Consider the following 109,820-nt stretch of genomic DNA (forward strand, 5'->3'; position numbering starts at 1 on the left):
GGCTCCAGAACTGGCCGCTCACCCCGGATTTCACGATGTTGTGGGCCGGCGCGCGATTCGCGGTCACCAGTCCGCACCAGACTTACGACTGGGCGGCCGTGACCGCTGCGCAGATGAGCCTCCGGCCGCCGGTCGGTCCGCTCCCCTTCCCCTATCCGCCGTCCGCACTGCCCTTGATGGCGCCCTTCGGGCTGCCGCCGTTCTGGCCGGCCTTTTGGGCATGGACGATCCTTTCGGCAGCGGTGTTCTGGACAGCGGCGCGGCGACTCACATCTTCGCCTTTGCTCGTCTTCATCATGCCGCAGATGGTGCTGGCCATCGTGCTCGGTCAGACGACCCTTTGGATCGGCGCGCTGATGATCTGGGGCGTGCTGCTGCTTCGCAAACGCCCGCTGGTTGCGGGCGTTCTGTTTGGCGTCGCCGCCGCCATCAAGCCGCAGTTTGCAATCATGGTGCCGATCGCGGTGATCGCCGGGCGCCACTGGCGCGCGATTCCCGGCGGCGCGATCGGGCTCGTCGGCATGTTGCTGTTATCGCTGCTGTTCGGCCCTTACCTGTGGCGCGATTGGGCATCCGTCCTTGGCGAGCATCCCGGCATCGTCTCCGGGTACGGGCTCGACTTCCTGGGGGCGTCGCCACTGCAAGCCCTGAAAGTTTTCGGCTTACCCATCGTCCTTCACGCGCTGTTTGTGGTGCTGGCGATCTGGCTCGTTTGGCGAGCTTTCCGCAGTGAGGACGAGAAGCAACGGGTGCTTATCCTGCTCCTCGCGACGCTGATCGCGACCCCTTACGCGATTCGGTACGAGCTCGGGATGCTGGCGCCGTCGCTGCTCGATGCGCTGCTTTCGGGAACAGTCCGCGGCTTGCTGGTCGCGCTGCCGCTCTATTTCCTCAACGTTCTGACGATTGTCCCGGCACTCGTAGTCAGCGCGGTCACCGCGACACTCAAACCGCGCTAGGCGCTCTGGATGTAGGAGCGCATCGCATCAGCCTCGGCCTCGATCCGCTCCATCCGGTATTTCACCAGGTCGCCGATCGACACGATGCCGCGAATCTCGCCGCGATCGACGATCGGCAAATGCCGGATCCGGCGCTGAGTCATAGTGGCCAACGCGGACAGCACTTCGGTATGAGACTCGGCGGTGATCGCCGGAGAGCTCATCACCCGGCTGACCGGCCACTCCAGCACCTCCGCGCCATGTTGGCGCAGACAGTAGATAAGGTCGCGCTCGGAGATGATGCCGGTGATTCGCCCGCCTTCGATGACGGGCAGCGCGCCGATTCGCTTGTCGCCTAGGCGATGCACCACCTCCGACAGCGTGGCGTTGCCGGCGATCGTCTCGACCGCGCTGCCCTTGCCGCGAAGCACCGATGCGATGGTCATGGGCCGACTCCTGATCTTGCCGCTTTGACGCCTTGATAGTCCCACTTCGCGCGACCAAAGGGAAGCGCAATGCCGCAACCCGACCCCATCCCGAGCCCGCGCCACTCGATGATGCGCCGTTTCTGGCGCATTTTCCGCCTGCTCGCCCTGCTGTCGATCGTGATCGCCGCGCTGGCGGTCTACCTCGTTGCGCGGGGCGACCCGACTGTTCACGTGCACATGCTGATTGCGACCGCCTTGGGGATCGGACTGACAGTGCTGGTCGGGACAGGTCTGATGACGCTGGTCTTCATCAGCAACTCAAGCGGCCACGACGAAGCAGCGGCGCGCGGCGCCGAGGAGAATATCGACAATGACTGATTTCGAGCGCGTGCCCATCCTGCGCGTAGTCCCGGGTCCGACGGACATCAACGCCAACGGCCATATCTTCGGCGGCTGGGTGCTGAGCCAGATGGATATCGCGGCGGGCATCGTCGCGTCGCGTCGCGCCAAGGGCTCCGTCGCGACCGTCGCCATCGAGGCGATGGAGTTTATCGCGCCGATCCACCTTCGCGACGTGATCTCGGTTTATGCAAATGTCGAGCATGTCGGTCGCACGTCGATGCGCGTGCGGATCGAGGTGGTCGCCCATCGCGATCTCGGCCAGACCGAGGTCAAGGTGACCGAAGGCGTCTTCACCTTCGTCGCGCTGGACGCGAACCATCGTCCCCGCGCGGTCGATGCCTCAGCGACGATAGCGTAGTTCCGACCGGCCGTTCGCCGGAACGCTGACCTGCCAAACTTTCCAGCCGTCGCGCGTAACCAGACGCGAGGTTGGCGCCTTGGTATCCAGCGGAAGTTCGACCTCCACCTGTTGAGCCTTCGCGAGGTCATTGGTCAGCGTCAGCTCGAACTCCCGCTCCTTTGTGTCACGGTTGCGAACCACCTGCCGCGCCAGGACCCCTGTTGCAGTTACGAACGGAATCTCGACCTTCTCGCCGACCGCGTGGTCGTCGAGCCGGCCTTCTCCGAGCAAAATGCGATGCCCCTCGCGCTCGCCGAAGATGGTCACCTTGCCCGCCGGAAGCGGCAGCCCCAGGCCCTCGGTCGTCCGGTTGCGCGTGATCAGCACCCGCCCGACGGGCCCTGCGAAATTGCCGTAAGGCGCGCGCATACGCAGCAGGCTGGTCACCTTCACGCCCGGCTGGACCATCAACGCCACCTGCTTCTGCGATCGCGCTGCCACGGTGACGGCGATCGGGATCCGGTAGAGCTTCAGATCCCCCAGCTGCTCCTGCTCGGCGACGACGGCCGGCGGCGCGGGAGCCGGCGGTGGAGGCGGCGGAGGTGGAGGAGCCATCGCCCGCATTGCGGTGCCCGTCACAACGATTTCCTCCGCACTTTGCAGGCGCGTGTCTTCGGGGATGTCGCTGGTAGTATCTGATGGCCAGCAGGTAATGCGGATCGGCGGCGCTTGCCCGGGATCGACCCAAACGCGGCGGCGGTTGAGCTTCCCTGCAACGGCCTGCGTTTCGGCATCCGCGAGCCCCGTCGCGTCGCCGTTGGCCAAGGTCATCCAGGCGAAGAGCGATAATCGGTCCCCGGTGCGCGACAGCTCGGCGACGTAATCCGCCTGCCAGTCGAAATTGTTTGTGATGTACGACAAGGTGACGGTTCGCTCGACCGCCTCCGGGCTGCGGACCCGTACCGACAGGGTTGGTTTCGCCGACAGGCCTACGGGAACCCGCGGAGCGATCAGCGTCTCATTGAGGCCGGTGCAGCGGAGCGCCTCAATGCCGTCTGCCGTTTGTAGTACGACGCCATTACCCGTGGCACGAACTACCGCTGTCTGCTCCCGGACGACACCCGTCGCGCGCGATGTCCGCCGCAACATTAGCCGTTCGCCCAGATAGGCGTTGAGCAGCGATCCCGGAGAAAGGAGGCGGGCGTCGCGGTTCTTTTCAAGTACTGCCTCACCAAGCCCGGTGACGATCGCGCTTTGCGGGACGATCCCGCCGGTGACGCCTTCGAACCGCAATTCGCTTTCGCCGGCCGGCAAACGCACCTGGCGCGTTTCGCTGACGAGGGCATAGCCATTGAGCCAGCGCAGGTTGAACGGCTGCGTGCCGCGGTCGGGATCGCGATAGATGGTCACCGCCACCCGCTCAGGGGCCGGCGAGGTGACGATGGTCTGCGCCCCGGCCGCGGCCGGAATCAGTGCCGCCAGCAGCAGCGTCAGACGACGCATGATCCTAATAGCGGCTGTCGAAGGTTGCGGTGACGATCGCTTCCCCGTTAGCGGGGACAGATACACGCCAGCGCGTATCGTCGGCGGTCAGCCGTTCGGACTTCAGGCTTTCCTCGGCGATGCGCGTATCGCCCCACAGGCCCGATTGAACGACGTCGACCGTAACCGGGCGCGGCCCGGCATTGGTGACCGTGTAGCGCATCTTTGTCCGCCAGCGGCCCGTGCCGAGCTTCGTTCGCTCTTCGACGACCGGCCGAACCTTGATGTCGAAAGCCTGGCCCGTCGTCAGCCCGATTGCCGACCCCATCGGTGTATGGCCGATCTGGTGCTCGCCAACGAACTGCGGGTTACCGCGCGCATCGCGCTGATAGACGCGTATCGTGCCGGCCGGCAGCGCATCACCCAGCCCCTGGTTGCGTGAGCTCGAAAAGCGCAGGACGCTGTTGACGCTCCGCGGCTGATCGCTCGTCGACAGCCACCCGTTGCGGAATTCGTAACCCCGCGCCGCCGGCGTGTTCTGCACGTCGAGGAAACTGACCTGCTTGGTCTGCTTGTCCTGGATCGTCGTGCGCTCGGCGAGCGGATAAAGGTAGAAATCGCCAAGGCGTTCGCGGCTGGACGTTTCCGTGCCTGCGCTGTCCATCGACCGATCCGCATAATCGTAGCGGTTACGATTGCTGCCAACCGAGCCGGCCACCAGCATCGTCGATGCGTTGAGGTATGGCGTGCCGCTGTTGTTGGTCAGCGTGATCCAGCCCTGCACGTCCATCTTGCCGTTGGCCTCGTCGAACAAGGCAACGTAGTCGGCCGACCAGCTGAGTCCCGGCGTCAGGTAGGTAAGCGTGACGGGTCGTGAACCGCCACCGTCGGACTGCAACGTCACCGACAAGGTCGGTCGTGCGCGGAGCGTCGGCGGAACCTGGTCAAAGATCACGCGCGCCGGCAAGCCGTCGTCACGCAGCACTTCGATGCGGTCGCCAATCTGCATGACTACGCCGCCGTTGGCGGCGAGGATGCGCGCCCGCTCGCGGGTTTCCTGCCCATTGGCCGGATTGACCCGCACCAGCGTGACCGTCTGGCCAACGGCGTTCTGCATCAGCGCAGCAGGCGTCAGCAGATCGAAATCGAAATTCTGCTCGACGATGCCGATCCCGCGGCCACTGAGCGTCACGGTTTCCGGCTGGATCTGGGCGGAAACGTCGCGGAATTCTTGGCGGCTGCGACCCGCGGGCAGGTTGAGGATGCGCTTGTCTTCGACCAGCGCTCGATCGTTATTGTAAATGGTGACGGCGAGGTCGCCCTGCGCATTCTGCATCGGAATGGCTGCGGGCTGGGCAAAGGTCGGCACGGCCGTGAACGCGGTGGCCAACAACAAAAGCTTACGCATGCAACACGTCTCCCCCAACCTCTTGGAGGAGAACATGTTACGTTATTACATGAGGGTCAAGCGCCGAACGACGCTAGCCGTCGTTAGGCCGCCGGCGCGATTTCCTCGTCGCCTTCGGCCGGGCGCGGCGCGCGAGTGCGGCGCGGACGACGCGGCTTTTCGTCGGCTACGTCCACCGTCTCGCTGTCATCGCGGCCGATAGCCGGCGGAAGCGCGTCGAACGGGATGGTCTCGCCACCACCGTTCACACGACCGCCTTCGCCGTCCTCGTCATTGTCACGGCCAGCGCGCTCTTCGCGGCGCGGACGGCGTTCGCGATTGAAGCGTTCGCCGCGGTCTTGGCGCGGTCCACGATCCGGGCGCTCCTGACGTTCGGGACGCTCGGCGCGCTCTTCGCCGCCGTCGTCGCCTTCCATCAGCTCGTCATCGCCCTCGTCTTCATCCTCGTCGTCGCGCTGGCGACGGGGGTTCTGTTCCTCGAAGCGGGCGCGATTCTCGCTCAGCACGCGGAAGTAGTGATCCGCGAACTGGAGATAATATTCGGTCTGGACACGATCGCCGGCAAGCTGCGCGTCACGCGCCATGCTCTTATATTTCTCGAGTAGCTGCGCCGCATTGCCGCGCTGGCGGTTATCCTGGCGATTGCCCGGCTGTCCGCCCATGCGACCGCCACCGCCGCCGCCTTGCCCACCTCGACCGCGCCGGCGGCCGCCCTGACGATTATTGTTGATCAAATGCCTACGTCCTTACGCAGTTCTAAAAGCCCTTTCACCTCGGGCGGCAGGGCTGCGCCCAGGCGAGCGCCGCCCTGACCTTCTCGTTCCGGTCTTGGCGCCAGGCGCGAAGGAAACGGCCGATTGTGTCGGGGTTGGGACAGGAGCGCTCTTCAGTTGATCTGGAGCGGGCCCGGCCCAGACCTTTGATGTAGTGTGCCCAACACCTGATGCCAAGCAATTTCGACCAGACGCAGGTTAATTCCAGGTCAACAGCACCGCGCGGGGGCGGTCCGCAAGGTCGTCGACGACCCTGCAATTGAAGCCATCACGGGCGAGCAGCCGCGGCACCGTGTCCGCTTGATCGTGACCAATCTCCACCGCCGCGAGACCGCCTTCATTGAGCAAACGCGGCAGCTGCGGCGCCAGCGTCTGATACGCATCGAGCCCACTTTTTCCCGCAAACAGCGCCTCGTCCGGCTCGAATTCACGTACGCCGAGTCCCAGCTCCGCGTCGGTCGCCACGTAGGGTGGGTTGCACAGGATGAGGTCGAATTTTTCGACGATCCCTTTTGCCCAGTCGCCGATCTTGAACTTCACGCGCTTCTCGAAATCGAGGCGGCGGGCATTGGCAGCAGCGTAGGACATTGCCTGCCGCGACACGTCGATGCCGAACCCGGTAGCGTTCGGCCAAATATCGAGAGCCGCCAGCAACAACGTCCCCGGCCCCGTGCCGAGATCGAGGATGCGCGAGGGCCCTTCAGAGCCTTCGAAATGCTCGATGGCGGAAGATATCAGGACTTCCGAATCCGGGCGCGGCACGAGCACGCCCGGCCCGACATGCAGGTCGATGTTCCAGAACGCGCGGCGGCCGGTGATGTAGGCGACCGGCTCGCCCTTCGCACGACGCTCGACCATCTCCCAGAAGCGATCCGGTACGTCACGAACCGGTGGCGAGAGGATCAGCCGGTCGCGGTCGATGTGCAGCGCCTCCGCCATCAGCAGCTCGGCATCGAGGCGCGCCGTGTCGCTCGTTTCGCTCAGCTGGCGCGCGGCATCGGCCAGCGCGCGCGTTATCGACTTCACGCGTCCTCCAGACCCGCCAACCGCTCTGCTTCGTCCTCCGCGACGAGCGCGTCGATAATCTCGGTTAGTCCCGGGCCTTCCAGCGCTTCCGTCAGATTGTGCTTGGTCAGGTTGATGCGATGGTCGGTAATCCGTCCCTGCGGGAAATTATAGGTGCGGATGCGTTCGGACCGGTCGCCGGATCCGACCATCGATTTGCGCGCGCCAGCGCGCTCATTGGCCAGCCGCTCGCGCTCCAGCTCGAACAGCCGCGTGCGCAGCACTTTCAGCGCCTTGGCCTTGTTCTTGTGCTGCGACTTTTCGTCCTGCTGAATGACCACCAAGCCGGACGGGATGTGGGTGATGCGGACCGCACTGTCGGTCGTGTTGACCGACTGACCGCCAGGACCGGACGAGCGATAAACGTCGATGCGCAGATCCTTGTCGTCGATCTGGACGTCGACGTCTTCGGCTTCCGGCAGCACAGCGACCGTGGCCGCGGAGGTATGGATGCGACCGCCGCTTTCCGTCGCCGGAACGCGCTGGACGCGATGGACGCCGCTTTCGAACTTGAGGCGGGCAAACACGCCGGGGCCGCTGATTGAGGCGACCGCTTCCTTGTAACCGCCGACTTCCGAGGACGAGGCCGAAATCAGCTCGAAACGCCAACCTTGCAGGTCGGCATAACGTTGATACATGCGCAGCAGGTCGCCGGCGAACAGGGCGGCCTCATCCCCGCCCGTACCCGCGCGAACTTCCAGCATCGCCGCGCGATCGTCGGCAGCATCGCGGGGCAGCAGCTTCACCGCCAGCACGCGTTCGGCCTCGGGCAACTTGTGCCGGATCTCGTCTGCTTCGACGGCCGCCATTTCCTTGAGCTCGGGCTCCGCTGTCGGATCGGCAACCATGCCGTTGAGCACTTCTAACTCGGCACGAAGCCGGCGAACTTCACGCGCCGCCGCTGCGACCGGCTCGATCGCAGCGTAGTCCTTGGACAGTTTTACGAACTCGTCGGGCGACAAGTCGCCGCGTGACATCGCCTGCTGCAATTCCTGCTTGCGCGCTTCAATGGATGCGATGCGATCGGAAGAAATTGACGTCATGACTGCAAGGCCTGCAGCAGACTATCGAAGCCGACCGGTCGCTGCTCGCCGCTTCTCAGATCCTTGAGCTGCGCTTCACCCGCCTGTATTTCGTTGTCGCCGATCACAATCGCGTAGCGAGCGCCGCTACCAGCCGCGCGCTGCATCCGCTTCTTGGTGTTTCCGCGGGATACGATCTCGACGGCCATTCCACCGTTGCGCAGGTTTGCAGCGATCCCGAGCGCCTTAGCCTCTGCCGCTTCTCCGAGAGGGACGAGAGCCGCGGATGGCTTCTCGGCTTCCGGCGCAGCGATCATCATTGCGAGGCGCTCAATCCCCGCCGCCCAGCCTACTGCCGGTGTGTGCGAGCCGCCGAGGCTTTCTATCAGGCCATCGTAGCGACCGCCGGCGAGGACCGTGCCCTGCGCGCCGAGCTGGTCGGTGATGAATTCGAAGGCAGTGTGGCGATAGTAATCGAGCCCGCGCACAAGCCGCGGGGCGCGTTCCCAGGCGACGCCGGCGGCATCGAGGCCTTCGGTGACCTTGCCGAAGAAGTCGGCTGCCTCGCCAGTCAGGAACTCGTCGATAGTCGGGGCGCTGTCGACGATCGGCCAATCCTGATGCGCCTTGCTGTCGAGGATGCGCAGCGGATTGCGCTCGAGCCGGGTCTGGCTGTCCTCGCTGAGTGCCGAGGCGTGCCCGCGGAAATGCTCATGCAGCGCGTCACGCCAGGCATTGCGCGTCTCCGGGTCGCCGAGCGTGTTGAGCTTCAGGATGGCACCACTGATGCCGAGTTCCTTGAGCAACTGATCCGCGAAGGACAGCAACTCGACATCGGCCTGCGGCTCGCCCGCGCCGACGATCTCGGCGTCCAGCTGATGGAATTCCCGGAAGCGGCCCTTCTGCGGACGCTCGTAACGGAAGGCCGAGCCATGGGTCGCGACCTTGATCGGCGCGTGCTGCTGCCAGCCTTCGCTGAGATAGGCGCGGCAGATGCCGGCGGTGAACTCGGGCCTCAGTGTGATCGATTCGCCGCCGCGATCCTCGAACGAGTACATCTCTTTCGAGACGACGTCGGTGGTCTCGCCGATCGTCCGCGCGAACACGGCGGTCGGCTCGATCGTCGGCACTTCGACGCGGCGGAAGCCGTAGAGACGGCGCACCTTGTCGAACGCTGCGACCACCGCGGCGAGGCGGTCGGCGTCTTCAAACAACAGGCTTTGCGTGCCCCGGACGGGCTGGACGGGCGTCATTGCGGGCGCGCTTAAGCACAACTTCTCGCAATGCGAAACTCGTCACCGCGTCGCGGCGCTCGACTGCTGCTGTTGCTGGAAGCGCTGCCGGAAGAATGACGGCGGGGGCAAGAACAGCTTGCGGAAGCTGATCATCACGGTCCGGCCCAGCGGATCGAGCAGGCCCGGCTGGTAGTTGAACGGTGTCCCGCCGGTCGCATCGCGGACGCTGGGGCGGGTATTGAAGATGTTATTGATCTCAAACCGCACCTGCGTGCCGCGCAACCACGCATGTTTCAGCGCAATTTCGGGAATATCGCCCGGATTGGCGAACAATTTGAGGTCGAACGTCGCCAGCGGAGAGAAGTGAAGGTCGTCGCCAGTCAGCGTGCTGACCGTCGTGCCGCTACGGTAATTGCCGACTAACCGCGCCCCGAGCCCGTTGTTGAAGTAGCCGGCCTGCGCCTGGACATTGTGGCGCGGCGTCCCGCCGGCCGAGCCGGACGCATCACCATGGAGATAGTCAAGCTCCGCGGCGCCCGGCGCGATCCGGACCTTGTCGACGAAAGTGATGGTGTCGGTCAGCGAGAAGGTCAGGCGCCCGCGGTTCTGGCCGCCGGGTCCGCCAAAGCCGCCACCGCCACCACGGCCACCACCACCGAAGCCGCGTCCGCCGCCATCGCGAGGCGGGCCGCCAGCGCCCTCTGCCGGGGGCCGAGGGGGCGCAGCGCCGTCGGCAGGCGGCGGTGGGGCGGAGCCGCCTGCGGATGGCGGGCCGCCGGGAGCGCCGCCTTGCGCGGTGCGCGGTGGGAGGCCGAACTGCTTCCGGAACTCGTCAATAACAGCTTGCGAGGGCCGCCTGGATTTCAGTGGCTTGGAGAAATCGAAGCCGAGCCGCAGCGTGTCCTTGCGTGCGCTGTCGAAGTTGACCGGCGTCAGGTCTACCGAGCGAAGCTGGCCGACGGTGAAGCAGCCGGCGTCGGGATTGACGACGGTGCAGCGCTGGAAACGGTCGGGGAAGGCGTCCTGGATCGCCTGCGTGACCGTGATGTTGGAAATCGGCCGCTTGATCGTGGTGTGAACGTAATCCGCGCGAAGACGCAGATCCGTCTTCTCGAGCGGTTGCCAATTGGCACTGAGCTTCCAGACATTGCGGCGGTCGGCCTGCAGGTTCGGATTGCCGCCGGTGATGGCGTCGACCAGCACCGTTTGGCCGGTGGTGAAGTCGAAAACTCGCGACCCCGGCGTGTCCAGCACCGGATCGCCGAGCTGGTTGATGGACGGAGGGCCTTCTTCGCGCGTGAAGCTGGCCAGCAGGTTCAGACGGTCGACAGGCGACCAGTTCGCGCCCGCGCCAACCTTGGTGAGGGTGCCGAAGTCGGAAAGCTGATCGACTTCCGCATTCGCGTTGAGCGTCAGGTTGCCGAGCGCGCTGAAGTCGCGATTCCGGCGCGAGATCGGCAGGTCGACGTTGATCCCCGCTGTGCCCACGGTGCGCGAAAGGGAATTTTCCGACCGCGCGCCGACGCGGGTGCGGGTGCTGTCGAGATGAACCGTGCTGACCCCGGCGGTCAGGGTAGTACTGGCGTCGCCGGCAGGTAGCTTGAAGAGCTTGCCATTGGCCGTTGCGGTGAGATCGGCCGAGGCCGTCGTCTCCCGCGCGCGGTCGGTCGGGAAGCTGCTGTTGTCGCGATCGGTGCGCGTGATGTCGCGTTCGAGATCGGCGTTGCCGGTTAGCGTCCAGCGCCACTGCGATTTTGTCGTCCCGTTGAGGACTCCGCCTACATGCGCGGTGTCGGTGCTGGTCTTGCGGGCAAGGGGATCGAGCAGCGTCGGATTGAGGCCGATCAGCGCGAGGCCGTCGACATGCTCCAGCTCAACGTTGCCGGTGGCGGACACGTTGCCGAAGATGTTGCGATTGATCGTCACTGAGCCGCGCACGTCGCGTTTGCGGCCAATCAGTGAGCGGGCCTGCAATTGCTGCTCGGTCGTGCCGGCCGACTGGGACGGATCGTTGGCCGGCAGATCGAGTAGCACGTTGCGCTCATTCTCGGTCAGCAGCGAGTTGCCTTCGGCATGCAGGTTGTAGGTGGTGCGGCCGTTGCGCTGAACCAGGAAACGCGTGAGGTCGACGTTGCCGTTGGCGTAGCCCCCGTCCGTCGCGACGCCGGCACCGACCTGCGCGGTGGTCGAGCGGAAGCGCTGGCGAAGAACGATGTTCACGACCTTCTGGTCGGCGCGATAGCCGTATTTGAGCGACACTTCCTCGGGCAGGATCTCGACCCGCTGGATGGCCTCGGTCGGAATGTCGCGAAGCTCGCGAAAGCCGGAGATGCGCTGACCGTTCAGAAGCAGAACCGGACGGCCCCCGCTGCGTCCTTGCGAGCTACCGAGTTGCGGAGAGAGCGCGTCCAGCAGCTCGCTAATGCTGGTGGCGCCAGTCGCGCGAACGTCGCGGGCATCGAGCGTATTTTCGGGCGGGATATCGCCCACCACCGAGCCCCGCGCCTTGGAGCCGGTAATGACGATTTCTTCCTCATCGCCATATTCGTCCGGTTGCGCAGCGGGCGTAGTCGAAGCGGGAGTGGTTGGCGCCGGTGTCTCGACGGCCGGAGCTACTTCCGCGGGCGGTGAAGGAAAGGACGCTGCAGGGGACGGTATTATTGGCGCGGTCGAGGTCGTCGGAACCGGTTGTGCGTCCTGCGCCAAGGCGGGGTAGAGCGGCGCAAAGATTGCCGCCGTCGAAAATAATATCGAACGATAGGTCATCAACACCCCGCTAAAGAGGGCACGTTAACGCGCGCTGACAGCTATGTGTCCTTCGACGAAGGGTCGGCTGAGACCGACGAAAGACAGTGGCGCCGATGGGGATTCCCGGTAACACCATCCTCAACTTTCGTTAGCCCCCAGAAGGAGCCCTGCCGAATGCGCAAGATCGCGCTCGCTCTCGTCCTGTCCACTGCACTTGCCGGCACCGCGTCGGCCCAATTGGTACCGCCGCTCAACAGCAAGCCGCAAGCTTATCCAAAGGCGGCCCAGGTTCCCGCCGCGCGCGACATACCCTTCCCGGGCACTGTGCAGCTGACAGTCGACGCGACGGACACCACGCGGGGCATCTTCCGTATCAAACAGCGCGTTCCGGTCACGGCGGCGGGCGACCTGGTCCTGTTCTATCCGAAGTGGGTACCCGGCGGGCATAGCCCGCGCGGCGACATCAAGAACGTGACGGGCATTCGCTTCACCGCGAACGGCCAAGCACTGAAGTGGAAGCGCGATCCGATCGACGTGTTCGCCTTCCACGTCGACGTGCCGCAAGGCGTCAAGAACGTGGATGCCGAGTTCCAGTACGTCTCCGCCACGTCCGAGAACCAGGGACGCACGGTGATGACGCCGGAAATGTCGAGCATCCAATGGCTATCGCTATCGATGTATCCGGCCGGCTATTACGTCCGGCAGATTCCGGTGCAGGCCTCTGTCATCGTCCCGAACGGCTGGAAGGTCGCGACCGCGCTGCGGCCGAGCGGGCAGACCGGCGGGAAGATCGACTATCCGGTCACCAGCTACGAAATCCTGGTGGACTCGCCGCTGATCGCCGGTCCCTATTACCGGCAGATCCCGCTCAGCAACCGCGTCTTCCTGGATGTCATCGGCGACACGCCGGCCGAGCTGGCGGCGACGCCCGAGCAGATCGATGCCCACAAGCGCCTCGTGGATCAGGCCATCAAGGCGTTCGGAGCGCAGCATTACGATCATTACAATTTCTTGCTGACGATCTCGAACAATCTCGGCGGCAATGGTCTCGAACACCACCGCAGTTCCGAGGACGGGGTGAAGCGCGGATATTTCACCGATTGGGAAAACAAGCTGCGCGAGCGCAACCTGCTGCCCCACGAATACAGCCACAGCTGGGATGGCAAGTACCGCCGGCCGGCGGACCTCTGGACCCCCGATTACAACACCATCCCGATGGAGGGGTCGTTGCTGTGGGTCTATGAGGGACAGACCCAGTTCTGGGGCTATGTGCTCGGCGCGCGGTCGGGGATGCTGTCCAAGCAGGATACGCTGGACGCAATTGCGGCGACCGCGGCAACCTATAGCACCGGGACGCCAGGGCGCGCATGGCGGCCGCTGGTCGACACAACCAATGACCCGACCGTTGCCGGCCGAGCGCCGCAGCCGTGGCGCGGCTGGCAGCGCAGCGAGGATTATTATAGCGAAGGCCAGTTGATCTGGATCGACGTCGACCGGATCTTGCGCCAGCAGTCGGGCGGCCGGAAGTCGATCGACGATTTCGCGCGCGCCTTCTACGGCATGCGTGACGGCGATTATGGCGAGCTGACCTACATGTTCGACGATGTGGTCGCGACGCTGAACGGCATTCTGCCCTACGACTGGCGCGGCTATCTGCAGCGCCGCGTCTATGACGTTGCAGCCAACCCCCCGCTCGAAGGCATCAACCAAGGCGGCTACAAGCTGATCTTCACGGCCGAACCGACCAAGTGGATTAAGAGCGCGGAAAAGTCGTCCAAGAGCAACGACTTCACCTATTCAGGCGGGTTCGGGGTCGGCAATGACGGCAAGATTTCGTCGGTGCTGTGGGACAGCGCGGCGTTCAACGCAGGGCTGACCATCGGTACGCAGATCAACGCCGTGAACGGCCGGGACTTCGACCCCGACGCGCTCAAGACCGCGATCAAGGCGGCGGCGAGCGGCGGCCCCCTGCCCGAACTGCTCGTGCATGACGGCGACGTCTACCGCACGGTGAAGCTCGATTGGCGCGGCGGCCTGCGCTATCCGCGCCTGCAGAAAGTCGGAACGGCACCCGGCACGCTGGACGCGTTGCTCGCGCCGCGCTGAGCATTAGCGATGGGGAAGTCATGCGTAAGTTGATGTTGATGACGACGGTGGCGCTGATTGCGTCGCCGGCGGTCGCCCAGATGCGGCCCGCGGAAGCGAACGTGCGCGGCGCCATGCAGCGGATCGCACGGATCGACCCGGGACTGCATTCGGTGATTGCTGTCGATCCAACGGCCATCGATCAGGCACGCCGGATCGACGCCGGGAACTTGCGCGGGCCACTTGCGGGGCAGCCGGTGCTGATCAAGGACAATATCGAATCCATGGGTCCGCTGCCGACGACGGCCGGCAGCCTGGCACTCGCCAACAACGTCACCAATCGCGATGCGCCGCTCGTGGCGCGGCTGCGGGGCGCCGGCGCTGTGATCCTCGGCAAGACCAACCTCAGCGAATGGGCCAATATCCGGTCGAACAGCTCGATCTCCGGCTGGAGCGCGGTCGGCGGGCAGACGCGGAACCCGTGGGCGTTGGATCGCAATACCTGCGGCAGCTCCAGCGGATCGGGCGCCGCGGTCGCGGCAGGGCTGGTGCGGTTGGCGATCGGGACGGAGACCGACGGGTCGGTAACTTGTCCCGCCGCGATCAACGGGATCGTCGGCCTGAAGCCGACGGTCGGGCTGGTCAGCCGCACTCATATCGTGCCGATCAGCCATAGCCAGGACACGGCGGGGCCGATGACGGCAAGCGTCCGCGAAGCGGCGGAGCTGCTGACGGCGATCGCCGGCACCGATCCCGCTGACCCGGCGACGGCTGAAGCCGACAAGCGCCGGCGCGATTATGCCGCGGGGCTCGATGCAGGTTCGCTCAAGGGCAAGCGGATCGGCGTGATGCGGTTCGCCAGCGGCTTTGGAACCGATGCGGCGTTCGAGACCGCGCTGGCGATCCTTAGGCAGCAGGGCGCGACGCTGGTCGACATCAAGAAGTTCGACGAGAGTGCGATCGGCAAGAACGAGACGATCGTCCTGCGCACCGAGCTTAAGGCCGACATGGCCAAGTATCTGAAAGGTAGCCCGGCGCCCCTGTCCTCACGCTCGCTGGCGGACCTGATCGCCTTCAACAAGGCGCATCTGAAGCAGGAAATGGCGCTGTTCGGGCAGGAATTCTTCGAGGCAGCAGAGAAGACCAAGGGGCTCGACGATCCCGCCTACAAGAAGGCGCGGGCGGTGAGCTTCCAGGCCGCGGGACCGAACGGGATCGACAAGCTGCTGCGCGACAACCGCGTGGTGGCGCTGGTCGGGCCGACGATGCCGCCGGCGTGGAAGATCGACGCGGTCAACGGCGATCAGATTTCTGGCGGCGGCGCGGGCGGATTGGCAGCAGTGGCGGGCTATCCGCACCTGACCGTGCCGATGGGGCTGGTCAAAGGCTTGCCGGTTGGCCTCAGCTTTATCGGGCCGAAGTGGTCGGAGGCGCTCCTACTCAACCTCGGCTACGCCTACGAGCAGGCACGCGGGCCATTCCCGACGCCGAAATTCTACCGGTCGATCGAGGAAAGCCCCGAGATCGCGCCCTACCTGCAGCCGCAGCGCTAGCGGCGCGAGCGCTTCTTCGCCGGGCGCGACTTTGCGGAGGCTTTCGCCTTGGTGCGAGAAGTGGAGGCCTTGCTGTTCGCGCTCGCCGACTTCCCGGAGAGGTGGCGTTCGGCAACCTTGCGGCAGCGAGCGTCGCGCAGGACCTGATTGAGGCTGAGCTTGCCGCAGCGGATCTCATCCTTGCGGTCGGCCTTGGTCAGCACCGGCGGCGCGGGCTTCGCAACGCGCTTGGCGGCTTCCTGCTTGTCGAGGACCTTGCGGCACTTGGCGTTGCGGCTGAGCTGCTTCTTGGTGAGCGTTCCGCACCAGCGTTGATCCTTGATCTCGCGGCTGCTGAGACGCTGTTCCTTGCTCGCGACCTTGCGGACCTTGGCCCGCTTTTCGTCGCGTAGCGCAGCACGCTTAGACTTGAGGACGGATGGGGATTTTGCCGCAATCTTTGCCTTGGGCGCGACCCTGATGTGGCGGGCCTTCGGCGGGGTCGGTGAGAATTTCGGAAAGGGCGGCGGCGCGTAGCGGCGTTCCGGCGGTGGCGCAGGCGGGACAGAGCCATATGTCCGGTCTTCCCCGGGCAGTGGCCCGGACGATTGCGCCATCAGCGGCGCCGCCGTCAGCATTGAGGCTACGACCAACCACAGGCGTGCGGCACCGCGCATCGAAATCTCTCCCACCCTCGCGCAACCAGCGCGACCCGCGCGCAGGATAGCGGAACTGGCCGGGGGTTTCAGGAGCCGTTCGCACGGCTTGTCGCGCAAAAGACTCGGTTAAGCGGTGAGCTTCAATGCAGCTATGGCGGCGACGATGCCGAGGATGAGCAGGATGCGGATGGTGCTCGACGGCTCCTGGAACCAGAGGATGCCGACGAGTACCGTGCCCACCGCGCCGATGCTGCCCCATACGGCGTAGGCGGTGCCCATGGGGATCGAGCGCGACGCGACTTCGAGCAAGCCCATGCTGACGGCGACGGAGGCGAGAAAGGCAAGCGTCCACGGCACGTTGCGGAAGCCGTCGACAAAGCGGAGCGAGGTGGTGAAGCCGACCTCGAACAGGCCGCCGACGATAAGCCAAACCCAGGGCATGCGGGGTTCATTAGCGAAGCGTATCGGACGCCGCTAGGATAGCGGCAGAGGAGTAACGCGTGACCCGATTTCTTCCCCCGAGATTCCTGATGTTCCTCGCGCTGCTGATCGTCGGCACGGCCGTCGGCGTCACGATGTGGCACCCACTCAAGGGGATCATGGGCGGCTTCGACGTTGCGGCCTTGGCTTTCCTTGCTTCCGCCTACCCGCTGCTTAACGACCGCGCCGGCGAAATGCGCGACCGGGCGCAGAAGAACGATGCCAATAAGGCGGCGCTGCTAGGCATTACGGTGACGGTGACCACCGTCATCCTGATCGCGGTCGGTGCGGTCATCGCCGAGGCGAAGTCGCTGCAGCGCATCGAAGTGGCCCTCATCATTCTGACGCTCGCGCTCGCCTGGCTCTTCGGCAATGTCGTCTACGCCTTCCACTACGCGCACATGTTCTATTCGAAGAACCGCAAAGGCCGCGGCGATGCGGGCGGGATCGATTTCCCGAGCACGAAGGAGCCGGATTATTGGGACTTCTTCTATTTCAGCTTCACGCTGGGAATGACGTTCCAGACGTCCGATTGCCAGGTCGGATCGCGGTCCATCCGGCGCGTCATGATCGGCCATTGCCTGGCGGCATTCGTCTTCAACCTCGGCGTGCTGGCTTTCACCATCAATGCGCTCGGCGGCTCCTAGGCCGCGAGGTCGATCTCCGGCGGCGCCGTGACCTTGCCGCGCGCCGCGATCAGGCAGCCCCCGACGATGAGCGCCGCGCCGCCCAGCGTGGTCATCGAGACGTGCTCGCGGAAGACGAGCCAGCCAAGGATCGAAGCCCAGATGAACCCGCTATATTCGGTGGCTGCGAGATAGCTGGCGGGCCCGCGCGCATAGCCCCAGGCAAACAGCAGGGTCCCCGCGGTCGAGAGCAGGCTAGCCACCGCGATCCATTGCAACTGTTCTGCCGGCCACGCCGGCATGCCCACGAACGGAAGAGCTAGCAGCCAAAGGGCTAGGATGGTCGCGCCCTGAAAGAAATTGATCTCCAGTGGCGCTGCAGCCAGCGCCTGGCGGCGCATCAGCACGATATTGAAAGCATAGCACAGCGCCGAGAGCATGATGGCGGCGGTGCCGAGGAGTACGTCGGGGCCGGCGTGCGACCGAGCCTGGCCCAGAACGATCGCGATGACGCCAGCGAAGGCGACGAGAGACCCGGCGATCGAATTCCGGCCGACCTTCTCCCCGAGCATCAGCGCAGCCAGGAACATCGCGATCAAAGGGGCGATGAAGGTCAGCGCAATCGCCTGCGCCAATGGCACGCGGCCGATGCCCCAGAAGAACAACGCCGCCATCACGGTGAGCACGGCCCCTCGCAGCAAGTGGACGCGGAGCACCTTCGCTTCGGGCCACCGCACTCGGCTCGGGCGATACAGGATCAAGCTGAGCAGCAGGTTTGCCGCCGAGCGCCACACGCTGACGGCGATGATGCCGATTGCCAGCACGAGATGCTTCATCACCGCATCCATGACCGAAAGCACCGCCACCGCGCCGAGCGCGGCGATGAAGCCTTGAACGGGGTGCTGCGCAACGCGGCTCATACGCCGCGCTTAGCGACGATTATTTCGTGGGTGTAGCGGAGTCGATCAGCAGCGGCGGCTCGGACGGAGTCGCAAGGCTGTTCGCGAGTGCGCCGGAAGCGAGCAGGATGAGCAGCAGCTTGACCACATGGCCAAGCTGCGCCCGACAAATGAAAAAAAGCTAAACTACTCGGCCGCGTCGAGCGTCGGCAGTTGGTCCGCTGCAGCCTCGAGCTCGGCGGCCTTGGCTTCGACCAGCCGAACGATGTGGTCGATCATGTCGGCGTCCTGCACATGGTGGTCGGTCACGCCCGACAGATAGACCATGTGCTTGCCGTTGCCGCCCCCCGTGATGCCGATGTCGGTTTCGCGCGCTTCGCCAGGGCCGTTCACGACGCAGCCGAGGACCGACAGGGACATCGGCGTCTTGATGTGCTGCAGCCGCGATTCGAGCGCCTCGACGGTGCGGATGACGTCGAAACCCTGACGCGCGCAGCTGGGGCAGGAGACGACGCGGACGCCGCGGCTGCGGATGCCGAGCGCCTTCAGGATCTCGTAGCCGACGCGGACTTCCTCTTCGGGCTCCGCCGACAGCGAGACGCGGATGGTGTCGCCGATTCCAGCCCACAGCAAATTGCCGATGCCGATGGAGGACTTGACGGTGCCGCCGATAAGCCCGCCGGCCTCGGTGATGCCGAGGTGGAGCGGACAATCCACCACACTGGCGAGCTGCTGGTAGGCGGCAACGGCAAGGAACACGTCGCTCGCCTTCACCGCGACCTTATATTCTCGGAACCCGTGGTCCTCGAGAATGCGGATGTGGTCGAGCGCGCTCTCGACCAAAGCCTCCGGACATGGCTCACCGTATTTTTCGAGCAAATCCTTCTCGAGGCTGCCCGCGTTGACGCCGATGCGGATGGCGCAGCCGTTTGCGCGTGCGGCGGCGATCACCTCGCGAACGCGTTCTTCCGAACCGATGTTACCCGGGTTGATGCGCAAGCACGCGGCGCCGGCGTCGGCAGCTTCAAGCGCGCGCTTATAATGGAAGTGGATGTCGGCGACGATCGGCACCGAAGCGGCGCGCACGATCTCCTTGAGCGCGCTAGTCGCCTCTACCGTCGGGCAGGAGACGCGGATGATGTCCGCGCCTGCTTCCTCGCAGCGGCGAATCTGGTCGATCGTCGCGCGGGCGTCCTCGGTCGGCGTGTTGGTCATGGTCTGGACGCTGATCGGGGCATCGCCGCCAACCGGAACGGAGCCGACCATGATCTGACGCGACACGCGCCGATCGATATCTCGCCAAGGACGGATGGACATGGCCGCCATATAGGGCCGTCCGCGCTGCTGGCCAACCGGACGATAGGCCGTCGCGACTCTGATCTGTTTGTGTTAACGGGGTTAACGGGGACTCGCTCGGGGGCGCCGCATGGCGAAGCTGGCCCGATTGCCGACGGCAGATGGTGCGACGGACGCCACGAAGGTTCGCGCACCGCGACTTCGCACGCGCTATTATGCGTTTCTCAGCTACAGCCACCGGGACAAGGAACTGGCCGACTGGCTTCACCGTGAGCTGGAAAAGTTCAGGGTCCCGAACTCGCTGGCGGGAAAGCTCACGGCCAACGGAGTTGTCCCGAAGCGGCTTGCGCCGGTGTTCCGTGACCAGCAGGATTTGTCGGCCGGCGGGGATTTGGCCCAGGAAATCAAGGCTGCCCTGGCCGGATCCCAATTCCTCATCGTCCTCTGCTCGCCCACCGCGGCGACATCGCGCTGGACCAACCAGGAAATCGAAAGCTTCAAGCGGACGCGACCCGAGGGCTGCGTTCTGGCGGCCGTCGTGGCGGGCGAACCGTTCGCCAGCGATGTGCCCGGCCACGAAAAGGAGGAATGCTTCCCGCCGGCATTGCGCTACAAATACGACCGGCGCGGCCACCAAACGGCCAAGCGCGCGGAGCCCCTGGCCGCCGATTTCCGCGAGAGCGGAGAGGGCCAGCGCGTCGCCTTCCTCAAACTCGTCGCCGGCATGCTGGGGGTCGGGCTGGACGAACTGGTGCAGCGCGACACCACACGTCGTCACCGGCGGATGGCCTGGCTGGCGGCGGCCTCGCTCGGTGGAATGGCCGTCACGAGCACCTTGGCGGTGACGGCCTTCCAGGCCCGCAATGAGGCGCGAGAGCAGCGACGGGAGGCCGAAGGGCTGATCGGGTTCATGCTCGGCGATCTTAAGGCCAAGCTCGAACCCGTCGGCAAGCTGGACGCGCTGGACGGAGTCGGCTCGCGGGTACTTGCTTACTACAGCAAGATCGGGACCAAGGACCTTTCCGACGCGGCATTAGCGCAGCGCTCGCAGGCGCTAAGCCTGATGGCCGGCGTGGCGAGTGCCCGCGGGGATATCAACGGATCGACCAAACTCTACCGCGAAGCGATGGCCGGAACCGCCGAGGCCGTCGCGCGCAGTCCGGATGATGCGAACGCGCTGTTCGAGCATGCGCAGAATGTCTTCTATTATGGCCAGATCGCCCACGAACAGGGTGATTTTCGGACGGCTGAGCAGTCTATGCGCGAGTACAAGCGCCTAGCGTTCAAGATGGTCGCCCTGCAACCGGACAGCATGAAATATCGAATGGAGGAACAGTACGCCGAGACCAACTTGGGTGTCGTACTGTCCGACCTCCGCCGTTTTTCTGAAGCAACCGCACAATTTCGGCGAGCCTTGGCGACCATGGAAGCGGTGGCCACCGCCGATCCGCGCAATACGGGTTACCAGCAGTCCGTTGCGGAGTCCCTCGCCTGGTTATCCGACGCAGAAGCGGCCACGGGCAATTATCAGGCGGCCGTTGCTCAGCGGCGCAGGCAGATCGAGATCCTTGATCGTCTCGCTGCCGCCACCGGTGACGTTTCGTATCAGCAGCGATTGATCCCGGCTCACCGTCAGCTTGGCCGACTATTAATCGATCAGGGCGAGATGCAGTCCGCAACCGAGCAGCTTAGAACTGCAGTGGCTTTGTCGGATGTGTTGATCCCAAAGGAGCCTGCGAACGCCGTCTGGAAAGAATATGCCTATCGCGCCAGAATTGATCTTGCGTGGGCCCTCTTGGCGCTGGGGAGGACCGATGAAGCCGCGACCGAAAATCAGCGCGCTTGCCAATTGGTCGCAGAGCTCAACCGGCGAGTGCCGGTCAAATATGTGTGGAAGCAGGGCGCGTCCTACTGCCTTATGGTGCAAGCGCGGATCGCTTCTGACCGGGGCGACGCCCTCGCATCGCTTAAAGCCGCGCAGGGCGCCGCGCAGATCCTGCAGACGGTTCGGAGCGGCGATGCGGTCAACGATGCCTATCTGCGCGCCAATGCATGGCGGCTGATCGGTGATGCGCAACGTCAGTCCGCAAATATGAGCGCGGCGACGGCCGCGTGGTCGACGGGCTTGCAGCAATTGCCGGCAGACGTTGCGGAACAGCCCTTTGAAATGTCCGTGCGCGCGCAACTGCTGAAGCGATTGGGCCGGAATGGCGAAGCCGCGACCGCCGAAATGCGTCTGCGTTCGATTGGGTTTCGGTCCGCGGCTTAGGGAGGGACGAATGGGGCAAGACGTCGAGTTCACTGCGCACATCGATGGCGGTTCCGTGGCTTGGGAGTCCTCCGATGGAAAACCCGCTAAAAATCACCGAGTGGATATCGCCGCGGGCGCACCACCGGAGAAGATCCAGTTCAAGATCCGCGACCATACGGACTTTAAACTTCGGTTCGATACCTCCGCGCCGATCGATGTGTGGGAACAGGAAGGCTGTCCGCCAGCGGGCGTCAATACGGACCAGATCGAAGTCCTCGACTGCAATCCCAACAAGCTCACCATTCGCAGCCTCAACACCGGGCCGGCCCGAACGCTTCAGTACCGGCTGAACGTCATTGGCGAGGATGGCGGCCGGCATGACTGCGACCCGATCATCAAGAATGGCGGCGGCGGCTGAGACGCGGTCCCATCAATCAGAAGGGGGATAGTGATGAGGAATGGAAACCATCTACGCGTCGCATGGCTTGTGGGCTGCGCAATTACCCTGACAATCAGCGGCTGCGACAATCGCAAGGGAACGATGACGCCGGCCTCCGGCTTCAAGACTGAAAACGTCAAGCTGGTCTGGAAACAGGCTACCAACGAGTGGAAGGTCCAGCTGAACGGAGGCGGGGAGATGAATCCGAACGCCGCGAAGACGACCATCAACAAGGGCGACGGGCCGGCCATCTTCATCGTCGACGTCGCGGGCCAGGGCGCGACGTTCCGGAATCCCGGCGGACTGTCGGTGTGGACCGGCCCGAAGACAAATCCCGCGCCCCCGGGGGTGAACTCGACCCAGATCCTCGGACCCGTCATCACCTCCAACGGTAAAATGGTCTTCTTCGATCTGAACGACGGTCCGGCGCAGACGCTGAATTACGCGATCCATTTCACTAACAAACCGTCGGTCGACCCGATCATCGACAATGGGGGCGGGAAGGAATTCTGAGGCGCGATCCCAGACGTTGACGGGCGAGCCATCTCCGCGTTCATTCACTGCGGAATGGCTTCCTCACCAACATCCGCGCGCGTGAAGCCCCCCGGGCCCCCGCCGGTGCCCTTCGTGCTGTCGGTCGGCATCACCGGCCACCGCGCCGATGTCCTGCCGCCGGGCAGCTTGCCGATCCTGCATTCACGGATTCGGGACGTACTGGAACGGATTGAGCAATCGGGGCGTGATTTGCTTCTGGCCGAACAGGATTGCTTCGGGCCCACCCCCACCGCGATGCGCTTCGTCTCGCCGATTGCCGACGGCGCCGATCAGATCGCCGCCGAGATCGCGCTCGACCTTGGATGGGAATTGCATGCGATCGTTCCGTTCGAGCGGAGCGTCTACCGCGACTCGCTGGCCAATGACGAAGGCCGCGCGCGCTACGACGCGCTGCTGGCGCGTGCTTCGCGGGTACTGGAGCTTCCGGGCGATCCGGAAGACGGTCTCGATGCTTATGTGATGACCGGGCGGGCGACCGTCGCCCATTGCGATGTGCTCATCGCGGTTTGGGACGGGCTTCCTCCCCGCGGCCGCGGCGGCACGGGCGAAGTGGTGCAGCTGGCGCTGACGCGCGGGACGGCGATCATCCACGTCCCATTAGCGCCCGGCGGCGACACGCGGATCCTGTGGAGCGCATTCGATCCTGTCGTGCTGACGGTCGCTGACGATCCGAGCGTCGCGCGACCGCTCGAGCGCGGCGACGTCGACAAGCTTCTTCGCGGCCTGCTGATGGGCCCGCCCGATGAGGTGGAGCAGGGCTTTCTCCGGCAGTTCCTGCGCGAACGATCCCCTCGCCTGCGGGCGCGCCTGGAATATTCCTTGCTGCTGACCGCAACAGGCGTGCGCAGGTTCCGCGCCCGCGACCTGACGCCGGGCTATGCAGTCGCGCAAATCCGCGATGAATGGGCGCGATACCGGGCAGGCTGCGCGGAAGCGCACAATATCAATGCGCCGATCGGATCGCTTGAAGATGCGTACAGCTGGGCGGACCGGCTGGCGACGCACTTCGCCCAGACCTATCGTAGCGGGCACATCTTCAACTTCGTGCTGGGCGGCGTCGCGGTGTGCCTGGGCCTTAGCGCGTTCATGGCACCGCACCTGAAGTTCGAGTTCGCGGCCTTCGAATTGCTGATCACCTTTGCCATCATCATCAACGCCGCGGTCGGGTCGCGACACCAATGGCACCGGCGGTGGCTCGACTATCGGCAACTTGCCGAGCGGCTACGCCCCATGCGCAGTCTGAAGATGCTTGGGATTGCCGCGCCGGACCCGCCCGGCACGTCGACCAATCCCGTGCCCCTGCGCTGGATCGATTGGTACGCGAGCGGTGTCTGGCGGGCGATGGGCTGCCCGGCGGGCGTCATCGACCGCGAATGCGCGGCCCGGCTCGGTGTCGCAATCGCGGAGCACGAGGTGGCGCCGCAGGTTGAGTACCACACCCGCAACGCCCGCCAGATCAACCTGCTCGATCACCGGCTGGGGCAGATCGGCATGGTGCTGTTCGCGGCAACGCTGATCGTCTCGGTCGCGACAATCATCGGACTCGCCATGAACGCGGCGTTCGTGAACACCTACGGCAATTGGTTCACACTCGTGTCCGCCGGCTTCCCGGCCCTCGGCACCGCGGTGTTCGGCATTCGCTTCCAGGGCGATTTCGGCGGTGATGCGCTGCGTTCGCTGGCGACCGCGGGCACTTTGCGGCAGATCGACGGGGAGCTGCGCAAGGACGTCACGCTGACCCGCGCCGCCGACCTTGCTGAGCAGTCGGCGCGGATCATGCTGGCCGACCTCGACGAATGGCGGCTGGTCAACCAGCAGCGCGACCTTTCGGTCGGTTAGTCGTCGCCGCCCCAGCGCCAGCGCCAGCCGCCGCGCGTGGTGCGGGCACAGACGAGAACTAACGCGAGGATGGCGGGCGCCATGAGGGCGGCCAGCTGCAGCGGACGGTCGCGGAAGAAATAGACTCCGATGGCAATCAGGGCACCAAATGCGGCGGTAACCGCCCAGCCCTGCCAGGTGATCGGCAATCCCGAGCCAAATCCGTAGCGCTTCGGCGCGAACCATTCGGGGTTGTCGCTCATCACTTTTTCTCCTTGGGCGGACGCCCGCGCTTTCGTTGAACGGGTGCTCTCAATTTGACTCCACGCGCACTGAGCGCCTCGCGCAGCAGGCATTCGACCTGGGCGTTAACGCTCCTCAGCTCCGCGCCGGCGCAGCGTTCGATGGCTGCCCACAGGCTTGCATCGACGCGGAGCGGATAGGCCTTGCGGTCGTCGTCCGGCACGACAGGCGCTTATTGGTAGAGTGTGCCGGTGTTGACGACGGGCTGGGTGTCGCGCTCGCCGCAGAGCACGACCATCAGGTTCGAGACCATCGCCGCGCGGCGCTCGTCATCCAGCTCCACGACGTTCTTCGCGCTCAGTTGCTCCAGCGCCATCTCGACCATGCCGACAGCGCCTTCGACGAGGGTCTGCCTTGCCGCGACGACTGCCTGCGCCTGCTGACGGCGGAGCATCGCGCCCGCGATTTCCTGCGCATAGGCGAGGTGCGTGAAGCCGCATTCGTCGACGGTGATCCCCGCGACCGCGAGCCGCGCCATCAGCTCCTTGCGTAGCTCGACACCAACCTCATCGTGATTGCCGCGCAAGGTGACTTCCTGATGGGCGAAGTCGTCATAGGGATAACGCGAGCCGATGGTGCGTATCGCAGCTTCGACCTGAACGCGGACGAACTGCTTGTAATCGTCGACATCGAAGAGCGCCTGCGCGGTGTCGACAACGCGCCAGACGATCTGCGCCGCCATCTCGACCGGATTGCCGCGCAGGTCGTTGACCTTGATCTTGTCGGAGATGAAGTTGTTGGTGCGGACCGACACCTTCTTTTTGGCTAGCCAGGGCCACGTCCAGCGCAGCCCGGTGGTGCGGTCGGTGCCCTGATAAGCGCCGAACAAGGTGATTGCGGCGGCCTGGTTGGGCTGCAGCATGAAGAAACCGGGCATGATCACGATGAATGCCAGCGTGGCAATTGCGACGATAGCCAGGCCAAGCACGCTGCCGTCATGGGTGCCGATCTGATTGACGCCGTAGATATCTGCCAGCACCGCGACGACGAGTACAACCAGCAAGGCATAGCCGCTCGAAGTGGTCGCCGGGCGCTCACTGGTCGCCGTCAGGGCGATTACGTTATCGTTGGTCACTTCAGCCTCCCTTTAATTGATATCATAATTATATGAGACCTGAGGCTAGGTCAACTGGCGCCGGCAAGTCGGCGCCGCTAAGGCGCGCCGCATGGCTGACACTCCCTGGCGATTGGTGATTCACGGCGGCGCAGGTTCTGAGCGAATCGCGCACGGCGATCCCGCGCATGAGGCAAATGCGCGGCAGGGTTTGAATGACGCGCTGGACGCCGGGCAGGCAATCCTCGCGGCGGGTGGCAGCGCCGTCGATGCGGTAGAAGCAGCCGCCAAGAGTCTGGAGGACAACGTCTGCTTCAATGCCGGACGCGGCAGCGTGCTGACGGAGGAAGGCGTTGCTGAACTGGACGCGGCGATCATGGACGGGCGCGATCGCAGCGCTGGAGCGGTTGCGGGTATCACGACCACGCGCGCCCCGATCAGCCTTGCGCGCAAGCTCATGGAGCAAGGGCCGCACGTCTTCCTGAGCGGTCATGCTGCCGATCACTTCGGCGAAGCCGCGGGCCTGGAGCAGGTCGACAACGAATACTTCATCCTGCCCGAGCGGCGGCGGCAGCTCGAGGAGGCACTGGCCGCGGGCAGCAACGCCGACCCGATCAAATATGGAACGATCGGCGCGGTTGCGGTCGACGTGCACGGCAACGTGGCGGCGGCGACCTCGACCGGCGGTATCACCGCCAAGCGCTGGGGCCGCGTCGGCGATTCGCCACTGATCGGGGCCGGCACTTACGCCGACAACCGCGCCGCAGCTGTCTCCGCCACCGGATCGGGCGAATATTTCATCCGCGCTGTCGCTGCGCACCAGCTTGCCGAGCGCATTCGACTAGGCAGCGAGGGCTTGCAGCAGGCGCTCGACGCGGTCCTCGCCGACATCCAGGCGCTCGGCGGCAAGGGCGGGCTGATCGCGGTCGCGCCAAGCGGCGACGCAGCATGGGGTTTCACCACGCCGGCAATGTATCGCGGCATGGCCAGCGCGGCAGAGCGACGCGTCGGGATCTACGCCGGCGACGACTCTTTGTAAGGCAAATCGCGTCGCAGCCACTCGATCTCGGCTGCGACCCCTTCGCGCTCCGCTTTCAGGAAGTCGGCGACCGCATTGCGGAAGCTGCGGTTGGGCAGAAAATGCGCGCTGCGCGTCACCACCGGCTCGTAGCCCCGCGCGACCTTGTGCTCGCCCTGCGCGCCGGCCTGAACGGAGTTTAGTCCGTGCGCGATGGCCCATTCGACGGCCTGGTAATAACAGAGCTCAAAGTGCAGGAACGGCACTTCCTCGGTGCAGCCCCAGTAGCGGCCGTAGAGGGTATCCCCGCCGACGAAGTTGAGCGCGCCAGCGATTGGCTTCCCGTCCCTCAGGGCCAGAAACAGTAGAACGGCATCGCCCATGCGTTCGCTGATAAGGTTGAAGAACTCACGGGTCAGATAGGGCCTGCCCCACTTCCGCGACCCAGTGTCCTGATAGAAGGACCACATGGCGTCCCAATCGTCTGGCCCGATTTCGTCACCCCGCAGAATGACAATATCGAGGCCCTCAACCGCCGCCGCCCGTTCCTTGCGAATCGCTTTCCGCTTGCGGCTGGAAAGAGCACCGAGGAAGTCGTTGAAATCGCCGTAGCCGCGATTGAACCAGTGGTACTGGACACCGTCACGCATCAACCAGCCGCGCCGCTCGGCTTCGGCCGCACCGGCATCGTCGAGGAAGGTGATGTGCGCCGATGACATTTCATGCTGCGTCGTGACCGCCTCGATCGCTGCCAGCAGCTCCTGCGGCCGCGAGCCAAGCAGGCGGGGACCTGCCACCGGCGTGAACGGCACTGCGATCTGCAATTTGGGGTAGTATTCGCCGCCGGCGCGCTGCCAAGCGTCGGCCCAGCCGTGGTCGAATACATATTCGCCCTGGCTGTGGGTTTTCAGATAAGCTGGCGCCGCCGCTACCAGCCGCTCAGCCTCGTCCTCGACCAAGATCGGCGCGGGCGTCCAGCCGGTGCCGGACCCGACGCTACCTGATTCTTCCAGCAGCGACAGGAAGGCGTGGCTAAGGAACGGGTCGTCCGCGCCCAGCCGGTCCCAGGCAACGCCGTTCAGGCCAGCGACGCTGGACGCGATCTTGGCGACGAACTGGGCTTCGCGGTCGGCCATGCCCTCAAATGGGTAGGCGGGTGCGGATGAACTAGGCCTTCACCGCGATGATGGCGTCGACTTCAACCGCGACGCCGAGCGGGAGCACTGCGACGCCGACGGCGCTGCGGGCATGGCGTCCGGCTTCGCCGAAAACGTCCTGCATCAGCTCCGACGCGCCGTTGGCGACCTTGGGCTGATCGACGAAGTCGGGGCTGCTGTTCACGAACACGCCGAGCTTCACGACCTTTTCGACCCGGTCGAGCGAACCGAGCGCTGCCTTCATCTGCGCCAACAGCATGATGCCGCAGCGGCGGGCGGCGGCAATGCCGCCGTCGAGATCGACGTCGTCGCCCAGGCGGCCTTTGACCAGGCTGCCGTCCTCGGCGAAGCTGATCTGACCGGAGATGTGCAGCATGCCCCCGCGCTCGACGGCCGGGACGTAGGCGGCGACGGGGGCAGCGGCCTGCGGCAGCTCGATGCCCAGCTCGGTGAGGCGTTGGTCAATGCTCATGGCGCGGCCCAAGCACCGCGCGCCTACGGAATCAACCCTCGCGATTCACCGCGAAGCCTGCCCAGCTCTGCGTCACCGGCATCAGTTCGACTGCGTTGATGTTGAGCCGGGGTGGCAGGTTGGCGATCCACCAGAACAGATCGGCGAGATCATCGGCCGTCATCGGGTCCATGCCGGCGTAGAGTTTGTCGGACGCGTCCTTGTCGCCGCCGGTGCGAACGATGGTGAATTCCGTCTCGGCCATGCCCGGTTCGATGGAAGTCACGCGGACGCCGGTACCCGCAAGGTCGCAGCGCAGATCGAGCGAGAATTGACGCACGAACGCCTTGGTACCTGCGTACACCGCGCCGCCCTTGTAGGGGTAGGTGGCGGCGACCGACGACAGGTTGATGATCTGGCCCTTGCGCTCGATCAGCTGCGGCAGCAGCGCGCGGGTCAGCGCCACGAGGCCGGTGATGTTGGTGTCGATCACGGTTTCGACGCGGTCCCAATCCGTTGCCGGCAGCGGGTCGGTTGGCGGAGCGAGTCCCGCGTTATTGAGCAGCAGGTCAATATCGCCCCACGGCGCGTCGAGCTTCGCCAGACCCTCCAGCGCGTCCCGGTCCCGCATGTCGATCTCGAGCGGCAGGAAATTGTCGCCGAGCTCATCCTGCAGCGCCTTCAGACGCTCGCCCCGCCGCCCGGTACCGATTGCACGCCAGCCGCCTACGACGAACTTCCGCGCTGCAGCCTCGCCGAAGCCCGCCGTCGCGCCGGTGATCAAAATCGTCTTCATCGCTCGCCTCGTTCGAGTTTCTCACGCGCCTGTACGAGAGCTTCGGGCTTCACATCAATCGCCGCGGCCACCTCAAGCAGGTCCGGTTCGTAGCTTTCGAGAAAGCGGAGCAAAGCTGCGAGGAGGTCCGGCTCCGCTGCCCGCGTGCGCAGCTCGTCAGTCCCGATTCCGGTCAAATCGAGGAACCGTTGCGCCCGACGCTCATCGCCGAGCGTTGCCGCCAGCGCGGCGAGCGAAAGAACCAAGGGATCACTGTCGTTCAAACGCGTCACGGGTTAGACTGTGGCGAGAAGGGGTAGAGTTTGGCCAAGATCCTGATCGTCGAGGACAATGCCCTCAACATCAAGCTGTTCTGCGATTTGCTGGCGGCACACGGGCATAATCCCGAAGCGGTGACCGACAGCCGCGAGGCGATCAGCGCCGCGCGCGAATTCCGCCCGGACCTGGTGATTACCGACATCCAGCTGCCGCATGTCAGCGGCCTCGATCTCATCCGGATGATCCGCAAAGACGACGAGTTGGCCGACGTGCCGATCATGGCAGTGACCGCTTATTCGGCGCAAGGCGACGAAGAGCGCATCCGCGCGGCGGGCGCGCAGGCTTATGTCGCCAAGCCGATATCGGTTATGAAGTTCGCGCAGACCGTCGAGGATTTGCTAATTGCGGACGTCGAGCCGCCCGAAGATCTGAGCGGCGACGATGACGGTGGCGGCGGTGGCGGGCCCGATGAGCCCGGAGGAGAAGAAGACTAAGCGGCGCGGCTAGCGCAGCGGCTTACTTGATCTTCGCTTCCTTGAACTCGACGTGCTTGCGGACCTTCGGGTCGTACTTGCGCATGACCATCTTTTCCGTCTGCGTGCGCGGGTTCTTCTTGGTGACGTAGAAGAATCCGGTGTCAGCCGTGCTGACGAGCTTGATCTTGACGGTTGCCGGCTTGGCCATCGTAAAAGTCCCAAAGGCTTGAAAAATAAAAGCGGCCTGACGCCGCTCGTTCGGGGCCACATGACGACCGCAGGTGATTCTGTCAACCGACACACCGCTGTAACGACCTCTTAACCTTCCTGAGCGAACCTCCGTTAAATCGACGGAGAGACGCGAATGGCTACGGACCCGCTCGCCAAGGTGCGCAATGAGATCGGCCTTCGACTGGCCGAGATCCGCAATGCCGGGCCGCGCATTTCGCCACTCGACCTGCATGCGCGAATGGATGCGATACGCCAGCTCGCCGCCATCAACGGCCTCGCCGCGCTGGAAAGCCTGGCGCGCTCGACAGCGCAGCGCGCGCTGCTGCCCGGCCACCGCATGGCGATGCGCACCTGCTTCGAGCATATCGACGAAGCGCTCGACAGCCGCTCGCCGGCCGACAGCAACGCAATCCTCGCTGCCTTCGCCATCCGCCTGCACTAAAGCCCGGCTCGGCACCTCAAGGCCGTTCGCGCATTGGACGCTTGTGGTTGCGCGGATCGGCTTTTGCTGCACCTTCGTCTCGCCGTCGGGCGATGAGGAAGAGCAACGCGTGCTGAACATGCGCGGGCCGACGGTGGCGTCGATCGTTCGCGCCGAGCATCCGGTGGCGAAGCTCGAGGAAGTCATCCGCTGCAATCTTGATACGCTGGACCGGCAGATCGCCTATGTCGGCGCGCTGCCTCCGCTGGAGCGGCTGTTCCGGGTTGTCAGCGGTTTCCTGATCGGCTGGGGTCACCCCGCGGCGGCTAGCGTATGGCCTGACAGTCTGCGTCGCGAGGTCGAAGCGCGATTGGCGAAGTCGGGGGAGCTGGCGCGGCGATTAGGGGTGCGGCTGTCGATGCATCCGGCGCAGCATGCAATCCTCGCAACGAAGACCGAAGGCGCGCTCGACAATGCGATCCACGACATCGACGAGCATGCGCAGATTTTCGCCATGCTGGGCTACGGTCAGGGCTGGCACCCGCACGGCGCGAGTGTGAACATCCACGGCGGTGCGAGGAGCGCCGGCGTCGAGGCGATCCGTGCGAATTTGCGGCGGCTTTCGCCGGAGGCGCGCAACCTGATCACCATCGAGAATGACGAGATCAGCTTTGGGCTCGATGACCTGCTTGAGGTTAGAGACGAAGTCGCGATCTTGGTCGACTTTCATCACCACTGGATTTTCTCGCGTGGCGAGTGGCTGCAGCCGGACGATCCGCGCGTCGCTCGGGTCATCGAGAGTTGGCGCGGCGTGCGGCCGCTGTCGCACATCTCGGTCAGTCGCGAGACCTATCTCGGGGATCACGACCCGGACACGCTGCCAGACTTTGCGGCGCTAGGCGAAGCTGGATTCGGCCCATCCAAGCTGCGCGGGCATAGCGACCGGATGTGGAACCGCGCGGTCAACCGGTTGGTCGAGCGCCATCTCGCCTGGACCGACGTCGAGGTCGAGGCAAAAGCCAAGAACCTGGCCAGCACCGATCTCGCCGAGCATGTCCGTAATGCGGAGCTGCAGCCCGCCTGATGCGCGCCTTTTCGCAGCTGCTCGACGACCTGGTCTACACGCGGTCGCGCAACACCAAGCTCCAGCTGATCGGCGATTATCTGAAGGAGACGCCGGATCCGGATCGTGGTTACGGGCTGGCGGCGCTGACCGGCACGCTCGACATTCCCCACGTGAAGCCTGCCGCGGTTCGGGGGCTGGTGACCGAGCGGATTGACCCCGTGCTCTACGCCATGAGCCGCGACTATGTCGGCGACAGTGCGGAGACGATTTCGCTGCTGTGGCCCAAGCGCGACGGCGAGCCGTCGGACATCGACGATGCGACGATCCGGATATCGGACGCGGTCGACCGTCTACGCTCGGCATCGAAGCTGGACGCGCCGCGCATTCTCGAAACGATGCTCGATCATCTCGACGCGTCGGGCCGTTACGCATTGCTGAAGCTCGCGCTCGGCGAACTGCGGGTGGGCATCAACGCGCGGTTGGCGAAGCAGGCGTTGGCAGATGCGTTTGGCCTGGACGTCGAGGGGGTCGAGGAAGTCTGGCACGGCCTCAAGCCGCCGTTCACCGAGCTGTTCGATTGGGCGGAAGGACGCGCCGACCAGCCGACCGTGCGGGACGTGCCGGTGTTCCGGCCGTTCATGCTCGCGCACCCGCTAGAAGAGACGCGCGTATCGCTCGATGACTATGCGGCGGAGTGGAAGTGGGACGGCATCCGCGTCCAGCTCGTCCACGCCGGCGGCGATACGCGCCTCTACAGCCGCACCGGCGACGATGTCTCCGGCAGCTTCCCGGATGTCGCCGAGGCGTTCCGGACGCCCGGCGTTCTGGACGGCGAATTGCTGGTGCGCGGGACGGACCAGGGCGTTGCCGACGTGCATGGCGGCGCGGCAGCCAGCTTTAATTCACTGCAGCAGCGGCTCGGGCGGAAGAACGTCAGCGCCAAGATGCTGGGCAGCTATCCGGCCTTCGTCCGGCTCTATGACATCTTGTTCGATGGTCATGAGGACTTGCGCGAACTTCCGTGGACCGAGCGGCGCGCTCGGCTGGAGGCGTTCGCGGGAGGCCTCGATCCCGAGCGTTTCGACGTGTCGCAGATGATCAATGCCGACAGCTTCGAAACGCTGGAGGACATGCGCCTCAATTCCCGCGACGTGTCGATCGAAGGCATGATGCTGAAGCGCCGCGACAGTCCTTACGTCGCCGGACGGCGCACGGGCCTGTGGTACAAGTGGAAGCGCGATCCGCTAACCGCCGATTGCGTGCTGATGTACGCGCAGCGGGGATCGGGGAAGCGGTCCAGCTACTACAGCGATTACACCTTCGGCTGCTGGACCGAGGACAACGAGCTGTCGCCCGTGGGCAAGGCGTATTTCGGCTTCACGGACGAAGAGCTGAAATGGTTGGACCGCTGGATCCGCGGGCACACCACCGCGCGCTTCGGCCCAGTGCGAGAGGTCGAGAAGGAATTGGTCCTCGAAGTTGCCTTCGATTCGATTCACAAAAGCTCGCGCCACAAGTCCGGCTTGGCGATGCGCTTTCCGCGCGTGAGCCGCATCCGCAGCGACAAGCCCGCGCATGAGGCGGACCGCCTTTCCACCCTGCAAGCAATGGTAACTTGAAGCGGCTGCGAAGCGCGTTATCCATTCCGCACATCTTAAGGGGGATCCGATGATCAAAGCCTTGCTTGCCGGCGCGGCCGCGCTGGCCGTTTCGGCCGCCGCGAACGCGGAGACCTACGCCATCCAGGCCGGACGCCTGATCGTCGATGCCGCCCAGCCGGCGCGCGGCAATTCGACGGTGATCGTCGAGAACGGACGCATCGCCCGCATCGAAAATGGCTTTACGGCACCGGCCGGCGCAACCATCGTTGACGAGCGAAGCCGCACCGTGCTGCCGGGCATGACCGACGTCCATGTGCACCTCACCGGCACGAGCGGGCAGCCCTGGTACGCAGGTTACACGCAGAAATATTCGAATGCGTATTCGACGACGGTCGGGCTGACCCACGCGCTGGAGATGGCCCGTGGGGGCTTCACCACCGTTCGCGACTTGGGCGGCGACACGAGCAGCGTCATCGCTGTGCGTGACGCGGTCGGCGAGGGCCGCTTCCCCGGTCCCCGCATCAAGGTTTCGGGCGGTCCGCTGTCGATCATCGGCGGCCACGGCGACGCGGCGACCGCGCTTCCGCCGGAACTGGCAGCTGCCGTCAACGAAGCGCACCTCAGCCCCTCGGTCTGCACGGGCGTCGACGAATGCCAGAAGGTCGTTCGCCAACTCGCCGCCGCGGGCGTCGACGTTATCAAGATCATGGCCACTGGCGGCGTGCTCGATCCCGGCGCAATGGGTCTCGAGCAGCACTTCAGCGATGCCGAGCTCAAGGGCATCATCGACATGGCCCACTCGCTGCACCTCAAGACGGCCGCCCACGCCCACGGCGCGCGCGGCATCCTTGCCGCCACGAACGCTGGCATCGATTCGATCGAACACGGCACCTTCCTCGACGAGGCCGGCGCGCGAGCGATGAAGGCGCACGGCACTTACTTCTCGGCGACACTGCTGGCCTTCAGCGGCGTGTCGCGGCTGCTCGGATCGGGCAAGCTGACGCCGGAGATGGAAGCCAAGACGCGCATGACGATGGGCGTTTGGGGAAAGGGCCTGAACCTCGCCTATCGCAATGGCGTGAAGATCGCGCTCGGCACCGACAGCGCCGTCGCCCCACACACAGAAGCGAACAAAGAGGTGGCACTGATGGTCGAGAAGGGCGGCATGACGCCGCGAGACGCGCTCATCGCCGCGACCAAGGGCGGGCCTGACCTCATGAATCTTTCCGGTGAAACCGGAACGCTCGATCCCGGCAAGTCCGCCGACCTGATCGCCGTCGATGGCGACCCGTTGGTCGATCCGACAGCGGTCCAGCGGGTCGCCTATGTCATGGCGCAGGGCCGCCCGATCCCGATGAAAGGACAATGATGCGTTCGTCAATATTCGCTCTCGCGCTCGTCCTGAGCGCTCCCGGCTTCGCGCAGGGTGCGCCTGCGGGCGATGTGCCGCCCAAGGATATGAAAGCCGCACCGAAGGATGACGACAAGGACGTCATCAAGGCCAACGTCGAGGAAGATGAGCACCCCGTTCGCCGTTCGATATCGCTGCGCGGCAAGACGCTCGCTTACACGGTGACCCCCGGCCACCTGACCGTTCGCAACGAGAAGGGCGAGCCGGTCGTCAGCATGTTCTACACCGCCTACACCGTGCCGAGCGCCGGACGGGCGCGGCCCATCACCTTCCTGTTCAACGGTGGCCCTGGTTCATCGACGATGTGGCTGCACATGGGCTCGTTCGGCCCGATGAAGGTCGATGCCGCGGTTCCGGATACCATTGCCGGGCCGCCGTTCCGCTACGGCGCAAACCCCGACACCCTGCTCGACATCAGCGACCTCGTATTCATCGACGCACCAACGACGGGCCTGTCTCGCCTGCTCGGTAAGGCGGAGACGAAAGACGTGTTTGGGGTCGACAAGGATCTCGACATTTTTACCCGCACGATCCAGCGCTACCTGACCAAATATCAGCGTTGGAACAGCCCCAAGTTCATCATCGGCGAAAGCTACGGCACTACGCGCGCCGCGGGCCTGTCGCGCTCGTTGCTCAACGTTGGCGTCCAGCTCAACGGCATTGCCTTCGTCTCCACGGTATTCAACTTCGCCGATTTCCAGGGCGATCAGTCGCTGATCAATTTCCTGCCGACCTATGCGGCGGACGCCTGGTATCACAACAAGATCCCGGGCAAGCCGCCGCTGGCCAGCTTCATTCAACAGGCGCGGGACTTTGCGAGCGGGCCCTATGCGCTGGCGCTGCAGAAGGGGAACAACCTGACGGATGCCGAACGGCAGTCGGTGGCGCAGCAGATGTCACAGCTGACAGGTTTGTCGGCCGACTATCTCGTCCGCTCGGACCTGCGCGTCGATCCCGGGCGCTTCCGGAGAGAATTGCTGCGGGATCGTCGCCAAATCATAGGCCGAATCGATTCGCGCTATCTGGGCACCGAGCCTGACGCCGTTGGCGAATCTGCCGGCTACGATCCGCAATCGAGCGCGATAACCGGCGCCTTCGTCGGTGCGCTTAACGATTACCTGCTGCGGGACCTCGGTTACCAGACGCCGCTGACCTATCGGCCCAACAATTATGCGGAAACACAAGGCGGCAACTGGAGCTTCCAGCATCGCGGGCCCGACGGGCCGCAGCCGATTGCGGACACCAGCGCGGACCTCGCCGATGCAATGCGGCAGAACCCGCGGATGAAAATCCTGTCGGTGAATGGGCTTTACGATCTGGCGACGCCATTTGGCGGCGCGGACTATGAGTTTAAGCACATGCAGCTGGAACCGCAGCTACAGGCCAACATCCGCTATCATTATTATGAGGCGGGCCACATGATGTACACGGATCCGCCGTCGGCGCGGCAGCTGAAGGCGGACCTCGCAGCCTTTTACGCCAGCGCCATGTAGGCAAAGGAAAGGGGCCGGAGAATTGCTTCCCCGGCCCCTCCGCCCCCGAAATCGGGGTAATTATTCGCTCTTCGGTGCCAGGTTCACCGCGGCATATTTGCCGCGACGATCGACCTCGAGCTCGAAATCGAGCCGGTCGCCTTCGTTCAGCGTCGGCATGCCCGCGCGCTCGACCGCCGAGATATGCACGAATGCATCCGGCTGGCCGTCATCGCGCTGAATGAAGCCGAAGCCCTTCATGGCGTTGAAGAACTTGACCGTGCCGCTGGCCTTCTCGCCCGTCAGCTGACGCTGCGGACCGCCGGCGCCACCGCCAGGACCACCAGCCGCACCACCGCCGCTCCGTTCGACGGCCATCGGCTCGCCGTCGATGCGAAGGTTGGTCGCGGACACGCGGCCACCGCGATCCACGAGCGTGAACTCGAGCGGCTGACCGTCAGCCAGATCGGTGAGACCGGCCTGCTCGACCGCCGAGATGTGCACGAACACGTCTTCGCCGCCGTCATCGCGAACGATGAAGCCGAAACCCTTTTGCGGGTTGAAGAACTTTACGACGCCCTTGCCTTCGCCAACGACCTGGGGAGGCATTCCGCCACCGCCGCCGCCACGAAAGCCGCCGCCACCGCCGCCACCGCCGCGGAAACCACCGCCGCCGCCGCCGTAGCCGCCGCCACCACCGCCACCGAAACCGCCGCGGTCACCAAAACCGCCGCGTCCGCCGCCGCCGCCGAAGCCGCCGCGATCCTGATAGCCATATTCGCCGAAATTTTGTGACTCGCCGCCGAAATCGTCGCGTTTGTCGCGCCCGCGACCGCCGCGATCACCCTTGCGCCCTCTATCGAAACCCATGAACCGTCCGTACTTAAAAGCCCGCTTACCCCTGAAACCAACGCGCTCGGGCCGAACGGCGCAACCGGTCATGGCGCGCAATCCACTCACGCACCGTTCAGGGCCCTTACAAGAAAATTGAGGCCGTCTCTAGTGACTCAGTGACAGCGCGCCTGACGGCAGGGCTGGCATGCCGGGGCGATAGGGGACTAAAGCGGCCGAAAGACGTGATTAAGGAGTGGAAATGGCGGTTTACCTGCACGAGGAAGACCTTCCGGCCGACGTAAAGTTCGCCGACGGGCCGATCGCCGTGGACACGGAAGCCATGGGCCTGATTTACGGCCGCGATCGCCTCTGCGTCGTCCAATTGTCTGACGGCAAGGGGGACGAGCACCTCGTCCGTTTCAAGCGCGGCAGCGGTTATTCGGCGCCGAATCTCAAGGCGCTGCTCGCCGATTCGAACCGGCTCAAGCTCTACCATTTCGCCCGGTTCGATATTGGCATCATGAGCGCTTATCTCGGGATCATGGCGGCACCGCTTTACTGCACGCGAACAGCCTCGCGGCTGGTTCGGACGTACACGGACCGTCACGGACTCAAGGATCTGGTCAAGGAACTGCTCAACATCGACGTGTCGAAGCAGCAGCAAACCAGCGACTGGGGCGCCGACGAGCTAAGCGAGGCGCAGCGTGAATATGCCGCCGGTGACGTTCGTTATCTCCACCAGTTGAAGGAAAAACTCGACATCCGCCTCGCTCGCGAAGAGCGAACCGCGCTGGCCCAAGCCTGCTTCGACTTCCTGCCGACGCGCGCGTTGCTCGATCTGGCCGGATGGCCGGAACAGGACATTTTCGCCCATGACGGATAGCGCCGTCCCCAACCGGCGCGAGGTTCCGCAGCGGTGGGCGACGCCCAACAGCGGGCATGACCGGATCGTACGCTGGGCAAAGATCGCCCTTCCCAGCGCGGTTGGCGTATTGCTTGCGATCCTGTTTCTCGCCCCCCTCGACCGCAAAGGCGATGTCAGCTTCATCCTCGACAAGAAGAAGGTCGATAGCGCCCCCGAAAGGATGCGCGTGGAAAGCGCGCGCTACAGCGGCACCGATGACAAGGGACAAATGTTCGAAATGATCGCCAATCGTGCAGTCCAGCCCAGTTCCGATACGCCCATCGTCGCCATCAACGGAATGCTGGCGAGGCTCGAGCAACAGCAGGGGCCGATGACGATCGCGGCGGACAAGGGCCGCTATAATATCGACACTCAGCAGGTTTCGATCGACGGGCCGGTGAGCGTGAAGGGCAACGACGGCTTCACGTTGAACACCAGCGACGTCTTGGTCGATCTGAAACAGCGCGAACTTGCGAGCCAAGGCCCCGCGCAAGGCGCGATGCGGCTAGGACAATTCCGTGCCAATCAGATCCGCGCCGACCTCGATGAGCGCAAGGTTGTGCTGGATGGTGGTGTCCGCTTGAAAATCGTGCAAGGCGCGGTCAGATGATGCGCGTGCGCTTCACTGGCATCATCCTTGCAACAGCGGCTTTTGCGGCGACAGCGGCAATCGCACAGGTGCGTCAGGAACAGCCGACGTCGGCCCTGAAGGGGCATAACAGCAATGCCCCCGTGGATGTCACCGCGGACCGGATCGAGGTGCAAGATCGCGCCGACCGGGCGATGTTCGTCGGCAACGTGCATGTGACGCAGGCCGAGCTTATGCTGGACACGCCTCGGTTGACGGTCGCCTACGCCGGCGGAACGGGCGGCGCGGGCGTCCAGATCAAGCGCCTGGATGCGGCCGGTGGCGTAACGATCAAGAGCCCGTCGGAAACGGCACGCGGCGACTTCGGCATTTACGATCTCGACCGCAAGCTGATCACTCTGCTCGGTAACGTTGAACTCATTCGTGATCAGAACCGCGTTAATGGCGCGCGCCTGACGATCGATCTCGACACGGGCCGCGCGGTCGTCGACGGCGGCCCCCCGGGTGTGAATGCGAGCGGCGGTCGCGTGACCGGCCATTTCACTGTCCCGCAGCGTCAGCAGCAATAAAGGTGAACGAGGCAGCGATCATTGAGCGGCCCGCGATCGATACGCGGCGCGCCAACGACGGCCTTGAAGTCCGCTCGATCGCCAAGTCCTACGACAAACGGGCGGTGCTGCACGACGTCAGCCTCGACGTCCACCGCGGCGAGGTGGTCGGCCTGCTCGGACCCAACGGCGCGGGCAAGACGACCTGCTTCTACTCCGTGATGGGTCTGGTGAAGCCCGACAGCGGCCGCATCTTTCTGGACGGCAACGATATCACCGAACTGCCGATGTATCGGCGCGCGATCCTCGGCCTCGGCTACTTGCCGCAGGAGACCTCGATCTTCCGCGGCATGTCGGTCGAGGGCAACATCATGGCGGTGCTAGAGGCTGCCGAGCCTGACCGTTCGGTGAGAGCGGCGAGGCTGGAGCAATTGCTGTCGGAGTTCGGCCTTACCGGCCTCCGCGAGTCGCCGGCCATGGCGCTGTCCGGCGGTGAACGCCGCCGCTGCGAGATCGCCCGGGCGCTCGCTGCGAACCCGTCGATCATGCTTCTCGACGAGCCGTTCGCAGGCATCGACCCGATCTCCATTTCGGACATCCGCGAGCTGGTCCGTGAGCTGAAGAGCCGGGAGATCGGCGTACTGATCACCGATCACAACGTCCGCGAGACGCTCGACATCGTCGACCGCGCCTGCATCATTTATGACGGGCAGGTCCTGTTTGCCGGAACGCCGGAAGCGTTGGTCGCGGACCAGGAAGTCCGCCGCCTATACCTCGGCGAAAGCTTCGCGCTGTAAGCTGACGCGATGGGCCTGGGCCCCTCTTTAAGCATAAGGCAATCGCAGCAGCTGGTCCTGACGCCACAGCTGCGTCAGGCAATCCAGCTGTTGCAGCTTAGCAACCTCGAGCTTGATGCATTTCTTGCGGAGGAGCTTTCGAAGAATCCGTTGCTTGAAGCGCAATCGGGCGACGGGGACGCGCAGCCAGCCGCGGATTATTCCGGAGAGGAACGAGACAATGACGACGCGCCGGACGATCCCGGTGCGGACAACCTCATCGCCGGGCAAGCCGACGACGACCGGCCGATGGACATGGACTGGCAGTCGGAGGCGCTGGAAATCGACAGTTTCAATGACGTCGTGACGTCAGGCAGCGCCGAGGAAGCATTTGACTTCGACCGGGTCGAATTCGCGGCATCGTCACTTGCGGAGCATCTGCAGATGCAGTTGCACGGGCACTCGGGGGATGTCGGAGACTTGGCGCGGATCCTCGCCGAGGCGCTGGAAGAGACCGGTTACTTGACCGTGCCGCTGGGCGAGATTGCGGAGCTTACTGATGCGCCATTGGCATCGGTCGAGCAGGCGTTGGTGTTGCTTCAGGGACTCGAACCCGCGGGCGTCGGTGCTCGATCCTTGGCCGAATGCCTGGCGCTGCAGGCAAAGGCCGCTGACCGCTACGATCCGGCAATGGCGCGGCTGATCGACAATCTGGATTTGCTTTCAAAGGGCCGCACCAGCGACCTCAAGCGAATTTGCGGCGTCGACGACGAAGACCTCGCCGACATGTTCCGTGAACTACGCGCTTACGATCCGAAACCAGGATGCCAGTTTTCCAGCGCTGCGGCCGAGGATGTGACGCCCGACGTTTTCGTCAAACCTCTTAAGGCCGGGTTTGCGGTCGAACTGAATCAAAGCACGCTGCCACGGCTGCTGGTCAATCGGCGCTACTACCAGGAACTCAAGTCCGGCCCACAGGACAAGACGTCGCGGGCCTGGCTCAGCGAATGCCTGCAAAGCGCCAACTGGCTGGTGAAGGCGCTCGACCAGCGGGCACGAACCATCGTCAAGGTCGTCAGCGAGATCGTCAAACGGCAGCAGGGCTTCTTCGAACGCGGCGTCGCGGCGATGAAGCCGATGACGCTGCGGGAGGTCGCCGAGGCGATCGGGATGCATGAATCGACGGTCAGCCGGGTGACCTCCAACAAGTATCTGCTGTGCGACAGGGGGCTTTACGAGCTGAAGTATTTCTTCGGGTCCGGGGTGGCTTCGACGGAGGGCGACGGGGCGGCGGCGGAGGCGGTGAAGGCGGGGATCAAGGAGTTGATCGAGGCCGAGACCGACATCCTCAGCGACGACGCCATCGCCGGCTTGCTCAAGCAGCGGGGCTTCGACGTCGCTCGGCGGACGGTGGTGAAGTACCGGGAGGCGATGGGCATCGGATCGTCGATCCAGCGGCGGCGGCAGCGGAAGATCGGCGGCTAGGCCTTCACTCTAGCCCAGATCGGCAGATGGTCGGAGGCCTTGCGCGCCGCGGGGCTCATGTGGACGCCGGCGGCTTCGATATCGAGGTTCTTGTCGACGATGATCCGGTCGAGCGCGGCGACCGGGTGGCGGGCATGGAAGCTGTTGCCGGTCGGGGCGATGTGAAATTCGTCGCACAGGTCGTTGAGGCACCCAGCGGCGGTGCGCCATTCGTTGGTGTCACCCATCAGCACCGTCGGCATCTTTTGGGGCCGGGCGGCGACGGCTTCCATGATCGCCCGCATCTGCCGTTTGCGCCACAGGCCGCTGAGGTCGAGGTGCATGCCGACGACCCGCAGCGGCCGCTCGTCGATCAGCAGCTCGGCGATGACCGCGCCGCGGGGTTCGAGCGTCGGCAATTCCAGCGCCACGGCGTCGAGCACGCCGATGTGCTGCTTCACCAGGATCGCATTGCCGTGCCACCCGAGATTGCGGGTGTTAAGCTTGAGCAGGCGGTCGCTGTGCTTGCGGACCTTGTCGAACATCCTTTTGTGTCGGACGCCGAGATGAACCGGTTTGTAGGTGCCGTGGCGGTCGATCAGCTCATGCGGCACCGCCGACCCGCGTCCGCCGACGCGTTTGTCGGCTTCCTGCAGGGCGACGATGTCGGCGTCGATCTCCTGCAGTACGTCGAGCACGCGCTTCGGATCGCGCCGCCGGTCGAGACCGACGGCTTTGCGCATATTGTAGCTGGCCAGGGTAATCGACGCGCCTGAGGTCACGGGAGCGCCAACAACGGCCATCGCAGAGTGTTCCTAAACGTCGAGATTGGCGACGTTCAGCGCATTGTCCTGAATAAACTCGCGGCGCGGCTCGACGACGTCGCCCATGAGACGCGTGAAGATCTCGTCGGCGACGTCAGCCTGGTCGATCGCGACGCGGAGCATCGAGCGGTTGAGCGGGTCGAGCGTGGTCTCCCACAGCTGTTCCGCGTTCATCTCACCGAGACCCTTGTAGCGCTGGATCGACAGGCCCTTGCGGCCCGCCGCGAGGATCGCGTCGAGTAGCTGCGACGGACGCGCCACCAGCGTTTCGCCCTTGCCGATGGTCAGCGCCGCTTCGTCGCCGTCCGTTTCTTCGGAAGTCTCGGACACCTCAGCCATTTCGCCGGAAGTGGCCTTGATCGAAACGAGCTTGCGGGCGCCGGCGTAGATTTCGGCCTGCTCAGCAGCCAGCGTGTGGAGCTTGCGGGCTTCGGCCGAGGCGATGAATGCCGCTTCAATGATGTGGTGGTCGGTCACGCCGCGCCACAGCCGTTCGAAGTGGAATCCGCCTTCGTCGGTCATCCGCGCGGTCCAGCGCGCTTCGGGATCGCCCTGGTCGAGACGGCGGGTAACTTCGGCCAAACGCTTCGTCCGCTCGGCAGCGTTGATCGCCGGATCGAGCGCGCCGCCCAGCGCAAGCGTTTCGACGATCACCGGATCGTAGCGGCGCGGCGCATAATGCATCAGCGTGCGCAGGCGGCGGGCATGGTCGACCAGCGCCAGCAAAGGCTGGCCCGAACCGATGCCGTCGAGCGAGGTCAGCTGGACGCCGCCACGAACGAGATAATCGTCGAGCGCGGCTTCGTCCTTGAGATATTCGACCGCCTTGCCGCGGGTCGCCTTGTAGAGCGGCGGCTGGGCAATCAGCAGGTGCCCCGCCTCCACGAGCTCCGGCATCTGCCGGTAGAAGAAGGTCAGCAGCAGGGTGCGGATGTGGGCGCCGTCGACGTCGGCGTCGGTCATGATGATGATCTTGTGATAGCGCAGCTTTTCGAGGTTGAATTCCTCGCGGCCGATGCCGGTGCCCATCGCCTGGATCAGCGAGATGATTTCCTTCGACGACAGCATGCGGTCGGTCCGCGCGCGCTCGACGTTGAGGATCTTGCCGCGGATCGGCAGGATCGCCTGAAACTCGCTGTTGCGGCCGGACTTCGCCGAGCCACCGGCGCTGTCGCCCTCGACGATGAACAGTTCTGACCGCGCCGGATCGCGTTCGCGGCAGTCGTGCAGCTTGCCGGGCAGGCCGGTCACGCCCATCACCGTCTTGCGGCTGGCGTCGCGGGCCTTGCGCGCCGCTTCGCGCGCCGCGGCGGCGTCGATGACCTTCTGGATGATGGCGCGGGCGTCGGCGGGATGTTCTTCCAGCCACTCGCTCATCTTGTCGCCCATCAAAGCTTCGAGCGGCTGGCGGACTTCCGAGCTGACCAGCTTGTCCTTGGTCTGCGAGCTGAACTTGGGATCGGGCAGCTTGACTGACACGATGGCCGTCAGGCCCTCGCGCATGTCGTCGCCCGTCAGGCTGACCTTTTCCTTTTTCAGCATGCCGGACTTGTCGGCATAGGCATTGAGGGTGCGGGTCAGCGCGGCGCGGAAGGCGGCGAGGTGGGTGCCGCCGTCGCGCTGCGGGATGTTGTTCGTGAACGGCAGGACGTTCTCGTAATAGGAATCGTTCCATTCGAGGGCGACGTCGATGCCGATGCCGTCGCGGACCGCGGAAATGGCGATCGGCTCCGGGAAGAGCGGGTTCTTCGCGCGATCGAGATATTTCACGAAGGCCGCGATGCCGCCCTCGTAGTATAGCTCATGCTCGACCCGTTCTTCGTGCCGGGCATCGGCAAGGATCATGCGGACGCCCGAGTTGAGGAAGGCGAGCTCCCGGTAGCGGTGCTCGAGCCGTTCGAAGTCGAACTCCGTGATCTTGAAGGTTTCGGGGCTGGGCAGGAAGGTAACGCGGGTGCCCTTCTTCCCCTCGGGCGCCTTCCCGACGACCTTGAGCGGCGCAACCGCGTCACCGTGGCGGAACTGCATGTAATGCTCCTCGCCATCACGCCAGATGGTGAGATCCAGATATTCGGACAGCGCGTTGACGACGCTGACGCCGACGCCGTGGAGGCCGCCCGACACCTTGTAGGCATTGTCGTCGGACGTGTTCTCGAACTTCCCGCCGGCGTGGAGCTGGGTCATGATAACCTCGGCCGCCGAGACGCCCTCTTCGGGGTGGATGCCGGTGGGGATACCGCGGCCATTGTCCTCGACCGTGACCGATCCGTCGGGGTTGAGCTGGATCAGGATGCGGTCGCAGTGACCGGCCAGCGCCTCGTCGATCGCATTGTCCGAAACCTCGAACACCATGTGGTGGAGGCCGGAGCCGTCGTCGGTATCGCCGATGTACATGCCGGGCCGCTTGCGGACGGCGTCGAGGCCCTTGAGCACCTTGATGCTCTCGGCGCCGTAGGAATTCTGATTGGGGTCGGTTGCCATAGTCCAGATATAGGGATTTATCCTCGGAAGTCACGCGTGTGCGCGTGTGCGCGCGCGCGGGAGTCGCGGAGGATGATTCCCATGGCCACAGACAGCAGATTGTCACCCTGATTGGTTGAAACCGGGGGGTCCTCCACTTCCTCCACTTCGTTACCCTGGACGGCATGGCTGCCGAGGGCGAATGCGCCGGTCAGGGTGACAAATGCCGGCGGATTGAGGCTCCGGCGAGGGTAACAGCTTGTACCCGGAGTTGAAGACGACGCGCCGCTCATCAGCCGGTGAGTGGCACGAAAAGCCTAGTGTAGGACAGCATTTCGCGTTGGCGGATTAATGTCTGCCTTGGGTGGAAAGCAGCGATTTTTAGGGATGCTTGCGACCAATAATGTCAGTCGTCGTGCGATGCGTGACCGACGTCACCAAATGCATCTTACGTCCGTCCCAGCAGCCCCACCGCGTTTTTTTCCACTGCGGCGGGCAATGAACCGACTTCCAATCGAAACACGATATTCCGTGATTTGACAAAACGCATGTGGGTTGAGTGACGGCAGCTGCAGCGATCAGTAGCAACATTACGCTCTCCCAACTCAGTCCAGCGTATCACGGCGCGTTATGTCTGCAATGGGTGGAAAGCGGACATTGGCGACCGCCCATCTGCGGCGGATCGATCCGAGCCTTAGGGCGCTGCCCGCTCGCTCGCTCGTGGATTGCCTCGAGCCAACTCAATGCCGTTTAGGAAGAGGCTGAGCCCATCAGGATTGATGATCATATATTCGGCGAAACTCTCGATGGATCGAGAGGCAAGTGCTGCGTAGCGTGCCAGCGCTTCCTCCGCCTCAGTGAGGCGGCCGAGATGGCCATAGCTTGCCGCCAGGAACGCATACCCGCGCGGATGAGGCTTTTGCCTGACGAACTCCTTGCCGAGCGCGACAGCGTCCTCGAACCGCCTCTGTTGAAAACGTGCCCAAGACAGGAGTCCCACCAGATTGGGCACGTCGGGACCAAGCGGGTCCAAATGCCTCGAACGTTCGAGATGTTCGATCGCGATCTCATTGTGACCAACCCGCAAATGGATGATCCCGCTCATGAACCAGCCAATGGGCGATCCAGGATTGAGATCAATTGCTCTGTCGCAAAGGACGATTGCCGCCTCGATGTCGCGCTCCAGGCCAGCGATGACCGATGCGGCATTTGCGAGGACGTCGGCGTCGTCACTGGCGACGGCCAGCGCATGATGCGCCATTTCAATCCCCCTGAGGCGGTCGGCCTCTGGTCGCGTGGCCCACTCGAATAGCCGGCTGATGTTGTGGCACACGGCGCCCAGAGCCAAAGCGGGACCGTAATTCGGGTCGAGCGCTACGGCGCGTTCGATCAGCTCCAGCGCCTCCAAGGTTCCCAATTTGGTGTAGCTGCGATGCAGCGGCCAGGCCCGCAGGTAAAGGTCGTAACTGCTCATGTTTTGAGTGGGCCTCCGCGGCATCTTGCGGATTTCGGCCTGCTGCAGGCTCGGCTCGATGCGCGCGGCGACCGCAAGCGCGACCCTGTCCTGAAGACCGAAAACATCTTCGAGCGAGTCGTCGAACCGTTCGGCCCATAGCTGAGAACCGTCGGCGGCGTCGATCAGTTTGACCGCAATGCGGACCCGGCCGGCTGCCTTCCGAACGCTGCCTTCGAGAAGATATGCGACTCCCAGCCGCTTACCGGCTTCCTGTGGCTCGAGGTTTTTACCCTTGAGCGACAAGCTCGATCCGCCCGCAATCACGAAGATCGTCCGAATCCGAGAAAGAGACGTGGCGATCTCCTCCAGCATGCCATCAACGAAATATTCCTGTTCGGCGTCGCCCGCGATGTTCGCAAAGGGCATGATAGCGATCGAGGGCTTGCCGGCGCGGCCGTTCAATTCGGTAACCCCTGCGGACGGGCTCAGTCCCAGTTTCGCCGCGATCCCGTTCAAAACCTGAGTCCAGCCCTGGGCATCGGTTTCGCCACGCCATAGCCGGAGGTCCGCGCACTCAATTTCATCGAACGGCATCGGCACTGGCGATCCATCCAGGGTGAGCTGAACGAGCTTACCGAGAGCGCGGGCCCGGCTGGCTTCGGAACAAACCCAATCGGAGCGGGCCGCATCTGCCGACCAGAGCACCAGGACCGACCTAGCCGCGCAGAGCTGCTCTTCTATCGTTTTCCTGAAGCCTTGGTGGGCCTGCAGTTGGGTATCTCTCCAAACGTCATGCCCGTGCGCGCGAAGTGCGTCAGCAATCCTATCGGCCTGCTTCGCCGTTGACCTTGCGTAAGATATGAAGACGTCTGACATGGCGGTTCAGCAGTTTACCACAGGGATCCGACGTCAGTAACGCAACGAAGTTCGCTGGTGAGCTAGTGTCTGCTTTGGGTCGAAAGCGGACATTAGCCTGCGCTTTGTGCTGAGCCCTCCGACAATGGATCATGAGCGAAGACGAGCCAAGCGAAGCTTAGCGCCAAGAGGCCTGTCGCTGCGCCGGCCCCGATAAGCGTTGGCGGCAATTTGCCGCGCGAGGCGGCTTTTCCGAGCGTGAGCGCCGCGGTGGCGAAGAGGATGAGGTTTCCGAGCCCGAGCGGCCGGGCATAGATGCCGCCGATCCGGTTGCGGCGGCTCATCCAATCCATCGCCGCGAAACCGATCAGGCTGCCGCCGAGCAGCTGGATGAAGATGGGCAGTGCGCTCGATGCGGCGCCGTCGATCGCCCGGGCAATTTCGACCGGTGCGAACAGGCCGGCAAGCCCGGCGATAAACAGAATGATCGCGCCTAGCGTGAGGATAAACCGTCCGGCCATGATCCAGCCCGTTCCACAATCCGTAGCTAGCAGCAACCGGGGTGACGGTCCCACACCCGGCTCGCCAAGACTGTGTTATGTGTGTAATACGCACCGCAAGGGTCGCAAGGGGCTATCGAATGCGCAGGTTCGTCAAATGGATCGTTGCGGCTGCCGGTGTCGCAATGGCGGCGGATGCCGGTTTGAGCGTGCCGACCCCGGAGCGCGCGGCGCCGCCAAGACTGTTGCCAACAGGTGACGGGATCGACCGTTCGGCGCTCGACATGGGCACGGACCCGTGCACGAACTTTTACCGGCATGCGTGCGGCGGATTCATTGCGAGCCATCCGGCCACTGCGGAGCATCCGCTGATCGCGCTTGCGGATCTGCAAGCCAACAGCGATTTCGACCGCAGCCTGACCCGCCTGCTCGGCGAGCCGGCGCGCGGGGACCGCGAGCTGGAACGGTTGCAGCGTTTCTATCAATCCTGCCGCCAGGGGACGGCCGGGGACGAAGCGCTGCTGCGGCGCTGGCTCATCCGGATCGACAGCGCAAAGAGCCGATCGGACATTCGGGCGCTGACGCGGGACCTCGCCGCTATCGGCGTCGACGCCTTCGTCAATTATGGGGGGCGGCCGGATCGCAACCGGCTGGATCGTAACCGCGGCGAAATTCATCCTGGCATGCTGTGGGCGCAACCGGAAGCGGTTGCCGCGGTCTTTCGCGCGAGCGGGCGGCCGGAGGCGGTGGCCGCGCGCGAGGCAGCAGCGGTGGCCGACCTGACGCAGCGCCTGGTCAAACTCCGTAACGAGCGATGGGAGGCGGCCAAGGCCGAGAACCCGCGAACTATCGCGCAACTCCAGGCGATGGATCCGGCATTTGACTGGCCGGCCTATCTGCGCGCGGCTGGCGCAAGGCCGGGCAAGGCCATCAACGTCACGTCTCCAGCTTATCTGCGCGCGCTCGACAAGGAGTTTCGCAGCCGGACGTTGCCGGAGTTGCGCGCCTATCTGCGCTGGGCGTTCCTCTTCTCGCTGCGCGGCGAGCTGCCGCGGTCGTACGATGCCGCGCTGGCACAATTGCCGTTGAACTGGCGGCCGCAGCTGGCCGACGAGGACCGGCGCTGCCGCGATGCGGCCGTGCGGGCGATGGGCGTCGAATTCTCGCGGCAATATTCGCAGCGCGTGTTGGGTGTTCCCGCGCGCGACGCGGCACGGCGATTGTCCGAGACTATACGGGCGGAGATTATTCGATCGATCGGCGAGGCCGAGTGGCTGTCGCCCAAAGCACGTGCGGCGACCGCGGACAAGTTGCGGCACACGGACCTCAAAGTCGGCTTCCCCGACCTGTGGCCGGCGACGGGGCAATATCCGGTAAGCCGCGAGCATTTCCTGGCCAACGTCCTTGCCAGCCGGCGATTCGAGCAGCAGCGCGAATGGGCGAGAGCCGCCCAGCCGCGCAGTCGCACCGCCTGGGAAATGAAAGTCAGTCCGTGGGTCGGCGAAGGAATGGCGGCGGCGCGGCTGGTCATTCCGAACGGCTTCCCGGACGCCTTTTCCAACTCGCTGATCATGACGGCAGCGTTCCTGTCGGCACCTCGGTTCGACGCGAGCGCTCACGACGAGCTTAACTACGCGACCTACGGGTCGGTGTTCGCGCACGAATTCGTGCACGTGGCGCAACTGCATATGTTCGGCCCTGCCGGCGAGGATGCCGAACTGTGGGGACCGCAGGACGACAAGGCGGCGGACGCAAGGGGACAGTGCGTCATCGACCAGGCCAACGCCTACCAGGTGCTACCCGGGGTGCATCTCGCGGGTTCGGACGAATTTCCGGAAAATGTCGCTGATTACGGTGGCCTGCGACTGGCTTACGAAGCGCTCAAGCGTTCGCTGGGAGACAAGGTCGAACGGCGCGACGCGCTGAACAGCAGTCCCGCCCAGCGCTTTTTCTACCGCTATGCGCAATCCCATTGCACGTCGCAGACGGACGCGAGCCTGCGCGACGCCGTGGCGAACGATGGGCACGCGCCGGCGGAGTTCAGGGTCAACGGGCCCTTGTCGAACATGCCCGAATTCCGACGCGCCTTTAATTGCCCGGCGCAGGCGCCCATGGCGCGGCCGGCGGCCCAGCAGTGCCGGGTTTGGTGAGCGTCGTCGCTCAGCCCTTGCCCTGAAGCTCGTTGCGAAACAGCCAGATCACGCCCGCGCAAGAGACAGTCCAGATCGTCGCAAGGACGATGACGAAGGTGATCACTGGGTGGGTCCGATCGAACGAGGAAAGTAGCTAAGCGCTTCATGTCTACTTTTGTTGCGTTGCAACAAAACTGCCCCGCGATGACACCATGACGTCACCGGACATTCGGAGAAATCGCCAATGCATGGGGCGGATTCCCGCACAAGACCGCCGCACTGCGGCAAGAATTGGCGGTTTCTTCCCGTTGGCACGCTTCCTGAATGACCATAGTCAGCCGGCGCCGGGTAGCGCCGGCACGATAAGGGGCAAGACGATGAAGAGTGTTACGCACGGTGGGACAGGCGAAGCGGAGATGCCGACCGACCTGCTGGCCGGCCTGTTGATGGAAATGGCGCGCGAAGCGAAGCCTGCTGCCGCGCGGCCGGGCAAGGTGCCGTTGAAAGTCTACGGCGTGATGGCAATCACCACGATGCTGACGTTCGCGACGCTGGTCAGCGGTTATCAATTGCTCTTCGCGCCCCAGGTGTTCGCATGATGCGCGCCGCCATCGAATGGCTCGACCGGTTCGCCGCGAACCCGTGGGCGCTGTCGTTCACGAGCTTTGCGCTGACGGCGCTGGTAATCCGGTCCGGCCACCTGCCGACCTTCTAACGAACAGCGGAGGCGTCCCGGCCCTCAAGCCGGGACGATCCTCGTGATCAGGCGGCGCGATAGCCGCCGGGCCGACGCGACCGGCCGTGGAACTTGCGCTTCGGCTGACCGCCTTGAGGGCGCGCGGGGCCGCGAGCTTCGCTGGAACGGGCTGCACGCGGATCGGCATCAGCTTCGCGAAACACTTCCGGACGATAGGACGTACGCGTCGCGTCGCCGCGATGGTCGTCGCGCCGCTGGCCGTTGCGGTCCTGGGGTCCGCCGCGCTGCGGATGACGCTGGCCGCCGCCGTTGCGAGCCTTTCGCTGCTGGCCGTCGTGGCGACGGTCGGCCTTGAACCCGTCGCGCAGGCTGCGCTCGGGCTTTGCCTCGACCGGCGGCTTGAGGCGCTTGAACGCTTCGGCGCTGGCCTGAAAGTCCGCCGGCAGCGGGGCGACCGGCAAGCGCTGACGCGTGGTGCGCTCGATATCGCGCAGGTTGCCGCGCTCGTCGGGGGCGCAGAAGGCGATGGCGATGCCGTCGGCGCCGGCGCGCGCGGTGCGGCCGATGCGGTGGACATATTGCTCGGGAACGTCGGGCAGGTCGAAGTTGACGACGTGGCTGACGCCCGGGACGTCGATTCCGCGCGCCGCGATGTCGGTCGCGATCAGGACCTTCATCTCGCCCGACTTGAAGGCGGCGAGCGTGCGCTCGCGCTGGGCCTGGCTCTTGTTGCCGTGGATCGCTCCCGACGCGATCTTGGCGGCCGCGAGCTGCTTCACGATCTTGTCGGCGCCATGCTTGGTGCGGCTGAACACCAGCGCGCGCTCGACCGGCTCATTCTGCAGCAGCAGGGCGAGCAGCGCCGACTTTTCCGCCTGGTTGACCATCGTGACGCGCTGATCGATCCGCTGGACGGTGGTCGCGGCCGGCGTCACCGACACTTCCGCCGGGTTGCTGAGGTACTTGTCGGCCAGTTCCTTGATCGCGCGCGGCATGGTGGCCGAGAAGAACAGGGTCTGGCGCTTGGGCGGGACGAGCGCGACGATGCGCTTCAGCGCATGGATGAAGCCGAGGTCGAGCATCTGATCCGCCTCATCGAGGACGAGGATTTCGAGCTCGCGGAGGCTCAGCGCGCGCTGGTCGATCAGGTCGAGCAGACGACCCGGGGTGGCGACGAGGACGTCGAGGCCGCGGGCGACGGTGCGCACGCTCTTGCCGTTGGGGACGCCGCCGAAAATGACGCCGACCGACAGGCGCATGTACTTGCCATAGGCTTCGGCGCTGGCCGCGATCTGCGAGGCGAGCTCACGGGTCGGGGCGAGGACGAGCATGCGGATCTGGCCCGGCTTCGGGATGACGCGGTTGGCCGCCAGCCGGTCGAGCGAGGGCAGCATGAAGGCCGCGGTCTTGCCGGTGCCGGTCTGGGCGATGCCCAGCAGGTCACGGCCCGTAAGAACGGTCGGAATGGCCTGGAGCTGGATGGGCGTCGCCTTGGTATAATCCTTGGCGGCGAGCGCATCGAGCAGGGGCTTCGAGAGCCCGAGGGAATGAAACGACATTGAAAAACTTCCACAAATAGAGCCGTCGGGCGCGCCATGAGGGCGCCCGGCGGGCGGGAAACAAGAACCCCGCGTGATGTGGAGAACTTCAGGAAATGAGGCGCGGGCCGGATGCTTGTGCACCGATCACGCCGCTTGCTAGGCGCCTCGTGTTGCAGTGCAATATAGCGGTAAGCCGCGAAAAGTCCAGATCAGGCCGAATGGACGACGCCGGGCTCGACGTGGAAACGGGTTGCGGTGCCGATGCCGTCGAACAACGCGGCCTCGGTCGCGGTCATCCAGACCTGGCCGCGGCCCGCAAGGCGGGCGAACAATGCGGCGCGCCGTTTGGGGTCTAGGTGAGCGGCAACTTCGTCAAGGAGCAGCATGGGTGGGGCGCGGCGGCGGTCGGCGACGAGGTCGGCGTGAGCGAGGACGAGGCCAAGCAGCAATGCCTTCTGTTCGCCCGTGGAGGATTGCGCCGCCGGCATGCGCTTGGCGCGGTGGAGGACGGCAAGGTCCTGGCGGTGAGGGCCTTCGATGGCACGCCCGGCGGCGGCGTCGCGTGAGCGGTTCGCGCGGAGAATTGCGGTAAGATTGGCGGGCGCCCAACCCTCAAGCGTGATTTCGGCGCGGGCGAACTCGTCGTCGGGGGCTGCGGCGATCGCGGCATCGAGCGCCGTCACGGCGCGGGCGCGGGTTTCGGCGACCGCTGCGCCATGTTCCGCCATCGCCAGTTCGAGCGAGGACAGCCAGCTTTCGTCCCACTGCTCCTCGGCGAGCAGCTTGTTGCGGGCGCGCATGGCGGCTTCGTAGCGGGAGGCGTGATGGGCATGCCCCGGCTCAAGCGCGAGGACGAGGCGGTCGAGGAAGCGCCGGCGGTCGCCCGCGCTGCCGGTGAACAAGCGGTCCATCGCTGGCGTCAGCCACAGGACGGACAGCCATTCGCCAAGCGCGTTCACCGACGCGGCGGCGCCATTGATGCGGACCTGACGGCGTTCGGGCGCCGTGGACTGTGTGCCGGTGCCGAGATCACTCTCGCCTAGCCGTGCCGCCACACCCCAGCCGCCGCTGCCACCCTGCCGCGCCATCTCGGAAATCGGTACGCCGCGAAGCCCGCGCCCGGGGGCGAGCATCGATACGGCTTCGAGCAGGTTGGTCTTCCCCGCTCCATTTTCGCCAAAGAGGAGCACGAAACCATCGCGCGCTTCGACAGTCGCGGCGGCATAGGAGCGGAAGTCGGTGAGGGTTAGGCGGCTGACCGGCACACGATCGGCTTAGCCTTTATTGATCGCGGCGGTCGATGACTTCGTAATGCGCTGCGCGGTCGTCGAAGCTGTTGAGGACGGCGCGGGCTTCGGCCGGAACGTGGCTGCGTTCGTAATCGTCACCCATGAACGCCCGCACCGAGGCGAAATCGTCGAACCACATCATCGTCTGGAATTCGATCTCGCCGTCGAGATTGCGGCGCATCAGGTCAATGTGCCGCAATCCCGGGATCTGCCGCGCTTCAATGTCAGGGATGACCTGCGAGCGCACGATCCGCTCATAATCGTCGGCGTCCTCCGGAGCAGCCCAGCCGCGCCAGAGCCGACAGATCATGTCAGACCCGCATCGGCATGAGGACGTAGAGCGCGTTCGACTTGTCGTTTTCGCGCAGGAGCGTCGGGGCGGCGGCGTCGGCGAGGTGCACTTCGACCGTGTCGCCGTCGATCTCGCTGAGGATGTCGAGCAGGTAGCGGGCGTTAAAGCCGATCTCGAGGCCATCCGAACCGTAGTCGGCGGGCACTTCTTCGGTCGCGACGCCGTTTTCGGGCGAGGTGACCGACAGCGTCACCTTGTCGCGGTCGACGGCCATCTTCACCGCGCGGGTCTTCTCGCTGGCGATGGTCGAGACGCGATCGACGCCCTGGCTGAAGCTCTTGGGATCGAGCTTGAGCAGCTTGTCGTTCCCAGTCGGGATGACGCGATTGTAGTCGGGGAAGGTCCCATCGATCAGCTTGCTGGTCAAAATGGCGCTGCCGAGCCCGAAGCGGACCTTGGTCGGCGACAGCGAGATCTCCACCGTTCCATCGACTTCCTCGAGCAGGCGGTAAAGCTCGGCGACCGCTTTGCGCGGGATGATGACGTCGGGCATGCCGTCGGCGCCGTCCGGCTTCGGGATGGTGACGCGAGCGAGGCGATGGCCGTCCGTCGCTGCGGCGCGCATCTGGTCGTCCACGACGTGGATGAAAATGCCCATCAAATAATAGCGAGTCTCTTCGCTGGAGATCGCGAAGCGGGTCTTCTCAATGACTTGGCGAAGTGTCGCGGCGGGCAGTTCGAAGCGGGTCGGCAGATCACCCTCGGCAATGACCGGGAAATCATCGCGCGGCAGGGTCGACAGATTGAAGCGCGAGCGGCCGGCCACGACCTGCATCTTGCCCTCGGCGGCGGTCAGCTCAACCTGGCTGCCTTCCGGAAGCTTGCGGACGATGTCGAAGAAGGTGTGCGCGGAAACGGTCGTGGCACCGGGCTGGCTGACGTTGGCGGCAATGCTTTCGTCGACCTGCAGATCGAGGTCGGTCGCCATCAGGCGGAGCGAACCGTCGTCCTTCGCTTCCATCAGCACGTTGCTGAGGATCGGGATCGTGTTCCGGCGCTCCACGACCGATTGCACATGGCTCAGGCTCTTCAGGAGAGTTGCCCGCTCGATCGTCGCTTTCATGTCGTTTCAAGCCCCATCATCCGCCCGTCATTGGGCACCGCAGGCGCCACTATAGCGAGCCGTTTTGCGGGCGGAAGCGGAATGATGAGGGAAGCGGATGTAGCGGCCCCGCGGCCGCTACATCGCAACATCTTGGGGTGGCTCAGCCCTTTTTCTGGCCGACCGCTGGCGCCTTACTGGTTTTGGCGGGCATCAGCATCGCATCGACGTGATGAACGACGCCGTTGGTATACTGCTCATCGCCTTGAGTGATGGTAGCCTTGTGACCCGCGGCGTCGGTCAGAACCGTCTTGCCGCCGTCTTTGGTCGCAGTGAGCGTCCCGCTCATGGTGGCGAGCACGGCCTTTCCCTTGCCGGCATCGATCGCCTTGTCGATGTCGGCTACCATCACGGTGCCGGGCAGGATCAGGTTGGTCAGCACGCCGGTCAGTTGCGCGCGATTTTCCGGCTTCGTGTCGAACGTACCTGCCGGAGCGCCGGTGAAGGCGGCGTCATCCGGAACGAAGACGGTGTAGGGACCCGGACCGGCGAGCGTCTGGTCGAGACCGGCAGCCTTTGCGGCGGCCATGAACTGACTGTTCGGCGGAATGCTGGCGCCGATGGTCTTGCCGCCGGCGGCCTTCTGGGCCTTGTCCGTCTGGGCTTCGGGGGCCTTGGCCGCGCCGTTGCCGTCGGTCTTGCTGCTGCAGGCGCCGAGCGTGAGCAGCGCGGCGGTGCCCATGGTTAGTGCGAGCGCGTGGCGCTTCATCACTTTCTCCTTATCGTTGCGACAATGAAATGGCCCGAGGCGGATTGGGTTCCGCCCCGGGCCTTACGGTTGCTCGCGCCTAGGTCAGGAGCGAGGCGACGATTGCCGTGACGAGCTGCGTCGTCGGGTCGACCTGGTAAATGTAGCCGTTGTTGTAACGGTACCAGGCTTCCGGCGTGTCGTAGTAGGTCTGCCGGTAATCGTACGGCACGTTGTAGACGCCGTAGCCCGCAGGCAGCGGCTGACCCACCGCGAACCCCGGCGACAGCAGCGCCGCGACGGACGTGATCATGTCGTTGCGCTGGTCGTACTGGTAGATCGCCCCTGGCGAGTACCAGTAACCGTAGTCGGGCGTATCGTAGTACATCGTGCGATACTGGGTCGGCACGTTGTAGTAGCTGTAGGCCGACGGCAGCATCTGGCCGACACCATAGCCACCCGCGTACATCGGGATCACATTCTCGACGTACCCGTCGTCGCAATCCACCTGATAGATGACGCCGTCATAGTAACGGTTACAGACGTCACCATAGTCCTGGTAGAAGTTGTTGAACCCGTACGCCGCCGGCACATAGCTGCTCATGTACGACGTCGGCAGGTACGAACCCGGCAGATAGCCGCCCGCAAGCAGCGGGATCAGCGCCTGGATCAAATTGTCGCCGCGGTCGATCTGGTAGGCGTAGCCGTTACCGTACTGCCAGTAATAATCGTCGTTCGACGGGTAGAGATACTGGAGCGAGGCGGGGAACGGGCTCAGCGCACCGAAGCTCGCCACCTGCTGCACCGGCACGCCGATGAAGCGTTCGACCACCGTCGGCGCGAAGAACTGCGTGTTCGACCCGTAATTCCAGTCGGCGAAGCGAGAGGCAGCCAGCTGCTGCTGATAATTGCGCTGCTGCTGCTGAACATATTGCAGCTGCTGATTGTCGAAGGCGTTGCCGCCGAACTTGTTGTTCGCGAACTGGCTCATCGCCATCGCCTGCTGACGCTGGAGGTTGCGGTTCGCGTCCGCCTGCTGACGCTGGAGGTTGCGGTTCGCGTCAGCCTGCTGACGCTCCATCATGCGCGCCTGCTGCTTGGCGAAGCCGCCCTGCTGACGCTCGATGTTATGAGCTTGCTGGCGTTCGAAGCCGCGCTGACGCTCCATCTGACGCGCTTGCTGACGTTCGAAACCGCGCGCCTGCTGGCGCTCGATTTGCCGGGCCTGCTGGCGCTCGAAGCCGCGCTGTTGCTGACGCTCCATCTGGCGCGCCTGCTGACGTTCAAAACCACGTTGCTGCTGACGCTCGACGCGCTGCTGCATCTGGGGAGCACGCACCTCCATGCGCGGTCCGCCGCCGCCACGGTCGAAGCGGGGACCACCGCCGCCACCGCCGCCGCCGCCGCCGCGGGGCTGTTCGAAGCGCGGACCACCGCCGCCTCCGCCACCACCGTTGCCGTGGCCGCCGCCACCGCCGCCCTGCTGGGCTGCGGGCGGTCCGCCGCCACCATTTCCCTTACCGTTGCCGCCGCCACCGCCGTGGCCGCCACCTGGCCCCGCGCTTGCCGGGGCAGCGATCGCCAGCGCGGCTACGCCGGCAGCGAGAAATACCCTGGTCAACATCGCAAAATCTCCTTTCGAACGAGAGAAACGGCTCGTCCGCGACACCGTTCCAACACCTTAACGGCGGGAACTTTCAGCCTAGCGCACTAGGCTGAACCTTAAATGTCGAAGTTATTCAGATACTTGGCTACGCAGCGTCCTGTACCCACGCGGCCCGCAGCGGCTTGATCGCGAGAAGGGCGAGGAACGCTGCCAGCAGGTAAAAGCTGCAGCAGACGACCGCCGCGTTGCGCAACGAATCGACGCCATAGGTTGATTTCAGCGCGTCGGAGAGCCCGCCAATCAGCAGCGGGCCTGCACCGAGTCCGATCAGATTGTTGATGAGCAGGAAGCTTGCCGAGGCGGTCGAGCGCATCGATTGCGGAACGAGGTGCTGAACCGCGGTCGTGATGGGTCCGAGCCAAAGGATATTGAGGGCGTTGGGGATCAGCAGCAGAACCCAGGCGAACCATAGATTGGGCGCGAAGAAGCCGGCGACGAAGGTTGGAGCGGTGATTAGCCAGGCGATGGCCGGCAGCTTGGCGTACCAGCCACGGTCACCGGTGCCGAGCCGATCGGCGAGCCAGCCGCCGGCAAACACGCCCGTGCAGCCGCCGATGATGACCAGCGAGGCGAGGAAGTTGCCCGTCTGCACCAGACTGAGGTCGAAGCTGCGCATGAGGACGGACGGAGTCCACAAGGCAAGGCCGTAGCCGCACAGCGAGCTGGCCGAAGCGCCGAAGGCGAGCAGCCAGAAGGCCGGTTTGCGAGCGAGCATCGGGAACACGCTGCCAAGCGGTGCGGTCGCGGCGTTCCTCGCGCGCGGGAGGTCACGGACTACCCAGCGCAGCACGGGCGCCAGGATGATGCCGGCGACGCCCATGATGACGAACGCCGCGCGCCAGCCGAACAATTGTGCGAGATGGGCGCCGATGAACGAGCCCCCGCCAAGGCCGATCGGCACCCCCAGTGAAAAGACGGCGAGGGCGCGCGCCCGGCGCTCCGGTGGGAAGTAATCGGCAACCAGTGCATAGGACGGGGCGACGCCGCCCGCCTCGCCGACGCCGACGCCCAGCCGGTAGAGGAACAGTTGCCCGAAAGACGTCGCCGTGCCGCACAAAGCGGTAAAGGCGCTCCACACGGCGAGCGCGCCGGCGACGACGCCGCTGCGGCTGGTCTTGTCGGCAAGGAAGGCAAGCGGAATGCCGAGCAGCGAATAAAGTAGCGCAAAGGCGAGGCCCCCAATCGCACCGAACTCGGTATCGGTAAGATTGAGGTCCGCCTTGATCGACGAGGCCAGGATGCCGAGGATCTGCCGGTCGAGAAAATTGAAGATGTAGGCGATGAGCAGGATGAACAGGACCAGGTTGGCACTACGTGCCGGCCACAACGACGTCTCGCTCATTCCAATTCCCCCAGATGCTCGATCAGCCGGTCGACGTCGGCATCATCCTGATAAATCCCGAAGCCGATGCGCAACACGTCGCCGCGGACGTCGGTAATTACGTTGCGCGACTTCAGTTGCTCGTACCAGCGCTGCGCTTCCGTATGACGGAAGGCCAGGAAACGCGCGTGCGGACCTTGCGTGACGGGATTCAGAAGCTCGGCGTTCGCCAGAGGCGTCCCATCGAAGCGGCTTAGCAAATGTTTTTGCAGCGCCTCGGCGTGCGCCGAGACCCTCGCGGTCATCAGGCCATTCTCTGCGAGCATTCGGCGGATCGCCGTGAAGCGATAGAGTGCCGACGGATCGAAGGTGGCGCCGAGGAAGCGGTCTGCGGTTTTGGCATAGCCGACTTGCCCGGGCGGAAGGCCGAGGTCCTCGAATTCCGCGTACCAGCCGGTGATGCGTGGACGCTCGCCGAAGCCGGGCGGCGCATGCATGAAACCGCAGCCTTCGCCGGCCATTGCGTATTTGTACCCGCCACCAAGAAAGAAGGCTGATTGCGCCGGCTGGGCGCCCAGCGGCCGGTCGATGGCCATGAAGCTATGGTAACCATCGATGACCACCCACGGGCCGTCGGGCCTGCCGAGCGCGGCAAGTTCTTCGATCTTGTCGAAAATCAGGCCGCTGCCGAACATCACCTGACTGACGAAGATGATTTGCGCATCGCCGCTTTTCGCCGCTTCAAGAAAACGTTCGGAGAAAGTGTCGAACGGATACGTCGGAATGCGTTCGAACACGGCCGCGCCCGATTCCTCCCAGCGGGCAAACTGCCGGCGGGCGCTGTGGAATTCGCCGTCGCTGGTCAGGACCCGGATTGGCCAGCTTTCGGATACGGCGGCGAACAGGCGAACGAGCAGGTCGTGGGTGTTCGACGCGAAGACGATGGCGTCGGCCATGTCGGTACCCAGTTCGGCAGCGACTTCGCGCTGGGCCTCGGGATAGACTTCGCCCATGACGCGATCCCACTTGCGGTCCGCGAGGCGAGCGGCATCTTCCCAGGCGGCGACCTGGCCATCGTAGCTGGCGTCCGGCCAAAGGTGGTGGCTGTGCGCGGCGAAGTGCAGCCGGCGAGGATCGGCACCCAGGCTCCGGCTGAACAACGCTTTGAAACTCAAAGATCGGTCCTCAGCGACCACAATTCAGGGAAGACACGCTTCTCGAGCGTGGCGCGAAGGTAGGGCGCGCCGGCCGAGCCGCCCGTGCCCTGCTTGTTGCCGATGATTCGCTCGACGGTAAGCACATGCTTGTGGCGCCAGGCAGCGAGCGCATCGTCGATGTCGACCAGCTTCTCCGCGAGTTCGTACAGGTCGAACCAGCGCTCGGCATCGCGATAGATCTTGAGCCAGGCCGCAGCGACGGCTTCCGTCGAATGGTCGCCGAGGTCGAAACCTGCGCGTTCAAGCGCCGCGTGGGCAGCTTCGCGCAGGCTCGGCTCCTCGAGCGCCCGCTTCAGTGCCGCGCGCTCGGCACTGCCTTCTGCATAATGTTTGATGAAATTCGGCTCCTTCAATCCGAGGCGGAATTCGATTTCCCGAAATTGCGCGGATTGAAAGCCCGACGAGGTGCCGAGCACATCGCGAAACTTCAGATAGTCGACCGGCGTCAGCGTCGACAGCACGTCCCAGGACAGCGTCATCACTGCTTGAATGCGGCTGATCCGCGCCATCGCCTTGTATGCTTCGGCGAAGCGGTCCGACTGCACGAAGTCGATCGCCAGCCGCAGCTCGTGAAGGAGCTGCTTCATCCACAGCTCCTTCGTCTGATGGATGACGATGAACAGCATCTCGTCGTGCAGCGACGACAAGGGCTGCTGCGCCGACAGGATCTGGTCGAGCTTCAGATAGTCGGCATAGGTCATGCCGGCGGGCGTCGCGGTCATGGGCGACGCTTAAGCGAAACAACCGCCACGCGGAAGGCGGAGCCGGAGGTCTTTACTGACCCGGATTCTGGGACCCCGGAAGGCCTGGCGCGCCGACCGTGCCGATGCCGCCGAACAGCTCCTCGAAGAAGCTGCGCTTGCGGCCGAGCGTGGGCGTCTTTTTGCCGTACGGGTCGACGTTCATCACCAATTCCTTGCCGGTCTCCTGAACCGCCGACACGTTCCCCTTCGGATCGAAGCGGACGATCAAGGTCGTCTGCTTGCGAACACTAGGGTTGCGAAACGCCACCTGGTTGGTGTCGCGCGAAATATAGTACCACTCATTGGAATTGAATTGGCCGGCAAAGGTGGGACGGCCCAGCAGCTTGGCCACGGAATCCTTGTTGTCGACGCCCGGCTGAATGCCCGCGACAAGCTGCTGGTCCAGCACGACGCCCTTATGCTGGCGGAACTGCGCGCACCCCGTAACGAGCACTGCAGAACCGGCAATCGCCAACGTCAAAACCGGAAGCTTCATCGATAAACCCTTGCTGGGACGCGCGGCGCCCGAAAACTGTTGCCTTGCCTAGCGGCGGTCGCGCCTCAATATGCGGAGGGCACTAAGCGACGCAAGGGACGCTATGCTGGGTTTCCTGTTCCGGACATTAACGGCCGCGCCTTCGGAAGGTGCTCCGCTGTTCGACCGGCTGACCGCCGAGGCGCGGCGGCCGGACTGGTATCTCGCCGGCGGTGTGCCGGATACGCTCGACGGACGCTTCGCAGTCTTGTCGACCTTGACGGCGATCGCGCTCATCCGGCTGGAACGCGGCGGACCTGTCGGCAAAGCGGCGACGGTCACGCTGACCGAGCGCTTCATCGAGGTGATGGAAAGCGAGCATCGTGAACTCGGGCTGGGCGATCCGACGCTGGGGAAGACCGTCCGCAAGCTGGTGGGAAAGCTGGCCCGGCGAACGGGGATCTGGCGAGAAGTGCTGGCCAACGAGCGGCCATGGGACGAGGCCGTGAGGGAAAGCTTGTTCAGGGACCATCCCGCACCCGCAGCGGTTGAGGCGGACGAAGCCGCCCTGCGGCGTTTCTGGACGCGGTTGAAAGAGGTTGCGGTTGGCGATCTGGCGAAGGGGGTACTGCCATGAGCGACCAATTCGCGCACCAACTCCGGATTGATCAGATCCGCGATGGCGACCGGCTGGAATTGTCGGCGGACGAGAGCGAGCGGGCGGCAATCGCCGAGCGCCTGGGGCTTCCGTCGATCAAGTGCCTGAACGCGCAGGTGACGCTTAGCCGGTCGGGTGAGACGATTCGCGCCGATGGCCGACTGGCCGCGTCGCTGGATCAGAGCTGCGTGGTTACCGGCGATCCGGTCGCTGCGCATGTCGACGAGCGCTTCGCCATCCAGTTCGTTGCCGAGCCGAAGGATGGCGGCCCCGACGATGAGATCGAGCTCGGCGAAGCCGACTGCGACACCGTTTTTTACGATGGTGCGATGATCGATCTGGGCGAGGCGCTGGCGGACACCCTGGCCCTGAGCCTCGATCCCTATCCGCGCAGCGCGGGAGCCGACGCCGCGCTCAAGGAAGCCGGGGTGATGAGCGAAGAGGAAGCGAGTCCGTTCGCGGTCCTGGCGAAGCTTCGGAAGAGCGACGAAACTTAGAACGACTTAGAACGGGACGTCGTCGTCCAGGTCGGTGTCGAACGCGGCCGGCTGCGGGCGCGACTGCTGGCGCTGCGGCGGGCTCCCAAAGTCGTTGCCGCCGCCGAAATCGTCGTTGAAGGCGCCGCGGCCACCGCCGCCGCCCTGACCGTCGCGGCTGTCGAGCAGGACGAGTTCGCCGCGGAATTTCTGCAGCACGATCTCAGTCGTGTAGCGGTCATTACCCGACTGATCCTGCCACTTACGGGTCTGCAGCTGGCCTTCGATGTACACTTTGCTGCCCTTGCGCAGGTAGTTTTTGGCCACGCGGCCCAGGTTCTCGTTGAAGATGGCGACCGAGTGCCATTCGGTCTTTTCCTGGCGGTTGCCGTCGCGGTCCTTCCACGTCTCCGACGTCGCAATGCGGAGGTTGACCACCTCGCCGCCATTGCTGAACGAGCGCGACTCCGGGTCCGCGCCCAGGTTGCCGACCAGAATCACCTTGTTCACGCCCGCCATCTCAAACTCCTGCTTGCTTGGCTAAACGCTATAAACCTAGCGCAACCGCCGTCCAGTATGTCGCGCCCGCAGCAATATAAGCCAGGGCGAATAGGTAGGAGATCATGAATAGCGGCCACTTCCAGCCGTTGGTCTCACGCCGGGTGACGGCGATGGTCGAGATGCACTGTGGCGCGAACACGAACCAGGCGAGGAAGGCGAGCGCGGTGGCCAAGCTCCAGCGACCGGCCATGCGTTCCTGCAGCGTCTGAACGTTGCCGTCGTCCGTCGCGTCGAGCGAGTAGACGGTACCGATGGCCGCCACTGCCACTTCGCGCGCGGCCATGGCGGGGAGCAGCGCAAGGCTGATGTCCTTGTTGAAGCCGATCGGCGCGACCACGACGTGGATGCCGTCTGCGATGTGCCCGGCGATCGAGACGTCGGATTGCTTCTGGCCGGGTCCGGCCTGGGGGAAGCTGGCGAGCGCCCACAGGATCACGGTAGTCGTGAGGATGATGCCGCCGGCGCGCTTCAGGAAGATCAACGCGCGCTGCCACAGGCCCAGCGCAATGTCGGTCAGGCGCGGCATCTGGTACTTCGGCAGCTCCATCATGAAGGTGCTGCCGCCGCCCTTCACGACGGTACGGCGCAGCACCAAGGCCGCGATTAAGGCGCCGAGAACGCCGGTCAGATAAAGGCCGAACATCACGAGACCCTGGAGGCCGATGCCCCAGCCCACGGTGCGCGCGGGAATGAATGCGCCGATGATCAACGTGTAGACCGGCAGCCGGGCCGAGCAGGTCATCAGCGGCGCGACGAGGATCGTCGTCAGGCGGTCCTTGGGATCGTCGATCGTGCGCGTCGCCATGATGCCCGGCACCGCGCAGGCGAAGCTGGACAGCAGCGGAATGAAGGCGCGGCCCGACAAGCCCGCACGGCTCATCACGCGGTCCATCAGGAAGGCTGCGCGGACCATGTAGCCGGTCGATTCGAGGACCAGGATGAAAAGGAACAGCATCAGGATCGGCGGCAGGAAGACAATCACCGCACCCACGCCGCCGAACACGCCGTCGACGATGAGCGAGCGGACGATGCCGGGCCGCAGCGCGTCGCCGATCCAGCCGCCGCCGGTTGCGACCCAAGCGGCAAGCGCGTCTGCGGGCGGCTTGCTCCACGCGAAGACAGCTTGGAACATGACGAACAGGATTGCCGCGAGAATGAGCAGGCCGAAGACGGGGTGGAGCAGGACGCCGTCGAGCCGGTGGGTCAGGCGGCGCGTCGGCGTTTCGCTGACAATGGCTCCCAATGCGATCTCCCGGGCTCGGCGCTGAAGATTTAGGCCGTCGTGGCTGGGGCCGTGTCCCGGGCGAATGGCGCGCGGGGTGAGCAGCATGGTATCGAGCTGAGCCAGCAGTGTGTCGATGCCGCGCTTGCGCACCGCGACCGTGGCAATGACCGGGACCCCAAGCTCGCCCTCGAGCTTGGCGGCGTCCAGTTCAAGTCCGTCCCGCTTGGCGAGATCGACCATGTTCAAAGCGACGACCGTCGGCAGGCCCAGGTCAATCAGCTGCAGGGCAAAGCGGAGGTGGTTGTCGAGGTTCGAAGCGTCGACGACGATCAGCAGCGCGTCCGGTAGCCGCTCACCTTTTTGCTGGCCGAGCAGGACATCGCGCGTGACGGCTTCGTCGGGGCTTGCCGGGTCGAGGCTGTAGGCGCCGGGAAGATCGACAAGTTCCACCGGGCGACCATCGCCAAGAAGCAAACGGCCCGAATGACGTTCGACCGTGACGCCAGGATAGTTGCCGACCTTCTGGCGCGCGCCGGTTAGGGCGTTGAACAGCGCGCTCTTGCCGGCATTCGGACTGCCAGCGACGGCGATCAGCGGCGGCGGGTTCACTGGATCGGCTGGACTTTGATCGCGGCAGCATGGCGCCGCCGGATGGCGACGGTCATGCGGCCAACGCGGATCGCGATGGGATCCCGCCCGAATGGACCGAGGTGAAGGGGCTCAACCGCGACACCTTCGTCGAAGCCGAAATTGCGCAGTCGGCTCGCGGCACTGTCATCGAGAACCGTCCAGTCGATTTCGACAATGCGCGCCCGCACCCCGACCTCGATGAGGTCGAGGCTCGTCGGATTGGGCTGGAACGGCGCGTTCATTGTTGCGAGTGATTATCATTACCGGCTGCGGGTTTCCACATCCAATTGCAGACGCGCGGCTTGAGGGCGATCCGGAAGTCTACCTAGGCGGGTATCGGAGCCGGCCGAGAAAGCGCGTGATGCTGAGATGATCTCCGGAGCCGCGCCATTCGGCTTTGAACTTCTCGAACTTCATCACGTCGTCGATCCGGCGGTCGAGGAACGCCGCCGTATCCGTCCAGCCCTCGGTTTGATCGTCGAGCCAGGCGAGCAGGGTCGAGCCGTAGACGGCGCCGAGCGTCATCCGCTTGGTGTAATGGTTGAAGTCGGTGCTGGTGTCGCCGGCCAGTCGCCACATCTGGTCAGCGCTCCGCCAAGAGATGCGCAGCGCGAGCGGGGCGTTCTGCGGCATGGCGAGCGTCGCCAACGCGCGGCGGATCGCCTCGCGGGCAGGACCCATGATCTCCAGCCGGTGCCAGACGAGCGCGCGGATGCGCTCACGAATCTTCATCGTGGCGATCCGGTCGGGCGGGAATGACGCTTCGAGGCCGCGATCGACTTCCTGGATATAGGTGTCGATGAGGCCCGCGGCGGTCTTTGGCATGGCGAGCCGCGCCTGCACCGGATCAATGCCGAGCTGGGCGGCAGCGCTGTCCACTGCAGCCTGCGACCAGCCGTCGAACACCGCATTCTCGCCCACCGCGAGTGCCAAACGCCGGCGCAATTGCTCCAGAGGGCTGGGCTGATCCATCGCGCTCAACTGGGCGTGTCGGCCGGCTTGCGCAACCCCCGTGCCGGCACGCGAACGATGACCAGCGCCGCGGCGATGCCAAGTGCGCCGATGGCGTCGGTCCAGGTCAGGGCCTCGCGATAGGCGAACCAGCCGATCAGCGCGGAAATCGCCGGTTGGGTGAGCAGCGCGAGGCCGACGACCAGCGGCGGGAAGGTGCCGATCGAATAGACAAGCAGCCCTTGGCCAAGCACCTGGCTGGACAAGGCGAAGATGATGAGCGGCGTCCAATTGCTGGGCCAGATCTGCTCACCGAGTCCGAGGCTGATCATGAGCAGCATCGGCATGCCAAACAGTGTGGCGAGGAGGAGTAGCGGCAGCGGCTTGAGCGACCCGCGGGCGCGTTCGACGAAGATTAGATAGCCACCATACAGCAGGCCGGCGACAAGGGTCAGGATGTCACCGGCAAAGTTCTTCGGCGAGAGCTCGTAGCTGCCGCCCATCAGGAGCGCAGCGCCGCCCGCCGCCAGCGCCAGCGCAATGGCCTGCTGGGCGGACGGGCGCCTGTGGGCCAGCCATAGACCGTAGACGGCGAAGACGAAGCTGCCGGTGTTGCCGAAGAGGGTCGCGTTGCCGAGCTTGGTCATCAGGATGCCGGCATTCCACGCGGCCAGATCGAGGACGTAGAAGGTCGCGGCGATCAGGATGGCGACGGTCACGTGGCGGGAAGGCCAATGCGGCCGCTGCCCCGACAGATGAGCGAGCGCGAACAGGAACGGCAGCGCGATCGTCACCCGCCAGAAACCGATCGCAACCGGACCGACATCGGCAAGACGGACCAGCCACGGTCCGAACGCCAGGGCCACATTGCCTAGCAGGAGCGCCGGAAACGCCAGTCGATGGGGATGTCCGGCGGCCATGCCGCGGCGTTAGCGCCGCACCGGCGCAGCGCAACCCGGGAACGGCTGGCAGGCTTGCCGGTTCAGCAGTGCGAAGAGGAGACCAAGCATGCGCAAGGCTGTCGTCGCTGGAGCCGCCGTCGGCGCCGCCACCCTGGTCGGGGCGTTGATCTATTATCTGCAGGAAAAGGCGACGCCCGGGCCAGACTATCGCACGCTGGCAACGGACGGCGACCTGGAGATCCGGTCGTACCCGAAGATCGTCGTCGCCGAAGCGGTGGTGCACGGGCCGCGCAAGCAGGCGCTAAGCGACGGATTTCGCATCCTCGCCGACTATATCTTCGCCAAGTCGCGTGAGGGCGAGAAGCTGCCCATGATAGTGCCGGTGATGCAGGACGGCGGCGATCCAATGGCCAGCGATCCGCCGGTGTTCGACGACGATGTCGAAGGCGCGTGGCGGGTGCGGTTCGTGATGCCGGAGGGGCGCACGGCGGACGATTTGCCAGAGCCGCCGGAAGAGGTGTCGCTGATCGAGGTCGAGCCCCGCAAGGTCGGCGTGGTGCGGTTCGGCGGCGTCGCCGATGACGCACGGCTGGAGGAATGTGAGGACCGGCTGCGGGGCTGGCTGGCGCGACAGGGCGAGACGCCGGCTGCGGCCGCGGAATATGCATTCTACAATTCGCCGATGATCCCGCCGCCGCTGCGCCGGAGCGAGGTGATGATTCCGCTGAGTTAGGGCGCGTACCTTTCGCGCAACTCGAATAGAGTGAGGGCCGCGCGGGCCGCGGCACCGCCCTTGTCCAGCTGGGCGGGGTCGCAGCGGGCGAGCGCCTGCGCTTCGTTCTCGACGGTCATGATGCCGTTGCCGATCGCGAAGCCCTGCAGCGTCAGGTCCATCAAGCCCCGCGCGCTTTCGTTCGAGACAATTTCGAAATGGTAGGTCTCGCCGCGAATCACCACGCCGAGCGCGACAAAGGCGCAGAAGCGGCCGCTGCGGGCGGCAAGCGCGATTGCGCCGGGCAGTTCCAGCGCTCCGGGAACGGTCAGCGTTTCATGCTTGTGTCCGGCGGCCTCGATCGCGGCGCGGGCGCCGGCGAGCAGCATGTCGTTGAGGTGGCCGTAAAAGCGGGCTTCGACGAGGAGGATGGTCGCCATCAGGCAACCTCCTCGATGCGGCGTTCCTCTACGATGGCGAGGCCGTAGCCGGCGAGGCCCACGGGCGAATGATGAGTGTTCGACAGCAAAATCATGTCATGGACGCCGAGCGCCGCCAGGATTTGCGCGCCCGTGCCGTAGCCGCGAACGGGGTCGCCGCCTTCGACCGGCTTGCCTGCGCGAGCATCGATCGCCCGCGAAAGCGAACCCGGCGCTGCCGCGTGAAGCGTGACGACCACGCCCGAGCCCTTGGCCTCGATCATGCGCATCGCATTCTGGAGCACGCCCGAGCGCTGGCACGATTCGCCGAGCACGTCGGCGAAGAGGTCGAGGCTGTGCATGCGGACCATCACCGGCTGCTCGGGATCGAGGGCGCCGTGGACCAGCGCAAGTTGTTCCTCGCCATTGGACTTGTCGCGAAACACCTGCGCCTGCCAGTCGGCGCCGCTGCGCGCGGTGAAGGGCGTGCTGGCGACACGCTCGACCAGATGATCCTTTTTCAGGCGGTAGGCGATGAGGTCGCGGATGGTGCCAATCTTGAGACCGTGGGCGCGGGCGAAATCCATGAGGTCGTCGAGGCGGGCCATGGTGCCGTCCTCGCGCATGATTTCGCAGATGACGCCGCTGGGATTGAGGCCGGCGAGACGCGAGACATCGACCGCGGCCTCGGTATGACCGGCGCGGACGAGGACGCCGCCGGGTTTGGCGATCAGCGGAAAGACGTGGCCGGGGGAGACGATTGCGTCCGCGCCGTGCGCGGCATCGATGGCAACGGCGATGGTGCGCGCGCGGTCGGCCGCGCTGATGCCCGTCGAAATGCCCTCGCGCGCCTCGATCGAGACGGTGAAGGCGGTCTCGTTACGGCTACGGTTAGTGCGTGCCATCGGTTCGAGCCCAAGCTGGTCGGCACGATCCTTGGTCAGCGCGAGGCAGATCAGGCCGCGGCCGTGGCGCGCCATGAAGTTGATCGCCTCGGGCGTGGCCATTTGCGCCGGGATGATGAGATCCCCCTCATTCTCGCGGTCTTCATCGTCGACGAGGATGTACATGCGCCCGTTGCGCGCCTCGTTGATGATCTCCTCGGGACCGACCAGCACTTCGGTATTGCCGCGCTGGATCAGGCGTTCGAGGCGGCCGAGCGTGTCGGCGGTGGGGTTCCAGTCGGGTTGGCCGAGTTTCCTTAGGCTGTTGGGATGGAGACCTGCGGCCCGGGCCAGGCCGGCGCGGCTGACCTCGCCGGTGTGGATGATCGCGTTGAGGCGATCGATGAGAGTCGTGCTCATGAAAACCCAATATCACATTGAAATGTGATGAAAAGCAGGAACAGTGATGTTCCTACTGTGCGCGAGCGGTCAACATCCGGTCCAGATAACGGGCAAGCACGTCTATCTCGACATTGAGTTGTCGCCCGGCCCTCACCGCCCCTAGCGTGGTGTGCGATGCCGTGTGCGGGATGATATTGACGGCGAAATGCGTATTGCCGTCTTCCGCCTTTCGCACTTCGTTGACGGTAAGCGACACGCCATCGAGCGTGACCGAGCCTTTCGGCGCGATCATTGGCGCGAGCGCTGGCGGGACAGAGATTCCGATGCGGGTCGAATCGCCTTCGGGACAGGTACCGACTACCGTGGCGACCGCGTCGACGTGGCCGGTGACAATGTGCCCGCCCAATTCATCGCCCAAGCGTAGCGCGCGTTCCAGATTCAGGCGCGCGCCTTCCTGCCAATGGTCAGCGGCTGTTTTCGACAGGGTTTCGCCGGACACGTCGACAGCAAACCAGTCTTCACCCTTGTCGACCACTGTCAGGCAGACGCCCGAGCAAGAGATCGAGGCGCCGAGGTCGACGGTGGCAAGATCGTAAGCGGTGCCGATGGTCAGGCGCAGGTCGCCGCGCTGCTCCGCCTTGCGGATCGTGCCGACGTCGGTGACGATGCCTGTGAACATGGCCCGCGCTTAATCCGCGCGCACCCGCTCGTAAACTTCGAGCCGGTCGACGCCCAGCCGCTGCTCGTCGACCAGTTCCCAGCGGCCGTGCGCGTCGGCGATCGCGTCGAGCCCGACATAGCCGAAGCTGGACTTGCCTTCGCCGACGATGATCGGCGCGCGATAGATGAGGATGCGGTCGACCAGATCCTCGCCGAGGAAGGCTGTCGCGGTGCCCGATCCGCCCTCGACCAGCAGGTCGTTGACGTCATGAAGTCCAAAGATATCTCGCGGATTTCTGAGGATTTCCCAGTTTGCGACCGGTTCGCCGCGGCTCAGCAATGCGCGTCGCGGCGAGGCTTGCTCGAGCCCTGGCAGGCGGACGTCGAGCTGCGGACGATCGGCGAGGTAGGTGCCGCGGCCGACGAGGATCATGTCGCTGTGTGCACGTTCAAGATGAACGTGGCGGCGTGCGTCCTCGCCGGTGATCCACTTCGATTCGCCCGAGGGGAGCGCGATCTTTCCGTCGATCGATAACGCCAATTTCAACGTCACGCGCGGGCGGCCGATCGAGAGGCGTGTCAGCCAGCCCGAGACAGCTTGCCTCGCGGCCTCGCGGCCGACTCCAAGCGTTACCTCGATGCCCGCGCGGCGGAGACGCTGAATTCCCTTGCCGCCCGTGCGTTTGTCGGGGTCCTTGAGGGCGATGACCACGCGTTCGGGCCGTGCGGCCAGAAGAAGCTCGGTGCAGGCGGGGCCCCGCTCGCTTTGGTGGGCGCAGGGCTCGAGCGTCGTGTAGACCGTTGCGCCTCGAGCGCGCTTCGCGGCGGCTTCCAATGCGATTGCTTCAGCATGAGGCCGCCCGCCGCGCGCGGTCGCGCCCTTGCCGACGACGCGGCCATTTGCGGACACGATCACGCAGCCGACATTGGGGTTGGGAGCGCTGTGACCGCGCGCCTGCTCGGCGAGACGGAGGGCCTCCTCCATCCACCGGCGTTCCTCAGTCCATGCCAAGGCGTTTTTCAAGCTTCTGGAATTCGCGCTTCTTATACTCTTCGAACTTCTGCCGCTCGACCATGTCCTTCTTCTGCTGCGCGATGATGTCCGCGTCGGTGCGGTTCGGCTTATACAGCTCGACGTAGGTGATGGTCGGCGGGGGCGCGGTCCCCATCTTCGCATCGACGATAAATTCGATGACGATGATCGTGGTCACGAGGACGGCCAGCGAAGCGCCGATTACCTGCTCGCGGCTGCGCTGACGCATGAAGGCGACGAGGTCGCCAAGCGCCGCGCGGGGGCTGGAAGGCCGGGGAAACCAGGACATGACATGAAGATAGGGCTGGCGGAGGGGAACCGCCAGCCCGCTTGCCCGGCGGCCGGAGGCTAGCCGTCGAGCTGAAACCGCAGGGTGATGTTCAGCGTGGTGGCGACAGGCTGGTCATCCACGGTTGCCGGGGCATAGCGCCAATGGGCGATGAGGTGCCGGCGCGCCGCGGCGACAAAGACCGGGTCAGCGCGTCCGATGGGTTCGACGCCGATCACCCGCCCACTCCGGTCGATCGTCAACCTTAGGTTGAGCGTCGCTTCTTCTTCAGCCGCAAGCTTGGACGCCGGGTAGGGCGGCTTCAGCTCCGACGAGGCCGTGATGAGGCGGGGGTCGTGGCGGACTGGCGGCAGCCTAATCGGCTCGCCAATGATCGGCCCCGCCCCGGTGCTGCCCACGTCACCGCCGCCGGTCATCGTGCCTGCTCCGGTATCGGTCGGGCCTCGGTCGAGCGGCGGATCGCGCGGAATCGGCAGCGGCGGGAGTGGCGGCGTGGGCGTCGGCACTGGCGCGGGCGCATGGTGTGTCTGCGGTTGCGGAATGGGGTCCGGATCGGTTGGGAGCGGGACGTTGACAATCTCGATCGGCTTCTCGCGAATGCGGATCGGCAGATCCATCTTCATGCTCATCACCACCGCGGCGACCGCGACGTGGGCACTGATGATAAACAGCAGGGCGTTGGGGCTGGATTGGCGATTGCCCGCGGTCGGGCGGCTTGCTGCGTAGGCCAACATTCGGAACCTCCTCTGTCCAAAAGGCTCGATGACTGAATGTTACATCATAACATAACTCGCGCAAGTGGAAATTGTTGCCGATTCACTTAACGGGAATTTAGCGGCGTGCGGCGGCTTCGAGGCGGGCGATGGCGCGCTCGCGGCCGATACGCTGGAGCAGGCCGGCCATCTCCGGCCCGCTGTCCTTGCCAGTCAGGGCGAGCCGCAGCGGATGGAAGAGATCGCGGCCTTTCCGGCCGGTACTCTCCTTGAGCTCAGCCGTCAGCACTTTCCATGGCTCGGCGTCCCAATCGAGCTGTTCTGCGACACCTGCCGCATCTTTCGCGAATAGCCGTTCTTCGTGGCTGAGCTCCGGTGGCTCGATGTCGCCATCGACGATGGCATACCAACCGGCGAAGTCGGAAACGCGCTCGAGGTTGGGCCGCAGGAGCAGCCAGTCCTGCTCGGTAGCGCCGGAGGGGAGGCGGTCGGCTACGGCCGCAAAGTCGAGCTTGTGCAGCAGGCGGGCGTTGACGAGCTCGACCTCGTGCGAATCAAAGTGTGCCGGGGCACGGCCGAAGGTCGCGAAATCGAAGCCGGCTGCGAGCTCGGCCAGCGTGGTGGCGGCCTCGACCGGTTGCGACGTGCCGATCCGCGCCAGGACTGACAGCATGGCCATCGGCTCGACGCCCTCGGCGCGCAGATGCTCGGCGCCGTACGAACCAAGGCGTTTCGAGAGCTTTCCCTCGGCGGCGACCAGCAATGCCTCGTGCGCGAACTGGGGCGGTTCGGCGCCAAGGGCTTCGAACATCTGGATTTGCGCGGCGCTGTTGGAGACGTGGTCTTCGCCGCGGACGACGTGGGTGATGCCGAGGTCGACGTCGTCGATGACACTGGGGAGAAGATAGAGCCAGCTGCCGTCCTCGCGGCGGACGACGGGGTCGCTCAGCAGCTTGGGATCGAACCTTTGCTCGCCACGAATAAGGTCGTTCCAGACGATCGGCGCATCGTGGTCGAGCTTGAACCGCCAGTGCGGCGCGCGCCCTTCAGGGACCGGCGCATCGGCAGGCTTGCGCTCGTATACCGGCGGGAGGCCGCGGCCGAGCAGCACCTTGCGGCGAAGGTCGAGCTCTTCGGGCGTTTCGTAACAGGCGTAGACGCGGCCCACCGCCTTCAGCCGGTCGAACTCGCGCTCGTAGAGGTCGAACCGCTCCGACTGACGCACGACCTTGTCGGGGTTGAGGCCCATCCAGGCGAGGTCGTCGCGGATGGCCTGGTCGAATTCCGCCGTCGACCGCTCGCGATCGGTATCGTCGATGCGCAGGATGAACGTCCCGCCATGCTTCCGCGCGAAGAGGAAGTTGTGCAGCGCGGTGCGGATGTTGCCGACGTGAAGGCGGCCGGTGGGCGAGGGGGCGAAACGGGTAACGACGGTCATGACGACTGCGCCTATCGCGCAGCGTCAAGCTTTGCCAGTTATCGATCCGGACGATCGCGATCGCGGAAAGCAAGCCCGGTGCGCCACATCTCCGCGCAGTTCGAGACTGGAGTGATTCCGGGATTGAGCTTGCGGGGTACGCCAAGCTGTCTGGCGAGTTGCTGGATCACTTCGGTATTCTCGGCCAGGCGCGCGAGCAACGCCCTCACCTTTACCGCAGCGGCCCGCGCGGCCGCCCGATCAGCGTCGCTCACCTTTCCGCCCGCCCCGTCGAGCCGCTGGAAATCGAACCAGACGCGGTTGAGCTCCACGACTTCGTCCTGCACTTCGCGCAGGTTGAATTGCATGCTGCCGATCTTGGTGCGCGTGCTCTCGCCATACTGACTCCCGAGCAATCGATACTGCTCGGTGGTGATGTCGTCGGGCCCCATCCCCGCGAGCGGCGCGAATGCTAGCTGCGCGGAGTCAGCCGCTTGATCGCTCGCAGCAATTCGAAACAAATCGTCGGCACGCTCCCGATAACAGGGTATGGCGACTGCATAGGTATCGGCGATGATCCGGTAGACACCGAACGCGCGCATCTGATCGCGGTATAGTCCTTCGACTTCCTGCATCTGGCTGCGGTTGCTGGCCCAGTTCGACACCTGCTGCGCGGCCAGGACGCCGATCATGACCACGGTGAGTTCGAACACGAACAGCCGCGATGTCTCTTTGCCGCGGCCGCTTTGCCACCATAACCGAACCGCGCGGAACATGGTCCCTCCACCGGTAATCGGCATTAGTTTAGCGATTATTTGCGGGCGCGTCCCGCCAGATGCGGCCTGTCTGCCATATCTCGTTGCAGCCACCCACGGGTCCCGCCGACCCGAAGTCCGCGCCGGAGGTGATCGGAGCGATGCCGAGACGGGCAGCCGTTGCCTCGACCATCGCGGCGGAGGCGCGAATTTGGTCGAGCTGTGAACGGACTTGCACCGCGACGTCGCGCACTGTCGCCCGGTCCGCGGGCGAGGTGGCGCCAAGAGATGGATCGAGCAGCGCGAAGCGATCCCAGCCTCGCCGGACGGCGCGATATGAGTCGACGAGCCCACCGGTACCGGTGATCACGACCGCGTAATTGTCGACGCGATCGTTGCCGAAACGGTCGTGGAACTCCCGATTCATATCGGGCGAAAAGGGCTCGACGGTGTAGCCGATGAATTGCGGGACCCGGAGTTCCTTCGTATCCACGGGATCAGCGGCCGCCGCGTGGCGGGCGATGCTTTCGACACGGGCGACAAGACAGGGCGTTGCGGCCGACCAGATCCGCGCGACCTGCCGGGCTCGGCCGATCTCATAGCGAACGCGCTTGTCCTCTTCCCCGATCGCGCGCTGCTCGGCACGGTCCGATACCCAATTGGCGAGACCCTGGGCGGTGAGCACGCCAGCTACGACCACCAGGAATTCGAATGCGAACAGACGCGCCGTGACCTTGCCGCGGCCGCTGCCCCACCAATGACGCACCGCGTGGAACATGCCCCCTCCACCCTGCTTGCGGGCGGAGAATAAACCTTATTTGCCGGTGTGGAAGGCGTTGCTGATCGGGTAGCGGCGGTCGCGGCCGAAGTTGCGGGTGCCGATCTTGACGCCGGGCGGGGCCTGGCGGCGCTTGTATTCGGCGCGCAGGACCTTGCGTTCGATGTCTGCGACCAGCGCGGCCTCCTCGCCGGTCGCGTCGGCAGCTTCGGCAACCGACATTTCTTGTTCGACGAGCGCCTCGAGGATGCGGTCGAGCATCGAATAGGGCGGTAGGCTGTCCTCGTCCTTCTGGTCGGGGCGAAGCTCGGCGCTGGGTGGCTTGGTGATCACCCGCTGCGGCATCACCGGTCCGGCGGGACCGAGCGCGTGATGCGGCTTCGTCTCGTTGCGCCAGCGTGAGAGCGCGAAGACGGTCGACTTGTAAGCGTCCTTGAGCACCGAATAGCCGCCGGCCATGTCGCCATAGAGCGTGGCGTAACCGACGCTCATCTCGCTCTTGTTGCCGGTGGTCAGCAGCATTTCGCCGGTGGAGTTGGATAGCGCCATCAGCGCCACCATCCGCAGACGGGCCTGCACGTTTTCGGCGGCCAGACCGGTCATGTCGGGGATCATCTTACCGAGGGCATCGACGCCGGGGACGATGGGGACGACGTCATGGCGGCAGCCGAGCAACTTGGCGCAGGCTTCCGCATCCTCAAGGCTTTCGCGGGACGTATATTTGCTCGGCAGCATCACGCAGCGGACGCGGTCGGCCCCAAGCGCATCGACCGCGACGGCCGCCGAAAGCGCGCTGTCGATGCCGCCGCTCATGCCGAGGATCACGCCGGGAAAGCCGTTGCGATCGACGTAGTCGCGCAGGCCCATCATCATCGCGCGGTACACGTCCTCGGGGAACTGGGCGATGCGCGCCTTGCGATCGTCGACGCACGCCCACCCATCGGAGCCGCGCCGCCATTCGGTGTGCCACAGCGCCTCTTCAAAATCGGGCAGATGTACGGCGAGGGCGCCGTCGCCGTTGACGACGAAGCTGGCGCCTTCGAACACCAGTTCGTCCTGTCCCCCGACGCGATTGAGGTAAGCGAGCGCCAAGCCGGTCTCGGTCACACGCCGCTCGACGAGGGCGATGCGCTTCTCATCCTTGTTGAGTTCGTAGGGGCTGCCGTTGGGGACCAGCAGGAATTCGGCGCCGGCCTGCTTCAGATGCGCGCAGACGCGTTCCTGCCAGATGTCCTCGCAGATCGGGATGCCGATCCTGACGCCCTTGAACTCTATTGGCTCGGGCAGCGGGCCGGCGTCGAACACGCGCTTCTCGTCGAAGGTGCCGTAGTTAGGAAGCTCGTGCTTCAGGCGGCGGGCCAGCAGCTTCCCCTCCTGCGCGAGGATGTAGACGTTGTAGGTCTTTCCTTCCTCGGCATGGATCGAGCCGAACAGGATCGCGGGTCCGGGCTCCGCCGTCGCATCGATCAGCCGCTCGGAAGCCTCCATCGCGCGCCGAACGAATTCGGGCTTCAGCACCAAATCTTCGGGCGGATAGCCGGTGATCTGAAGCTCCGGGAACATGACCAGATCCACGTCTCCGGCCTTGCGGCGCCACGCGATGATTTCGCGGGCATTGGCTTCGAGATCGCCGACGCGCTGATTCATCTGGGCGAGCGCGATGGTCAGGCGATCCGTCATGCCTGCGATTTAGCGAGCCGCCGGGCTTCCACAACCTTTACGGACCGCGCGGGCGCCCGCTAAAGCCCGAACAGCCGCAAGGGGACAGCCGATCATGAAATTGCTCGCCGGGAACAGCAACCTGCCGCTGGCCCGTTCCATTTGCGATTATCTCGAGATTTCGCTGACCGATGCGAGCGTTCGCCGCTTCGCCGACGAGGAAGTGTTCGTCGAGGTCAACGAGAACGTCCGCGGCGAGGACGTGTTCGTCATCCAGTCGACCAGCTACCCGGCGAACGACAATCTGATGGAACTGCTGATCTGCATCGACGCGCTGCGCCGCGCGTCGGCCAAGCGGATCACCGCGGTGCTTCCCTATTTCGGCTACGCGCGGCAGGACCGGAAGCCCGGGCCGCGCACGCCGATTTCGGCCAAGCTGGTCGCCAACCTGATCACCACGGCCGGCGCGAACCGCGTGCTGTCGATCGACCTGCACGCGGGGCAGATCCAGGGCTTCTTCGACATTCCGACGGACAATCTGTTCGCGTCGCCGGTGATTGCGACCGATATCACGGCGCGGCTGGGCAACCGCGAGTTGATCGTGGTCTCGCCGGATGTCGGCGGCGTGGTCCGGGCGCGCGGGCTGGCGAAGCGGCTGAACAACGCCCCGCTGGCGATCGTCGACAAGCGCCGTGAGCGGGCCGGCGAATCCGAGGTGATGAACATCATCGGCGACGTTCAGGGCCGCACCTGTGTGCTGATCGACGACATCGTCGATAGCGCGGGCACCCTGTGCAATGCGGCTGCGGCGCTGAAGCAGCAGGGAGCCACCGAAGTATTCGCCTACTGCACGCACGGCGTGCTGTCGGGCGGCGCGGCGACGCGCGTGGCGAAGTCCGAGCTGAGCGAGCTGGTGGTGACCGATTCCATCTACACCGGCGAGCCCGACCCGGTGGACTGCAAGATCCGCCGGCTGACCATCGCGCCGCTACTGGCGGAGGCGATCCGCCGCATCGCCGACGAAAGTTCGGTCTCGAGCCTGTTCGACTAGGAACTTCGCCGCCCCGCTGCGTTGAAGCGGCATGCCCAAAGTCCTGATCACCGGCGCCAACCGTGGCCTCGGTCTCGAATTCGCCAAGCAATATCAATCCGACGGCTGGGAGGTCGTCGCCACCGCCCGCGAATCGAGCGACGAGCTCAATGCGCTCGGCGTTCGGGTCGAGCGGCTCGACATGCGCGACCTCGACGCGGTGGCGGGGTTCGGGGCGCGGCTCGACGCGCTCGACCTGCTGATCGCGAATGCCGGCACCTACGGCCCGAAAGAGGCCGATAGCGCGGAAGACGCGGAGGCGTGGCTCGAGACCATGCGCGTAAATACGGTTGCGCCGTACCTGCTCGCCCGATCAGTCCTGTCGCTAGTCGAGGCGTCGCGGGGGAAGCTGGTGGCGATCAGCACGCGGATGGGTTCGATTGAGGACAATAGCTCTGGCGGATTCCTAGCCTACCGCTCTTCCAAGACCGCGCTCAACATGGCCTGGCGCAATCTTGCGCTGGACGTGAAGCGGCGCGGCGTGATCGCGGTGATGTTCCACCCCGGTTGGGTGAAGACGCGGATGGGCGGCACGGGCGCGCCGCTGCAGCCAGCGGAGAGCATCAGCGGCATGCGGCGGGTGATCGACGAGTTGCAGCCGAGCGACAGCGGGGAATTCTTCGGCCACGACGGCGATCCCATCCCCTGGTAGGTTGCCAGCAGGCGCGCTCCACTCTATAGGCGCGCGCTTTCCAGATCGTTGGAAAACCAATGGCCCGGCCAACAGGCATGCCGTGGCGATTGGATAACGTCGCGCTCTCGAGCGCTACAAGGAGACGAAAATGCCCAAGCTGAAGACCAAGAGCGGCGTCAAAAAGCGCTTCAAGCTCACGGCGACCGGCAAGATCAAGTGCGGCGTGGCCGGCAAGCGCCACCGCCTGATCAGCCACAACGCCAAGTACATCCGCCAGAACCGTGGCACCGAACTTCTCGCCGACGCCGATGTGGCGCGCGTGAAGGGCTGGGCCCCGTACGGCCTGAAGTAAGGAGGCCCGCTAGATGGCACGCGTCAAACGGGGTGTAACCACCCGCGCAAAGCACAAGCGGATCCTGGAACAGGCCAAGGGCTATTACGGCCGCCGCAAGAACACGATCCGCATCGCCCGCCAGGCGGTCGAGAAGGCAGGCCAGTATGCCTACCGCGACCGCAAGGTGAAGAAGCGGAGCTTTCGTGCGCTGTGGATCCAGCGCATCAACGCCGCGGTTCGCGCCGAAGGACTGACCTACGGCCAGTTCATCCACGCGCTGAACCTCGCCGGCATCACCCTCGACCGCAAGGTGCTCGCGGACATCGCGATGCACGAAGGCGAGGCGTTCAGCGCCATCATCGCGCAGGCGAAGAAGGCACTGGAAGGCAAGGAAACGCAGAAGGCCGCCTAAGGCTTTCTGAAGCGAGACAATTAGGGCGCCGGAAGCGATTTCGGCGCCCTTTTGTTTTCTGAAAACTGCGTCACAGTGCTCGCATGTCAGTCAAGTTCCCGACCGCACTGATCGCTGTCGCAGCACTAATTCTGACGAGCTGCACACCTGCCGCTCCGGACATTAGGGTGCTCCGCCTGCACAATGCGCTATTTGTAGACATTCCTTGGACGTTTTGGCGACGGATCGGCCTTCAACATCCAAGTCTTTGCGTTCGCGCCATCGAAATTTTCGAACCGAGCCAGGTCGTCTGGAACTTGAGAACACCTGGTGATGATTTTGCTCCATGTGTTGAGACGAAACTCCCAATTCCGCTTGGCGTACGACTGAATGGTTTGATGCGGCCCGCCCCCCTGCGGCTGATTGCGGGACGCACTTACGGGATCAACGTGATCGACGTGAACCGCACAGACTTCATTCCGTTTCGAGATCGGGACCCTACGAACATTACGGATTATCGGCTCTACTTTGAGGCCCCTTGCGAGAGTCGATCGGGCATTTACTCGAAACGCTGCCAGTGAACGGCCTATCAATCTCGACTGGAAATCGCTTGCCAGACGAGCAGACCCCATCCCGCGATCATCAGTAGTCCCCCGACCGGTGTGACCGCGCCCAGCCAGCGCGGAGCGCCGAGTGCCATGGCGTAGAGGGTAGTGGCGAAGATCAGCACGCCTGCAGCTAGCAACCAAGCGGGCCGCCGCGTCCAATCCGGGCCACTCAATCCAAGCGCGAATATGCCGATTGCGTGCCAGGCCTGGTATTGAATAGCGGTCTGCCACCAGCCAAGAGCTTGCGGCCCCAGCCGACCGGCCAAGGCATGGGTGCCGAAGGCGCCCAGCAAGACGGCAACCCCGGCCAACGATGCGCCTGTAGCGACGAGCTTCCGATGCATGGCAATCCGATCGGCGATTGGAAGCAGGCGAGCAACCCCGGTCAGTCGAGCATCTCGTACGCCGGCAGGGTGAGGAATTCGACCAGGTCGTCCGCGACGATCATGTTGTGCATCAGGCGCGCGGCTTCCGTGATATTCGGGAATTCGGCAAGCAAACCGACCTCTTCCTCGAACCATTGTTCGAACAGATCGAGCGTGAAGGCCCGCCCGTCGTCCAGCGGGGCTTCGAACTTCAGCCACTGCCACAGCTGGGTGCGGCAGATTTCCGCGGTCGCCGCGTCTTCCATCAAATGGTACAGCGGCACGGCGCCTTTGCCGCCGAGCCAGGCAGCCACATACTGGACGCCGACACGAATGTTTTCGCGAGCCCCAGCCTCGGTCCGCGAGCCCTGATGCAGCCGCAGCATCTCGTCGCGGCCAGGCACATGCTGCGGCATCTTCGAAAGCTGGTTCGGTCCCGGCATCGCTTCGAAGGCTTCCATCGCGACCGCTACGAGCGCCGGATGTGCCACCCAGGTGCCGTCGTGCCCGTTGCCGACCTCACGCAACTTGTCGGCGCGAACCTTGTCCATCGCGGACTGATTGGCGGCTTCGTTGCCCTTGACCGGAATGAAGGCCGACATGCCGCCCATCGCGAAAGCGCCGCGGCGGTGGCAGGTGGCAATCAGCCGGAGAGAATAGGCCGCGAGAAACGCCTCGCCCATCGTCATCAGCGCGCGATCGGGCGTTAGCCGGTCGGCGGTTCGGCCTAGCCGCTTGATGTAGGAGAAGATGTAGTCCCAGCGGCCACAGTTCAGGCCGACGATATTCTCGCGCAGGGCGTAGAGGATCTCATCCATCTCGAACGCGGCGGGCAGCGTCTCGATCAATACTGTGGCCTTGATCGTTCCGCGTTCAAGCCGGAGCTTATCCTCGGTGAACTTGAACACGTCGCTCCACAGCGCGGCTTCATGTCGGCTCTCGAGCTTGGGCAGGTAGAAATAAGGGCCGGAGCCTTTCCCGAGAGCAGCGCGGGCGTTGTGCCAGACGTATAGCGCGAAATCGAACAGGCCGCCGGAGACCGGCTGGCCGTCCACGGTCACGTGCTCTTCGGGCAGATGCCAGCCGCGCGGGCGGACCAGCAGCACAGCGGGACTGTCGCCGACCGCATAGTGCTTGCCGCTGTCCGCATCGGTGAAGTCTAGCCGGTCCAGCCAGTAGTTGCGAAGGTTCACCTGTCCCTGGATGAGCTCGTCCCACACCGGTGACGTCGCATCCTCGAAATCGGCCATGAACACCCGCGCGCCGCTATTGAGCGCATTGATGACCATCTTGGCGTTGGTCGGGCCGGTGATCTCGACGCGACGATCCTGCAGGTCGGCCGGAATCGCGCTCACCGTCCAATCGGACTCGCGGATTTCGCGGGTTTCGTCCGGAAAGTCCGGCAGCTCACCGGCGTCGAACCCATGTTGCCGCTCGACGCGCGCATCGAGAAGGTCCCGTCGACGCTGGTCGAAGCGCTCGTGGAGCTCGGCGATGAACTCGAGTGCGTCTTCGGTCAGGACAGCCGCCGCTCCCGCGACCTGGCTTGGTTCGGCAATGATGCGGGCGCGGTCAATCACGCTGCTCACAGTATCACCGGCTCCACGCAGATCGAGTAGCGTTCGGTGGCTTCGTGGCGATCCTTGAACGTCAGGCGCTGCCATTCCATTCGCGCCTTTACCTCATCGGCGTAGGGGCCGTGGACGACTTCCGTGCCAGGCTGGATATCGTCGAAGTGGCAGTCGGCATACTGACCGCCGATGACCCAATAACGCTGTCCCATGCTGCTTCTCCCTTACTCGGCGGCGACGATGGTGGGCTGCTGAAACTGAGCAGCTTCGGTGGATTCGCTCAGCGCGACAGTCGATGACTGGCCGCCCGACACGGCCGTGGCGACGGCATCGAAATAGCCGGTCCCCACTTCGCGCTGGTGGCGGGTCGCGGTGTAGCCCGCCGCTTCGCTGGCGAACTCCGCCTGCTGCAGCTCTGAGTACGCCGCCATGCCGCGGTCGCGGTAGGCGCCGGCCAACTCGAACATCGCATGGTTGAGGCTATGGAAACCGGCCAGCGTTACGAACTGAAACTTGTAGCCCATGGCGCCAAGCTCGCGCTGGAAATTGGCGATGGTCTGTTCGTCGAGTTTTGCCTTCCAATTGAAGCTCGGCGAGCAATTGTAGGCGAGCTTCTTGCCCGGATAGCGCGCATGAATGCCCTCGGCGAAGGCGCGTGCCTCTTCCAGGTTCGGGTGGCTGGTTTCGAACCAGATCAGGTCCGCGTGCGGCGCGAAAGCAAGGCCGCGGGCAATGCAATGATCGAGTCCGGTGCCGTCCTTGAGCCGGAAGAAGCCTTCGGGCGTCCGCTGGCCGGTGATGAAGGGGCGGTCCCGCTCATCAACGTCGCTGGTGATGAGCTTCGCGCTTTCGGCATCGGTGCGCGCGACGACGATCGTCGGCACCCCGCACACGTCGGCGGCAAGGCGAGCGGCGTCGAGATTGCGGATCGCCGCTTGGGTGGGGATGAGGACCTTGCCGCCGAGGTGGCCGCACTTCTTTTCGGATGCGAGCTGGTCTTCGAAGTGAACGCCCGCCGCGCCCGCTTCGATATAGGACTTCATTATCTCGAAGCAGTTGAGCGGGCCACCGAAGCCGGCCTCCGCATCGGCGACGATCGGCGCGAACCAATCGCGCTTGGCGCCGCCTTCGAGATGCTCGATCTGGTCGGCACGAGCGAGCGTCTTGTTGATTTTCTTCGCGAGCTCCGGACCCGAGTTGGCGGGGTAGAGCGACTGGTCGGGGTACATCGAGCCGCTGACATTCGAGTCCGCCGCGACCTGCCAGCCCGAAAGGTAGATTGCCTTCAGGCCGGCCCGAACCATTTGCATCGCCTGGTTGCCGCTGAGAGCGCCGAGCGCGCGGACGGGCTCGTCCTCGCTCAGCAATTCCCACAGTTTGAGGGCGCCGCGGCGGGCAAGAGTGTGCTCGATCGGGATCGACCCACGCAGCTTGAGAACGTCTTCGACGCCATACGGCCGCTCGATGCCGTCGAACCTTCCAGCCGGGGCGGCCACACATCCGTCAAAACTTGTCACTGCTGTTCTCCCGTAACTCAACCCGAAGTCGCGGAAGGCAAAACACGGCGAGGTGATTCGCGGTGCGTCGAAAAGGGACGGATTGTCACAAGTTGACTTGTGATTCTTGGCGTTTGTTGACAGCTTTTGCGCAATGTCCGCCAAACTGTTCCTGGGTCAACGACTGCGCCGCTTGCGACGGGACCATTCGCTGTCGCAGACGGATATGGCGCAAAGCCTCGGGATCAGCCCCAGCTATCTGAATCACCTCGAGCGGAACCAGCGGCCGGTGACGGCGTCGCTGCTCCTGCGGCTGGCGGAATTGTACGACGTCGACGTTCGGACCTTCGCGACCGGCGGCGGCCCACGCACGAGCGCCGATGCGCTGTCGGAGATCTTTTCGGACACCATGCTCAGCGACCTCGGCGTGCCGCGGTACGAACTGGTCGAGATCGCCAACAATGCGCCCGCCGTCGCAGACGCCATCGCGCGGCTCTACACCGCGGTGAAGGAAACCGGGCGCAACCCGGAGCTCGCGGGCGAGGGTGACGCGCGGGCCCTTGTGACGCCCGAGAACTGGGTGCGCGACTATATCCAAGCGCATCGCAACCATTACCCGGAGCTGGAAGAAGCGGCGGAAACGCTTGGAGGCGCGCTGTCCGACCCGTTGTCGATGGCCGAGCCGATGCGGCGGCGGCTGAAGGAGGCCTGGGGGATTAGCGCGTCGGTCGTGCCGCAGTCGGAGCTGGGGAACGTCAGCCAGCTCTACGATCCAGACCGGCGTGTTTTCCTGATGTCATCCCAGTTGCGCGCAGAAAACCGCACATTCGCGCTCGCCTATCAGCTCGCACTGGTGGAATTTGCGAGCGTGCTCAACCGCCTGGTCGATGACGCCGCGCCGCCCGACGAAGGCATCCGCCAATTGCTGCACATGAGTCTGGCGAACTACGCCGCCGGGGCAATCATGATGCCCTACGGCCGTTTCCTGGCGAGCGCCGAAGCCTATCGCTATTCGATCGACCGCCTTTCCGGCGAATATGGCGCCAACGTCGAGCAGATCGCGCACCGCTTCACCACGTTGAACCGACCGGGCGCCCGCGGCGTCCCCTTCTTCATGCTGCGTGTCGATCCCGCCGGAAACATCTCGAAGCGCTACGCCGGCGAGAATTTCCCTTTCTCGCGGTTTGGCGGGACGTGCCCGCGCTGGAACATGCACGCGGCGTTCCAGGCGCACGGGCAGGTCGTCACACAGATTATCGAGACGCCGGACGGGCAGCGGTACTTCACCGTGTCGCGGACGATCGAGCGGCCGATCAAAACGGAGGTGTCGACTGGGTTGCTGGCGATCGGGCTCGGCTGTGAACTCCGGTACGCGCACAAGTTGTCCTGTGCCGACGTTTACGATCTCGAGAAAGCGCCCGCGACATGGGTGGGGCCGGCATGTACGATCTGCCCCCGCGTGGACTGTGCCTACCGCGCGACGCCGCCGGCGGGGCGGATGCTGGCAGTGGATCGGACAAGGAAGTCGATCTCGCCATTCCCGTTCGTGACGTCCTAGGGCGCGACTGGCTCGCGTTCGAGCGCGTCGCGGTCCCAGCGGGCCAGGTTGGCTCCTGCTGCATAGGCCGAACCGAAGAACTCGTTCAGCATCCTGACCGGATCGGTCGCTTCGCGCACCTCGGCATAGGGCAACACATACTCGCCGAAGGTCTCGTCGAAGCGGCCGTGCAGCACCTTCGTGGCGCGATAGCGGTCCGGCTCTGGGTAAATGTAGCTGTAGAAGAAAGGCTCAGCCTCGGTCACGCCGCCAGCCCAGAAGCCGGCACTGGCGACTTCATGGCTGTAGGCTTCGCGCGCGATGCGGTCCGGCAGGCCGGGCATGCCGCCCGGATGCGGCGGCGCGGTGCGACCGGAGAAGCGGCTAACGGCGAGATCGAACGCACCCCACCAGAAATGGATCGGGCTGGCCTTGCCGGAAAAGCCGGCGCGGAAGTTCTGGAAGGCGGGGAGCATTGCCGCGATCGCTTCGCGGAAGCGAGTAGCAGAATCGCGATTGTAGTTCCGCGGCTTGTCATCAGCGGCGAAATCGACCGCGTCGGGAATTTCGCTCGGACGTCCATTGAAGCTCGACGGCAGCCCGTGGGTGTCAAGGATGTCAATCAGGCGACCGTGTAGCGCGGCGATGCTGCCGGCGTTCAGCGGCACTTCCTCGCGACCGCCGTCGCTGATCCACAGCACGACGGCGTGACGGCAAAGGTCGAGCGTCAGCGTGAACGTTCGTCCACCACTCGCCGCCGTCGGCAACGTCGACAGGCCGCGCGCATTAGGCTGAAGCGCAACATGCCAGCCGTGGTTCATCCAGGGTGCGTGGGCGACGCGTAGCTTGCCAAGCATCTGCGCGGCGAGGTGCAGGATCGACAGCGTCTCGTGATCCTGTGCAACGCTGAGTTCGGGCCAATCGGACATCGCGGGCCTTTCGTGCTGGCCCTGCCTTTGCATTTTGCAGTGCGGCATTGCTAGAGCCGCGGCGATGATTGACGCCGAAACCATGCTAGACCGCATTGCCGCCGCCGACACGCTCGGCGACCTCGAAAGCCTGCGCGTTGCCGCGCTGGGCAAGGCGGGCTCGGTGACGGCAATGCTCAAGTCGCTCGGAGGCATGGATGCCGAGACGCGGGCGACTGAGGGACCGAAGATCCACGCCCTGCGCGAGCGGGTGACGTCGGCGCTGGCGGATCGAAAATCGGCGCTGGAAAATGCCGAACTGGAACGGAAGCTCGGGACCGAGCGTGTCGACCTGTCGCTCCCTGCGGCCGAGAGCGTGAGCGGGACAGTTCACCCGGTCAGCCAGGTGATGGACGAACTGGCGGAGATCTTCGCCGACATGGGCTTCGCCGTGGCCGAAGGGCCCGAGATCGAAACGCAGTGGTATAATTTCACCGCGCTCAACATGCCCGAGAACCATCCGGCGCGGGCGATGCAGGACACCTTCTACCTCGAACCTCGCGAGGGCGAGACCGAGGCGCGGGTGCTGCGCACGCACACGTCGCCGGTGCAGATCCGGTCGATGGAGGCGAACGGGGCGCCGATCCGCGTGATTGCGCCGGGCCGCGTCTATCGTTCCGATAGCGACGCGACGCACACGCCGATGTTCCATCAGGTTGAAGGGCTGGTCATCGACCGCGCCATCACGCTCGGTCATTTGAAGTGGACGTTGGAGACCTTCCTCAAGGCCTTCTTCGAGCGCGACGACGTCGTGCTGCGCATGCGGCCGAGCTACTTCCCCTTCACCGAGCCTTCGGCGGAGGTCGACGTCGGTTGGTCGATGGAGAGGGGCCGCCGCGTGGTCGGCGGCCAGGAAGGCTGGATGGAGGTGCTGGGCAGCGGGATGGTGCACCCGCGCGTGATTGCGAATTGCGGCCTCGATCCCGATGAATGGCAGGGCTTCGCCTTCGGCTGCGGCATCGACCGGCTGGCGATGCTGAAATACGGGATGGACGATCTCCGCGCCTTCTTTGACGGCGATATCCGGTGGCTGCGGCATTATGGGTTCCGCGCGCTCGACGTGCCCACGCTGTCCGGGGGAGTGGGCGCATGAAGTTCTCGCTCGGCTGGCTGAAGCAGCATCTCGACACTGACGCACCAGCGCAGGAGATCGCCGACAAGCTGACGGCGATCGGCCTGGAGGTCGAAGAGGTTTCCAATCCGGCGGAGGCGCTGGCGCCGTTCCGCGTCGCCAAGGTGCTGTCCGCGAAGAAGCATCCGCAGGCGGACAAGCTGCAGGTGCTGAGCGTCGATGCGGGCGACGGCCCGTTGCAGGTCGTCTGCGGCGCGCCGAATGCGCGCGCCGGCATGCTGGGCGTGTTCGGTCCGCCGGGTGCGTACATCCCGGGCAGCGGCATCACGCTGAAGGTCGCAGCGATCCGCGGCGTCGAGAGCAACGGCATGATGTGCTCGTCGCGCGAGCTGGAGCTTGGCGACGATCATAGCGGGATCATTGAGCTTCCCGCGGATGCGCCGGTGGGGACCGCTTATTCGATATATGCCGGCCTCGACGACCCCGTGTTCGACGTGAACGTGACGCCGAACCGGCAGGACGCGATGGGCGTCCGCGGCATCGCGCGCGATCTTGCCGCGGCGGGCCTGGGAACGCTCAAGCCGCTGGCGGTACCGCAGATCGAAGGCGCGTTCGCCAACCCGGTGCCGATCCGCATCGAAGATCCCGAGGGCTGCCCGGCCTTCTTCGGGCGCGCGGTCCGCGGCGTGAAGAATGGCATGTCACCCGACTGGATGCAGCGGCGGCTGAAATCGGCGGGGCAGCGACCGATTTCCGCGCTGGTCGACATCACCAACTATGTCATGCTGGAGCATGGCCGGCCGGCGCACGCCTATGACATCGCCAAGCTCAGCGGCGGACTAACCGCGCGCACTGCGCGCGAGGGCGAGAAGGTGCTCGCGCTCAACGAAAAGGAATATGCGCTCCAGCCGTTCATGACGGTGATCGCCGACGACGCCCAGGTGCACGATATCGGCGGCATCATGGGCGGCGAAGATAGCGGCGTCAGCGACACGACGACCGACGTCATGCTGGAAGTCGCCTATTTCACGCCGGAGCGGATTGCCCGCACGGGGCAGGCGCTGGCGCTGACCAGCGATGCGCGCACCCGCTTCGAGCGTGGCGTCGATCCCGCGTTTCTCGATGAGGGTCTAGCCATCCTGACCGGGCTGATCCTCGACATTTGCGGCGGCGAGCCGTCGGCGGTCGAACGGGTCGGGCAGGCGCCGGTCGAGCAGCGGACGATCATCTTCGATTACGGCCGGACGCGGGCGCTCGGCGGGATTGACGTGCCCGAAGCGGAGCAACGCGCGATTTTGGAACGGCTCGGCTTCGGCGTGAGCGGAAACGAAATCAATGTCCCAACCTGGCGGCGTGACGTCGAAGGCCCGGCAGACTTGGTCGAGGAAGTGACCCGGATCGTCGGCTACGATCGGATCCCGTCGACCCCGCTCGAACGTGAAGCCGGTGTGGCACGACCGACGGCGACGAAAACGCAGCTATTGGAACGGCGCGTGCGCCGCACCGCGGCCGCGCGCGGGCTGAATGAGGCGGTGACCTGGAGCTTCATCTCCGAGCGCGAAGCCGCGCCGTTCGGTGGCGGCGATTGGCGCCTAGCCAATCCGATCAGCGAAGATCTGAAGGTCATGCGGCCGTCGATGCTCCCGGGGCTGATCGCGGCAGCGCGGCGGAACAAGGACCGGGGCGCCTCATCGGTCCGGCTCTTCGAGCTTGGACGGCGTTACACCGGAGAGAGTGAACAAGCGACGCTCGGACTGATCTTTGCCGGCGAGCGAACTTCGCGCAGCTGGCAGAATGGGAAAGCCGTCAGTTTCGACGCCTTCGACGCCAAGGCCGAGGTGACCGCGCTGCTGGAGGCTGCGGGTGCGCCCGTCGCGAATTTACAAGTGTATCCGGACGCGGGCCCGGTATGGCATCCGGGACGATCGGCCAAGCTTGGCCTTGGGCCGAAGACCATCGTCGCGGCATTCGGCGAGCTACACCCCAGCCTGAATCGCCACCTAGATGCGCCCGCGGGCGCGGTTGCTGCCGAGATCTACCTCGACGCCATTCCGGCGCCGCGCAACGCTGGCCGGGCGAGAAGCGCGTTCGCGCCTCCCGCGCTCCAGTCGATCACCCGTGACTTCGCCTTCATCGTCCCAGCCGATCTCACCGCGGATCAACTACTCCGCGCCATTCGCGGGGCCGACAAGAATGCAATCATCGGCGTGCGGCTGTTCGATCGATTCGAGGCTGCCGATGGCCTCTCGCTGGCTTACGAAGTGACGCTGCAGCCAATCGAGGCGAGCTTCACCGAGGATCAGATTGGCGCAATTTCGAAAGCGGTTGTGGGCGCTGCCGAAAAGCTAGGCGCCCGCCTGCGGGGCTAGTTCCAGCGCGTTGATTGCGGTGTGAACGCGGCGCTCGACCTCTTCGCGCGGGAGCCCGGCGGGGATGGTCTCGCCGATGCGCAACGTGATCGTGCCGGGCCGATGGATCAAGCCGCGGCCCCAAAGTACACCGCTGTCGGTCGCCACCGGGACCACCGGCAAGCCGAGCGCCCGGTAGAGCGCGGCAAAACCCGAGCGTAGCGGCGGCGTTTCCCCAACCTGCACGCGCGTCCCTTCGGGATAGATGATGACCTGACGCCCTGTCGCCTTGGCCTTCTTCCCTTCGGAGACCAGTGAACGGAGCGCCTTCGCACCAGCCGACCGCTCGACCGGAATGACCCCATAGCGCCTTGTCAGCAAGCCGAAGAGCGGCAGGTCGGCGAGCTCTTTTTTTATAACGATGATTGGCAGGTTCGTGATGCGCACCATGTCGAGGGTTTCGATCATGGCTTGGTGCTTGACCGCGATCAAATGCGGCCCCTGCGGTACCTCTCCTTCAACCTTCACATTGATGTGGAGGAGATGCTCAGCCAGCCAGCGATGCATGTGCGTCCAGCTAAGCACGACAGCGAGCGTCGGTCGCGGCCCGACGAGGCTGGCGGTAAGCCCTGCCAGCACCCAGAGAAACGTCGCTGGGTAGAAGATGGCCGCGTAAAGGAGCGATCGGAGCGCAGTCATTAAAGGTCGACCCACACCGCGACGCGGCGCAGCAGGTATTTGTTGTACTCGCCGAACAGCGTGAGGAAACTTGGCTCGGTTCGGACAGCGTCGGCGACGATTTGGTATTTGCCCCCCAACACCCGCGCGAACTCATATTGCGCGCGGCGCATGTGCCAGTCGCTGGTAATCAGCCGGAGCGACTTATACCGGTGTCGTGCGAGCCAGCGGCCCGCCTCCTCCGCATTCGATCTGGTATCGACGGACTCACTGCCGAGGTCGACGCAGCAAATAAACCATTGCGCTGCGCCGGGGATGCGGCGGGCCAAGTCTTTTTTCGTGACGGCGGGGTCGACGCCGGCGATGAGCATTCGCCGCGCCTTGTCGGCCTTGAGTACGTCGATGCCATGTTCGATGCGCCCCGGGCCACCGGTGAGCACGATTGCGGCATCGCTTGAGGGAGCGGTGGACGGCTGCGCCTTGCCGAGCGTGAATGCGAACAGCACGAACCCGAGCGCGTAGAGCAGCAGCAGAAACGATCCGAGACGCGTAATCATAAGGCTTCGCGCAATGCCCGCAGCACCGCCATCCGGGCAACCCAGGTCGCGAGCGCCGTCAGTGCAAGCGGCAGCAGCGCAAGAATCAGGAAGTCCCAGACCCCGAGCGTCGCGCCGCCTGTCAGTTCGCCCGCAAAGGCGGCTCCGCCGGCTAAAAGCAGAAGGACGATTGCGGCGAGCGCTCCGCCGGCAAGACTGCCAATGAGCGCATCGATCGCAATCTTGCGCTGAAACAGATGCGTGACCTGCAAATCGGTCGCCCCAATGCCGTGCATCACCTCGATGGTGAAGCGATGCGTGTCGAGCGCGCCGCGCGCCGCCAGAACCACGGCCGCGGCTGCAGCCGCACTGAGCAGCAGAACAAGCCCGAATGCCACCACCTGCAGCAGCGCCAGAGACCGCAGCAAGGGCGCGACACTGTCACGATGCGACACGATGCGTGCGCCCGGTTCGATCGTGCGCGCACGCGCCTCGATCGAATTGGTGTCGACACCCGTCCTGGCATCGAAATTGATCAACGCCGGAACCGGCAAGTCCTGGCTCGACGCGGCAGACCCGAGCCATCGTTCCAGCGTTCGCCGCATGTCGTTTTCCGATACGGGTTCGACGGTGGTCACGCCCGGCGACGACCGGACCATGCTGGCCAATTGGTCGAGTTTGGCGCCGCCGCCCGGCACCTCCAGCGCGAAGCGGGCTTCGATGGCGTTACTGAGTACCGATGCCGTGTTTGCCAACGCGAGGCCGGTCGCGGCGATCAGCATGATCGTGAAGCTCATGATTGCGATCACCCAGGGGGTGGGCGCGCGGCGGGAAGACGCGCCGAGCAGGCGCCGCTCCGACGGAGAAACGAACAGCCAGCCGAGCATCAGGCACCCCTGCGCTGAGGATTGCGCAAAAGCCCAGTCGGATCCTCGATCGTTCCGTTTTCCAGGCGAATGACCTGCGCGCCGGCAGTCGCTTCAATCAGGCTCATGTCGTGGGTCGCGACAACCACGGTCGTGCCGAGCCGGTTGAGTGCAGTGAACAGCCCCATCAGGCGATTGGCCATTTCGGCGTCGACGTTGCCGGTCGGTTCGTCGGCGACGAGCAGTTCCGGTCGGTTAATGACCGCACGGGCGATGGCCACGCGTTGCTGCTCGCCGCCTGACAATGTGGGCGGGCGGGCGCTGGCGCGGTCGGCAAGTCCGACCCAAGCCAGCATTTCCCGCACGGGACCTTCGATATCCTCTTCCCGCGCGCCGGCGACCCGGAGAGGAAGTGCGACGTTGTCGAGCGCGGACAAATGACGGATCAGACGAAAGTCCTGAAACACGACGCCGATGCGTCGCCGGAATGGCGGCATCGCCTCACGCGGTGCTTCGGTCAGTTCCTCGCCGAAAAGACGAATCCGCCCGCGCGTGGGTCGCTGGGCGAGGTAGAGCAACTTGAGCAATGACGTCTTGCCGGCACCCGAGGCACCGGTGAGGAAATAGAAAGCGCCAGTGCGAAGGCGGAAATCCAGGTCGCGCAGGACTTCGGCGCCCGTGCCATAGCGCAGGCCGACACTGTCGAATTCGGCAACTGCGGCCACTCTATCCCCCAAAACCAACGCAGACCGGCAGGACCACCGCCTTGCCAAGCCCTATCCGTTCCTGTTTACCGTGCGCTCACCGTCTCGAAAGAGGGCTTTTGCAGCAATGATCCTGACCTGTCCCGATTGCGGCACGCAATATGTGGTCAAGGACGGCGCCATTCCGCCGGAAGGCCGACAGGTACGCTGCGCCGCGTGCAAACATAGTTGGCACCAATATCCCGACGATCAGCCGGGTCAGGCCGCAGTCGCGGAACTGAAGCCGGCCGAGGAGCAGGTCGTCGATCAGGACGCAACCGAAGCGGATCCAATCGACGCTGCGGATGAGCCCGAGGAGAGTTTGGCCGAAGCAACGCTGATCGAGCCGCGGAGCGGGCCGGAAGCCGAGCAGCGGGCGTACGAAGAAGCGGTTATCGAGAATGGAGCGGCCGTCGCGCCGGGGCCGGAAATCGATGCGGCGAGTAGTGGTGCTGCGGGTGTTTCTGATCCGCCGCATCCGCCGCAAGAGGTGCTTGATCAGGCCGCAGTGCAAGATGACTGGCGCGAGCCTCCGCATGCGGAAGCTGTGCCAACAGACGATTTCACGCCTTTTGCTGGCCGAACAACAGACGAGCCGCGTCGCCGTGGACCGCTGCTGACCGTCCTGTTGCTGATCATCCTCGTCATCGCTGCCGCCGCGCTGTTCTGGTTCTTCGCGCCAGCGGAGTACAAGGCCAAGCTCGGGCTCGCCGATGGCGCCGACAGTCCACTCGCGCTGGTCACCACCCACATGGATCGGCAGAAGCTGGAAAGTGGGAACGAACTGCTGACGGTGACTGGCCGCGTCATCAATCCCACGGGCAAGGAGCAAGCGGTCCCGCCATTACAGGCGCAGCTTCGCAGCCGGGGCGGCAAGGTGGTCTACAGCTGGACAATCGCTCCACCCACGCGCTCGCTACCCGCGGGCGCAAGCGCGAGCTTCAATAGCGCCGAAGTGAACGTGCCGCCTGGCGGCGACGAATTGACGATCAGCCTGGGCGATCCACAGGCTTAGGCTAAATCATTCGAATTCAATGAGTTTTGCGGTGACGAGCATGCCGTCGCCGCCGTGGACGAGCGCCGTTCGCGGCCGCGGCACTTCCGAGTGCGGGGCGCCATCGAGACGCAGTCGAACAGCCCTGACGACGCGGATCATGGCCGTGGCCTGCGCGCGTGCCGCCTGCGCCGGAATTGGCGCCGCACTGGTCGCAAGGGCAGTGGCAAGAAGCAGCATCGTCATTGCCTAACGCGCTGGCCGTACAATGGTAAATGCCGCTTTAACCTTTGTGCCAAAGTGGAGCTAATTGCCGTGCGCGCGGCGGCATTGCGCCCTTCGGATGCCTTTGCTAGGGGCCGCGCCTTGCCAGCGCCCGCGTTCTTCGGGCGAACAATTCCATGGCGTGCGGTCGTGGCGGAACTGGTAGACGCGCAGCGTTGAGGTCGCTGTGGCCGAAAGGCCGTGGAAGTTCGAGTCTTCTCGACCGCACCAATGGGGCCGCCACCTTAAGGCGTGGCGGGCTCCGGCATTTCTGCAGAGGCGAAGCGATTGGGAAGCCGGGCGTGGATCGCGCCGAGGCGCACGATCGGTTTTTCGGGACTGACCTTGAGTTCGACGCCCAATTCCCGCGCAATCTTGGCAGCTGCGGCAGACGAGGCGCTGACTCGCAGCGTGTAGCGTCCGTAAGCCACTCGTTCGAACAAAAAGAAACCATCGAAATCGGTACGCGCGGTATCGACCGTCTTACCCGAAGGGTCGACCAATTCCATGTCGACGCCCTCAAAGCCCTGCTCGCCATTCTTGATTAGCGCGCCCTCGATGTCGCCACCGCCAACAAGCGCGATCTGGACATCAGCCGATACGCCGGGACGCGGAACCACGACCTGGATCGGCTTCTTTGGGACCAGCATGGGATCTTCGAGGCTGGTTGAATCGAGACCGACGGGAACCGGCATGTACGGGGTCAGGCCGCCAACCGTCACCGAGCCGCGAGCATCCGTCTTGCGTTCGCCCTGGCGTGCGCCGGTCGTGATCAGCACGCCCTTCTCAAGCGGCTCACCGGCGTCACGGACGCCATTGTCATTAAGGTCGCGGAATACCGTTGCGTGCACCATCCCGCCTTCGGCCAAGGTGCGCCGGGAAAGCGTAAAGCCGTTTCGTGGGTCGAGCGAGAAATTGAGGTTGAAGCCCGCCGCGACCGAGCCGTCGCTCGCAGCCTCTCCAGTTAGTGACAGAGCAAAGGTGTCGAGCCGCATGACGTGCGTAAGGCGCGCGCGCGCGCGATGCTCGATGCCGTCATAGGCAAGGCCGCCTTCCCAGTCGCTGCGTTCGCTTGCCGACCAATAGGCCGACAGGTCGGCGCCGCGGAAGCGGCTGCCGGGCCTGACGTCAAAATCGGCCTGCCCACGCAGCCGTACTTCGCCGATCCGGCCGCTTCCGATCAGGCCCAGCCTGACTTCCGAGGGCGGCCTGACGCCTAGTGACCGATAATCCTGGCGATAGCGAAGGTCGGCGCTGAGGTTGAAGCTGTCGATGCTGGCCGAGAGCCGTCCGGCCGCCTCGAGCGTACTCGAGCCGTCCGGACGGTCGGTATAGTGAACCTCGCCATGCAGGGGCACGAAGGTCTTGCCCAGCTTCATGGGAATATCAAGCGCGAGCCGGCCCTCCTTTACAGTCTGCGCCTGGCCGCCGCGCAAATGAAAATCATTCGCGATTAAGGCATCGGCGTTGATGTAAACGCCGCGAACCTTGCCCAAGATTTGCGCGTGCGCCGCCTTGCCGCCGTTCGATTCCTGTGCGGCACTAACTTCGACCATCGCCCCTGCGATCGAGCGGCGAACCGAACCTTCGACGAAGGTCACGCGCTGGTCATCGATCAGCATCGCGCGCGCCAGCACGCCCACGGACGTGCGCGTGTCGAGACCATGTTCGACCGAGACCGCTGCCTGCGCACGCGGCGTTCCCGTCGCATCAGGCGGCTTTTCCAGGGTTATCAGGTCCTTGCCGGGCTGATTGGCACCGAGCCAATACCAAGTCTTGCCCTTGGGAATATTGTCCTGGCCGACATTGAGTAGGTCTTCGCGCTCTTTCACCTGGCCTTGAGGACCATAGAGCACGACGCGAATTCGGTTCTCGCCGTAAAGGAGCTGAACATCGTCGAAGACGTAGCGCTGCGATCCGTCGGACTTGGCAAAACCCAGCAGTTCCCCGTTGCGGTACAGCTCGGCCTCCCACCCCGTGGGAAGGTCGCCTTCGATGCGGGTACGATCGAACGCCGTCCGCGCAGTCAGTGGGCGATTGGTGACCACCGCGCCGCGGCCCGCGACCGCCAAGCCGGTCAGGCTGCTGTCGAAGCCCTCGACGTCGCCAAAGCCCAGATGGGTGGCCTTGAGCGGCCCGAGCAAACCGCCGTCCGGATCGGACCGGAAGGCGCGCAGGCGGAGCAGGTTGGGTTTGCCCCGTTCGTTGGTTGTCACCTGCGCATCGTAAGACATGCGTGCAATTTCGCCGGCGGCGTAGATCGAGGATTGGCGATCGACCTTGACGCCGTCGTTGGCGCGGTAGGTAAGGCCTCCGCTGACGACGAAGTCGAGGGCGGGCGTGCGCCACATGCGGTAGGGTACGCGGACCTGCGGAAGTGCCTTCAGGTCGAACGTAGCCTCGTGGATCCGCGCTGCCCGCTGTTCGCGCTCCATCGCCAGCTCGACCGGAAGCTTTTCCTCCGACTGGAGCAGGAGAACCGAGCCGGATGTCATGGGTTTGATGCCGACCCCGAACCAGGTTGCCAGGGCGCTTGTCTGAACGCACCACCCGTCAGGCGTTTCGTGGATGGTCCCCGGAGCGATCGGCTCCGATTTGTGCGCGGGATAGCTCGCGCGCATCGCGGCATAATCGATGGTGATGCGGTTGCTTTCCTTGAAGGCCCAGCCGCTGGCCTTCTTGGCGGTGAGGTCGATCCGCATCGGGACGTCGAGCGCGGTGAGAAAGTCGCCTAAGACGACACATGTCCCTTCCGGGGCATTGTACGCGCGTACCGTGTCGCCGAGACGCAGGGCGCGGACGTTGACGTCGAGAATGAACTGTTCGTCGGGATCTGCCTTCCAGGTCGCAGCGGACTTGGCGCCGGGCAATTCTGTCGCAGACGCGGCAAGGCTGCCAGCGCCGAGCGCCAGCAGCATTGCCACCTTGCGCAGCCACTCGCGGCCGCCGCTCATAAGCGTGACCCTGCCCCGCCGATCCTCCTAGCGCAGGACCGCCTGTGTCGACGCGATCAGGTTCGATCCGTCGTCGGTCGTCTCGCGATATTCGACGGTGACCGGGCCGGCTACCTTCCCGAAATAGGCGGCCTGCACCGGAATGCTGACATGGCGCTGGTTGATTTCCGTGTAGACCGCGACGCCGCGCTGAATTGCGATGGGATCCTTAATCCCAGCCTTCATCACGCGAACTTCGCCAAAGGTCGAACGGGAACCTGCCCGGGTCAGCTCAAGCCCAACCGCCTCCGCTCCGCCGTTCTTCTCGAGCTTGACGTCCGCGATGCCCGCCGTGGCTTGGAGATTACCGAGGCGGACGATGACAGGAATGGTGACCCCGTACACCGGCGTTAGCTTGAACTGGACGCCCTTGGGCTTTTCAGCCGGTTCAGCAACCGGCGTCGCCGGTGGAATGGCGCGGAATAGCAAGTGCACGCGATATTCGCCGTCCGCGATCCCCGACGCGGGACGCCCGGCGATGCGGATAGCCTGCGGTTCGTGCGGCGCCAGCGTCACCTTGCGCGGTGCATAAACGATCATGTCCTCGGCGAGCTTCTCGGCGGCGGTCGGCGTGGCGACGTCGTTGATCTCGCCCTTTTCGTTCATGCGCCGGAATTCGACGGAGATCCGATAGGTCGCGGCGTCGTCGCCGATGTTGTTGAGCACCAGTTCGGCACCCTTGCGTCCGTCCAGCACGATCCGCGTCGGCGCCACGAGCAGATCGCCGACGCCCGCCTGGGCCGTGGTTGGAACGGTGATGATTGCCGCACCCAAAGCAGCAGCGAGAATGGACGAGGTCCATTTAGACATGTTCAGCGATCCCCACTTGTGCTTCCAGTCAGGAAGCGATCGCCGTCACTTTGGTCCGTAATGGTTTATATTCGGTCAACCATGAGTGTTGAGGCTTACTGATAATCCGCGGTGACGTTGAACGTCCCAGCGTAGGTGCCGACGGTCGTCGTCGAGCTGAGCGTGACCGACCCCCCGATGGAGAAATCCGTTCCGGGCGCACCGGAGTTCGTCAATGTCACGCTTGCGGGCTTGTCCGTGGTGAGAACCAGGGTCTTCGTCGAATCACTCTGATTGACGAGCGTCACGTTGGGAACGCTGATCCGGACGACCTGCTGGTTGGACCCCTGCACGTTATATTGAGCGACCAACGTTGCGCCGCTGCAGATGATGTTGGCCGAGGAGCAGGTCAGCACGCCTGCCTGCGAAAGGCTGACTGTCGCGTTGCTCCACACACCCGGGCCGAGCGTGACCGTACCCAGGTCGAGATCCTGCAACATCGATAGTAGCAAAGGCTTGCTGGCACTCGCGTTGACCGAGGCTGTCACGGTAGCGGCGGTCGCCGGACGCGGGCCGGCGATCGCGGCAACCAAGCCGACAGCCACGGTCAGAGCAGTAATCATGGAGACTGAGCGCAAGCGGCCGATCTTCCCGCGACAAATGTTGCGACAGGACTAAACCAAAATGGTTGAAGTTTTCTCAACCACATCCTGACAACGTCAGATATGAAAAGAGGCCGCGCATCGCCCGGCCTCTTCCCCCACTTTGCGTTCAAGCCGCTAACGGCGGTTTATTGATAGTCGGCGGTCACCAGGAAGGTGCCGGTGTAGACGCCGTCTGGGGTCGTCGAGGCCAGGGTGATCGATCCGCCGATCGAGAAAACGGTGCCGGTACTGGCGCCATTGGCGCCGAGGTTCACGGTGGCCGGGAAGTTGGGCGTGAATGCCAGCGTCCCGGGGCCGGTCAGGTTGAATCCGGGCGAGGTGATTTTCACGATCGCGTTGTTGGTGCCGATCAAGCGGAATTGCGCCGCGAGCGTCGTTCCGCTGCAGGTCAGAATTACGCCGGGATTGGTGCCGCAGGTCACCGCGCCGGCCTGGCTGATACTTACGACCTGGCCGGTGAAGCTCGACCCCGTCAGTACGATTGTCCCGAAATCGAGGTTCTGCTCGGCCGTGATCGACAAGGGTCGCAGGATCCGCGCCGTTGCCGTCGCCTGCGTCGGCGGACTGACAGCCGCCGCTGGCGATGCGGGCACCATGATAGATGCCAGTCCGGTAAATGCTGCAGCGAGCTTTCGCATAGTCCCCCAATTCGACCGAGCCATGACTGCCGAGCGCAATCATCGTGTAGACTGCATTAACCAGATCGACTTACGTCTTCGCTCAAGCTTATGGTTAAAGCGCCGTTAGCGAATTCACTGATATTCGACGGTGATCGGCAAGTCGCCGCGATACTGACCGTCTACATCGCCCGAGACGAGTAATCGGCCGCCAAATCGAAAAGTCAGGTTCCCGGCCGCATCCAGACGCGGCGCCGCCGGCGCATCGCTGGCCACGTCGTCGACCGTCAGCTGCCCACCGCCAAGCGAGCGCAATTCGATACGACGCGGCATCTCGATCCGCACTGCGCGATTGGGACCGCCATGCACGAGGACGGTCCCGACCATTGAACGCGGCCCCATCGCCGCCACGATGCCTTCCCTGTCGGTACCCCCGGTCGGACGAAGATTGACTGCGCCAACTCCTGCGCCAGAAAGAATTAGTCGATCGAACGTCAGGTTTGTTTCGATCTGAAGTTGGAGATCGTCATTTTCGTCATTGGGCGCCGTTTCCGCCGTGACCGGCTGGGAGCATAAGCGGCACTGCGCCTCGACGCGGCCGGCCTGCAGAAGGCAAAGCAGCGGCAGCAGGGCGAGGATCGCGAGACGATAGACAATGTTCATCCTGACGCTGCTGTAAGGCGCACTGGCTAAGACAGGGTTAAGGCCGGGCTAACCTTCTGCATCCGCCTATTGTCGGCGTGGCAACAGCTTTCTAATCCAAGGCGCCAATGGCTCGCTCAAAGACCTCGTCGGGACGCTCGACCTTTAGAACCGTTCTGACCGCCTTGGTCTATGCGGTGGTCCTCGGTCTCCTAGCGCTCATCGTCGCTGTCGCAGTGGCTGCGGCCTATCTCCCGAGCTACGGCGAGCTGACCAAGCGCAACGACCTTGGCCAGATGATCCGTGTTCGGGCAGCCAACGGCCAGGTCCTGGTTTCGATCGGACCCAGCTTCGGCCAGTGGCTGCCCTACGACCGCATTCCGGCGGAGATGCGCGCAGCGATGATCTCTACGGAGGACCGCCGTTTCCGGAGCCACATCGGCGTCGATCCCATCGGCATCGGACGCGCGGTCGTGTCGGCGGTTTCGAAAGGCAAACGGGTCAGCGCCACATCGACGATCACGCAGCAGCTGGCGCGCAATATCTTCCTGACCAACAACCGAAGCTACGGCCGCAAGGTGAAGGAAGCGATCCTCGCGCTGGCGATCGAGCGAAAGTTCTCGAAAGATCAGATCCTCGAATTGTACCTGAACCGGGTATATTTCGGTGGTGGCGCCTACGGCATCGACGCTGCGTCGCGGAAATTCTTCGGTCACGGCGCCGACCACCTGAGCCTGGGGGAAGCGGCGATCATCGCCGGGCTCGTCAAGGCCCCGTCCAACTACTCGCCTTCGGCCGACGTCGAAGCTGCGCGTGCGCGATCCAGCGTGGTATTGCGGACGATGGCAAAAAATGGGTTCATAACGCCCGAAACGGCGGCGCACGTCGACCCTGCGAGCGTCCGCATCCAGCAGACGACCAACGAGAATAGCGTACGCTACTTCACGGATTGGGCGCTTCCGCAGCTCGATACGCTCATCGACGAGACGAACGAACCGATCGATGTCTGGACCACCCTGGATCCGGGCATGCAGCAAGCCGCCGACAAGGCGATCCGCGCCAATGCGCCGCAGGGAACGCAGGGCGCGCTGGTCGCTATCGATCGCGACGGCGCTGTCCGCGCGATGGTTGGCGGCAAGGACTATGTTGCTTCAATCTACAACCGCGCGACGCAGGCGCAGCGGCAGCCGGGGTCGGCGTTCAAGCTGTTCGTGTACTTGGCCGCCCTCGAAAGCGGCATGAAGCCGACAGACACGATCGTTGACGAACCCGTGACGATTGACGGCTGGACGCCGCGCAACTCCACACGGACGAACCTTGGTCCGGTGACGCTGCGCGAAGCTTTCTCGCGATCGATCAACACGATCAGTGCCAAGATCGGTGCGCAAGTGGGCTTCTCGACGATCGCGGACATGGCGCGCCGCTTCGGAATCACCTCGACGATCTCGACCTATCCCGCGATGGTCCTGGGTTCGAGCGAAGTGCGATTGATCGACATGACCCGTGCCTTTGCGTCGGTTCAGAACAAGGGCGTTGCGGTGACGCCATACGGTATCCGACGGGTGGTCACTGCCGACGGGCGGATGCTCTACCAGCATGAGGCGGACGAAGAGCGCGTGCTTGTCGCGCCGTGGGTCGCAGCCGAGATGACGGACCTGCTTCAATCGGCCGTCCTTTCCGGAACCGGCCGCGCCGCGCAGATCGGCCGCCCGGTCGCCGGCAAGACAGGAACCACGTCATCAAACAAGGACGGCTGGTTCATTGGCTTTTCGAGCGGGCTGACCACCGGCGTGTGGATGGGCCGCGACGATGCGCGCACGGTCGGCAACCTTCAGGGCGGCACCGCCCCCGCTCGGGCGTTCCATGATTTCATGAGCGTTGCAGTCGCCAATCGCCCCGTCGAACAATTCGAGACCCAGGTGCCGCTGCCCGACTGGCAGCTGACGCCCGAGGAGGAGACGTTCGGTGACCAGGCGATCGACGCCAATGGCATGGCGCCCATGGTCGACGAGAATGGTATGCCGATCGGGACCCCGGCCCAGCCGTCGGATCAAAATTATCCGCCGACCCAGCCGATGGTCAGGCCGGACGGCACGGGCGATCCGACCCAGCAGGAGCTCGATCAGGCGTTTCCGCCACAACAGCAGCAACCGCCGCAGCGGCAGCCCTATCCCCCGCCGCGCCAGCCGCAATATCCGCCGCCGCGTCAGCCGCAGCCGGATTCAGCGCCGCCGCCCGATCCGCTTCAACCTCGGCCCGACGCGGCGTAGCTCCGACTTCGCCGCGGCGAGGCCGGGACCGTAAAGCTTAGCCTCCAGAGCCTTGAAGCGGGCACTGTGGTCAAGGTGGACGAGGTGCGCGACCTCATGGGCCACCACGAACCGGCGCACGTTAGGGGGCGCCATAATCAGTCGCCAACTGAGCCGTATCCGACCGGCCGATGAGCAGCTTCCCCAGCGGGTGCCGGCATCGCCGACAGTGACCCGCGTCGACGATACGCCAGCCGCCCGGGCATATTCGGCGACTTCGGTCGACATGACGTCAAGACTTCGCATTTTCAGAAACAGCTCGATGCGGCGAGATAGCCCGGTTTCAGGACCGCCGACCTGAAGCGCATTCCCGACCAGCCTTGGGCTTCGGGGATGATCCGGCTTCCACTCGATTTGGACTTCACGTCCTTCGAGCGGGAACGAGCTCCCGTTGATGAACGGCTCCGGCGGTTGCGACCGGGCAAGTTGCGCTTCGATCCAATCCCGCTGATCCAGGACCCAAGCTAACGCCTTGCGGCGGCTCGTCCGCGCCGGGCAGGTTAGCCTGAGCGTTCCGCTCGCTTCGTCGAACCGAAGGCGCAGCCTACGCGCTGTTCGCAAAGGCCGGATCTCGATCGGCGCCGGCAGCGCGGCTTCGAGCGCCGCTTCAGAGAGCCCGGTTGACCACATGATATTCAAGCTCGCCCGCGTCATCCTCACTGACGGTCCAGCCGCGCGTCGACTGGCCGGCTTGGTGGACAGTCTCGCGGCTGCCGGAAATCAAGTAGTGCCATTCCGGGAGCGGCTCGCCTGCCGCGCGAAGACGATAGGCGCAGGTCGAAGGCAGCCAATCCAGCCCGCTAAGCTTCTTCCGGTCCAGCCGAACGCAATCCGCCACCAGCTTTTTTCGATTTTTGTAGTCCAGACACAGACCATTGCGGCGATCGAGCAGCTTGCAGGCGACATTGGTCGCGTACAGCAGCCCCGTCTCCTCGTCCTCCAGTTTGTGCACGCAACACCGGCCACAACCGTCGCACAGCGCCTCCCACTGGCCGCGATCGAGGGTCGAAAGGGGTTTCTCCCAAAAGGGCGTGTCGCCGTTCATGACAAGGCGAGCCTTGCTCTGCTAAGCGCCGCCAATCAAGCGGGTGGTTGAGGCATAACATCGTGAAAAAACTGGTTTTTGCTTTCGCTCTGGCCTCGTTCGCCGGGACGCCGGCTATCGGGCAGTCAATCGGCTCCGACGGATATCAATTCATCGAAGCCGTGAAAAAGCGCGACGGGAACACCGCGACTTCCATGCTCGAGAGCCATCCGCGCGGGTTTGTCGACACCAAGGGCGATGGCGGCGACACGGGTCTGCTGATCGCCATCAATCGCGGCGATGACCAGTGGACCGGCTTCCTGCTGGGCAAGGGCGCGGATCCGAACCTTGCCGGCCGGAACGGTGACACACCTCTCATCGCGGCGGCGAAGGTCGGATTCGAGCGGGCGGTCGAATGGCTTCTCGCCGAAGGCGCGAGGGTCGATGGGACCAATCGAAGCGGCGAGACCCCGCTGATCATCGCCGTGCAGCAGCGGAATCTGCCGATCGTCCGGCAATTGCTGAAAGCCGGAGCTAATCCGGACCGGAGCGATGCCGTCGCGGGCTATTCCGCACGCGACTACGCAACCCGCGACAATCGTTCGCGGGAAATCCTGAAACTGATCGAGACGAGCAAGCCGAAGGCAGGAAGCGCGGCCGCTAAGTAAGTTCGCCAAGCGAGGGGTCGACCTGCACCGCCAGGCGCCGGGCAGCTCTCCGCGCGAAGCGTAGCAATTCAGCCTTGCGTCGCGCGGGCGCAAGTGGGCGTGACGACGCCTCGCGAACAATCGCCGCGTCATAGCGATCCGCAACAATCAGACCGGCGTCGCCTGGCAGATAGCGCTCCTGGTCGAGGAACGGCGCTAGGTTCGCCGGAACGGCCCAGAAGAAGCGATCGCAATAATCGAGGTAATCGGTCCACTTGTTGTCACCGAGGAGGTCGGCCTTGGCGACCTTGATCTCCACGATGGTCAGCCATCCCTTGCCGTCGATCGCCATGAGGTCGGCCCGGCGGCCATTGGGAAGAGGGACCTCGCACACCGCGAAAAGATCATGCCGGCAGAAGAGGCGCGTTACGCCGCGCGCGACATCGACGGCAACTGGCGGCGCGTCGGCAAAGCAGAGAGAATCGGGCTGACTAGCCATCGTCGTGCAGTAGAACAAATCGTGGCCAAAAAGAAAGCGGGCGAGCCGAAGCTCGCCCGCTGCACGCAAATTCTATCTCCGATTAACGGTAGAAGACGTGGTTCCCGATCGACGCCACGCGCTTCATGCGCCAGCCTGGCGAAACGTAGCGAGCGTGGAAGAACAGCGCGTCTCCCGCGGCCGATTCCTTAAGGTCGCGGTCAACAATTTTCGCGATTGCCACGGCGGTCTGCCACTGGCGGCTCGTCCGGGGAACGCCCGGCAGGCGGCTTCCGTGCACGAACGAGAACTGGCCACGCTGGAACAGGACGCCGCAGTAGCTGCTCGGGAAACGCCCGTGGCTATCAGTACGATTGGCGATGACCTGCCCAACGGCCAACTGGCCAGCGAGCGGCTCGCTCTTGGATTCAAAATAGATGCCGGTCGCCAGGCATTCGAGTTCGCGAGATCCGGCGTTCGAATTGCGCAGCTGGCCGACCATGTCGGCAAGCGAAGCCGTCGTCGCTACTGCGGGCTCAGCCTCTTCGGCTTGCTCTTCAGAAGCAGCGGCACTCGGCTGGGAAAGGGTTGGCTCGGCCTTGGGGTCGAGCAGATCGGGCGTAACGACCTTTGGAAGGGTCGCGCTAGTCACCGGGAGCAGCGGCTCCCCGGAAGGTCCGGCTTTGGCCGGAGCAATAACAGTCGCGGTGAGCGCCGCAATCATCAGCAGCGCTGAGCGAACAGAAGCCAACATTAGAACCGTTTATTATGCGGTGAATCTCGAATGGGTGCGCCAATACACTGTGCGAATACTACCGCTGGCGACCGTCTTGATTCCCCGTCTTGCGTGGCATTTGGAGCAACTGGATGCTCACGAAATGCCCCCCGCTCTTTTCGTTAGCCCCGAGATTTCAGCCTTGCCGAGCGTAATCAACCCATCGCGGTCGTTTCAGCGATGAATCGTTCGGGGTTCGCGATATCTAGCTCAATTAACCATGAATCGGGGTCGGAGCGTGCGCGGCGCGCGAGGAAATCAGCGATTTCCGCGGAACCCCGCGATTCGGACGGGCCGACATGCTGCCACCGGTAAGCGCCATCCAACGAGAGAAAGCGTTCCAGTAGCGCGTGGTGCTCGCCGCGGCTGGCGATAGCCAGCATGATTGAGCCGCGATCCGCATCGCCCTTCCGGAGCACCGTTGCGAAGCCGCCCTCCGCCGTTATGCGGCGCATGAGCGCGGCGACCTCGAGGTGGGTGGGGAGGCGATCGTCGCTCAGGCGGCGTCCCGCTCATCGGCACCGACCAGCACCGCGACCAGCGCATCCCGGCTCCGCGCACCGCGCAATCGTTCGAGTGTCGCAGCATCGCGGGTTACGCGGCTTACGGCTGCCAGCGCCTTCAGATGCTCGGCCCCGGCGTCGGGCGGCGAAAGCAGGAGGAAGACCAGATCGACTGGCCGGCCGTCGATCGCTTTATAGGCGACTGGATCGTTTAGACGCGCGAAGAGTCCGTAGATCTTGGTCAGGCCATCGATCTTCGCGTGCGGAATGGCGACGCCCTGCCCGAAGCCGGTCGAGCCAAGCTGCTCCCGTTCATTGAGCCCCGCGAGGACGACCGACGGCTCAATCTCGAGCCGTTGACCCGCGAGATCGGCCAATTGCTTCATCAACGAACGTTTGTTTCCGCCAGGAAGCGCGGTTTTGATTGCGTCCGTGTCCAGGAAATCTGCAAGATGCATAAGGGACAGCAACTCTTGGAAGGTGCGACCGGTCGCACCTTGGCCGCGTGACAGAGATTAAGATTATTTGCCCGGCTCGACCCAACCGATGTTCCCGTCGTCGCGACGGTAGATCATGTTGAGCTCACCGCTTTTGCTGTTCTTGAACAGCAAGGCAGTCGTATTTCGAAGGTCCATCAGCATGACCGCGTCGGACACGCTCGATTCCGGAATATCGACCCTCGATTCCGCGACGATCGCGGGATTATCGGCCTTCGGCTCGTCATCGGCCGTTCCTGAAAATACCGTGTATCCCGCATTCTCGACATAGGCCTGGGCCGCTTCGTCAACCTTGTGATCCTTGAGTCGGCGAGCGTAGCGGCGAAGCTGCTTTTCGATTCGGTCGGCGGCGCCGTTGAAGGCCATCTCGGCCTCGCGCGCGCTGTGGGATGCTTTCAGAACGACGCCCTGAACGACAGGCGCGACGATGTCGCAGGTGAAGTCGTTGTTGGGCCCACGGCCAAAGGTGACGTTGGCGCCAACTGAGCGCGAAAAATACTTTTCGGTGATGTCCGCGACCCGGCGCTGCGCATGCTCCCGCAGCGAATCTCCGGTGTCGACCTGGTGCCCGGCGACCCTAACGTCCACTTTGCCTGCTCCTTCGATGGCGCGCTTAGGACCGCGCCGAACCCCGCGTCAACCGGCGGGGAGAAGGCGCTCCCAGAGCGGATTGACCAGCTTGGCAATAAACGCGCGATGGCGCTCTAGTTCCTCGGGCAAGGCTGCGTGAAGACGCGCTGGACGCGGTTCACGTGTCGTCACCGGACCCGCCGACTGCGCCACCGCGACCGTCCCGGAATCGGCGACAAGACCAAGGCCGATCTGACGCCCGCCGGTGAGCTCGACGTAAACCTGGGCGAGCAATTGTGCGTCGAGCAGCGCGCCGTGCTTGACGCGGTGGCTACGATCGATGCCGAAGCGCATGCACAGCGCGTCGAGACTGTGCTTGGCGCCAGGATGCTTGGTTCGCGCCAGCGCGAGCGTATCGACCATGCGGTTCATCGCGATGGACGAGCGCCCGCACAGATGAAGTTCGTTGTTGAGGAAGCCGAAGTCGAAGCCAGCGTTATGCGCGACGAGGGGCGCGTCACCGATAAATTCCAAGAGCTCATCTACCGTCTCGGAGAAACGCGGCTTGTCGGACAGAAACAGGCTGCTGAGGCCGTGCACTTCCTGCGCCTCAAACGGCATGTCCCGATCGGGATTGAAATAAGCGTGGAAGGTGCGGCCGGTCTCAACGCGATTGACGATCTCGATACACCCGATCTCGACCATGCGGTCGCCCGTCGCCGGGTTAAGCCCGGTGGTTTCGGTATCGAATACGATCTCGCGCATGGGCGGAATCTAGCTGCCAGCGACTCCGAGACAAGCAAGGATTTCACGCACTTGCGCTTCTGTTGTGGATAGGTCGGTGCCCGTATCGACGACGAAGTCGGCGCGGGCCCGTTTCTCTGCGTCAGGCATCTGCCGGGCGAGAATTGCATCCAATTTGTCAGCCGTCATTCCGGCCCGCCGAAGTACCCGCGCGCGCTGCACATCGGCCGGCGCGGAAACGACGATGATCTTGTCGAACGCGCTTTCGCCGCGGGTTTCGAACAACAACGGGATCTCGAATATCAGGGCGGGTGAGGCAGCGTGTTCGACGATGAAGCGTTCGCGGGCTTCCTGGACGGCGGGATGAACGATCTGCTCAAGCTGGGTGAGCTTTGTGCGATCGGACAGAACGATTTCCGCTAGACACTCGCGATCCAGCGTGCCCGCGCGGACGCATCCTGGAAACAACGCGCCGATCTTCTCGACCAGCTTGCCACCCGGCGCCTGCAGCACGCGCACGACGGCGTCCGCATCGAACACCGGCACGCCGGTGCCCGCGAACATCGCGGCGACTGTCGACTTGCCCATGCCGATCGAACCGGTGAGCGCGACCTTGATCATGATGTCAGCAGTCCCTGTTCGCGTAGGGCACCGAGCAGCGGAAGCAGCGGCATCCCGAGAATCGTGAAATGATTGCCGTCGATGCTGTCGAACAATTGCACGCCGCGGCCCTCCAGCCGGAACACGCCGACGGTATAACCCACTTCGGGCCACTCCGCGTCCAGATATTCCGCGATGAATTGCTCGGACAGCGGCCGGACATTTAGTCGCGCCGTCTCTGCATGCTGCCAGGCGACTTCACCATTATGGGCCAGCGCAACGGCACTCGTCAGCTCCATCGGCTGACCGGAGAAGAAGCGCAGATGCTCGACGGCGTCGGTGCGATCGCGCGGCTTGTCGAACAGCCTGCCGTCGACGGTGACGACGCTATCGCTGCCGATCACCCATTCGCCCGCGATGGAGAGCGCTTTCGCCGCGGCCAGCTCAGACGCAATCTCCCGCTCGTCCGACAGCCGTGCCTTAACCATATCTTCATCGACGTCCGGCTTTAGGGCGGAATAGTCGACGCCCGCGGCATCGAGCATTTGGCGGCGAATAGCGCTGGTCGAAGCTAAGATCAGGGTCACTCGAACAACCTTGTGGAAAAGCGCGTTGCCAAGGCTAGCGCGAGGGTGGGGACGAGCTCAACCAGCCAATTATTCCCCAAACTGCTGCCGCAATTCGCACATTCATCCACGGGGACAAAATCCATCCCCAGACTGTGAATCATGGGGTGGAATCGCCGCGACTCGTGATTCCGCCGAGAGCGTTGCCATTGCGCGCTTGTTGGCAATTTCGGGAGCCGCGCCTAAACCCCGCTGCCCAGTGCCCAACATCATCATCTAATAGATTCTAAAATATATAAGGGAGAGAAGAAGGGTGGCTTTCAGGCCCTCCGGTCTTCCGGAAATGCTCGTCGATAAGCCTCTGCTTGCCGTGCTTCGCGGCGAGCGACGCGACCCTGCGCCGATGTGGATGATGCGGCAGGCGGGACGCTACCTGCCCGAGTATCGCGCGCTGCGGGCGGAGAAGGGCAGTTTCTTGAATCTCGTTTATGAACCTGAAGCTGCGGCGGAGATCACGCTTCAGCCGCTCAGGCGCTTCCCGCAACTCGATGCGGCGATCCTGTTCTCCGACATCCTGATCGTCCCTTATGCGATCGGGCAGGATCTGACCTTCATTGCCGGGGAAGGCCCGCGGCTGAGCCCGCCGCTGGTCGAGGCCGCGCTGGATGACCTCGCTGCCCAGCCGGACCGTCTGGATCCGATCTACGACACCGTTGCGCGCGTCAAAGCGGCGCTCGAGCCGTCGAAGACGCTCATCGGCTTCGCCGGCAGTCCATGGACCGTCGCGACCTACATGGTCGCCGGACAGGGTAGCCGCGATCAGGCCGAAGCGCGGCGGCTGGCCTACGCCGATCCTGGCCGCTTCGGCGCGATCATCCAAAGGATCGAGGCGCTCACCATCGAATATCTGTCGAAGCAGGTCGAGGCCGGCGCAGAAGCGCTGCAGCTGTTCGACAGCTGGGCAGGCAGCCTTTCGCCCGCGCAATTCGAGCGCTGGGTTGTTGCGCCCACCGCGCGCATCATCGCTGCCCTGAAAGGGCTCCACCCGGACACGCCGATCATCGGCTTTCCAAAGGGCGCAGGTGGCAAGCTGCCGGCCTATGCGCGGGAAGTCGGCGCTGATGCCATCGGGGTCGATGAAACGGTCGACCCTGTGTGGGCAGCGACCGAATTACCGCAAGCTGTGGCAGTCCAGGGCAATCTCGATCCGCTCGCACTGATCGCCGGCGGTGAAGAATTGAACTCGGCCGTCCGCCGAGTCCTTGACGCATTCGCCGACCGTCCTCACATCTTCAATCTCGGGCACGGCATCCTGCAGGATACGCCGATTGCCAATGTCGAACAGCTGATCGCGCTGGTTAAGGGGGACAAGTGAACGACTACGTCGGTTTCCTTGGTGCCGCTTATCCGTGGGTCAAAGCCGGGCATCTGACGTTCGTTATCTTCTGGATGGCCGGGCTGTTCATGCTGCCGCGCTTCTATGTCTATCACCAGGAAACGACGCTCGGTTCTCCCGAGGATCGGGCCTGGATCGAACGCGAGACGCGGATCCGGAAGATCATCCTGACGCCGGCGATTGCCATCGTCTGGATCCTTGGTCTGATGCTGGCTTTCAACGTCGGCGCCTGGAGCGAGGGCTGGTTCCACGTCAAGTTGCTGCTGGTCATCGCGCTCAGTGGCTATCAGGGCTGGCTGGGTGCCTATGGCAAGAAGCTGGCCCGTGGCGAGCGGCCACTGTCGGGCAAGACGGTGCGGATGCTCAACGAGATTCCCGGCATTGCGGCGGCGCTGATCGTCGTTCTGGTAATCGTCCGGCCGTTCTAATCGCTTCGGCGCACGCCGATGCGGCGCTGATTGACAGGCTCGCGGTGCAGACATACCGCGAGTCCCAGCGGCTCCGGCCAGTTTTCATACCCGTCGGCTCCGTTTCCTGACCGCTCGCGGCGTCCTGCCGCATCCGGCTTTCGACCATGTTTGCGAAGCTCGAGCACCCAATCCCAGACAGAAGAATAAAACTATGCATTTGAAAGACTTGAAGAAGAAAACACCCGCTGACCTGGTCGCGATGGCCGAGGAAATGGGTGTTGAGGGCGCATCGACCTTGCGCAAACAGGACCTCATGTTCTCAATCCTGAAGGTTCAGGCCGAGAATGGCGTCGAAATCATGGGCGCCGGCACCATCGAGGTGCTGAACGACGGTTTCGGCTTCCTCCGCTCGCCCGAGGCCAATTATCTGGCCGGGCCGGACGACATCTACGTCGCGCCGTCGGTCGTCCGACGCTTTGGCCTGCGCACCGGCGACACGGTCGAGGGTGAAATTCGTGGCCCCAAGGAAGGCGAGCGCTATTTCGCACTGACTCGCGTTTCGTCGATCAACTTCGACGATCCGGATCAGGTTCGCCACCGCGTCAACTTCGACAACCTGACGCCGCTCTATCCTGATGAGAAGCTCAAGCTCGATACGCTAGACCCGACCATCAAGGACAAGTCGGCGCGGGTGATCGACATCGTCTCACCGCTCGGCAAGGGCCAGCGCGCGCTGATCGTCGCGCCGCCGCGCACGGGTAAGACCGTGTTGCTGCAGAACATCGCGCGGGCGATCACCGACAACAATCCAGAAGTGATCCTGATCGTGCTGCTGATCGACGAGCGGCCGGAAGAAGTCACCGACATGCAGCGCTCGGTCAACGGCGAGGTCATTTCCTCGACCTTCGACGAGCCCGCGCAGCGCCACGTCCAGGTCGCCGAGATGGTGATCGAAAAGGCCAAGCGCCTGGTCGAGCACAAGAAGGATGTCGTCATCCTGCTCGATTCCATCACCCGCCTCGGCCGCGCCTACAACACGGTGGTGCCGAGCTCCGGCAAGGTGCTGACCGGCGGTGTGGATGCCAATGCGCTGCAGCGTCCCAAGCGCTTCTTCGGCGCCGCGCGCAACATCGAGGAGGGCGGCTCGCTCTCCATCATCGCCACCGCGCTGATCGACACCGGCTCAAAGATGGACGAGGTCATCTTCGAAGAGTTCAAGGGCACCGGTAACAGCGAAATCGTGCTCGACCGTAAGGTCGCCGACAAGCGCATCTTCCCGTCGCTGGATGTCGGCAAGTCCGGCACCCGCAAGGAAGAGCTGCTAGTCGAACAGGGCACCCTCACCAA

The 109,820-nt window shown here is 64.4% G+C and carries 115 protein-coding genes, 1 tRNA gene and 2 pseudogenes (2 of these 118 running past the window's edge); 42 read left to right on the forward strand and 76 right to left on the reverse strand.

What is annotated here, in order from left to right; all coding sequences use genetic code 11:
• On the forward strand, positions 1-959 hold the 3' portion of the coding sequence (locus tag QU596_RS08525; protein ID WP_308514943.1) for a glycosyltransferase family 87 protein. It extends 112 nt beyond the left edge of the window; 959 of the gene's 1,071 nt are visible here — the last part of the coding sequence; its start codon lies off the left edge, out of view; it ends in the stop codon at positions 957-959.
• Here QU596_RS08525 and QU596_RS08530 read toward each other — a convergent pair.
• Positions 956-1,384, reverse strand: a complete 429-nt coding sequence (locus tag QU596_RS08530) for a CBS domain-containing protein (RefSeq protein ID WP_308514944.1) — start codon at positions 1,382-1,384, stop codon at positions 956-958. The genes QU596_RS08525 and QU596_RS08530 overlap by 4 nt on opposite strands.
• 69 nt (positions 1,385-1,453) lie before the next feature.
• Between QU596_RS08530 and QU596_RS08535 the strand changes: the two genes are divergently transcribed.
• Both QU596_RS08535 and QU596_RS08540 read left to right on the forward strand, forming a co-directional pair.
• On the forward strand, positions 1,454-1,744 hold the full coding sequence (locus QU596_RS08535; RefSeq protein WP_308514945.1) for a hypothetical protein: 291 nt from the start codon (positions 1,454-1,456) through the stop codon (positions 1,742-1,744).
• Positions 1,737-2,126: an acyl-CoA thioesterase gene (locus QU596_RS08540; protein WP_308514946.1), complete on the forward strand. Its 390-nt coding sequence runs from the start codon at positions 1,737-1,739 to the stop codon at positions 2,124-2,126. Before QU596_RS08535 ends, QU596_RS08540 begins: the two co-directional genes overlap by 8 nt.
• Here the strand turns inward: QU596_RS08540 and QU596_RS08545 are convergent.
• The 7 genes from QU596_RS08545 to QU596_RS08575 form a co-directional block, all read right to left on the reverse strand.
• On the reverse strand, positions 2,109-3,611 hold the full coding sequence (locus QU596_RS08545) for a DUF4139 domain-containing protein (protein ID WP_308514948.1): 1,503 nt from the start codon (positions 3,609-3,611) through the stop codon (positions 2,109-2,111). The genes QU596_RS08540 and QU596_RS08545 overlap by 18 nt on opposite strands.
• Before the next feature lie 4 nt (positions 3,612-3,615).
• Positions 3,616-4,998: a DUF4139 domain-containing protein gene (locus QU596_RS08550; protein ID WP_308514950.1), complete on the reverse strand. Its 1,383-nt coding sequence runs from the start codon at positions 4,996-4,998 to the stop codon at positions 3,616-3,618.
• Positions 4,999-5,081: 83 nt separating this feature from the next.
• Positions 5,082-5,660: a DUF4167 domain-containing protein gene (locus QU596_RS08555; RefSeq protein WP_420030905.1), complete on the reverse strand. Its 579-nt coding sequence runs from the start codon at positions 5,658-5,660 to the stop codon at positions 5,082-5,084.
• A gap of 309 nt (positions 5,661-5,969) precedes the next feature.
• On the reverse strand, positions 5,970-6,797 hold the full coding sequence (prmC, locus tag QU596_RS08560; RefSeq protein ID WP_308514954.1) for a peptide chain release factor N(5)-glutamine methyltransferase: 828 nt from the start codon (positions 6,795-6,797) through the stop codon (positions 5,970-5,972).
• The gene (prfA, locus tag QU596_RS08565) at positions 6,794-7,879 is read right to left on the reverse strand and encodes a peptide chain release factor 1 (RefSeq protein WP_308514956.1); all 1,086 of its coding nucleotides are present in this window, start codon (positions 7,877-7,879) and stop codon (positions 6,794-6,796) included. Before prfA ends, prmC begins: the two co-directional genes overlap by 4 nt.
• Positions 7,876-9,111, reverse strand: a complete 1,236-nt coding sequence (hisS, locus tag QU596_RS08570; protein WP_308514957.1) for a histidine--tRNA ligase — start codon at positions 9,109-9,111, stop codon at positions 7,876-7,878. Before hisS ends, prfA begins: the two co-directional genes overlap by 4 nt.
• Before the next feature lie 42 nt (positions 9,112-9,153).
• A complete protein-coding gene (locus QU596_RS08575; RefSeq protein WP_308514959.1) occupies positions 9,154-11,859 on the reverse strand; it encodes a TonB-dependent receptor plug domain-containing protein in 2,706 nt (901 codons plus the stop codon).
• Between the two features lie 156 nt (positions 11,860-12,015).
• Here QU596_RS08575 and QU596_RS08580 point away from each other — a divergent pair, with 156 nt between their 5' ends.
• Complete coding sequence (locus tag QU596_RS08580; RefSeq protein ID WP_308514961.1) at positions 12,016-13,947, forward strand: M61 family metallopeptidase; 1,932 nt, start codon at positions 12,016-12,018, stop codon at positions 13,945-13,947.
• Between the two features lie 20 nt (positions 13,948-13,967).
• The gene (locus tag QU596_RS08585) at positions 13,968-15,479 is read left to right on the forward strand and encodes an amidase (protein WP_308514963.1); all 1,512 of its coding nucleotides are present in this window, start codon (positions 13,968-13,970) and stop codon (positions 15,477-15,479) included.
• On the opposite strand, the gene QU596_RS08590 is transcribed toward QU596_RS08585, so the two are convergent.
• Positions 15,476-16,135 carry a hypothetical protein gene (locus QU596_RS08590; protein ID WP_308514965.1) on the reverse strand — a complete coding sequence of 220 codons (660 nt, stop codon included), beginning with the start codon at positions 16,133-16,135 and terminating at the stop codon, positions 15,476-15,478. The two genes, QU596_RS08585 and QU596_RS08590, sit on opposite strands and share 4 nt — an antisense overlap.
• A gap of 108 nt (positions 16,136-16,243) precedes the next feature.
• Entirely contained in the window at positions 16,244-16,558 is a 315-nt protein-coding gene (locus QU596_RS08595) for a DMT family transporter (RefSeq protein ID WP_308514967.1), read from the reverse strand.
• A 59-nt stretch (positions 16,559-16,617) separates the two neighbouring features.
• Here QU596_RS08595 and QU596_RS08600 point away from each other — a divergent pair, with 59 nt between their 5' ends.
• Positions 16,618-17,244, forward strand: a complete 627-nt coding sequence (locus QU596_RS08600) for a DUF1345 domain-containing protein (protein WP_308514969.1) — start codon at positions 16,618-16,620, stop codon at positions 17,242-17,244.
• Here the strand turns inward: QU596_RS08600 and QU596_RS08605 are convergent.
• Together QU596_RS08605 and ispG are read right to left on the reverse strand one after the other, a co-directional pair.
• The gene (locus QU596_RS08605; protein ID WP_308514971.1) at positions 17,241-18,143 is read right to left on the reverse strand and encodes a DMT family transporter; all 903 of its coding nucleotides are present in this window, start codon (positions 18,141-18,143) and stop codon (positions 17,241-17,243) included. The two genes, QU596_RS08600 and QU596_RS08605, sit on opposite strands and share 4 nt — an antisense overlap.
• Before the next feature lie 165 nt (positions 18,144-18,308).
• The gene (gene ispG / locus QU596_RS08610; RefSeq protein WP_308514973.1) at positions 18,309-19,439 is read right to left on the reverse strand and encodes a flavodoxin-dependent (E)-4-hydroxy-3-methylbut-2-enyl-diphosphate synthase; all 1,131 of its coding nucleotides are present in this window, start codon (positions 19,437-19,439) and stop codon (positions 18,309-18,311) included.
• 109 nt (positions 19,440-19,548) lie between these two features.
• On the opposite strand from ispG, the gene QU596_RS08615 reads away from it, so the two are divergent.
• The 4 genes from QU596_RS08615 (at position 19,549) to QU596_RS08630 (ending at position 24,502) form a co-directional block, all read left to right on the forward strand.
• A complete protein-coding gene (locus QU596_RS08615) occupies positions 19,549-21,687 on the forward strand; it encodes a TIR domain-containing protein (protein WP_308514975.1) in 2,139 nt (712 codons plus the stop codon).
• Positions 21,688-21,697: 10 nt separating this feature from the next.
• Positions 21,698-22,087: a hypothetical protein gene (locus QU596_RS08620; protein ID WP_308514977.1), complete on the forward strand. Its 390-nt coding sequence runs from the start codon at positions 21,698-21,700 to the stop codon at positions 22,085-22,087.
• A gap of 33 nt (positions 22,088-22,120) precedes the next feature.
• Positions 22,121-22,621: a hypothetical protein gene (locus QU596_RS08625; RefSeq protein WP_308514978.1), complete on the forward strand. Its 501-nt coding sequence runs from the start codon at positions 22,121-22,123 to the stop codon at positions 22,619-22,621.
• A gap of 81 nt (positions 22,622-22,702) precedes the next feature.
• The gene (locus QU596_RS08630; RefSeq protein WP_308514980.1) at positions 22,703-24,502 is read left to right on the forward strand and encodes a DUF4231 domain-containing protein; all 1,800 of its coding nucleotides are present in this window, start codon (positions 22,703-22,705) and stop codon (positions 24,500-24,502) included.
• Here QU596_RS08630 and QU596_RS08635 read toward each other — a convergent pair.
• Genes QU596_RS08635 through QU596_RS08645 form a run of 3 tightly spaced genes read right to left on the reverse strand, consistent with a single transcriptional unit; the run spans position 24,499 to position 25,763 of the window.
• Positions 24,499-24,744 (reverse strand): hypothetical protein, encoded by a 246-nt coding sequence (locus QU596_RS08635; RefSeq protein ID WP_308514982.1) that lies wholly within the window; start codon positions 24,742-24,744, stop codon positions 24,499-24,501. The genes QU596_RS08630 and QU596_RS08635 overlap by 4 nt on opposite strands.
• Positions 24,744-24,947, reverse strand: coding sequence for a type II toxin-antitoxin system antitoxin (locus tag QU596_RS08640; protein WP_308514984.1), 204 nt, complete (start codon positions 24,945-24,947; stop codon positions 24,744-24,746). The genes QU596_RS08635 and QU596_RS08640 overlap by 1 nt, the downstream gene beginning before the upstream one ends.
• A 9-nt stretch (positions 24,948-24,956) precedes the next feature.
• Positions 24,957-25,763 (reverse strand): SPFH domain-containing protein, encoded by an 807-nt coding sequence (locus QU596_RS08645; RefSeq protein ID WP_420030970.1) that lies wholly within the window; start codon positions 25,761-25,763, stop codon positions 24,957-24,959.
• A 187-nt stretch (positions 25,764-25,950) separates the two neighbouring features.
• Here QU596_RS08645 and QU596_RS08650 point away from each other — a divergent pair, with 187 nt between their 5' ends.
• The gene (locus QU596_RS08650) at positions 25,951-26,877 is read left to right on the forward strand and encodes an isoaspartyl peptidase/L-asparaginase family protein (RefSeq protein ID WP_308514988.1); all 927 of its coding nucleotides are present in this window, start codon (positions 25,951-25,953) and stop codon (positions 26,875-26,877) included.
• On the opposite strand, the gene QU596_RS08655 is transcribed toward QU596_RS08650, so the two are convergent.
• Genes QU596_RS08655 through QU596_RS08670 form a run of 4 tightly spaced genes read right to left on the reverse strand, consistent with a single transcriptional unit; the run spans position 26,853 to position 29,532 of the window.
• Complete coding sequence (locus QU596_RS08655) at positions 26,853-27,992, reverse strand: GNAT family N-acetyltransferase (RefSeq protein WP_308514990.1); 1,140 nt, start codon at positions 27,990-27,992, stop codon at positions 26,853-26,855. The two genes, QU596_RS08650 and QU596_RS08655, sit on opposite strands and share 25 nt — an antisense overlap.
• A gap of 31 nt (positions 27,993-28,023) precedes the next feature.
• Positions 28,024-28,485: a RidA family protein gene (locus tag QU596_RS08660; protein ID WP_308514992.1), complete on the reverse strand. Its 462-nt coding sequence runs from the start codon at positions 28,483-28,485 to the stop codon at positions 28,024-28,026.
• Positions 28,486-28,516: 31 nt separating this feature from the next.
• Positions 28,517-29,260 carry an SDR family NAD(P)-dependent oxidoreductase gene (locus tag QU596_RS08665; protein ID WP_308514995.1) on the reverse strand — a complete coding sequence of 248 codons (744 nt, stop codon included), beginning with the start codon at positions 29,258-29,260 and terminating at the stop codon, positions 28,517-28,519.
• Positions 29,257-29,532: a DUF3572 family protein gene (locus QU596_RS08670; protein WP_308514997.1), complete on the reverse strand. Its 276-nt coding sequence runs from the start codon at positions 29,530-29,532 to the stop codon at positions 29,257-29,259. The genes QU596_RS08665 and QU596_RS08670 overlap by 4 nt, the downstream gene beginning before the upstream one ends.
• A 39-nt stretch (positions 29,533-29,571) precedes the next feature.
• On the opposite strand from QU596_RS08670, the pseudogene QU596_RS08675 reads away from it, so the two are divergent.
• Positions 29,572-29,919, forward strand: a pseudogene (locus tag QU596_RS08675) (response regulator); the annotation flags it as partial.
• A gap of 115 nt (positions 29,920-30,034) precedes the next feature.
• Here QU596_RS08675 and rpmG read toward each other — a convergent pair.
• Positions 30,035-30,202, reverse strand: a complete 168-nt coding sequence (gene rpmG / locus QU596_RS08680) for a 50S ribosomal protein L33 (RefSeq protein ID WP_308514999.1) — start codon at positions 30,200-30,202, stop codon at positions 30,035-30,037.
• Positions 30,203-30,358: 156 nt separating this feature from the next.
• Between rpmG and QU596_RS08685 the strand changes: the two genes are divergently transcribed.
• The 5 genes from QU596_RS08685 to QU596_RS08705 are packed head-to-tail and all read left to right on the forward strand — an operon-like array spanning position 30,359 to position 36,217.
• Positions 30,359-30,667, forward strand: coding sequence for a hypothetical protein (locus tag QU596_RS08685; RefSeq protein ID WP_308515001.1), 309 nt, complete (start codon positions 30,359-30,361; stop codon positions 30,665-30,667).
• A 43-nt stretch (positions 30,668-30,710) separates the two neighbouring features.
• Entirely contained in the window at positions 30,711-31,730 is a 1,020-nt protein-coding gene (locus tag QU596_RS08690) for an apurinic/apyrimidinic endonuclease family protein (protein WP_308515003.1), read from the forward strand.
• A complete protein-coding gene (locus tag QU596_RS08695) occupies positions 31,730-33,331 on the forward strand; it encodes a cisplatin damage response ATP-dependent DNA ligase (RefSeq protein WP_308515005.1) in 1,602 nt (533 codons plus the stop codon). The genes QU596_RS08690 and QU596_RS08695 overlap by 1 nt, the downstream gene beginning before the upstream one ends.
• Before the next feature lie 49 nt (positions 33,332-33,380).
• On the forward strand, positions 33,381-34,682 hold the full coding sequence (locus tag QU596_RS08700; RefSeq protein WP_308515007.1) for a metal-dependent hydrolase family protein: 1,302 nt from the start codon (positions 33,381-33,383) through the stop codon (positions 34,680-34,682).
• Entirely contained in the window at positions 34,679-36,217 is a 1,539-nt protein-coding gene (locus QU596_RS08705; protein ID WP_308515009.1) for a S10 family peptidase, read from the forward strand. Before QU596_RS08700 ends, QU596_RS08705 begins: the two co-directional genes overlap by 4 nt.
• Before the next feature lie 60 nt (positions 36,218-36,277).
• Here QU596_RS08705 and QU596_RS08710 read toward each other — a convergent pair whose 3' ends face one another.
• Positions 36,278-37,066: a cold-shock protein gene (locus QU596_RS08710; RefSeq protein ID WP_308515010.1), complete on the reverse strand. Its 789-nt coding sequence runs from the start codon at positions 37,064-37,066 to the stop codon at positions 36,278-36,280.
• 223 nt (positions 37,067-37,289) lie between these two features.
• On the opposite strand from QU596_RS08710, the gene QU596_RS08715 reads away from it, so the two are divergent.
• The 5 genes from QU596_RS08715 to rpoN are packed head-to-tail and all read left to right on the forward strand — an operon-like array spanning position 37,290 to position 41,332.
• Positions 37,290-37,913 (forward strand): ribonuclease D, encoded by a 624-nt coding sequence (locus tag QU596_RS08715; protein WP_308515012.1) that lies wholly within the window; start codon positions 37,290-37,292, stop codon positions 37,911-37,913.
• Entirely contained in the window at positions 37,903-38,544 is a 642-nt protein-coding gene (lptC, locus tag QU596_RS08720; RefSeq protein ID WP_308515014.1) for an LPS export ABC transporter periplasmic protein LptC, read from the forward strand. The genes QU596_RS08715 and lptC overlap by 11 nt, the downstream gene beginning before the upstream one ends.
• Positions 38,544-39,092, forward strand: coding sequence for an LptA/OstA family protein (locus QU596_RS08725; RefSeq protein ID WP_420030971.1), 549 nt, complete (start codon positions 38,544-38,546; stop codon positions 39,090-39,092). Before lptC ends, QU596_RS08725 begins: the two co-directional genes overlap by 1 nt.
• A gap of 2 nt (positions 39,093-39,094) precedes the next feature.
• A complete protein-coding gene (gene lptB, locus QU596_RS08730) occupies positions 39,095-39,868 on the forward strand; it encodes an LPS export ABC transporter ATP-binding protein (RefSeq protein WP_308515018.1) in 774 nt (257 codons plus the stop codon).
• Between the two features lie 9 nt (positions 39,869-39,877).
• Entirely contained in the window at positions 39,878-41,332 is a 1,455-nt protein-coding gene (gene rpoN, locus QU596_RS08735) for an RNA polymerase factor sigma-54 (RefSeq protein ID WP_308515019.1), read from the forward strand.
• Here rpoN and QU596_RS08740 read toward each other — a convergent pair.
• The 5 genes and pseudogenes from QU596_RS08740 to QU596_RS08755 form a co-directional block, all read right to left on the reverse strand.
• Positions 41,329-42,114 (reverse strand): endonuclease/exonuclease/phosphatase family protein, encoded by a 786-nt coding sequence (locus tag QU596_RS08740; protein ID WP_308515021.1) that lies wholly within the window; start codon positions 42,112-42,114, stop codon positions 41,329-41,331. The genes rpoN and QU596_RS08740 overlap by 4 nt on opposite strands.
• Before the next feature lie 12 nt (positions 42,115-42,126).
• A complete protein-coding gene (gene gyrB / locus QU596_RS08745; protein WP_308515023.1) occupies positions 42,127-44,616 on the reverse strand; it encodes a DNA topoisomerase (ATP-hydrolyzing) subunit B in 2,490 nt (829 codons plus the stop codon).
• A gap of 673 nt (positions 44,617-45,289) precedes the next feature.
• The gene (locus tag QU596_RS08750) at positions 45,290-46,645 is read right to left on the reverse strand and encodes a tetratricopeptide repeat protein (RefSeq protein ID WP_420030972.1); all 1,356 of its coding nucleotides are present in this window, start codon (positions 46,643-46,645) and stop codon (positions 45,290-45,292) included.
• Between the two features lie 6 nt (positions 46,646-46,651).
• Positions 46,652-46,927 (reverse strand): annotated as a pseudogene (locus tag QU596_RS13690) (toll/interleukin-1 receptor domain-containing protein); the annotation flags it as partial.
• Positions 46,928-47,019: 92 nt separating this feature from the next.
• Positions 47,020-47,427, reverse strand: coding sequence for a hypothetical protein (locus tag QU596_RS08755; RefSeq protein WP_308515027.1), 408 nt, complete (start codon positions 47,425-47,427; stop codon positions 47,020-47,022).
• Positions 47,428-47,546: 119 nt separating this feature from the next.
• On the opposite strand from QU596_RS08755, the gene QU596_RS08760 reads away from it, so the two are divergent.
• The gene (locus tag QU596_RS08760) at positions 47,547-49,556 is read left to right on the forward strand and encodes a M13 family metallopeptidase (protein WP_308515029.1); all 2,010 of its coding nucleotides are present in this window, start codon (positions 47,547-47,549) and stop codon (positions 49,554-49,556) included.
• Positions 49,557-49,786: 230 nt separating this feature from the next.
• Positions 49,787-50,137, forward strand: coding sequence for a hypothetical protein (locus tag QU596_RS08765; RefSeq protein WP_308515030.1), 351 nt, complete (start codon positions 49,787-49,789; stop codon positions 50,135-50,137).
• Between the two features lie 163 nt (positions 50,138-50,300).
• Here the strand turns inward: QU596_RS08765 and QU596_RS08770 are convergent, their stop codons facing one another.
• The 6 genes from QU596_RS08770 to QU596_RS08795 form a co-directional block, all read right to left on the reverse strand.
• On the reverse strand, positions 50,301-51,794 hold the full coding sequence (locus tag QU596_RS08770; RefSeq protein ID WP_308515032.1) for a DEAD/DEAH box helicase: 1,494 nt from the start codon (positions 51,792-51,794) through the stop codon (positions 50,301-50,303).
• A gap of 191 nt (positions 51,795-51,985) precedes the next feature.
• Positions 51,986-53,041 (reverse strand): DNA replication/repair protein RecF, encoded by a 1,056-nt coding sequence (recF, locus tag QU596_RS08775; RefSeq protein ID WP_308515034.1) that lies wholly within the window; start codon positions 53,039-53,041, stop codon positions 51,986-51,988.
• Between the two features lie 16 nt (positions 53,042-53,057).
• Positions 53,058-53,375: a hypothetical protein gene (locus tag QU596_RS08780; RefSeq protein WP_308515036.1), complete on the reverse strand. Its 318-nt coding sequence runs from the start codon at positions 53,373-53,375 to the stop codon at positions 53,058-53,060.
• Between the two features lies 1 nt (position 53,376).
• Entirely contained in the window at positions 53,377-54,480 is a 1,104-nt protein-coding gene (gene dnaN / locus QU596_RS08785) for a DNA polymerase III subunit beta (RefSeq protein WP_308515038.1), read from the reverse strand.
• A gap of 142 nt (positions 54,481-54,622) precedes the next feature.
• Positions 54,623-55,228, reverse strand: a complete 606-nt coding sequence (locus tag QU596_RS08790) for a fasciclin domain-containing protein (RefSeq protein WP_308515040.1) — start codon at positions 55,226-55,228, stop codon at positions 54,623-54,625.
• Between the two features lie 79 nt (positions 55,229-55,307).
• Entirely contained in the window at positions 55,308-56,375 is a 1,068-nt protein-coding gene (locus QU596_RS08795) for a hypothetical protein (RefSeq protein WP_308515041.1), read from the reverse strand.
• Here QU596_RS08795 and QU596_RS08800 point away from each other — a divergent pair.
• Complete coding sequence (locus tag QU596_RS08800) at positions 56,343-56,921, forward strand: hypothetical protein (protein ID WP_308515043.1); 579 nt, start codon at positions 56,343-56,345, stop codon at positions 56,919-56,921. The two genes, QU596_RS08795 and QU596_RS08800, sit on opposite strands and share 33 nt — an antisense overlap.
• Before the next feature lie 37 nt (positions 56,922-56,958).
• Here the strand turns inward: QU596_RS08800 and QU596_RS08805 are convergent, their stop codons facing one another.
• The 4 genes from QU596_RS08805 to QU596_RS08820 are packed head-to-tail and all read right to left on the reverse strand — an operon-like array spanning position 56,959 to position 60,650.
• Positions 56,959-58,215 carry a spinster family MFS transporter gene (locus tag QU596_RS08805; protein WP_308515045.1) on the reverse strand — a complete coding sequence of 419 codons (1,257 nt, stop codon included), beginning with the start codon at positions 58,213-58,215 and terminating at the stop codon, positions 56,959-56,961.
• Complete coding sequence (locus QU596_RS08810) at positions 58,212-59,369, reverse strand: aminotransferase class V-fold PLP-dependent enzyme (RefSeq protein ID WP_308515047.1); 1,158 nt, start codon at positions 59,367-59,369, stop codon at positions 58,212-58,214. Before QU596_RS08810 ends, QU596_RS08805 begins: the two co-directional genes overlap by 4 nt.
• Positions 59,366-60,133 carry a tryptophan 2,3-dioxygenase gene (locus QU596_RS08815; RefSeq protein ID WP_308515048.1) on the reverse strand — a complete coding sequence of 256 codons (768 nt, stop codon included), beginning with the start codon at positions 60,131-60,133 and terminating at the stop codon, positions 59,366-59,368. Before QU596_RS08815 ends, QU596_RS08810 begins: the two co-directional genes overlap by 4 nt.
• Positions 60,134-60,185: 52 nt before the next feature.
• Positions 60,186-60,650 carry an outer membrane protein assembly factor BamE gene (locus QU596_RS08820; RefSeq protein WP_308515050.1) on the reverse strand — a complete coding sequence of 155 codons (465 nt, stop codon included), beginning with the start codon at positions 60,648-60,650 and terminating at the stop codon, positions 60,186-60,188.
• A 103-nt stretch (positions 60,651-60,753) separates the two neighbouring features.
• Here QU596_RS08820 and QU596_RS08825 point away from each other — a divergent pair, with 103 nt between their 5' ends.
• Both QU596_RS08825 and QU596_RS08830 read left to right on the forward strand, forming a co-directional pair.
• Positions 60,754-61,266, forward strand: a complete 513-nt coding sequence (locus QU596_RS08825) for a ubiquinol-cytochrome C chaperone family protein (protein ID WP_308515052.1) — start codon at positions 60,754-60,756, stop codon at positions 61,264-61,266.
• A complete protein-coding gene (locus tag QU596_RS08830; RefSeq protein ID WP_308515054.1) occupies positions 61,263-61,784 on the forward strand; it encodes a YceD family protein in 522 nt (173 codons plus the stop codon). Before QU596_RS08825 ends, QU596_RS08830 begins: the two co-directional genes overlap by 4 nt.
• Before the next feature lie 6 nt (positions 61,785-61,790).
• Here QU596_RS08830 and ssb read toward each other — a convergent pair whose 3' ends face one another.
• The 5 genes from ssb to QU596_RS08855 form a co-directional block, all read right to left on the reverse strand.
• On the reverse strand, positions 61,791-62,282 hold the full coding sequence (gene ssb / locus QU596_RS08835) for a single-stranded DNA-binding protein (RefSeq protein ID WP_308515056.1): 492 nt from the start codon (positions 62,280-62,282) through the stop codon (positions 61,791-61,793).
• Between the two features lie 28 nt (positions 62,283-62,310).
• Positions 62,311-64,158 carry a ferrous iron transporter B gene (feoB, locus tag QU596_RS08840; RefSeq protein WP_308515058.1) on the reverse strand — a complete coding sequence of 616 codons (1,848 nt, stop codon included), beginning with the start codon at positions 64,156-64,158 and terminating at the stop codon, positions 62,311-62,313.
• Entirely contained in the window at positions 64,155-64,421 is a 267-nt protein-coding gene (locus QU596_RS08845) for a FeoA family protein (protein ID WP_308515059.1), read from the reverse strand. The genes feoB and QU596_RS08845 overlap by 4 nt, the downstream gene beginning before the upstream one ends.
• Positions 64,422-64,500: 79 nt before the next feature.
• Entirely contained in the window at positions 64,501-65,151 is a 651-nt protein-coding gene (locus QU596_RS08850) for a COQ9 family protein (protein ID WP_308515061.1), read from the reverse strand.
• Positions 65,152-65,156: 5 nt separating this feature from the next.
• Positions 65,157-66,050: a DMT family transporter gene (locus tag QU596_RS08855; RefSeq protein WP_308515063.1), complete on the reverse strand. Its 894-nt coding sequence runs from the start codon at positions 66,048-66,050 to the stop codon at positions 65,157-65,159.
• A gap of 88 nt (positions 66,051-66,138) precedes the next feature.
• Here QU596_RS08855 and QU596_RS08860 point away from each other — a divergent pair, with 88 nt between their 5' ends.
• Positions 66,139-66,765 carry an SOUL family heme-binding protein gene (locus tag QU596_RS08860; protein WP_308515065.1) on the forward strand — a complete coding sequence of 209 codons (627 nt, stop codon included), beginning with the start codon at positions 66,139-66,141 and terminating at the stop codon, positions 66,763-66,765.
• Here QU596_RS08860 and ribH read toward each other — a convergent pair.
• From ribH to QU596_RS08910, 10 genes are all read right to left on the reverse strand, one after another.
• On the reverse strand, positions 66,762-67,184 hold the full coding sequence (gene ribH / locus QU596_RS08865) for a 6,7-dimethyl-8-ribityllumazine synthase (RefSeq protein WP_308515067.1): 423 nt from the start codon (positions 67,182-67,184) through the stop codon (positions 66,762-66,764). The two genes, QU596_RS08860 and ribH, sit on opposite strands and share 4 nt — an antisense overlap.
• Positions 67,184-68,467: a 3,4-dihydroxy-2-butanone-4-phosphate synthase gene (gene ribB / locus QU596_RS08870; RefSeq protein ID WP_308515069.1), complete on the reverse strand. Its 1,284-nt coding sequence runs from the start codon at positions 68,465-68,467 to the stop codon at positions 67,184-67,186. Before ribB ends, ribH begins: the two co-directional genes overlap by 1 nt.
• Positions 68,468-68,519: 52 nt before the next feature.
• Positions 68,520-69,128, reverse strand: a complete 609-nt coding sequence (locus QU596_RS08875) for a riboflavin synthase (protein WP_308515071.1) — start codon at positions 69,126-69,128, stop codon at positions 68,520-68,522.
• Positions 69,129-69,137: 9 nt separating this feature from the next.
• Positions 69,138-70,094, reverse strand: a complete 957-nt coding sequence (gene ribD, locus QU596_RS08880) for a bifunctional diaminohydroxyphosphoribosylaminopyrimidine deaminase/5-amino-6-(5-phosphoribosylamino)uracil reductase RibD (RefSeq protein WP_308515073.1) — start codon at positions 70,092-70,094, stop codon at positions 69,138-69,140.
• Between the two features lie 13 nt (positions 70,095-70,107).
• Entirely contained in the window at positions 70,108-70,431 is a 324-nt protein-coding gene (locus QU596_RS08885) for a hypothetical protein (protein ID WP_308515075.1), read from the reverse strand.
• Positions 70,432-70,490: 59 nt separating this feature from the next.
• Positions 70,491-71,165, reverse strand: a complete 675-nt coding sequence (locus QU596_RS08890) for an energy transducer TonB (protein ID WP_308515077.1) — start codon at positions 71,163-71,165, stop codon at positions 70,491-70,493.
• A 97-nt stretch (positions 71,166-71,262) separates the two neighbouring features.
• Positions 71,263-72,582, reverse strand: coding sequence for a glutamate--tRNA ligase (gene gltX / locus QU596_RS08895; protein WP_308515079.1), 1,320 nt, complete (start codon positions 72,580-72,582; stop codon positions 71,263-71,265).
• A 38-nt stretch (positions 72,583-72,620) separates the two neighbouring features.
• Complete coding sequence (locus QU596_RS08900) at positions 72,621-73,337, reverse strand: hypothetical protein (RefSeq protein WP_308515081.1); 717 nt, start codon at positions 73,335-73,337, stop codon at positions 72,621-72,623.
• Between the two features lie 28 nt (positions 73,338-73,365).
• On the reverse strand, positions 73,366-74,094 hold the full coding sequence (locus QU596_RS08905) for a hypothetical protein (protein WP_308515083.1): 729 nt from the start codon (positions 74,092-74,094) through the stop codon (positions 73,366-73,368).
• A 36-nt stretch (positions 74,095-74,130) separates the two neighbouring features.
• Positions 74,131-75,774, reverse strand: coding sequence for an NAD+ synthase (locus tag QU596_RS08910; protein ID WP_308515084.1), 1,644 nt, complete (start codon positions 75,772-75,774; stop codon positions 74,131-74,133).
• A gap of 94 nt (positions 75,775-75,868) precedes the next feature.
• Here QU596_RS08910 and QU596_RS08915 point away from each other — a divergent pair, with 94 nt between their 5' ends.
• The 4 genes from QU596_RS08915 to rplT all read left to right on the forward strand — a co-directional run bounded on the left by QU596_RS08915 (position 75,869) and on the right by rplT (position 78,223).
• The gene (locus tag QU596_RS08915) at positions 75,869-76,804 is read left to right on the forward strand and encodes a ribose-phosphate pyrophosphokinase (protein WP_308515085.1); all 936 of its coding nucleotides are present in this window, start codon (positions 75,869-75,871) and stop codon (positions 76,802-76,804) included.
• 31 nt (positions 76,805-76,835) lie between these two features.
• A complete protein-coding gene (locus QU596_RS08920) occupies positions 76,836-77,495 on the forward strand; it encodes an SDR family oxidoreductase (RefSeq protein ID WP_308515087.1) in 660 nt (219 codons plus the stop codon).
• 130 nt (positions 77,496-77,625) lie between these two features.
• The gene (rpmI, locus tag QU596_RS08925) at positions 77,626-77,829 is read left to right on the forward strand and encodes a 50S ribosomal protein L35 (RefSeq protein WP_308515089.1); all 204 of its coding nucleotides are present in this window, start codon (positions 77,626-77,628) and stop codon (positions 77,827-77,829) included.
• A 13-nt stretch (positions 77,830-77,842) separates the two neighbouring features.
• On the forward strand, positions 77,843-78,223 hold the full coding sequence (gene rplT / locus QU596_RS08930) for a 50S ribosomal protein L20 (RefSeq protein ID WP_308515091.1): 381 nt from the start codon (positions 77,843-77,845) through the stop codon (positions 78,221-78,223).
• 568 nt (positions 78,224-78,791) lie between these two features.
• Here the strand turns inward: rplT and QU596_RS08935 are convergent.
• From QU596_RS08935 to aceA, 4 genes are read right to left on the reverse strand one after another with little or no spacing between them, the layout of a single operon-like run.
• On the reverse strand, positions 78,792-79,154 hold the full coding sequence (locus tag QU596_RS08935; RefSeq protein WP_308515093.1) for a DUF423 domain-containing protein: 363 nt from the start codon (positions 79,152-79,154) through the stop codon (positions 78,792-78,794).
• A gap of 41 nt (positions 79,155-79,195) precedes the next feature.
• A complete protein-coding gene (gene aceB / locus QU596_RS08940) occupies positions 79,196-80,764 on the reverse strand; it encodes a malate synthase A (RefSeq protein ID WP_308515095.1) in 1,569 nt (522 codons plus the stop codon).
• Complete coding sequence (locus tag QU596_RS08945) at positions 80,761-80,958, reverse strand: DUF4170 domain-containing protein (RefSeq protein ID WP_308515097.1); 198 nt, start codon at positions 80,956-80,958, stop codon at positions 80,761-80,763. Before QU596_RS08945 ends, aceB begins: the two co-directional genes overlap by 4 nt.
• Before the next feature lie 12 nt (positions 80,959-80,970).
• Positions 80,971-82,263: an isocitrate lyase gene (aceA, locus tag QU596_RS08950; protein ID WP_308515099.1), complete on the reverse strand. Its 1,293-nt coding sequence runs from the start codon at positions 82,261-82,263 to the stop codon at positions 80,971-80,973.
• Between the two features lie 133 nt (positions 82,264-82,396).
• On the opposite strand from aceA, the gene QU596_RS08955 reads away from it, so the two are divergent.
• A complete protein-coding gene (locus QU596_RS08955; protein WP_308515101.1) occupies positions 82,397-83,800 on the forward strand; it encodes a helix-turn-helix domain-containing protein in 1,404 nt (467 codons plus the stop codon).
• Here QU596_RS08955 and QU596_RS08960 read toward each other — a convergent pair.
• Positions 83,797-84,708, reverse strand: coding sequence for a DUF5996 family protein (locus tag QU596_RS08960; protein WP_308515103.1), 912 nt, complete (start codon positions 84,706-84,708; stop codon positions 83,797-83,799). The two genes, QU596_RS08955 and QU596_RS08960, sit on opposite strands and share 4 nt — an antisense overlap.
• Positions 84,709-84,772: 64 nt before the next feature.
• Between QU596_RS08960 and pheS the strand changes: the two genes are divergently transcribed.
• Both pheS and pheT read left to right on the forward strand, forming a co-directional pair.
• Positions 84,773-85,840 carry a phenylalanine--tRNA ligase subunit alpha gene (pheS, locus tag QU596_RS08965; protein ID WP_308515105.1) on the forward strand — a complete coding sequence of 356 codons (1,068 nt, stop codon included), beginning with the start codon at positions 84,773-84,775 and terminating at the stop codon, positions 85,838-85,840.
• Positions 85,837-88,188: a phenylalanine--tRNA ligase subunit beta gene (gene pheT / locus QU596_RS08970; RefSeq protein ID WP_308515107.1), complete on the forward strand. Its 2,352-nt coding sequence runs from the start codon at positions 85,837-85,839 to the stop codon at positions 88,186-88,188. Before pheS ends, pheT begins: the two co-directional genes overlap by 4 nt.
• Here pheT and QU596_RS08975 read toward each other — a convergent pair.
• The 4 genes from QU596_RS08975 to ftsE are packed head-to-tail and all read right to left on the reverse strand — an operon-like array spanning position 88,165 to position 90,972.
• Entirely contained in the window at positions 88,165-88,866 is a 702-nt protein-coding gene (locus tag QU596_RS08975) for a lysophospholipid acyltransferase family protein (protein ID WP_308515108.1), read from the reverse strand. The two genes, pheT and QU596_RS08975, sit on opposite strands and share 24 nt — an antisense overlap.
• Positions 88,866-89,402, reverse strand: a complete 537-nt coding sequence (locus tag QU596_RS08980) for a YdcF family protein (RefSeq protein WP_308515110.1) — start codon at positions 89,400-89,402, stop codon at positions 88,866-88,868. Before QU596_RS08980 ends, QU596_RS08975 begins: the two co-directional genes overlap by 1 nt.
• Positions 89,399-90,268, reverse strand: coding sequence for a cell division protein FtsX (locus QU596_RS08985; protein ID WP_308515112.1), 870 nt, complete (start codon positions 90,266-90,268; stop codon positions 89,399-89,401). The genes QU596_RS08980 and QU596_RS08985 overlap by 4 nt, the downstream gene beginning before the upstream one ends.
• Entirely contained in the window at positions 90,268-90,972 is a 705-nt protein-coding gene (gene ftsE / locus QU596_RS08990) for a cell division ATP-binding protein FtsE (RefSeq protein ID WP_308515114.1), read from the reverse strand. The genes QU596_RS08985 and ftsE overlap by 1 nt, the downstream gene beginning before the upstream one ends.
• Positions 90,973-91,078: 106 nt before the next feature.
• Here ftsE and QU596_RS08995 point away from each other — a divergent pair, with 106 nt between their 5' ends.
• Positions 91,079-92,005 (forward strand): zinc-ribbon domain-containing protein, encoded by a 927-nt coding sequence (locus tag QU596_RS08995; RefSeq protein WP_308515116.1) that lies wholly within the window; start codon positions 91,079-91,081, stop codon positions 92,003-92,005.
• A gap of 6 nt (positions 92,006-92,011) precedes the next feature.
• On the opposite strand, the gene QU596_RS09000 is transcribed toward QU596_RS08995, so the two are convergent.
• A complete protein-coding gene (locus QU596_RS09000; RefSeq protein ID WP_308515117.1) occupies positions 92,012-92,224 on the reverse strand; it encodes a hypothetical protein in 213 nt (70 codons plus the stop codon).
• A gap of 168 nt (positions 92,225-92,392) precedes the next feature.
• Here QU596_RS09000 and QU596_RS09005 point away from each other — a divergent pair.
• Positions 92,393-92,479: transfer RNA gene (locus QU596_RS09005), tRNA-Leu, on the forward strand.
• Positions 92,480-92,493: 14 nt separating this feature from the next.
• On the opposite strand, the gene QU596_RS09010 is transcribed toward QU596_RS09005, so the two are convergent.
• The 5 genes from QU596_RS09010 to QU596_RS09030 all read right to left on the reverse strand — a co-directional run bounded on the left by QU596_RS09010 (position 92,494) and on the right by QU596_RS09030 (position 97,975).
• Positions 92,494-95,202, reverse strand: coding sequence for an MSCRAMM family protein (locus QU596_RS09010; RefSeq protein WP_308515119.1), 2,709 nt, complete (start codon positions 95,200-95,202; stop codon positions 92,494-92,496).
• A 27-nt stretch (positions 95,203-95,229) separates the two neighbouring features.
• Positions 95,230-96,051, reverse strand: coding sequence for a fimbrial biogenesis chaperone (locus QU596_RS09015; RefSeq protein ID WP_308515121.1), 822 nt, complete (start codon positions 96,049-96,051; stop codon positions 95,230-95,232).
• Positions 96,052-96,146: 95 nt separating this feature from the next.
• Positions 96,147-96,653, reverse strand: a complete 507-nt coding sequence (locus tag QU596_RS09020; protein WP_308515123.1) for a DUF4402 domain-containing protein — start codon at positions 96,651-96,653, stop codon at positions 96,147-96,149.
• A gap of 167 nt (positions 96,654-96,820) precedes the next feature.
• Positions 96,821-97,291: a DUF4402 domain-containing protein gene (locus QU596_RS09025; RefSeq protein ID WP_308515125.1), complete on the reverse strand. Its 471-nt coding sequence runs from the start codon at positions 97,289-97,291 to the stop codon at positions 96,821-96,823.
• Between the two features lie 156 nt (positions 97,292-97,447).
• Positions 97,448-97,975 carry a DUF4402 domain-containing protein gene (locus QU596_RS09030; protein WP_308515127.1) on the reverse strand — a complete coding sequence of 176 codons (528 nt, stop codon included), beginning with the start codon at positions 97,973-97,975 and terminating at the stop codon, positions 97,448-97,450.
• Positions 97,976-98,082: 107 nt separating this feature from the next.
• Between QU596_RS09030 and QU596_RS09035 the strand changes: the two genes are divergently transcribed.
• On the forward strand, positions 98,083-100,224 hold the full coding sequence (locus tag QU596_RS09035; protein WP_308515129.1) for a transglycosylase domain-containing protein: 2,142 nt from the start codon (positions 98,083-98,085) through the stop codon (positions 100,222-100,224).
• Here the strand turns inward: QU596_RS09035 and QU596_RS09040 are convergent.
• Together QU596_RS09040 and QU596_RS09045 are read right to left on the reverse strand one after the other, a co-directional pair.
• A complete protein-coding gene (locus tag QU596_RS09040; protein WP_308515131.1) occupies positions 100,177-100,893 on the reverse strand; it encodes a M48 family metallopeptidase in 717 nt (238 codons plus the stop codon). The genes QU596_RS09035 and QU596_RS09040 overlap by 48 nt on opposite strands.
• Complete coding sequence (locus tag QU596_RS09045) at positions 100,871-101,308, reverse strand: YcgN family cysteine cluster protein (RefSeq protein ID WP_308515133.1); 438 nt, start codon at positions 101,306-101,308, stop codon at positions 100,871-100,873. The genes QU596_RS09040 and QU596_RS09045 overlap by 23 nt, the downstream gene beginning before the upstream one ends.
• Positions 101,309-101,370: 62 nt before the next feature.
• On the opposite strand from QU596_RS09045, the gene QU596_RS09050 reads away from it, so the two are divergent.
• Positions 101,371-101,955 carry an ankyrin repeat domain-containing protein gene (locus tag QU596_RS09050; RefSeq protein ID WP_308515135.1) on the forward strand — a complete coding sequence of 195 codons (585 nt, stop codon included), beginning with the start codon at positions 101,371-101,373 and terminating at the stop codon, positions 101,953-101,955.
• On the opposite strand, the gene QU596_RS09055 is transcribed toward QU596_RS09050, so the two are convergent.
• The 8 genes from QU596_RS09055 to QU596_RS09090 form a co-directional block, all read right to left on the reverse strand.
• Positions 101,948-102,433 (reverse strand): MmcB family DNA repair protein, encoded by a 486-nt coding sequence (locus QU596_RS09055; protein WP_308515137.1) that lies wholly within the window; start codon positions 102,431-102,433, stop codon positions 101,948-101,950. The two genes, QU596_RS09050 and QU596_RS09055, sit on opposite strands and share 8 nt — an antisense overlap.
• 82 nt (positions 102,434-102,515) lie before the next feature.
• Entirely contained in the window at positions 102,516-103,166 is a 651-nt protein-coding gene (locus QU596_RS09060; protein WP_308515139.1) for a cell wall hydrolase, read from the reverse strand.
• Positions 103,167-103,342: 176 nt separating this feature from the next.
• On the reverse strand, positions 103,343-103,642 hold the full coding sequence (locus QU596_RS09065) for a DUF1491 family protein (RefSeq protein ID WP_420030906.1): 300 nt from the start codon (positions 103,640-103,642) through the stop codon (positions 103,343-103,345).
• A 41-nt stretch (positions 103,643-103,683) separates the two neighbouring features.
• Positions 103,684-104,076: a PTS sugar transporter subunit IIA gene (locus tag QU596_RS09070; RefSeq protein WP_420030907.1), complete on the reverse strand. Its 393-nt coding sequence runs from the start codon at positions 104,074-104,076 to the stop codon at positions 103,684-103,686.
• A gap of 135 nt (positions 104,077-104,211) precedes the next feature.
• Positions 104,212-104,775: a ribosome hibernation-promoting factor, HPF/YfiA family gene (gene hpf, locus QU596_RS09075; protein ID WP_308515142.1), complete on the reverse strand. Its 564-nt coding sequence runs from the start codon at positions 104,773-104,775 to the stop codon at positions 104,212-104,214.
• A gap of 48 nt (positions 104,776-104,823) precedes the next feature.
• On the reverse strand, positions 104,824-105,522 hold the full coding sequence (dnaQ, locus tag QU596_RS09080) for a DNA polymerase III subunit epsilon (protein ID WP_308515144.1): 699 nt from the start codon (positions 105,520-105,522) through the stop codon (positions 104,824-104,826).
• Between the two features lie 9 nt (positions 105,523-105,531).
• The gene (gene coaE / locus QU596_RS09085; RefSeq protein ID WP_308515146.1) at positions 105,532-106,122 is read right to left on the reverse strand and encodes a dephospho-CoA kinase; all 591 of its coding nucleotides are present in this window, start codon (positions 106,120-106,122) and stop codon (positions 105,532-105,534) included.
• Entirely contained in the window at positions 106,119-106,688 is a 570-nt protein-coding gene (locus tag QU596_RS09090) for a nucleoside triphosphate pyrophosphatase (protein ID WP_308515147.1), read from the reverse strand. The genes coaE and QU596_RS09090 overlap by 4 nt, the downstream gene beginning before the upstream one ends.
• Before the next feature lie 322 nt (positions 106,689-107,010).
• Between QU596_RS09090 and hemE the strand changes: the two genes are divergently transcribed.
• The 3 genes from hemE to rho all read left to right on the forward strand — a co-directional run.
• Positions 107,011-108,042, forward strand: coding sequence for a uroporphyrinogen decarboxylase (hemE, locus tag QU596_RS09095; RefSeq protein WP_308517968.1), 1,032 nt, complete (start codon positions 107,011-107,013; stop codon positions 108,040-108,042).
• Positions 108,039-108,491 (forward strand): CopD family protein, encoded by a 453-nt coding sequence (locus tag QU596_RS09100; RefSeq protein ID WP_308515149.1) that lies wholly within the window; start codon positions 108,039-108,041, stop codon positions 108,489-108,491. The genes hemE and QU596_RS09100 overlap by 4 nt, the downstream gene beginning before the upstream one ends.
• Positions 108,492-108,684: 193 nt before the next feature.
• A protein-coding gene (gene rho, locus QU596_RS09105) for a transcription termination factor Rho (RefSeq protein ID WP_308515150.1) crosses the window boundary here: on the forward strand, positions 108,685-109,820 show its 5' portion. Its footprint extends 121 nt past the window's final position; 1,136 of the gene's 1,257 nt are visible here — the first part of the coding sequence; the start codon lies at positions 108,685-108,687; the stop codon falls past the right edge of the window.

The sequence above is a fragment of the Sphingomonas flavescens genome (genome assembly GCF_030866745.1).
Classification (GTDB): Bacteria; Pseudomonadota; Alphaproteobacteria; order Sphingomonadales; family Sphingomonadaceae; genus Sphingomicrobium; species Sphingomicrobium flavescens.

What these genes read in the sequence shown, in the direction of transcription:
- QU596_RS08530 (WP_308514944.1), bottom strand. Translation starts at nt 1,384, where the DNA reads ATGACCATCGCATCGGTGCTTCGCGGCAAGGGCAGCGCGGTCGAGACG.
- QU596_RS08535 (WP_308514945.1), top strand. Translation starts at nt 1,454, where the DNA reads ATGCCGCAACCCGACCCCATCCCGAGCCCGCGCCACTCGATGATGCGC.
- QU596_RS08540 (WP_308514946.1), top strand. Translation starts at nt 1,737, where the DNA reads ATGACTGATTTCGAGCGCGTGCCCATCCTGCGCGTAGTCCCGGGTCCG.
- QU596_RS08545 (WP_308514948.1), bottom strand. Translation starts at nt 3,611, where the DNA reads ATGCGTCGTCTGACGCTGCTGCTGGCGGCACTGATTCCGGCCGCGGCC.
- QU596_RS08550 (WP_308514950.1), bottom strand. Translation starts at nt 4,998, where the DNA reads ATGCGTAAGCTTTTGTTGTTGGCCACCGCGTTCACGGCCGTGCCGACC.
- QU596_RS08555 (WP_420030905.1), bottom strand. Translation starts at nt 5,660, where the DNA reads ATGGGCGGACAGCCGGGCAATCGCCAGGATAACCGCCAGCGCGGCAAT.
- prfA (WP_308514956.1), bottom strand. Translation starts at nt 7,879, where the DNA reads ATGACGTCAATTTCTTCCGATCGCATCGCATCCATTGAAGCGCGCAAG.
- hisS (WP_308514957.1), bottom strand. Translation starts at nt 9,111, where the DNA reads ATGACGCCCGTCCAGCCCGTCCGGGGCACGCAAAGCCTGTTGTTTGAA.
- QU596_RS08575 (WP_308514959.1), bottom strand. Translation starts at nt 11,859, where the DNA reads ATGACCTATCGTTCGATATTATTTTCGACGGCGGCAATCTTTGCGCCG.
- QU596_RS08580 (WP_308514961.1), top strand. Translation starts at nt 12,016, where the DNA reads ATGCGCAAGATCGCGCTCGCTCTCGTCCTGTCCACTGCACTTGCCGGC.
- QU596_RS08585 (WP_308514963.1), top strand. Translation starts at nt 13,968, where the DNA reads ATGCGTAAGTTGATGTTGATGACGACGGTGGCGCTGATTGCGTCGCCG.
- QU596_RS08590 (WP_308514965.1), bottom strand. Translation starts at nt 16,135, where the DNA reads ATGCGCGGTGCCGCACGCCTGTGGTTGGTCGTAGCCTCAATGCTGACG.
- QU596_RS08595 (WP_308514967.1), bottom strand. Translation starts at nt 16,558, where the DNA reads ATGCCCTGGGTTTGGCTTATCGTCGGCGGCCTGTTCGAGGTCGGCTTC.
- QU596_RS08605 (WP_308514971.1), bottom strand. Translation starts at nt 18,143, where the DNA reads ATGAGCCGCGTTGCGCAGCACCCCGTTCAAGGCTTCATCGCCGCGCTC.
- ispG (WP_308514973.1), bottom strand. Translation starts at nt 19,439, where the DNA reads ATGTCCATCCGTCCTTGGCGAGATATCGATCGGCGCGTGTCGCGTCAG.
- QU596_RS08615 (WP_308514975.1), top strand. Translation starts at nt 19,549, where the DNA reads ATGGCGAAGCTGGCCCGATTGCCGACGGCAGATGGTGCGACGGACGCC.
- QU596_RS08620 (WP_308514977.1), top strand. Translation starts at nt 21,698, where the DNA reads ATGGGGCAAGACGTCGAGTTCACTGCGCACATCGATGGCGGTTCCGTG.
- QU596_RS08625 (WP_308514978.1), top strand. Translation starts at nt 22,121, where the DNA reads ATGAGGAATGGAAACCATCTACGCGTCGCATGGCTTGTGGGCTGCGCA.
- QU596_RS08635 (WP_308514982.1), bottom strand. Translation starts at nt 24,744, where the DNA reads ATGAGCGACAACCCCGAATGGTTCGCGCCGAAGCGCTACGGATTTGGC.
- QU596_RS08650 (WP_308514988.1), top strand. Translation starts at nt 25,951, where the DNA reads ATGGCTGACACTCCCTGGCGATTGGTGATTCACGGCGGCGCAGGTTCT.
- QU596_RS08655 (WP_308514990.1), bottom strand. Translation starts at nt 27,992, where the DNA reads ATGGCCGACCGCGAAGCCCAGTTCGTCGCCAAGATCGCGTCCAGCGTC.
- QU596_RS08660 (WP_308514992.1), bottom strand. Translation starts at nt 28,485, where the DNA reads ATGAGCATTGACCAACGCCTCACCGAGCTGGGCATCGAGCTGCCGCAG.
- QU596_RS08665 (WP_308514995.1), bottom strand. Translation starts at nt 29,260, where the DNA reads ATGAAGACGATTTTGATCACCGGCGCGACGGCGGGCTTCGGCGAGGCT.
- rpmG (WP_308514999.1), bottom strand. Translation starts at nt 30,202, where the DNA reads ATGGCCAAGCCGGCAACCGTCAAGATCAAGCTCGTCAGCACGGCTGAC.
- QU596_RS08685 (WP_308515001.1), top strand. Translation starts at nt 30,359, where the DNA reads ATGGCTACGGACCCGCTCGCCAAGGTGCGCAATGAGATCGGCCTTCGA.
- QU596_RS08695 (WP_308515005.1), top strand. Translation starts at nt 31,730, where the DNA reads ATGCGCGCCTTTTCGCAGCTGCTCGACGACCTGGTCTACACGCGGTCG.
- QU596_RS08700 (WP_308515007.1), top strand. Translation starts at nt 33,381, where the DNA reads ATGATCAAAGCCTTGCTTGCCGGCGCGGCCGCGCTGGCCGTTTCGGCC.
- QU596_RS08705 (WP_308515009.1), top strand. Translation starts at nt 34,679, where the DNA reads ATGATGCGTTCGTCAATATTCGCTCTCGCGCTCGTCCTGAGCGCTCCC.
- QU596_RS08710 (WP_308515010.1), bottom strand. Translation starts at nt 37,066, where the DNA reads ATGGGTTTCGATAGAGGGCGCAAGGGTGATCGCGGCGGTCGCGGGCGC.
- QU596_RS08715 (WP_308515012.1), top strand. Translation starts at nt 37,290, where the DNA reads ATGGCGGTTTACCTGCACGAGGAAGACCTTCCGGCCGACGTAAAGTTC.
- lptC (WP_308515014.1), top strand. Translation starts at nt 37,903, where the DNA reads ATGACGGATAGCGCCGTCCCCAACCGGCGCGAGGTTCCGCAGCGGTGG.
- QU596_RS08725 (WP_420030971.1), top strand. Translation starts at nt 38,544, where the DNA reads ATGCGCGTGCGCTTCACTGGCATCATCCTTGCAACAGCGGCTTTTGCG.
- rpoN (WP_308515019.1), top strand. Translation starts at nt 39,878, where the DNA reads ATGGGCCTGGGCCCCTCTTTAAGCATAAGGCAATCGCAGCAGCTGGTC.
- QU596_RS08740 (WP_308515021.1), bottom strand. Translation starts at nt 42,114, where the DNA reads ATGGCCGTTGTTGGCGCTCCCGTGACCTCAGGCGCGTCGATTACCCTG.
- gyrB (WP_308515023.1), bottom strand. Translation starts at nt 44,616, where the DNA reads ATGGCAACCGACCCCAATCAGAATTCCTACGGCGCCGAGAGCATCAAG.
- QU596_RS08750 (WP_420030972.1), bottom strand. Translation starts at nt 46,645, where the DNA reads ATGCCGTTCGATGAAATTGAGTGCGCGGACCTCCGGCTATGGCGTGGC.
- QU596_RS08755 (WP_308515027.1), bottom strand. Translation starts at nt 47,427, where the DNA reads ATGGCCGGACGGTTTATCCTCACGCTAGGCGCGATCATTCTGTTTATC.
- QU596_RS08760 (WP_308515029.1), top strand. Translation starts at nt 47,547, where the DNA reads ATGCGCAGGTTCGTCAAATGGATCGTTGCGGCTGCCGGTGTCGCAATG.
- QU596_RS08765 (WP_308515030.1), top strand. Translation starts at nt 49,787, where the DNA reads ATGGGGCGGATTCCCGCACAAGACCGCCGCACTGCGGCAAGAATTGGC.
- QU596_RS08770 (WP_308515032.1), bottom strand. Translation starts at nt 51,794, where the DNA reads ATGTCGTTTCATTCCCTCGGGCTCTCGAAGCCCCTGCTCGATGCGCTC.
- QU596_RS08780 (WP_308515036.1), bottom strand. Translation starts at nt 53,375, where the DNA reads ATGATCTGTCGGCTCTGGCGCGGCTGGGCTGCTCCGGAGGACGCCGAC.
- dnaN (WP_308515038.1), bottom strand. Translation starts at nt 54,480, where the DNA reads ATGAAAGCGACGATCGAGCGGGCAACTCTCCTGAAGAGCCTGAGCCAT.
- QU596_RS08790 (WP_308515040.1), bottom strand. Translation starts at nt 55,228, where the DNA reads ATGAAGCGCCACGCGCTCGCACTAACCATGGGCACCGCCGCGCTGCTC.
- QU596_RS08795 (WP_308515041.1), bottom strand. Translation starts at nt 56,375, where the DNA reads ATGGAGCGTCAGCGCGGCTTCGAACGCCAGCAAGCTCATAACATCGAG.
- QU596_RS08805 (WP_308515045.1), bottom strand. Translation starts at nt 58,215, where the DNA reads ATGAGCGAGACGTCGTTGTGGCCGGCACGTAGTGCCAACCTGGTCCTG.
- QU596_RS08815 (WP_308515048.1), bottom strand. Translation starts at nt 60,133, where the DNA reads ATGACCGCGACGCCCGCCGGCATGACCTATGCCGACTATCTGAAGCTC.
- QU596_RS08820 (WP_308515050.1), bottom strand. Translation starts at nt 60,650, where the DNA reads ATGAAGCTTCCGGTTTTGACGTTGGCGATTGCCGGTTCTGCAGTGCTC.
- QU596_RS08825 (WP_308515052.1), top strand. Translation starts at nt 60,754, where the DNA reads ATGCTGGGTTTCCTGTTCCGGACATTAACGGCCGCGCCTTCGGAAGGT.
- QU596_RS08830 (WP_308515054.1), top strand. Translation starts at nt 61,263, where the DNA reads ATGAGCGACCAATTCGCGCACCAACTCCGGATTGATCAGATCCGCGAT.
- ssb (WP_308515056.1), bottom strand. Translation starts at nt 62,282, where the DNA reads ATGGCGGGCGTGAACAAGGTGATTCTGGTCGGCAACCTGGGCGCGGAC.
- QU596_RS08845 (WP_308515059.1), bottom strand. Translation starts at nt 64,421, where the DNA reads ATGAACGCGCCGTTCCAGCCCAATCCGACGAGCCTCGACCTCATCGAG.
- QU596_RS08850 (WP_308515061.1), bottom strand. Translation starts at nt 65,151, where the DNA reads ATGGATCAGCCCAGCCCTCTGGAGCAATTGCGCCGGCGTTTGGCACTC.
- QU596_RS08855 (WP_308515063.1), bottom strand. Translation starts at nt 66,050, where the DNA reads ATGGCCGCCGGACATCCCCATCGACTGGCGTTTCCGGCGCTCCTGCTA.
- QU596_RS08860 (WP_308515065.1), top strand. Translation starts at nt 66,139, where the DNA reads ATGCGCAAGGCTGTCGTCGCTGGAGCCGCCGTCGGCGCCGCCACCCTG.
- ribH (WP_308515067.1), bottom strand. Translation starts at nt 67,184, where the DNA reads ATGGCGACCATCCTCCTCGTCGAAGCCCGCTTTTACGGCCACCTCAAC.
- ribB (WP_308515069.1), bottom strand. Translation starts at nt 68,467, where the DNA reads ATGAGCACGACTCTCATCGATCGCCTCAACGCGATCATCCACACCGGC.
- QU596_RS08875 (WP_308515071.1), bottom strand. Translation starts at nt 69,128, where the DNA reads ATGTTCACAGGCATCGTCACCGACGTCGGCACGATCCGCAAGGCGGAG.
- ribD (WP_308515073.1), bottom strand. Translation starts at nt 70,094, where the DNA reads ATGGAGGAGGCCCTCCGTCTCGCCGAGCAGGCGCGCGGTCACAGCGCT.
- QU596_RS08885 (WP_308515075.1), bottom strand. Translation starts at nt 70,431, where the DNA reads ATGTCCTGGTTTCCCCGGCCTTCCAGCCCCCGCGCGGCGCTTGGCGAC.
- QU596_RS08890 (WP_308515077.1), bottom strand. Translation starts at nt 71,165, where the DNA reads ATGTTGGCCTACGCAGCAAGCCGCCCGACCGCGGGCAATCGCCAATCC.
- gltX (WP_308515079.1), bottom strand. Translation starts at nt 72,582, where the DNA reads ATGACCGTCGTTACCCGTTTCGCCCCCTCGCCCACCGGCCGCCTTCAC.
- QU596_RS08900 (WP_308515081.1), bottom strand. Translation starts at nt 73,337, where the DNA reads ATGTTCCGCGCGGTTCGGTTATGGTGGCAAAGCGGCCGCGGCAAAGAG.
- QU596_RS08905 (WP_308515083.1), bottom strand. Translation starts at nt 74,094, where the DNA reads ATGTTCCACGCGGTGCGTCATTGGTGGGGCAGCGGCCGCGGCAAGGTC.
- QU596_RS08910 (WP_308515084.1), bottom strand. Translation starts at nt 75,774, where the DNA reads ATGACGGATCGCCTGACCATCGCGCTCGCCCAGATGAATCAGCGCGTC.
- QU596_RS08915 (WP_308515085.1), top strand. Translation starts at nt 75,869, where the DNA reads ATGAAATTGCTCGCCGGGAACAGCAACCTGCCGCTGGCCCGTTCCATT.
- QU596_RS08920 (WP_308515087.1), top strand. Translation starts at nt 76,836, where the DNA reads ATGCCCAAAGTCCTGATCACCGGCGCCAACCGTGGCCTCGGTCTCGAA.
- rpmI (WP_308515089.1), top strand. Translation starts at nt 77,626, where the DNA reads ATGCCCAAGCTGAAGACCAAGAGCGGCGTCAAAAAGCGCTTCAAGCTC.
- rplT (WP_308515091.1), top strand. Translation starts at nt 77,843, where the DNA reads ATGGCACGCGTCAAACGGGGTGTAACCACCCGCGCAAAGCACAAGCGG.
- QU596_RS08935 (WP_308515093.1), bottom strand. Translation starts at nt 79,154, where the DNA reads ATGCATCGGAAGCTCGTCGCTACAGGCGCATCGTTGGCCGGGGTTGCC.
- QU596_RS08945 (WP_308515097.1), bottom strand. Translation starts at nt 80,958, where the DNA reads ATGGGACAGCGTTATTGGGTCATCGGCGGTCAGTATGCCGACTGCCAC.
- QU596_RS08955 (WP_308515101.1), top strand. Translation starts at nt 82,397, where the DNA reads ATGTCCGCCAAACTGTTCCTGGGTCAACGACTGCGCCGCTTGCGACGG.
- QU596_RS08960 (WP_308515103.1), bottom strand. Translation starts at nt 84,708, where the DNA reads ATGTCCGATTGGCCCGAACTCAGCGTTGCACAGGATCACGAGACGCTG.
- pheS (WP_308515105.1), top strand. Translation starts at nt 84,773, where the DNA reads ATGATTGACGCCGAAACCATGCTAGACCGCATTGCCGCCGCCGACACG.
- pheT (WP_308515107.1), top strand. Translation starts at nt 85,837, where the DNA reads ATGAAGTTCTCGCTCGGCTGGCTGAAGCAGCATCTCGACACTGACGCA.
- QU596_RS08975 (WP_308515108.1), bottom strand. Translation starts at nt 88,866, where the DNA reads ATGACTGCGCTCCGATCGCTCCTTTACGCGGCCATCTTCTACCCAGCG.
- QU596_RS08980 (WP_308515110.1), bottom strand. Translation starts at nt 89,402, where the DNA reads ATGATTACGCGTCTCGGATCGTTTCTGCTGCTGCTCTACGCGCTCGGG.
- QU596_RS08985 (WP_308515112.1), bottom strand. Translation starts at nt 90,268, where the DNA reads ATGCTCGGCTGGCTGTTCGTTTCTCCGTCGGAGCGGCGCCTGCTCGGC.
- QU596_RS08995 (WP_308515116.1), top strand. Translation starts at nt 91,079, where the DNA reads ATGATCCTGACCTGTCCCGATTGCGGCACGCAATATGTGGTCAAGGAC.
- QU596_RS09000 (WP_308515117.1), bottom strand. Translation starts at nt 92,224, where the DNA reads ATGCTGCTTCTTGCCACTGCCCTTGCGACCAGTGCGGCGCCAATTCCG.
- QU596_RS09010 (WP_308515119.1), bottom strand. Translation starts at nt 95,202, where the DNA reads ATGAGCGGCGGCCGCGAGTGGCTGCGCAAGGTGGCAATGCTGCTGGCG.
- QU596_RS09015 (WP_308515121.1), bottom strand. Translation starts at nt 96,051, where the DNA reads ATGTCTAAATGGACCTCGTCCATTCTCGCTGCTGCTTTGGGTGCGGCA.
- QU596_RS09020 (WP_308515123.1), bottom strand. Translation starts at nt 96,653, where the DNA reads ATGATTACTGCTCTGACCGTGGCTGTCGGCTTGGTTGCCGCGATCGCC.
- QU596_RS09025 (WP_308515125.1), bottom strand. Translation starts at nt 97,291, where the DNA reads ATGGTGCCCGCATCGCCAGCGGCGGCTGTCAGTCCGCCGACGCAGGCG.
- QU596_RS09030 (WP_308515127.1), bottom strand. Translation starts at nt 97,975, where the DNA reads ATGAACATTGTCTATCGTCTCGCGATCCTCGCCCTGCTGCCGCTGCTT.
- QU596_RS09035 (WP_308515129.1), top strand. Translation starts at nt 98,083, where the DNA reads ATGGCTCGCTCAAAGACCTCGTCGGGACGCTCGACCTTTAGAACCGTT.
- QU596_RS09040 (WP_308515131.1), bottom strand. Translation starts at nt 100,893, where the DNA reads ATGTGGTCAACCGGGCTCTCTGAAGCGGCGCTCGAAGCCGCGCTGCCG.
- QU596_RS09045 (WP_308515133.1), bottom strand. Translation starts at nt 101,308, where the DNA reads ATGAACGGCGACACGCCCTTTTGGGAGAAACCCCTTTCGACCCTCGAT.
- QU596_RS09055 (WP_308515137.1), bottom strand. Translation starts at nt 102,433, where the DNA reads ATGGCTAGTCAGCCCGATTCTCTCTGCTTTGCCGACGCGCCGCCAGTT.
- QU596_RS09060 (WP_308515139.1), bottom strand. Translation starts at nt 103,166, where the DNA reads ATGTTGGCTTCTGTTCGCTCAGCGCTGCTGATGATTGCGGCGCTCACC.
- QU596_RS09065 (WP_420030906.1), bottom strand. Translation starts at nt 103,642, where the DNA reads ATGCGCCGCATAACGGCGGAGGGCGGCTTCGCAACGGTGCTCCGGAAG.
- QU596_RS09070 (WP_420030907.1), bottom strand. Translation starts at nt 104,076, where the DNA reads ATGAAGCAATTGGCCGATCTCGCGGGTCAACGGCTCGAGATTGAGCCG.
- dnaQ (WP_308515144.1), bottom strand. Translation starts at nt 105,522, where the DNA reads ATGCGCGAGATCGTATTCGATACCGAAACCACCGGGCTTAACCCGGCG.
- coaE (WP_308515146.1), bottom strand. Translation starts at nt 106,122, where the DNA reads ATGATCAAGGTCGCGCTCACCGGTTCGATCGGCATGGGCAAGTCGACA.
- hemE (WP_308517968.1), top strand. Translation starts at nt 107,011, where the DNA reads ATGCTCGTCGATAAGCCTCTGCTTGCCGTGCTTCGCGGCGAGCGACGC.